This window comes from Streptomyces sp. NPDC048639 (assembly GCF_043199075.1).
Classification (GTDB): Bacteria; Actinomycetota; Actinomycetes; order Streptomycetales; family Streptomycetaceae; genus Streptomyces.
In genome coordinates this window covers 1-114,560 of the sequence record NZ_JBICVP010000008.1, presented here as the reverse complement: position 1 = coordinate 114,560, position 114,560 = coordinate 1, and the positions used below count along the sequence as shown (strand labels likewise).

General features: G+C 71.2%; 97 protein-coding genes, 2 pseudogenes and 1 riboswitch (1 of these 100 running past the window's edge). Of the genes and pseudogenes, 53 read left to right on the top strand and 46 right to left on the bottom strand.

Annotated elements, in window-relative coordinates; genetic code table 11:
* The 3 genes in view from ACGFNH_RS22400 to ACGFNH_RS22390 are tightly spaced (at most 17 nt apart) and all read right to left on the bottom strand, a layout consistent with a single transcriptional unit that may run on beyond the window.
* Positions 1-163: the beginning of a hypothetical protein gene (locus ACGFNH_RS22400; RefSeq protein WP_393656349.1), read on the bottom strand. The gene continues 593 nt to the left of window position 1, outside the view; 163 of the gene's 756 nt are visible here — the first part of the coding sequence; its start codon is at positions 161-163; the stop codon falls past the left edge of the window.
* A complete protein-coding gene (locus tag ACGFNH_RS22395; protein ID WP_360853895.1) occupies positions 160-684 on the bottom strand; it encodes a phage tail protein in 525 nt (174 codons plus the stop codon). The genes ACGFNH_RS22400 and ACGFNH_RS22395 overlap by 4 nt, the downstream gene beginning before the upstream one ends.
* 17 nt (positions 685-701) lie before the next feature.
* The gene (locus ACGFNH_RS22390; RefSeq protein ID WP_393656347.1) at positions 702-2,555 is read right to left on the bottom strand and encodes a phage tail sheath family protein; all 1,854 of its coding nucleotides are present in this window, start codon (positions 2,553-2,555) and stop codon (positions 702-704) included.
* Between the two features lie 695 nt (positions 2,556-3,250).
* Here ACGFNH_RS22390 and sucC point away from each other — a divergent pair.
* Both sucC and sucD read left to right on the top strand, forming a co-directional pair.
* Positions 3,251-4,426, top strand: a complete 1,176-nt coding sequence (sucC, locus tag ACGFNH_RS22385) for an ADP-forming succinate--CoA ligase subunit beta (RefSeq protein WP_393656345.1) — start codon at positions 3,251-3,253, stop codon at positions 4,424-4,426.
* Between the two features lie 22 nt (positions 4,427-4,448).
* Positions 4,449-5,333: a succinate--CoA ligase subunit alpha gene (gene sucD / locus ACGFNH_RS22380; RefSeq protein ID WP_393656343.1), complete on the top strand. Its 885-nt coding sequence runs from the start codon at positions 4,449-4,451 to the stop codon at positions 5,331-5,333.
* Positions 5,334-5,474: 141 nt separating this feature from the next.
* On the opposite strand, the gene ACGFNH_RS22375 is transcribed toward sucD, so the two are convergent.
* The gene (locus ACGFNH_RS22375; protein WP_393656341.1) at positions 5,475-6,170 is read right to left on the bottom strand and encodes a sigma factor-like helix-turn-helix DNA-binding protein; all 696 of its coding nucleotides are present in this window, start codon (positions 6,168-6,170) and stop codon (positions 5,475-5,477) included.
* Positions 6,171-6,246: 76 nt separating this feature from the next.
* Between ACGFNH_RS22375 and ACGFNH_RS22370 the strand changes: the two genes are divergently transcribed.
* Positions 6,247-7,770, top strand: coding sequence for a DUF6350 family protein (locus tag ACGFNH_RS22370; RefSeq protein WP_393656339.1), 1,524 nt, complete (start codon positions 6,247-6,249; stop codon positions 7,768-7,770).
* Positions 7,771-7,836: 66 nt separating this feature from the next.
* On the opposite strand, the gene ACGFNH_RS22365 is transcribed toward ACGFNH_RS22370, so the two are convergent.
* Positions 7,837-8,706: a hypothetical protein gene (locus tag ACGFNH_RS22365; RefSeq protein ID WP_393656337.1), complete on the bottom strand. Its 870-nt coding sequence runs from the start codon at positions 8,704-8,706 to the stop codon at positions 7,837-7,839.
* Positions 8,707-9,126: 420 nt separating this feature from the next.
* Between ACGFNH_RS22365 and purN the strand changes: the two genes are divergently transcribed.
* A complete protein-coding gene (gene purN / locus ACGFNH_RS22360) occupies positions 9,127-9,762 on the top strand; it encodes a phosphoribosylglycinamide formyltransferase (protein ID WP_393656335.1) in 636 nt (211 codons plus the stop codon).
* Positions 9,759-11,333 (top strand): bifunctional phosphoribosylaminoimidazolecarboxamide formyltransferase/IMP cyclohydrolase, encoded by a 1,575-nt coding sequence (gene purH / locus ACGFNH_RS22355; protein WP_393656333.1) that lies wholly within the window; start codon positions 9,759-9,761, stop codon positions 11,331-11,333. Before purN ends, purH begins: the two co-directional genes overlap by 4 nt.
* Before the next feature lie 294 nt (positions 11,334-11,627).
* Here the strand turns inward: purH and ACGFNH_RS22350 are convergent, their stop codons facing one another.
* The 4 genes from ACGFNH_RS22350 to ACGFNH_RS22335 form a co-directional block, all read right to left on the bottom strand.
* A complete protein-coding gene (locus ACGFNH_RS22350) occupies positions 11,628-13,388 on the bottom strand; it encodes a protein kinase (RefSeq protein WP_393656331.1) in 1,761 nt (586 codons plus the stop codon).
* Positions 13,385-14,125 (bottom strand): FHA domain-containing protein, encoded by a 741-nt coding sequence (locus ACGFNH_RS22345; RefSeq protein WP_393656329.1) that lies wholly within the window; start codon positions 14,123-14,125, stop codon positions 13,385-13,387. Before ACGFNH_RS22345 ends, ACGFNH_RS22350 begins: the two co-directional genes overlap by 4 nt.
* 245 nt (positions 14,126-14,370) lie before the next feature.
* The gene (locus ACGFNH_RS22340; protein ID WP_393656327.1) at positions 14,371-15,057 is read right to left on the bottom strand and encodes a hypothetical protein; all 687 of its coding nucleotides are present in this window, start codon (positions 15,055-15,057) and stop codon (positions 14,371-14,373) included.
* A 222-nt stretch (positions 15,058-15,279) separates the two neighbouring features.
* A complete protein-coding gene (locus ACGFNH_RS22335; protein ID WP_393656325.1) occupies positions 15,280-15,945 on the bottom strand; it encodes an RDD family protein in 666 nt (221 codons plus the stop codon).
* A 203-nt stretch (positions 15,946-16,148) separates the two neighbouring features.
* Here ACGFNH_RS22335 and ACGFNH_RS22330 point away from each other — a divergent pair, with 203 nt between their 5' ends.
* From ACGFNH_RS22330 to ACGFNH_RS22315, 4 genes are all read left to right on the top strand, one after another.
* On the top strand, positions 16,149-17,009 hold the full coding sequence (locus tag ACGFNH_RS22330) for a bifunctional methylenetetrahydrofolate dehydrogenase/methenyltetrahydrofolate cyclohydrolase (RefSeq protein ID WP_393656323.1): 861 nt from the start codon (positions 16,149-16,151) through the stop codon (positions 17,007-17,009).
* Positions 17,010-17,186: 177 nt separating this feature from the next.
* Complete coding sequence (locus ACGFNH_RS22325) at positions 17,187-17,864, top strand: DUF3017 domain-containing protein (RefSeq protein ID WP_393656321.1); 678 nt, start codon at positions 17,187-17,189, stop codon at positions 17,862-17,864.
* A 524-nt stretch (positions 17,865-18,388) separates the two neighbouring features.
* Positions 18,389-19,561, top strand: coding sequence for a helix-turn-helix domain-containing protein (locus ACGFNH_RS22320; protein ID WP_393656319.1), 1,173 nt, complete (start codon positions 18,389-18,391; stop codon positions 19,559-19,561).
* A gap of 384 nt (positions 19,562-19,945) precedes the next feature.
* The gene (locus ACGFNH_RS22315) at positions 19,946-20,935 is read left to right on the top strand and encodes a malate dehydrogenase (RefSeq protein ID WP_393656317.1); all 990 of its coding nucleotides are present in this window, start codon (positions 19,946-19,948) and stop codon (positions 20,933-20,935) included.
* A 135-nt stretch (positions 20,936-21,070) separates the two neighbouring features.
* Here ACGFNH_RS22315 and ACGFNH_RS22310 read toward each other — a convergent pair whose 3' ends face one another.
* From ACGFNH_RS22310 to ACGFNH_RS22300, 3 genes are all read right to left on the bottom strand, one after another.
* Positions 21,071-22,543, bottom strand: a complete 1,473-nt coding sequence (locus ACGFNH_RS22310) for a glutamate synthase subunit beta (protein ID WP_393656873.1) — start codon at positions 22,541-22,543, stop codon at positions 21,071-21,073.
* Positions 22,544-22,837: 294 nt separating this feature from the next.
* A complete protein-coding gene (locus ACGFNH_RS22305; protein WP_393656315.1) occupies positions 22,838-23,740 on the bottom strand; it encodes a hypothetical protein in 903 nt (300 codons plus the stop codon).
* Entirely contained in the window at positions 23,740-25,356 is a 1,617-nt protein-coding gene (locus ACGFNH_RS22300) for a hypothetical protein (protein ID WP_393656313.1), read from the bottom strand. The genes ACGFNH_RS22305 and ACGFNH_RS22300 overlap by 1 nt, the downstream gene beginning before the upstream one ends.
* Positions 25,357-26,350: 994 nt before the next feature.
* Between ACGFNH_RS22300 and ACGFNH_RS22295 the strand changes: the two genes are divergently transcribed.
* The 7 genes from ACGFNH_RS22295 (at position 26,351) to ACGFNH_RS22265 (ending at position 35,888) form a co-directional block, all read left to right on the top strand.
* Positions 26,351-27,853, top strand: a complete 1,503-nt coding sequence (locus ACGFNH_RS22295; protein WP_393656311.1) for an aldehyde dehydrogenase family protein — start codon at positions 26,351-26,353, stop codon at positions 27,851-27,853.
* Between the two features lie 64 nt (positions 27,854-27,917).
* Positions 27,918-29,480, top strand: a complete 1,563-nt coding sequence (locus ACGFNH_RS22290) for a GMC family oxidoreductase (RefSeq protein WP_393656309.1) — start codon at positions 27,918-27,920, stop codon at positions 29,478-29,480.
* Positions 29,477-30,685 carry a glycine betaine/L-proline ABC transporter ATP-binding protein gene (locus ACGFNH_RS22285; protein WP_393656307.1) on the top strand — a complete coding sequence of 403 codons (1,209 nt, stop codon included), beginning with the start codon at positions 29,477-29,479 and terminating at the stop codon, positions 30,683-30,685. Before ACGFNH_RS22290 ends, ACGFNH_RS22285 begins: the two co-directional genes overlap by 4 nt.
* Before the next feature lie 34 nt (positions 30,686-30,719).
* Complete coding sequence (locus ACGFNH_RS22280) at positions 30,720-32,696, top strand: ABC transporter permease (RefSeq protein ID WP_393656305.1); 1,977 nt, start codon at positions 30,720-30,722, stop codon at positions 32,694-32,696.
* Position 32,697: 1 nt separating this feature from the next.
* Positions 32,698-33,690, top strand: a complete 993-nt coding sequence (locus ACGFNH_RS22275) for an ABC transporter substrate-binding protein (protein ID WP_393656303.1) — start codon at positions 32,698-32,700, stop codon at positions 33,688-33,690.
* Positions 33,691-33,932: 242 nt separating this feature from the next.
* Positions 33,933-34,916 carry an FUSC family protein gene (locus tag ACGFNH_RS22270; RefSeq protein WP_393656301.1) on the top strand — a complete coding sequence of 328 codons (984 nt, stop codon included), beginning with the start codon at positions 33,933-33,935 and terminating at the stop codon, positions 34,914-34,916.
* Between the two features lie 528 nt (positions 34,917-35,444).
* Complete coding sequence (locus tag ACGFNH_RS22265) at positions 35,445-35,888, top strand: hypothetical protein (protein ID WP_393656299.1); 444 nt, start codon at positions 35,445-35,447, stop codon at positions 35,886-35,888.
* A 6-nt stretch (positions 35,889-35,894) separates the two neighbouring features.
* On the opposite strand, the gene ACGFNH_RS22260 is transcribed toward ACGFNH_RS22265, so the two are convergent.
* The gene (locus ACGFNH_RS22260; protein ID WP_393656297.1) at positions 35,895-36,629 is read right to left on the bottom strand and encodes an isocitrate lyase/phosphoenolpyruvate mutase family protein; all 735 of its coding nucleotides are present in this window, start codon (positions 36,627-36,629) and stop codon (positions 35,895-35,897) included.
* The gene (locus ACGFNH_RS22255; RefSeq protein WP_393656295.1) at positions 36,626-37,126 is read right to left on the bottom strand and encodes a carboxymuconolactone decarboxylase family protein; all 501 of its coding nucleotides are present in this window, start codon (positions 37,124-37,126) and stop codon (positions 36,626-36,628) included. Before ACGFNH_RS22255 ends, ACGFNH_RS22260 begins: the two co-directional genes overlap by 4 nt.
* A gap of 46 nt (positions 37,127-37,172) precedes the next feature.
* Between ACGFNH_RS22255 and ACGFNH_RS22250 the strand changes: the two are divergent.
* From ACGFNH_RS22250 to ACGFNH_RS22235, 4 genes and pseudogenes are all read left to right on the top strand, one after another.
* Positions 37,173-38,804 (top strand): annotated as a pseudogene (locus ACGFNH_RS22250) (PLP-dependent aminotransferase family protein); the annotation flags it as partial.
* Positions 38,805-39,387: 583 nt separating this feature from the next.
* Positions 39,388-39,804: a hypothetical protein gene (locus ACGFNH_RS22245; protein ID WP_393656293.1), complete on the top strand. Its 417-nt coding sequence runs from the start codon at positions 39,388-39,390 to the stop codon at positions 39,802-39,804.
* A gap of 8 nt (positions 39,805-39,812) precedes the next feature.
* Positions 39,813-41,129, top strand: coding sequence for a glutathionylspermidine synthase family protein (locus ACGFNH_RS22240; RefSeq protein ID WP_393656291.1), 1,317 nt, complete (start codon positions 39,813-39,815; stop codon positions 41,127-41,129).
* A 104-nt stretch (positions 41,130-41,233) separates the two neighbouring features.
* Entirely contained in the window at positions 41,234-42,601 is a 1,368-nt protein-coding gene (locus tag ACGFNH_RS22235) for a phytase (protein WP_393656872.1), read from the top strand.
* A 626-nt stretch (positions 42,602-43,227) separates the two neighbouring features.
* On the opposite strand, the gene rocD is transcribed toward ACGFNH_RS22235, so the two are convergent.
* Entirely contained in the window at positions 43,228-44,433 is a 1,206-nt protein-coding gene (gene rocD / locus ACGFNH_RS22230; RefSeq protein ID WP_393656289.1) for an ornithine--oxo-acid transaminase, read from the bottom strand.
* A 114-nt stretch (positions 44,434-44,547) separates the two neighbouring features.
* A riboswitch (ZMP/ZTP riboswitch) is annotated at positions 44,548-44,639 on the top strand.
* A 38-nt stretch (positions 44,640-44,677) separates the two neighbouring features.
* On the opposite strand from rocD, the gene glyA reads away from it, so the two are divergent.
* Positions 44,678-45,949, top strand: coding sequence for a serine hydroxymethyltransferase (gene glyA / locus ACGFNH_RS22225; protein WP_393656288.1), 1,272 nt, complete (start codon positions 44,678-44,680; stop codon positions 45,947-45,949).
* Positions 45,950-46,302: 353 nt separating this feature from the next.
* Here glyA and ACGFNH_RS22220 read toward each other — a convergent pair whose 3' ends face one another.
* The 3 genes and pseudogenes from ACGFNH_RS22220 to ACGFNH_RS22210 all read right to left on the bottom strand — a co-directional run.
* The gene (locus tag ACGFNH_RS22220; protein ID WP_393656286.1) at positions 46,303-46,977 is read right to left on the bottom strand and encodes a hypothetical protein; all 675 of its coding nucleotides are present in this window, start codon (positions 46,975-46,977) and stop codon (positions 46,303-46,305) included.
* A 716-nt stretch (positions 46,978-47,693) separates the two neighbouring features.
* On the bottom strand, positions 47,694-48,323 hold the full coding sequence (locus tag ACGFNH_RS22215) for a hypothetical protein (RefSeq protein ID WP_393656284.1): 630 nt from the start codon (positions 48,321-48,323) through the stop codon (positions 47,694-47,696).
* A 347-nt stretch (positions 48,324-48,670) separates the two neighbouring features.
* A pseudogene (locus ACGFNH_RS22210) lies at positions 48,671-49,330 on the bottom strand (RNA polymerase sigma factor); the annotation flags it as partial.
* On the opposite strand from ACGFNH_RS22210, the gene trpS reads away from it, so the two are divergent.
* The 3 genes from trpS to ACGFNH_RS22195 all read left to right on the top strand — a co-directional run bounded on the left by trpS (position 49,329) and on the right by ACGFNH_RS22195 (position 52,426).
* A complete protein-coding gene (gene trpS / locus ACGFNH_RS22205; protein ID WP_393656282.1) occupies positions 49,329-50,342 on the top strand; it encodes a tryptophan--tRNA ligase in 1,014 nt (337 codons plus the stop codon). The pseudogene ACGFNH_RS22210 and the gene trpS overlap by 2 nt on opposite strands.
* Positions 50,343-50,560: 218 nt before the next feature.
* Positions 50,561-51,148, top strand: coding sequence for a 2'-5' RNA ligase family protein (locus ACGFNH_RS22200; RefSeq protein WP_393656280.1), 588 nt, complete (start codon positions 50,561-50,563; stop codon positions 51,146-51,148).
* A gap of 306 nt (positions 51,149-51,454) precedes the next feature.
* Positions 51,455-52,426: a YihY/virulence factor BrkB family protein gene (locus tag ACGFNH_RS22195; RefSeq protein WP_393656278.1), complete on the top strand. Its 972-nt coding sequence runs from the start codon at positions 51,455-51,457 to the stop codon at positions 52,424-52,426.
* Here the strand turns inward: ACGFNH_RS22195 and ACGFNH_RS22190 are convergent.
* The gene (locus tag ACGFNH_RS22190; protein ID WP_393656276.1) at positions 52,329-53,621 is read right to left on the bottom strand and encodes a D-alanyl-D-alanine carboxypeptidase family protein; all 1,293 of its coding nucleotides are present in this window, start codon (positions 53,619-53,621) and stop codon (positions 52,329-52,331) included. The genes ACGFNH_RS22195 and ACGFNH_RS22190 overlap by 98 nt on opposite strands.
* Positions 53,622-53,731: 110 nt before the next feature.
* Here ACGFNH_RS22190 and ACGFNH_RS22185 point away from each other — a divergent pair, with 110 nt between their 5' ends.
* Both ACGFNH_RS22185 and ACGFNH_RS22180 read left to right on the top strand, forming a co-directional pair.
* Positions 53,732-54,055 (top strand): SCO4848 family membrane protein, encoded by a 324-nt coding sequence (locus ACGFNH_RS22185; RefSeq protein ID WP_393656274.1) that lies wholly within the window; start codon positions 53,732-53,734, stop codon positions 54,053-54,055.
* Positions 54,056-54,066: 11 nt separating this feature from the next.
* On the top strand, positions 54,067-55,608 hold the full coding sequence (locus tag ACGFNH_RS22180) for a metallophosphoesterase (protein WP_393656272.1): 1,542 nt from the start codon (positions 54,067-54,069) through the stop codon (positions 55,606-55,608).
* A gap of 219 nt (positions 55,609-55,827) precedes the next feature.
* On the opposite strand, the gene ACGFNH_RS22175 is transcribed toward ACGFNH_RS22180, so the two are convergent.
* Positions 55,828-56,370, bottom strand: a complete 543-nt coding sequence (locus ACGFNH_RS22175; protein ID WP_393656270.1) for an HD domain-containing protein — start codon at positions 56,368-56,370, stop codon at positions 55,828-55,830.
* Between the two features lie 210 nt (positions 56,371-56,580).
* Here ACGFNH_RS22175 and ACGFNH_RS22170 point away from each other — a divergent pair, with 210 nt between their 5' ends.
* Positions 56,581-57,258: an NADPH-dependent FMN reductase gene (locus ACGFNH_RS22170; RefSeq protein ID WP_393656268.1), complete on the top strand. Its 678-nt coding sequence runs from the start codon at positions 56,581-56,583 to the stop codon at positions 57,256-57,258.
* Between the two features lie 58 nt (positions 57,259-57,316).
* Here the strand turns inward: ACGFNH_RS22170 and ACGFNH_RS22165 are convergent, their stop codons facing one another.
* The 8 genes from ACGFNH_RS22165 to ACGFNH_RS22130 form a co-directional block, all read right to left on the bottom strand.
* The gene (locus ACGFNH_RS22165) at positions 57,317-59,608 is read right to left on the bottom strand and encodes a xanthine dehydrogenase family protein molybdopterin-binding subunit (RefSeq protein ID WP_393656266.1); all 2,292 of its coding nucleotides are present in this window, start codon (positions 59,606-59,608) and stop codon (positions 57,317-57,319) included.
* Positions 59,609-59,617: 9 nt separating this feature from the next.
* Complete coding sequence (locus ACGFNH_RS22160) at positions 59,618-60,616, bottom strand: FAD binding domain-containing protein (protein WP_393656264.1); 999 nt, start codon at positions 60,614-60,616, stop codon at positions 59,618-59,620.
* Positions 60,603-61,103, bottom strand: coding sequence for a (2Fe-2S)-binding protein (locus ACGFNH_RS22155; protein WP_393656262.1), 501 nt, complete (start codon positions 61,101-61,103; stop codon positions 60,603-60,605). Before ACGFNH_RS22155 ends, ACGFNH_RS22160 begins: the two co-directional genes overlap by 14 nt.
* Positions 61,104-61,253: 150 nt before the next feature.
* Positions 61,254-62,018: a succinate dehydrogenase iron-sulfur subunit gene (locus ACGFNH_RS22150; RefSeq protein WP_393656260.1), complete on the bottom strand. Its 765-nt coding sequence runs from the start codon at positions 62,016-62,018 to the stop codon at positions 61,254-61,256.
* The gene (gene sdhA, locus ACGFNH_RS22145; protein ID WP_393656258.1) at positions 62,018-63,772 is read right to left on the bottom strand and encodes a succinate dehydrogenase flavoprotein subunit; all 1,755 of its coding nucleotides are present in this window, start codon (positions 63,770-63,772) and stop codon (positions 62,018-62,020) included. Before sdhA ends, ACGFNH_RS22150 begins: the two co-directional genes overlap by 1 nt.
* A gap of 21 nt (positions 63,773-63,793) precedes the next feature.
* Positions 63,794-64,279, bottom strand: a complete 486-nt coding sequence (locus tag ACGFNH_RS22140) for a succinate dehydrogenase hydrophobic membrane anchor subunit (RefSeq protein WP_393656256.1) — start codon at positions 64,277-64,279, stop codon at positions 63,794-63,796.
* A gap of 5 nt (positions 64,280-64,284) precedes the next feature.
* On the bottom strand, positions 64,285-64,665 hold the full coding sequence (gene sdhC, locus ACGFNH_RS22135; RefSeq protein WP_393656254.1) for a succinate dehydrogenase, cytochrome b556 subunit: 381 nt from the start codon (positions 64,663-64,665) through the stop codon (positions 64,285-64,287).
* Between the two features lie 179 nt (positions 64,666-64,844).
* Positions 64,845-65,471 (bottom strand): 2-oxo-4-hydroxy-4-carboxy-5-ureidoimidazoline decarboxylase, encoded by a 627-nt coding sequence (locus ACGFNH_RS22130; protein WP_393656252.1) that lies wholly within the window; start codon positions 65,469-65,471, stop codon positions 64,845-64,847.
* 211 nt (positions 65,472-65,682) lie between these two features.
* Here ACGFNH_RS22130 and ACGFNH_RS22125 point away from each other — a divergent pair, with 211 nt between their 5' ends.
* Entirely contained in the window at positions 65,683-67,302 is a 1,620-nt protein-coding gene (locus ACGFNH_RS22125; RefSeq protein WP_393656250.1) for a glycoside hydrolase family 20 protein, read from the top strand.
* Positions 67,303-67,356: 54 nt separating this feature from the next.
* Here the strand turns inward: ACGFNH_RS22125 and ACGFNH_RS22120 are convergent, their stop codons facing one another.
* Entirely contained in the window at positions 67,357-67,941 is a 585-nt protein-coding gene (locus tag ACGFNH_RS22120; protein WP_393656248.1) for a GNAT family N-acetyltransferase, read from the bottom strand.
* A gap of 385 nt (positions 67,942-68,326) precedes the next feature.
* On the opposite strand from ACGFNH_RS22120, the gene ACGFNH_RS22115 reads away from it, so the two are divergent.
* Together ACGFNH_RS22115 and ACGFNH_RS22110 are read left to right on the top strand one after the other, a co-directional pair.
* Positions 68,327-69,181, top strand: coding sequence for an RNA polymerase sigma factor (locus tag ACGFNH_RS22115; RefSeq protein ID WP_393656870.1), 855 nt, complete (start codon positions 68,327-68,329; stop codon positions 69,179-69,181).
* The gene (locus ACGFNH_RS22110; protein WP_393656246.1) at positions 69,181-70,341 is read left to right on the top strand and encodes a hypothetical protein; all 1,161 of its coding nucleotides are present in this window, start codon (positions 69,181-69,183) and stop codon (positions 70,339-70,341) included. Before ACGFNH_RS22115 ends, ACGFNH_RS22110 begins: the two co-directional genes overlap by 1 nt.
* A gap of 421 nt (positions 70,342-70,762) precedes the next feature.
* Here ACGFNH_RS22110 and ACGFNH_RS22105 read toward each other — a convergent pair whose 3' ends face one another.
* Entirely contained in the window at positions 70,763-71,653 is an 891-nt protein-coding gene (locus ACGFNH_RS22105) for a L,D-transpeptidase family protein (protein WP_393656244.1), read from the bottom strand.
* A 177-nt stretch (positions 71,654-71,830) separates the two neighbouring features.
* On the opposite strand from ACGFNH_RS22105, the gene ACGFNH_RS22100 reads away from it, so the two are divergent.
* A complete protein-coding gene (locus ACGFNH_RS22100) occupies positions 71,831-73,411 on the top strand; it encodes a methylmalonyl-CoA mutase (RefSeq protein ID WP_393656868.1) in 1,581 nt (526 codons plus the stop codon).
* 61 nt (positions 73,412-73,472) lie between these two features.
* Positions 73,473-74,204, top strand: coding sequence for a leucine efflux protein LeuE (leuE, locus tag ACGFNH_RS22095; protein ID WP_393656242.1), 732 nt, complete (start codon positions 73,473-73,475; stop codon positions 74,202-74,204).
* An 82-nt stretch (positions 74,205-74,286) separates the two neighbouring features.
* On the opposite strand, the gene ACGFNH_RS22090 is transcribed toward leuE, so the two are convergent.
* Complete coding sequence (locus ACGFNH_RS22090) at positions 74,287-75,009, bottom strand: FadR/GntR family transcriptional regulator (protein ID WP_393656240.1); 723 nt, start codon at positions 75,007-75,009, stop codon at positions 74,287-74,289.
* A 163-nt stretch (positions 75,010-75,172) separates the two neighbouring features.
* On the opposite strand from ACGFNH_RS22090, the gene ACGFNH_RS22085 reads away from it, so the two are divergent.
* Positions 75,173-75,760 (top strand): gluconokinase, encoded by a 588-nt coding sequence (locus ACGFNH_RS22085; RefSeq protein WP_393656239.1) that lies wholly within the window; start codon positions 75,173-75,175, stop codon positions 75,758-75,760.
* Positions 75,761-75,793: 33 nt separating this feature from the next.
* Entirely contained in the window at positions 75,794-77,170 is a 1,377-nt protein-coding gene (locus tag ACGFNH_RS22080) for a gluconate:H+ symporter (RefSeq protein ID WP_393656866.1), read from the top strand.
* Positions 77,171-77,396: 226 nt separating this feature from the next.
* On the opposite strand, the gene ACGFNH_RS22075 is transcribed toward ACGFNH_RS22080, so the two are convergent.
* The 3 genes from ACGFNH_RS22075 to ACGFNH_RS22065 are packed head-to-tail and all read right to left on the bottom strand — an operon-like array spanning position 77,397 to position 81,060.
* On the bottom strand, positions 77,397-78,653 hold the full coding sequence (locus tag ACGFNH_RS22075; RefSeq protein WP_393656237.1) for an acyltransferase family protein: 1,257 nt from the start codon (positions 78,651-78,653) through the stop codon (positions 77,397-77,399).
* A complete protein-coding gene (locus ACGFNH_RS22070) occupies positions 78,650-80,083 on the bottom strand; it encodes a polysialyltransferase family glycosyltransferase (protein ID WP_393656235.1) in 1,434 nt (477 codons plus the stop codon). The genes ACGFNH_RS22075 and ACGFNH_RS22070 overlap by 4 nt, the downstream gene beginning before the upstream one ends.
* Positions 80,083-81,060 carry a glycosyltransferase family 2 protein gene (locus tag ACGFNH_RS22065; RefSeq protein ID WP_393656233.1) on the bottom strand — a complete coding sequence of 326 codons (978 nt, stop codon included), beginning with the start codon at positions 81,058-81,060 and terminating at the stop codon, positions 80,083-80,085. Before ACGFNH_RS22065 ends, ACGFNH_RS22070 begins: the two co-directional genes overlap by 1 nt.
* Positions 81,061-81,247: 187 nt before the next feature.
* Here ACGFNH_RS22065 and ACGFNH_RS22060 point away from each other — a divergent pair, with 187 nt between their 5' ends.
* The 12 genes from ACGFNH_RS22060 to ACGFNH_RS22005 all read left to right on the top strand — a co-directional run bounded on the left by ACGFNH_RS22060 (position 81,248) and on the right by ACGFNH_RS22005 (position 95,378).
* A complete protein-coding gene (locus tag ACGFNH_RS22060) occupies positions 81,248-82,576 on the top strand; it encodes a DUF6716 putative glycosyltransferase (protein WP_393656231.1) in 1,329 nt (442 codons plus the stop codon).
* 56 nt (positions 82,577-82,632) lie between these two features.
* Positions 82,633-83,832, top strand: coding sequence for a cytidylyltransferase domain-containing protein (locus ACGFNH_RS22055; protein WP_393656229.1), 1,200 nt, complete (start codon positions 82,633-82,635; stop codon positions 83,830-83,832).
* 17 nt (positions 83,833-83,849) lie between these two features.
* A complete protein-coding gene (locus ACGFNH_RS22050; RefSeq protein ID WP_393656227.1) occupies positions 83,850-84,782 on the top strand; it encodes an N-acetylneuraminate synthase family protein in 933 nt (310 codons plus the stop codon).
* A gap of 657 nt (positions 84,783-85,439) precedes the next feature.
* A complete protein-coding gene (locus tag ACGFNH_RS22045) occupies positions 85,440-86,612 on the top strand; it encodes a hypothetical protein (RefSeq protein ID WP_393656864.1) in 1,173 nt (390 codons plus the stop codon).
* A 142-nt stretch (positions 86,613-86,754) separates the two neighbouring features.
* Positions 86,755-87,981 (top strand): amidohydrolase, encoded by a 1,227-nt coding sequence (locus ACGFNH_RS22040; RefSeq protein ID WP_393656862.1) that lies wholly within the window; start codon positions 86,755-86,757, stop codon positions 87,979-87,981.
* A 153-nt stretch (positions 87,982-88,134) separates the two neighbouring features.
* Positions 88,135-89,166 (top strand): BMP family protein, encoded by a 1,032-nt coding sequence (locus ACGFNH_RS22035; RefSeq protein ID WP_393656225.1) that lies wholly within the window; start codon positions 88,135-88,137, stop codon positions 89,164-89,166.
* Between the two features lie 169 nt (positions 89,167-89,335).
* Positions 89,336-90,919 carry an ABC transporter ATP-binding protein gene (locus tag ACGFNH_RS22030; protein WP_393656860.1) on the top strand — a complete coding sequence of 528 codons (1,584 nt, stop codon included), beginning with the start codon at positions 89,336-89,338 and terminating at the stop codon, positions 90,917-90,919.
* Positions 90,916-92,025 (top strand): ABC transporter permease, encoded by a 1,110-nt coding sequence (locus tag ACGFNH_RS22025; RefSeq protein WP_393656223.1) that lies wholly within the window; start codon positions 90,916-90,918, stop codon positions 92,023-92,025. Before ACGFNH_RS22030 ends, ACGFNH_RS22025 begins: the two co-directional genes overlap by 4 nt.
* The gene (locus ACGFNH_RS22020; protein ID WP_393656221.1) at positions 92,022-93,311 is read left to right on the top strand and encodes an ABC transporter permease; all 1,290 of its coding nucleotides are present in this window, start codon (positions 92,022-92,024) and stop codon (positions 93,309-93,311) included. Before ACGFNH_RS22025 ends, ACGFNH_RS22020 begins: the two co-directional genes overlap by 4 nt.
* Positions 93,308-93,721: a cytidine deaminase gene (locus ACGFNH_RS22015; protein ID WP_393656219.1), complete on the top strand. Its 414-nt coding sequence runs from the start codon at positions 93,308-93,310 to the stop codon at positions 93,719-93,721. Before ACGFNH_RS22020 ends, ACGFNH_RS22015 begins: the two co-directional genes overlap by 4 nt.
* An 11-nt stretch (positions 93,722-93,732) precedes the next feature.
* The gene (locus ACGFNH_RS22010; RefSeq protein ID WP_393656858.1) at positions 93,733-95,010 is read left to right on the top strand and encodes a thymidine phosphorylase; all 1,278 of its coding nucleotides are present in this window, start codon (positions 93,733-93,735) and stop codon (positions 95,008-95,010) included.
* A gap of 143 nt (positions 95,011-95,153) precedes the next feature.
* Positions 95,154-95,378, top strand: coding sequence for a hypothetical protein (locus ACGFNH_RS22005; protein WP_393656217.1), 225 nt, complete (start codon positions 95,154-95,156; stop codon positions 95,376-95,378).
* Positions 95,379-95,464: 86 nt separating this feature from the next.
* Here the strand turns inward: ACGFNH_RS22005 and ACGFNH_RS22000 are convergent, their stop codons facing one another.
* Positions 95,465-96,796, bottom strand: coding sequence for an MFS transporter (locus tag ACGFNH_RS22000; protein WP_393656215.1), 1,332 nt, complete (start codon positions 96,794-96,796; stop codon positions 95,465-95,467).
* A 62-nt stretch (positions 96,797-96,858) separates the two neighbouring features.
* Between ACGFNH_RS22000 and ACGFNH_RS21995 the strand changes: the two genes are divergently transcribed.
* A complete protein-coding gene (locus ACGFNH_RS21995) occupies positions 96,859-97,860 on the top strand; it encodes a LysR family transcriptional regulator (RefSeq protein ID WP_393656213.1) in 1,002 nt (333 codons plus the stop codon).
* Positions 97,861-97,921: 61 nt separating this feature from the next.
* Here ACGFNH_RS21995 and ACGFNH_RS21990 read toward each other — a convergent pair whose 3' ends face one another.
* The gene (locus ACGFNH_RS21990) at positions 97,922-98,686 is read right to left on the bottom strand and encodes an alpha/beta hydrolase family protein (protein WP_393656211.1); all 765 of its coding nucleotides are present in this window, start codon (positions 98,684-98,686) and stop codon (positions 97,922-97,924) included.
* A gap of 110 nt (positions 98,687-98,796) precedes the next feature.
* On the opposite strand from ACGFNH_RS21990, the gene ACGFNH_RS21985 reads away from it, so the two are divergent.
* Positions 98,797-99,963 carry an adenosine deaminase gene (locus tag ACGFNH_RS21985; RefSeq protein ID WP_393656209.1) on the top strand — a complete coding sequence of 389 codons (1,167 nt, stop codon included), beginning with the start codon at positions 98,797-98,799 and terminating at the stop codon, positions 99,961-99,963.
* A 194-nt stretch (positions 99,964-100,157) separates the two neighbouring features.
* A complete protein-coding gene (locus ACGFNH_RS21980) occupies positions 100,158-100,550 on the top strand; it encodes an ATP-binding protein (RefSeq protein ID WP_393656207.1) in 393 nt (130 codons plus the stop codon).
* Between the two features lie 195 nt (positions 100,551-100,745).
* On the opposite strand, the gene ACGFNH_RS21975 is transcribed toward ACGFNH_RS21980, so the two are convergent.
* The 5 genes from ACGFNH_RS21975 to afsQ1 form a co-directional block, all read right to left on the bottom strand.
* The gene (locus tag ACGFNH_RS21975; RefSeq protein ID WP_393656205.1) at positions 100,746-100,946 is read right to left on the bottom strand and encodes a PspC domain-containing protein; all 201 of its coding nucleotides are present in this window, start codon (positions 100,944-100,946) and stop codon (positions 100,746-100,748) included.
* A 74-nt stretch (positions 100,947-101,020) separates the two neighbouring features.
* Positions 101,021-101,578, bottom strand: coding sequence for a VanZ family protein (locus ACGFNH_RS21970; protein ID WP_393656203.1), 558 nt, complete (start codon positions 101,576-101,578; stop codon positions 101,021-101,023).
* Between the two features lie 40 nt (positions 101,579-101,618).
* Positions 101,619-102,224, bottom strand: a complete 606-nt coding sequence (locus ACGFNH_RS21965) for a hypothetical protein (RefSeq protein ID WP_393656201.1) — start codon at positions 102,222-102,224, stop codon at positions 101,619-101,621.
* Entirely contained in the window at positions 102,221-103,780 is a 1,560-nt protein-coding gene (locus tag ACGFNH_RS21960; protein ID WP_393656199.1) for an ATP-binding protein, read from the bottom strand. The genes ACGFNH_RS21965 and ACGFNH_RS21960 overlap by 4 nt, the downstream gene beginning before the upstream one ends.
* Before the next feature lie 46 nt (positions 103,781-103,826).
* Positions 103,827-104,504: a two-component system response regulator AfsQ1 gene (gene afsQ1 / locus ACGFNH_RS21955; RefSeq protein ID WP_393656197.1), complete on the bottom strand. Its 678-nt coding sequence runs from the start codon at positions 104,502-104,504 to the stop codon at positions 103,827-103,829.
* A gap of 238 nt (positions 104,505-104,742) precedes the next feature.
* Between afsQ1 and ACGFNH_RS21950 the strand changes: the two genes are divergently transcribed.
* Positions 104,743-105,555 carry a SigE family RNA polymerase sigma factor gene (locus ACGFNH_RS21950; RefSeq protein ID WP_393656195.1) on the top strand — a complete coding sequence of 271 codons (813 nt, stop codon included), beginning with the start codon at positions 104,743-104,745 and terminating at the stop codon, positions 105,553-105,555.
* A gap of 357 nt (positions 105,556-105,912) precedes the next feature.
* Here the strand turns inward: ACGFNH_RS21950 and ACGFNH_RS21945 are convergent, their stop codons facing one another.
* Positions 105,913-106,563 (bottom strand): uridine kinase, encoded by a 651-nt coding sequence (locus ACGFNH_RS21945; protein WP_393656193.1) that lies wholly within the window; start codon positions 106,561-106,563, stop codon positions 105,913-105,915.
* Between the two features lie 129 nt (positions 106,564-106,692).
* On the opposite strand from ACGFNH_RS21945, the gene ACGFNH_RS21940 reads away from it, so the two are divergent.
* The gene (locus ACGFNH_RS21940; protein ID WP_393656191.1) at positions 106,693-107,172 is read left to right on the top strand and encodes a hypothetical protein; all 480 of its coding nucleotides are present in this window, start codon (positions 106,693-106,695) and stop codon (positions 107,170-107,172) included.
* 111 nt (positions 107,173-107,283) lie between these two features.
* Here the strand turns inward: ACGFNH_RS21940 and ACGFNH_RS21935 are convergent, their stop codons facing one another.
* From ACGFNH_RS21935 to ACGFNH_RS21920, 4 genes are all read right to left on the bottom strand, one after another.
* Entirely contained in the window at positions 107,284-108,144 is an 861-nt protein-coding gene (locus tag ACGFNH_RS21935; RefSeq protein WP_393656189.1) for an aldehyde dehydrogenase family protein, read from the bottom strand.
* Positions 108,137-109,573, bottom strand: coding sequence for an aldehyde dehydrogenase family protein (locus ACGFNH_RS21930; protein ID WP_393656187.1), 1,437 nt, complete (start codon positions 109,571-109,573; stop codon positions 108,137-108,139). The genes ACGFNH_RS21935 and ACGFNH_RS21930 overlap by 8 nt, the downstream gene beginning before the upstream one ends.
* 6 nt (positions 109,574-109,579) lie before the next feature.
* The gene (deoC, locus tag ACGFNH_RS21925) at positions 109,580-110,575 is read right to left on the bottom strand and encodes a deoxyribose-phosphate aldolase (RefSeq protein WP_393656856.1); all 996 of its coding nucleotides are present in this window, start codon (positions 110,573-110,575) and stop codon (positions 109,580-109,582) included.
* A gap of 768 nt (positions 110,576-111,343) precedes the next feature.
* The gene (locus ACGFNH_RS21920) at positions 111,344-112,318 is read right to left on the bottom strand and encodes a hypothetical protein (protein WP_393656185.1); all 975 of its coding nucleotides are present in this window, start codon (positions 112,316-112,318) and stop codon (positions 111,344-111,346) included.
* Between the two features lie 261 nt (positions 112,319-112,579).
* On the opposite strand from ACGFNH_RS21920, the gene ACGFNH_RS21915 reads away from it, so the two are divergent.
* Both ACGFNH_RS21915 and ACGFNH_RS21910 read left to right on the top strand, forming a co-directional pair.
* Positions 112,580-112,720 carry a hypothetical protein gene (locus ACGFNH_RS21915; protein WP_393656183.1) on the top strand — a complete coding sequence of 47 codons (141 nt, stop codon included), beginning with the start codon at positions 112,580-112,582 and terminating at the stop codon, positions 112,718-112,720.
* Positions 112,717-113,916, top strand: a complete 1,200-nt coding sequence (locus tag ACGFNH_RS21910; protein ID WP_393656181.1) for a pyridoxal phosphate-dependent aminotransferase — start codon at positions 112,717-112,719, stop codon at positions 113,914-113,916. The genes ACGFNH_RS21915 and ACGFNH_RS21910 overlap by 4 nt, the downstream gene beginning before the upstream one ends.
* Positions 113,917-114,560 lie beyond the last annotated feature (644 nt).

The window sequence follows — 114,560 nt, the reverse complement described above, 5'->3', positions numbered from 1 at the left end:
CCGCCTCCCGCGCGCCCACCGGCATCGACAGCAGGGCGTCGCCGCTGCTGTCGGGACGGGCCGCCCGGTGCAGGAGCAGAGCGCGCTCGCTGCCGTGCCGGGCGGTCTGCCCGGCTTCCCAGGCGGCCAGCAGGCCGGCGGGCCCCACGGGATCGGCGTTCACGCCGGGTGGGTGAAGGAGGGCTCGGTCGGCTCCGGCACCTCGTAGTCGCGCTCCCAGCCCTCGCACTCCAGCTTCAGGCTCTGGATGGCGACGGCGTTGGCGTTGGCGTCCATCTCGCCCAGCACCTGGTACTCGCTCGGCCAGGTGCGGTACAGCTTGTGCGAAACGGCCACCTGTCCGGCCTCGTTGAGGACCTGTATCACGATGTCCTTGCGGAAGTCGGCGAGCGAGACCTCGGAGCCGAGCCCGGCCCCGACCTGCCAGACCTTGTTGGCCCAGCGGTCGAACTCGGGGTCGTGGGTGACGCCGCGTTCGAGCGTGATGCCCTCGAACTCCGAACGGCCCGGCGACTTGCGGGGCGAGCTGGGGTCCCCTCCGTGCCGGTGCTTGACCACCTCGGTGGTGCGCTTCAGCGGGCTGATCTTGCTGATGCCCGCGACCGTACGGCCGTCCCAGAGGACCAGGAACTTGAAGTTCTTGTACGGGTCGAAGCGATGGGCGTTGATCTGAAACTCAGCCATCGGTTTCCTTCGGGCTCCTAGATCTCGAACTGTCCGGCCATCTGCTGGATCTTGACGATCACGAACTCCGCGGGCCTGACCGGCGCGATGCCGACCAGCACGTTGACGATGCCGCGCTCGATGTCCTCCTCGGTCGTCGTGTCCTTGTCGCACTTGACGAAGTACGCCTCGCGGGGCGTGCCGCCCTTGAAGGCGCCCTGGCGGAAGAGCGTGTGCAGATAGGCGGAGGCGTTGAGCCGGATCTGCTGCCAGAGCTGCTCGTTGTTCGGCTCGAACACCACCCACTGCAGGCCGCGGTGGAGGCTCTCCTCCACATGCAGGGCGAGCCGCCGCACCGGTACGTACTTCCACTCGCTGTCCAGCGCGTCCGAACCCTGCAAGGTTCGGGCGCCCCAGACGACCGGGCCGACGACGGGGAAGGTGCGCAGGACGTTCACGCCCAGCGGGTTCAGCAGGCCGTTCTCGCGGTCGGTGAGCGGCACCGTCAGCGACCGCACCCCGGCGAGCCTCGCCTCGGTCCCCGCCGGTGCCTTCCACACGCCGCGCTCGGCGTCCGTGCGGGCGATGACGCCGGCGATGGCACCGGACGGCGGGAAGGAGCGCAGCCTGCCGGTGAGCGGGTCGGTGAGCCGGATGTGAGGGAAGAAGAGCGCGGCGTGGTTGCCGCGCACCGGCTCGAAGGCGGAGAGCCCGGCCCGTGCGGTGTCGACGCTGACCCAGCTCGTGGGCGAGTCGACGAGCAGGAAGATCCGGCGCTCCTGGCAGAGCCGCTGGGCCGCCGAGATCACGGTGATCATGTCCTCGGTGGACTCGTACGCGGCGAGTTCCGGCAGTGCGAGCAGATTGACGTCGTCGACGCCGCGCAGCGCCTGGATGCCGGTCTTGCCGCCCTCACTGCCGATGAGGTCGCGCGGTCCCGGCGGGTCGCCGTCCTCCCCGCCGCAGAGCGGGAAGACGGGCGGATTGACGGACGCCTCCAGGCCGAGGTCGTTGGCGCACTGGCCGACGAACCTGACCACGTCCTCCGGGTCGGTGGACCCCGCGACGACCTGGATGCGGCGACCGAAGGCGGTCACCTCGGCGCCCGCGAAGGCGCGTTTGCCCGGGGCGTCGGGGAGCGCGCGCAGCTTGCGCTCCAGCAGCAGGGCGAGTTCGGTGACGCCGGCCGGGGGCTCGCCGTCCTGGTCGGGATCGAAGAGCGTGAAGTCGCGCTCCACATCGCCGATCTTGACCGTGAGGTCCACGGCCAGGTCGGGCAGTTCGGCCCCGAACGGCTTGGAGACCGTGCCCGAGGGGTCCGGCCTGCCGTCGTCGTCGCCTGCGACGTCGGCCCGGATCAGCGAGGAGCCGGCGTTGACCACCGTCAACACGAAGCGGCCGTGGCCCTGGCGCATGGACAAGCCCGTGAAGGTCTCCCGGGCACCGCCCTTGGCGTCGAAGACGTGGAGGTTGAAGGTCTCGCCGGGTTCCGGGGTGTCGTAGTCGACGGCCACGCGCAGGCCGTTGCCCCAGACTCCGGGTTCCTTGGCGTGCACGGTGAGTGCCGGGCACTCGCTGCGGCCTTCGGTGGAGTCGAGGGTGACGCAGGCTTCCTTGCCGGATCCTGCGGCGGCCACGCGCACGACGACGGCGACCGTGCCGCCGTTGCCGAAGAACTGATGGACGGCGTGGCCGACCGCGCTCTGCGAGCTCAAGCCCCCGAAGCGGCGCTCGAAGTCGGCGAAGCTGGTGACCCGTACGGGGTGGTTCAGCGGTCCGCGGCGGGTGTGCCCCACGAAGGCGGTGACGGACGTGGTGACCGCTGCGATCGTGCGGACGCTACTGGGAAGTTCCTCGATGTATACGCCGGGATAGCCCGTTTGCACCGGCATTCCCCTCCAATCCCTTAGCGCATCCAGAGATGATGGAGAGGATGTGAAGGAATTGCGTGCGCGTAGCGCGCAGTGCACACTCCTCCAGCAATTCCCCCGTCACACACCCCCGTGCGATGTCGGTATCGCAGAGGCCCAACTCATAAGGGAGTGGCCCCTGTTGTCATGCGTGCCTATTGGAGTCTCGACTGCCCTCAGGTACTGGTCAAGGCGGGTTTCCGGTCAACAAGCCGATCTTTCGTTTGGGTTCGGGGGAGGGGTGATTTGGTTTCGGAAACGCGCTTTGCGCTGGCGAAATATGGCAATTGGATTGAGGCCGGTCCACCCGACGGATGAGTTTGAACGATGCAAACAAGTCGAATGAGTGAGTGCCCCGGCGCGCCGGTTTGCCGCCCATCCGCGTCCTGAAGGAGAGGAATGGCCGATTGACTGCGCTTCGCGTGGATGGGCGCCGGGATGAGACACTCCGTCTCGTCATGTGACCACCATCACCGCTCATATGTGACCTGTGATTTAGGGACCCGAGCGCGACGGGGATAACCTGCGAGACGGACATGCCGCGTACCCGGCCAACGTGTGTGCGCCTCCGTTGTGATCGCGTCGTCACGCTGCCGTTAGCGGCACGCCCACGCATACAACGAACCGCATCGCCACGACAGCGGTGATCAAGACGCAGACGCAAGGGACGGACGCGCGTGGACCTGTTCGAGTACCAGGCGAGGGACCTCTTCGCCAAGCACGGTGTACCGGTGCTGGCCGGTGAAGTCATCGACACGCCTGAGGCGGCGCGCGAGGTGACCGAGCGTCTCGGCGGCCGGTCGGTCGTCAAGGCCCAGGTCAAGGTCGGCGGCCGCGGCAAGGCGGGCGGCGTCAAGCTGGCCGCCGACCCGCAGGACGCGGTCGAGAAGGCCGGCCAGATCCTCGGCATGGACATCAAGGGCCACACGGTCCACAAGGTCATGCTGGCGGAGACCGCGCCGGAGATCGCCGAGGAGTACTACGTCTCATACCTCCTCGACCGCACCAACCGCACCTTCCTGGCCATGGCCTCCGTCGAGGGCGGCATGGACATCGAGGAGGTCGCGGCCACCAAGCCCGAGGCCCTGGCCAAGATCCCGGTCGACGTCAACGAGGGCGTGACCGCCGAGAAGGCCGCGGAGATCGTCGCCGCCGGCAAGTTCCCGGCCGCCGTCGCCGACCAGGTCGCCGACGTCCTGCAGACCCTGTGGAAGACCTTCGTCGCCGAGGACGCGCTCCTCGTCGAGGTCAACCCGCTGGCCAAGGTCGCCGACGGCCGCATCATCGCCCTCGACGGCAAGGTGTCGCTGGACGCCAACGCCGAGTTCCGCCAGCCGGGACACGAGGCGCTGGAGGACAAGGACTCGGCCAACCCGCTCGAGGCGGCGGCCAAGGCCAAGGGCCTCAACTACGTCAAGCTCGACGGCCAGGTCGGCATCATCGGCAACGGCGCGGGTCTGGTCATGTCGACCCTCGACGTCGTCGCGTACGCCGGTGAGGCACACGGCAACGTCAAGCCCGCCAACTTCCTCGACATCGGCGGCGGCGCCTCCGCCGAGGTGATGGCGAACGGCCTCGAGATCATCCTCGGCGACCCGGACGTCAAGTCCGTCTTCGTCAACGTCTTCGGCGGCATCACCGCCTGCGACGCCGTCGCCAACGGCATCGTCCAGGCCCTGGAGCTTCTCAAGTCCAAGGGCGAGGACGTCAGCAAGCCGCTGGTCGTGCGCCTCGACGGCAACAACGCGGAGGTCGGCCGCAAGATCCTGACCGACGCCAACCACCCGCTCGTACAGCAGGTGGACACCATGGACGGAGCGGCCGAGCGCGCCGCCGAGCTGGCTGCGAAGTAAGAGGGACGAGGACACCCACACCATGGCTATCTTCCTCACCAAGGAATCCAAGGTCATCGTCCAGGGCATGACCGGCTCCGAGGGTCAGAAGCACACCCGCCGGATGCTCGCCTCTGGCACCAACATCGTCGGCGGTGTGAACCCGCGCAAGGCCGGCACCGCGGTCGACTTCGACGGCACCGAGATCCCGGTCTTCGGCACCGTGGCCGAGGCCATCGAGAAGACCGGCGCCGACGTCACGGTCATCTTCGTCCCGGAGAAGTTCACCAAGGACGCGGTCATCGAGGCGATCGACGCCGAGATCCCGCTCGCCGTCGTGATCACCGAGGGCATCGCCGTCCACGACACCGCCGCCTTCTGGTCGCACGCCCAGACGAAGGGCAACAAGACCCGGGTCATCGGCCCGAACTGCCCCGGTCTCATCACCCCGGGCGCGTCCAACGCGGGCATCATCCCGGCCGACATCACCAAGCCCGGCCGCATCGGTCTCGTGTCGAAGTCCGGCACGCTGACCTACCAGATGATGTACGAGCTGCGGGACATCGGCTTCTCCACCTGCGTCGGCATCGGTGGTGACCCGATCATCGGCACCACCCACATCGACGCCCTGGCCGCCTTCGAGGCCGACCCCGAGACCGACCTGATCGTGATGATCGGCGAGATCGGCGGCGACGCCGAGGAGCGGGCCGCGGACTTCATCAAGGCCAATGTCACCAAGCCGGTCGTCGGCTACGTGGCGGGCTTCACCGCGCCCGAGGGCAAGACCATGGGCCACGCCGGCGCCATCGTCTCCGGCTCCTCCGGCACCGCCCAGGCCAAGCAGGAGGCCTTGGAGGCCGCGGGCGTCAAGGTCGGCAAGACGCCGTCCGAGACCGCCCGTCTGGCGCGCGCCGCCCTCGGCGGCTGAGCCTGGCGGCTCTCCACCGCACGCTGGAAGGGCTGGGGCCCGTACCGCGAGGTACGGGCCCCAGCCCTTTTCCGTGCCGTCGCGACGTGGCCGTGCCGACCGTCCTGCCGTGGCCGCGGCGCCGGTCCGCGCCCCCCGGAGTCACCAGAGGGTGTCGAGCACCGCGGCCACCAGCACCGCCGCGGCGAAGAACCCCACCAGCCCGTACACGGTCCGCGTCCACACCTGCGCGCGCCGCTCGCCCGCGGCCCGTACCGACTCGGCCGGCCGGGTCCTTACGTGCTGGGCGGCGGCCGTCTCGCTCAGCATCCGGCGCAGTGCGGCGGCCCGCCGGACCGGACTGGCCTCCCGCAGTTCGGGCAGCGACTCGGCCATGGCGGCCCGCGCATGCATCAGCCGGTTCGTGGTGGCGGCCGTGCTCGCCTCCGTCTCCGCCGCGGTCTCGGGCAGACCGAGACCCACACCGTCGTGCAGCAGCAGCGCGCGCCGGTAGGAGGGCGGAAGGCCGATCAGTGCGGTGATCAGCGCCCGATCGGGGCCCAGCCGCCCCGAGGGACCGCGGTTGGCGCGGTGCAGCCGGCGCCAGGGCGAGAGCGCGTACTCGTACGCCGCGGCCCGCACCCAGCCGGCCGGATCGCTGTCCACTGCCACCTCGGGCCAGCGGTGCCACGCCTGGTAGAAGGCGTGGTAAACCGCCTGCCGGGCAAGGTGCTTGCTGCCGGTGAGCAGATAGGCCTGCCGTACGAGGCCGGCGGCGTGGGCGGTGTAGAGCGCGTCGAACGCAAGCGGTGCGCCCGCGGCCGCCCCTGCCCTACCGGGCTGTGCGTAACGGTGCATAGCCACATATTGAGCGACACGACGGCCGAAGACCTGCTGCGCTCACGAATGGTGTGTTGTTGGCAGCATGTCCGCCGTGACCCCTTCGAACGATCGGACCCCGCCGTCGTCCCCGTCGCCGCCGGCGCGCGGCCGCCTCGTCGCGGGAGGGGTGGTCGCGGCAGCCCTGGGGCTCGGCGCGGTGACCGTCGCCGTCCTCCTGCTGTGGATCACCTCGCCGTACCCCGAGAGCGGGCCGAGCGCGGCGCTGCACGTCGCGGCGGCTCTATGGCTGCTGGCGCACGGCGCCGAACTCGTCCGCGCGGACACGGTCTCCGGTGCCGCCGCGCCCGTCGGCATCACCCCGCTGCTGCTCAGCGCCCTGCCCCTCTGGCTGCTCTACCGCGCCTCCCGTCATGCGATCGAGGCCCACGAGGAGGAGCTGGCCGACGCCGGACACGAGCCCGGCGGACCCCTGCCCGCCGGTCCCACGATCGGGTGGTTGAGCGCGGGCTATCTCCTCGTCGGCGTGACCGCCGTGATCTACGCGTCCGGCGGTCCCCTGCACGCCGACGCGCTCAGCGCCCTGCTGCACCTGCCGGTCGTCACCTTCGCCGCCGTCGCGTACGGCTACTGGACGGCGAGCGGCCGGCCGCGCGACCCGCTGCCCGGGCAGGCACGGCAGATTCTGGAACGGATCCCGCCCGGCGTACGGGCCGTGTGCACGCGCCGCAGGCTCGTCACGGCAGGGCGCGCGGGAGCCGCCGGTACGGCCGTTCTGCTGGGCGGCGGTGCCCTGCTCGTCGCCCTGTCCCTCACCTGGCACGGCTCCGCGGCGCAGCAGTCCTTCCACCACCTCACCATGCCCTGGACCGGCCGCCTCGCGGTGCTTCTGCTGGCCCTCGTGCTGGTGCCGAACGCGGTGCTGTGGGGCGCCGCCTACGCCATCGGCTCCGGTTTCACCCTCGGCGCGGGCACCCTTGTCGGCCCGCTCGGCACCTCGGCCCACCCGGACCTGCCGCGGTTCCCACTGCTCGCGGCCGTACCGGATGCGGGTCCCGGCTCCCCACTGACCTGGCCGGTGGGGCTGCTTCCGCTGGCCGCCGGCGTGGCGGTCGGCTGGTACACCGCGCGGGCCGCGGTCCCGGGCGCGGCGATGCGCGCCGCCGCCGTGTGCACCGAACCCCCCGCCGTACGGCCGCCCTTGCGCGGGCGATGGACCGCGTGGTGGCGCCGGCTCCGCGGGGGAGAGGGCGTCGTCGCGGGCGACGGATCGGGCGGTGCCCCCGCCGGGACGGGGGCGGCGCGAGGGGCGGTCGTCACCGGCAAGGGCGTGCGCGGCCGGCGGGACACGGCGCTCACTGCGGTGCTGGGGAGTGTCGCCTGCGCTGTGACGATGGCCGTGCTCACCGGGGTGACGGAGGGTGCGCTCGGCACGGGCGCGCTGGAGGACTTCGGACCGAGCTGGTGGTTCACCGGGGCCGTGGCGCTGGGCTGGACGGTGCCGGTGGCGGCGCCGACGGCCCTGGTGCTGCGCTGGTGGCGGCGGCGCCTGCCCCGCCCGGCGCCGGCGGAGACGCGGCCGGTGGCCGCGGCGACCCCGATGTCCCCGGTGTCCTGACGACCAACCCCGCCTGCCCTGGACGGCAGGGAGCCGGGGATGCGGTGGCGCCGGCTCGGGAGCCGGTCAGTCCTGGGCGTTCAGCAGCGGGCGCAGTTGCTCGGGGAGGAGGTCCTCGCAGGACTGGCGTGAGGAGGTCGTCAACGCGTCGTCCACGCACGCGTAGTAGTCCTGGTACACGAGCTGGAAGGTGAATGTCGCCGCCACGATCGCCAGCGCGATCCCGCCCGTGACCAGTCCGCTGATCGCGGCCGTCGTCTGTGGCCGGGAACTCTGCGGCGAGCCGCCGGCCGCGGTCGGGCGGCCCGCCTCCGGCGAGGCGGCCTGCGCGGTGCCCGTGCCGATGTCGCTCGCGGTCGCGCCCGTGCTCCTGCCCTCGCCCTCGCGGGTACGGCCCGCACGGCCGCGCAGGGAGCTGATGCCCCAGTACAGCGCGAGCGCACCCAGCAGCAGGGCGATCTCCGGCAGGCTGAACAGGGCGAAGAAGAAACCCCACATACCCGCGAGCAGGGCGAAGCGGGCGCGGCGCTGCAGCGGATCCGTCGGGTCCCAGCGCAGTCCGGTGGGTCCGCCGGGTCCGCCCTGGCCGCCGCCAGGGCGGCGGTCGCCGGGGCCGCCGCCGAAGCTGCCGCCCTGGCGGCCGGGCTGCCGGCTGCTCCATTGGCTGCCCCACTGGGGCTGTCGCCGGCCGTCGTCGCCGTTCTTGTCATCGTCGTTGTCCGAGCCGTCCGATCCATCGGAAGAGCCCGAACTGCCCGAACCATCCGTACCGTCCGAGCCGTCGCGCTGCCCGCGCGGGCGCCACGGCTGCTCGGGCCGGTTCTCGGGCGGCGCCGCGAAGGGGTTGTCCTCGTCCTCGGGCGGCGGGGTGGCGGACGGCGACTTCCGCTCGCGCCGGAGCACCGCCGCACCGGCGGCATCCGCGGGGGTGTGCACCGGGAACGCTGTTGTTCCCGCCGTCGTGAGGGGAGCACCGGACAGAGGAACGCGCAGCGCCAGGGTCGCCCCCGGGAGCGCGGCGGGGCCGAAGTCCCCCCGTCGCACAGCGGAGGACGGGGCCGTGGGCGTGAGGAAAGCCGCGCGGCGGCGTCGTTCCGGCATGTGGAGTGTGTCTTCCCCTTGTGTCGTCATCCCGCCCATTCCGTACCCGGCGGGACGGTTCGTGCTCCAGACGCTACCTCCCCCCGGTGGCCCCGTCCCGCGGGGGCCGCTCGGTGTGCCGGTATCGTTGCTGGCGGTCTGCGGCTTCGTAGGGTCTTCCGGTTGCGGGGGTCGCCCTCACTTGTACGACCCTACGACGACGTCCTTCGACCCGGACCACAGGTCCCGTCAGCGCCCGTGAGAAAGAGCCCCGCTGTGTCCTCGCCCCGCCAGCCGTCCGCCCCGGCCCGCCTCGTCGTCCTCGTCTCCGGATCCGGGACGAACCTCCAGGCCCTCCTCGATGCCATCGCCGCCGACCCGGACGGCTACGGCGCGGCGGTGGTGGCGGTCGGCGCCGACCGCGCGGGGATCACCGGCCTGGAGAGGGCCGAGCGCGCCGGGATCCCCACGTTCGTGTGCCGGGTGGGGGACCACACCACGCGCGAGGAGTGGGACCGGGCCCTGGCCGGGGCCACGGCCGCGTACGAGCCGGACCTCGTCGTCTCGGCCGGCTTCATGAAGATCGTGGGCAAGGAGTTCCTCGCCCGGTTCGGTGGCCGGTTCGTCAATACGCACCCCGCCCTGCTGCCCAGCTTCCCCGGCGCCCACGGCGTGCGCGACGCCCTCGCGTACGGCGTGAAGGTGACCGGGTGCACCGTCCACTTCGTCGACGACGGCGTCGACACCGGCCCGATCATCGCCCAGGGCGTGATCGAGGTTCGGGACGAGGACGACGAAGACGCTCTGCACGAGCGCATCAAGGAAACCGAGCGAGAGCTGCTCGTCGATGTCGTGGGGCGCCTGGCCCGTAACGGCTACCGCATTGAGGGACGAAAGGTAATGATCCCGTGACCGCCACCGCCGAAGCTACGAAGCGCCCGATCCGCCGCGCACTGGTCAGCGTCTACGACAAGACGGGACTCGAGGAGCTGGCCCGCGGGCTCCACGAGGCGGGGGTCGAGCTGGTCTCGACGGGCTCGACCGCCGCGAAGATCGCCGCTGCCGGGATCCCGGTCACCAAGGTCGAGGAGCTCACCGGCTTCCCGGAGTGCCTGGACGGCCGGGTGAAGACCCTGCACCCGCGCGTACACGCCGGGATCCTCGCCGACCTGCGCCTGGACTCCCACCGTGCGCAGCTCAACGACCTGGACATCACCCCGTTCGAGCTCGTCGTGGTGAATCTCTACCCCTTCCGGGAGACCGTCGCCTCGGGCGCCTCGCCGGACGAGTGCGTCGAGCAGATCGACATCGGCGGCCCGTCGATGGTCCGCGCCGCCGCGAAGAACCACCCGTCGGTGGCCGTCGTCACCAGCCCGGCGCGGTACGGCGATGTGCTGAACGCCGTACGCGAGGGCGGCTTCGACATGACGACGCGCAAGCGGCTGGCCGCCGAGGCGTTCCAGCACACCGCGGCCTACGACGTGGCGGTCGCCTCCTGGTTCACCAACTCCTACGCCGCGGAGCCGGAGTCGAGCGGTCTGCCCGAGTTCCTGGCCGGTGCCTGGGAGCGCAAGAGCGTGCTGCGCTACGGCGAGAACCCGCACCAGGGCGCCGCGCTCTACTCGGACGGCAGCCCCGGCGGGCTCGCAGACGCCGAGCAACTGCACGGCAAGGAGATGTCCTTCAACAACTACATCGACACCGAGGCCGCCCGCCGCGCCGCCTTCGACCACGACCGGCCGTGCGTCGCGATCATCAAGCACGCCAACCCGTGCGGCATCGCCGTCGCCGACGATGTCGCCGAGGCGCACCGCAACGCCCACGCCTGCGACCCGCTCTCCGCGTTCGGCGGTGTCATCGCCGTCAACCGTCCCGTGACGGTCGCGATGGCCGAGCAGGTCGCCGAGATCTTCACCGAGGTCATCGCCGCCCCCGGTTACGAGGACGGTGCCGTGGAGGTGCTGGCCCGCAAGAAGAACATCCGGGTGCTGCGCGTGGAGGGCGCACCGCTGCAGTCCGGCGACCTGAAGCCGATCTCCGGCGGTGTCCTGCTGCAGCACACCGACACCTTCCAGGCCGAGGGCGACGATCCCGCCGACTGGACGCTCGCCAGTGGCCACCCGCTGGACGAGGAGGGCCTGCGTGAGCTGGCGTTCGCCTGGCGCGCCTGCCGGGCCGTGAAGTCCAACGCGATCCTGCTCGCGAAGGGCGGCGCGACCGTGGGCGTGGGCATGGGCCAGGTCAACCGGGTGGACTCCGCCCGGCTCGCGGTCCAGCGCGCGGGCGAGGAGCGGACAGCCGGTTCGTACGCGGCGTCCGACGCGTTCTTCCCGTTCCCCGACGGGCTCGAAGTGCTGCTGGAGGCGGGCGTCAAGGCCGTGGTCCAGCCCGGGGGTTCGGTGCGCGACGAGCAGGTGATCGAGGCGGCCAAGCGCGCCGGAGCGACGATGTACTTCACCGGGACGCGCCACTTCTTCCACTGACGGCGACAGCTCCGGCCGCGACAGCTCCGGCCGCGACAGCTTCGGCCGCGACAGCTTCGGCCGCGACAACTTCGGCCGCGACAGCTCCGGCGGCGCCGGTCCGGGACCTATGGGGTCCAGGCCGGCGCCGTCCGCGTATGCGGTGTTCCCCCGGCCGCGGCCCGCGATGACCGGTGCGTCCCGGGACTCCGGCCCCCGCGCTGCATGGCGCGTGGGCCGGAGTCTCCCCCCGTTTCCGGTACCGGGCAGCCAACCGCACCCCGGTGGCGCGGCGGAACCTCGGACATCCGAGGGTCACGGCGCGGGCGTTCGGGGTGTGTACTGCTCGAGGTGGCGCTCGACGGTCGCGGCGTAGTCGCGGTACGCGGCGGGCACCCCGCCGGCCTCGTTCACCTTGCGGAACGAGGTGCGGTACGCGGCCGCGACCAGCACCTCGCGGTTGCCCTTCAGATCCGCGTCCAGCCGGGGCGCGATGACGCAGAGGTAGCGGCCCACGGCCGGGATCGAGACCTCGGGCGGGAAGGGCGGCTCCGGGTCGCCGGTGTCAGGCACCTGCGAGGGCGGGAGGTAGAACTTGAGCACCCGGGGCGTCCAGCGGGCGATGCCGTACTCGTCCTTCGCCGGATCGGAGAGATCCGGGTCGAAGTCGCTCTCGGCCTTCAGCAGGGCGGCGATGAGCGGCGGGGTCACCTCTGCCTGGGTGCACGCGTGAGCCGCCTCGACGATGAGCTTGCGGTACGCGGTCGGCACGCCCGCATCCGTGCGGAGCGCCTCCCTGCCGTACGTGGCGGCGGTGGCCTTCTCGCTCGCGCCGTCCCCGTCGGAGCTGTCACCGCCGCCCAGCACGCCCAGGCCGTAGCCCAGCCCGACGACCGCCGCCGTCACCGCCGCCGTGACGGCGAGCGCCAGGCCCCGTGGGCGGCGCCCTGTGCCCGGTCGCGATGTACGGACCAGCCGGTGCGGCAGCCGGGGCGAACGGCCCGTCCCGGACAGCCTCTCGATGCGCCGCAGCAGCTCCGGGGAGGTGTGCGCGGCGCGCTCCTGATGCGTACGGGCCAGGCAGTCGCCGATGATCTCCCGCCAGCCGTCCGGCAGTTCGGGGGAGAGGCGCAGGTCCTCGGCGCCGCGGGCGTAGCGGACGGTCGCGTCCCGGCGGGCGGCCACGGTGGCGCCGGGCATCGGGAGCGTCCCGGCCAGCACCAGATGGGCCACGACTCCGAAGGCCCAGACGTCGGCGGTGGTACGGATCTGCTGGCCGCGTTCGCCGATGTCGGACCACAGCAGTTCGGGCGGGGTGTAGTCGGGTGTGGAGAAGGCGGGGGCGTAGGCGTGGGTGCCCTCGAGTTCGGCCGCGAGGTTGAAGTCGCCCAGCCGTACGGACCGTTCAGCGGATCCCTTGCCGCGGGGGCCGCCGCCTTCGGCACGAGGCGAACCGGCCCGAGGCGAACCGGCCCGATGCGAATCGCCGGTCCGGCGCGAACCGCCTGTCCCACGCGAACCGCCTGTCCGACGCGAACCGTCCGCGCGCCCCGGCATCAGCAGCACATTGCCCGGCTTGAGGTCGCCGTGCACCCAGCCCGCGCCGTGCAGTTGGGCCAGCCCCTCGCAGATCTGGGCGAGCAGTGCGGGCCCGTCCGGCAGCCGGCCGTCGCCCGCCGCCGCGAGGAGGGCGTCCAGGGAGCACTCGGCGCGTTCGAGCACGAGCACGGTCGCGCCGTCGAGGCCGGGGTTTCCGGGATCGTCCACGGTCAGTGCCTCGTACATGCGGATCAGGCGCGGGCGGCGCAGCCTGCGGTGCAACTCCAGCTCGCGGTGGGCAAGATCCTCCAGGTGACGGAGCTGGCGGGGTGTGCGGGTGCCGGTGGGCAGGAACTTGAGCGCCGCGGACCCGGGCAGGTCGGGCGGGGCATCCGGGCCCGGAGTTCCGCGCCGCCGCGCGGCATAGACGCTGCCGAAGGCGCCGGAGGCCAGCGGTTCGCGTACCTCCCAGCAGCCGACCCGGTAGCCCTTGGGCACCTGGACGGCGAACGGCGTGCCACCGCCGCTGCCGCTCACCGCACCGGCCCCTCGATCACGTCGAGCTCGCCCTCCCGTACGAGGTCGAAGCGGAGCGCCAGGGAGACCAGCGACTCCTTCTTGCCGTTCAACCGGGGCCCGGGGAGGGCGGATTCGGCGGGGGGCTTGAGGCGCAGCTTGACGGCCAGATAGTCGATGTTCCACTGCACGGTGGTGCGGTTCACCGCGGGCCAGGCCGGCTTCAGCCGCTCCACGACCTGTTCGGTGGTGGGCAGCGGGGCGTGCGGCTCGCCGCGCAGCCTCGGCTCGCAGAGCGCGGCCAGGACGAGGAAGTAGCGCTTGGAGCGGTCCAACGGGAAGGGCAGAGCGGTGGGTTCGCCGCCGCTGCTGCCGCTCCTCTCGAGGTAGTCGTGGCGCGGCGCCCAGACGTCGAAGCCCACCAGGTCGCTTCCGGCCGGGAGGACGACGCGGGAGAACTCGAAGGGGACCGGGGCCTCGACCCGGCCCGGCCCGACCTTGATGTGCTCGCCGGCGCCCTCGGGGTTCTCCACCACGTACGTCTGACGGCCGCTGAGGTTGGTCAGCGTCCAGAACGTGGCGGTGGCGGTGATCTCCCCGGCGGAGCGGGACACCCCGGCATGCTGCATGGTCAGAAACGGCGTGCCGTCGGCCCGTTCCTCACCGCAGCGCCCGAAGCGCAGGGTCTCGCCCGGCTTCAGCCGGATCTGGGAGTCGGGGCCGCGGGAACCGTCGGGCACCACGATGACGCTGAACACGTACGTTCCCCCTGGTCGAGGATCGGCAGCGGTCAGCAGGCTACTGAGCGTCCGATCGCAGCCGCAACGCGGCGCGAGGGGCGCACCCATGGTCTTTTGGTGCGCCCCTCGCGGATGCCCGAAGGCCGGTGGCCGGGTGCGGGACGGTGCGGAGTCGTGGGACCAACTCCGTTGACCGTACGGGGTGTTGCGGTCGTACCGACCTGCCGGGCCGGCCCGTCCCGGCAGGTGCCGGGACGGCGCGTTCAGTACTGCGGACGGTTGAACCACTCGCCCGCCTGGCGAAGGCAGCAGAAGACGAGCGTCACGATCGCGGTGGCGGCCCACAGCAGGGCGAGCACCGGATTGCCGCCGTTGGCCACGGCGGAGAGGAACGCCAGTACGGAGATCAGGGAGTTGACCGACGCCGCGATGATGGCGGTGATCCGGGTGCCGCCGCGCCCCTTGCCGAACATCGACGCGGGCGTGAGGTGCAGAGCCGCCAGGCCGCCGAAGACGAGGAAGAGGATGATCGCCGCCCCGGCCGCCACCCTGCCGAAGTCGGAGACGGGCAGGTCGTCGCCCATGTTCCCGGCGGAGATGCCGAAGATGAGGACGATCACCGCCGTGAACGCCCACAGCGCGCCGGCGATGAACAGCAGCACGCGCGCGGCGACGACCTGGCCGGGCATGGAGCCCGGAACGCCCGGAACTCCGCCCGGGTACGCGGCATACGGCGCGCCCTGGTGGCCCTGCGGGTACGCGTAGCCGGGCGGCGACGGCTGCTGCTGCTGCGGGTAGCCGTACGGCTGTCCCTGGGGCTGGCCGCCGTAGGGCTGACCCTGGGGTTGACCGCCGTAGGGCTGACCTTGGGGTTGGCCCTGGGGCTGGCCGCCGTACGGCTGCCCCTGCGGCTGTCCGCCGTAGGGGTTGTTGGGGTCGGGATAACTCACGGTTCCTCCGAGCGGATGTGCGGGGACGGCGCGGTCGACACACGGAGGCCGGACGGAACAGCGGCCCGTCCCCCCGTACAGCCGCGGTACCTTGCCCGGTCAATCGTCGTCCGGAGCATCGGGGTTGTCCACCCGGTCCCCGGGGGGCCGGTGCACCGATCACCGGTTCACCGGCCCCGCGTGACGGGGCCCGGTCACCGAGGCCCGGTCACCGAAGTCCGGTCAGTGCGTCTGGACGGCTACCGACTTCACGATCTTGTCCGCGAAGGTCTGCTTCTTCTCGTCCCACAGCGGCCACAGGAAGCCGATGTAGCAGGACATCCCGTCCAGGGTGTGGCACAGGCGGCGGACGAAGGCCATGCCGAAGCCGAGGGGCTGCCCGTCGGCCTCCCGCAGCACGCTGATCTTCAGGGCCTTCTTGCCCGGCGTCTGGCCGGTCTTGCCCTCCCTGTAGACCAGCCACAGGCCCGCGACGGTGCTGAGCAGCGCCCCGATGAGGATCAGCACGATCGCGCCGCCGGACCCCTCGGCCGTGGACTGGGCGGCCGCGTCGACGCACGCCTGGTCGCCCGGGGCACAGTCCGAGGCGGAGCTCACGGCGTCGCCGATGATCTGCGCATACCCGGCAATGATGAGGACCATCGGGACGAGACCGGCGATGAGGAAGTCCACGAGGGAGGCCCCGACCCGCGCGCCCCAGGAGGCGAAGGGCGGCATGCCCCCGGGCACGCCCGGCTGGAGGTGGCCGTAGGCATCGCCGCCGGGGTAGCCGGGGTATCCCTGCTGCTGCGGGAAACCGGGCTGCTGCTGCGGGTAGCCGTAGGGCTGGCCCTGCGGGGGCTGCTGCGGCTGGCCGTACGGGTTGCCAGGACCGGGCGGGTAACTCATGTGCTCCTCCGAGCGATCAACGGTCGATGCGCACCGGAAGGAGACCCATATGCTGCGGCGCCCCCCGATTGCGACAGCTTTATTCGGCCATGCTCATGACCTGTACGGCCGCTGTCGAGTCCGGTAGGCCGGTTTGTCCTGGCATGAGGTGGTCGGTGAGACCGGATTGGTACCCGGCGCACGTCATCCGGGAGGATGGAGGCATGACCGCCAACATTCTCGACGGCAAGGCCACCGCCGCCGCGATCAAGTCGGAACTCGCCGCCCGCGTGGAGGCGCTCGCGTCCCGCGGGGTCACACCTGGCCTCGGGACCCTGCTGGTCGGCGACGATCCGGGCAGCAAGTGGTACGTGGCGGGCAAGCACCGCGACTGCGCGCAGGTGGGCATCGCCTCCATCCAGCGCGAGCTGCCCGCGACCGCCGGCCAGGACGAGATCGAGGCGGTCGTACGGGAGCTCAACGAGGACCCGGCGTGCACGGGTTACATCGTCCAACTCCCGCTCCCCAAGGGGATCGACGCCAACCGCGTGCTGGAGCTCATCGACCCGGCCAAGGACGCCGACGGCCTGCACCCGATGAACCTCGGCCGGCTGGTCCTGAACGAGCCCGGGCCGCTGCCGTGCACCCCGAACGGCATCGTCCAGCTCCTGCGCCGCCACCAGGTGGAGATCAACGGCGCCCATGTCGTGGTCATCGGCCGGGGCATCACCGTCGGCCGCTCGATCGGGCTGCTGCTGACCCGTAAGTCGGAGAACGCGACCGTGACGCTGTGCCACACCGGCACCCGCGACCTGTCCGCACAGCTCCGGCAGGCGGACATCGTCGTCGCCGCCGCGGGCTCGCCGCACATCGTGAAGCCGGAGGACGTCCGGCCGGGCGCGGCCGTGCTGGACGTGGGCGTGAGCCGGGACGAGAACGGCAAGATCGTCGGCGATGTGCACCCGGGCGTGGCGGAGGTCGCGGCCTGGGTCGCGCCGAACCCCGGCGGTGTCGGGCCGATGACCCGGGCGCTGCTGCTCCAGAACGTCGTCGAGGCGGCGGAGCACCAGGCCTCGCCGGCGTAGTCCCGCTGCGGTGCACTCCCGCCGCGGGAGGGCCGCGCCCCTGCCGTACATCGCACCGTACGGGGACAGGGCTCGGCCGTGTGACGCACATTTCGGACGTCGAGGGGCCCGCTCCCCGGCCGTACGGCGCTACCTTCGGAACCATGCCCTCACCGGAAGGGAAGGGGTCGACCACCCATGGCTGCTGATGCGCGAGCGAACGGCGCACCCGGAGCACCGCACCTCGGGGGAGGTGCGGCCGCATCCCGCCGCCCCTTCGCGGCGGGTGACGGAACGGGCGCATCGGACGCGTCCGGTGCTTCGAGCGCCCCGGAATCCTCTGCTTCGAGCGCCCCGGAGTCCTCCGGGGCTTCAGATGCAGGCGGGGCCGACGGTGCTGCCGGGTCTTCCGCGCCGGCGCCGGACGGCGCAGGCCGCCTCGCGGAGCGCGACGGCCGCTCCGGCGGCGAGGAGGAGACGCCCCGGCCCGCCGGGAGCCGGAGGTTCCCGCGGATCACACGGGACACCGCGCGGCCCGAGGGCGGGGGACGCGCCGCATCGGGCGACGCGCCCGCTCCCGCGCGTCAGTGGCCGCTGCTGGCCGTGCTCGGCGGGACCGCCACCGGGCTGCTGGTCGTCGCCGCCGACGCCGTGCGTATCGGCACGCTCATCATCGGTCTGGCGCTGATCGCGGGTGCGGTGCTGCGCCGCGTCCTGCCGTCGGTCGGCATGCTGGCGGTGCGGTCGCGGTTCACGGACATGGTCACGTACGGCGCGCTCGGAGTCGTGATCGTGCTGCTGGCGATGATGATCCAACCCGATCCCTGGCTGGAGATGCCCTGGCTTCAGGATCTGATCCGCGCAGTGGTGCGCTGACGCCTGCGACGACGGACGATCGAGGGCGACGAGCGGCAAGCGGCAAGCGGCAAGCGACGAGCGGCAACCGACGGCCGAAGGATCGAAGGCGACGAGGCGGACCGAGCGTCCGGACGCGACGTCGAGCCGACGGAACTCCGAAGGCAACGGCGCCCGCCCTCTCCCCCGGGTGAGGACGGGCGCCGTTGCGTGGGGAAGGGGAGCGTCGCTGCCGCGCCCCCGTGGCGCGTCCCTTCCGCACACGAGGATCTTGTGCGCACGGGTGGGGCTCAAGGCTCACGGGCCCGCTGTGGCGCGGAAGTGACCGTTCTGCCATGGAGCTGCGACTCTGCAACAACCGTCACCGGAATGTGGCGGGTGTCCCGTTCCCGTGCCGGGTCCCGTCCATGACGAGGGTGTTCCGGCCCACATCGCGACCATGGGCGTCGAACTGACATCCTGTGCTTGGGCATCCGGACCGGGGTGCCGTGGGGCCCAGGGCGCCAGGACCGGAGAACGATTCGGGGGGAACAGGGGGAGGCCACATGCCTCGTTGGAGGGCGCTGCCCGAGGAACTCGACCCGCAGGTACGGGAGTTCACCAGTCAGCTCCGCAGGCTCGTCGACCGCAGCGGTCTGTCCGTCTCGGCGGTCGCCGACCGTACCGGCTACAGCAGAACCTCGTGGGAGCGCTACCTCAACGGCAGGCTTCTGCCGCCGCAGGGTGCGGTCGTCGCGCTCGCGGACGTGACCGGCACGCACAGCGGCCATCTCACCACGATGTGGGAGCTGGCGGAGCGGGCGTGGAGCCGGTCCGAGATGCGGCACGACGTGACGATGGAGGCGATCCGCGTCTCCCAGGCCCGGGCCGCGCTGGGGGAGTTCGGAGCGCAGCCGCCGAAGGCCGCCAAGGGCAGGAAGGCGCGCAAGGCGCAGACCCCGGAGGTGGGTGCACCCGCCCAGGCCGCAGCCCCGGCCGCCCAGTCCCCCGCGGTGGACCCCGTGGCGCAGTCGCAGGGCGCCGATCGCCCGGGGCCCGCCCTGCCCGCGAACGCCGCGGGCGTGGACGGCCGGAGGGGGCACGGCGGCGGTGGCGGACGGGGCACGCGGAGGCAGGGCGCGCGCCGCGTACCGATGTTCCTGGCCGGGATCGCCGGTGCGCTGGCCGTGGTCGCCGCCGGTGTGCTGCTGCTCGGCCTCAACAAGGACGACGGCACGGAGGCCGCCGAGCCCCCGCCCTCACCGACCGTGTCGAAGACGCCGGAGCTCCCTGCCGGGGTGAAGTGCACCGGCAAGCAGTGCGAAGGTGCCGACCCGGAAGCCATGGGCTGCGGCGGTGAGTACGCCGAGACCGTAGCCGACGCGACGGTCGGCACCGCGGTCGTCGAGGTGCGCTACAGCAAGGTGTGCGCCGCTGCTTGGTCCCGGATCACCAAGGCGGCACCGGGCGACGAGGTCACCGTCACGGCCGCGGGCAGGACCGAGAAGCGTACGGCGGACGCCGACCTGGACGCGTACACCGCGATGGTCGTGGCGAAGTCCCCGAAGGCCGCGAAGGCTTGTGCCGAGACGCAGACGGGCCTCAGCGGTTGCACGGACTCCGACGGAGCGGGGACGGGCACCGGTACCGGTACGGGCGCGGGCACCGCGACGGATCAGCCGGGGGCCGGGACCGGAACCGGGACGGGGACCGACGCCGGTACGGCCACCGGCAACTGAGCACCGGGGCGCCGGTCCCGCCCCTGTGCGCTCCGCCCGTCCCGTACGTCACCCGCGTCCGCGTCACGACGACGATGACGGTATCGGCGGGTCGCGGGCTGCCGTCCATCGCCGCATCCCGAGTCCCCCGTGTCCGGATGCGGCCGGAAACCAACCCACAAAGCGGCCGAAAATCTTATGCATGGCCCTCTGGTTGGGGGGCAGACGGAACAACACCCCCCCACGGGTGCCGTGCACCCCCCCGGCGGCCGCTCGCTCCCCCCTCATCCCCGCGAGCGGCCGCCCAGCACGGGGCGATAGCCTGACGGCCGGAAGTCTCTCGATACCAAGAGATCCCATACGGCCAGGGATACCCACCGCCAGGCAAGCAAGCAGGAGATCGCCATGACCCGCACTCCCGTCAATGTCACCGTCACCGGCGCGGCCGGCCAGATCGGCTACGCGCTGCTCTTCCGCATCGCCTCCGGTCAGCTCCTCGGCGCGGACGTGCCGGTCAAGCTGCGGCTCCTCGAAATTCCGCAGGCCGTCAAGGCCGCCGAGGGCACCGCGATGGAGCTCGACGACTGCGCCTTCCCGCTGCTCCAGGGCATCGACATCTCCGATGACCCGAACGTGGCCTTCGACGGAGCCAACATCGCTCTGCTCGTCGGCGCCCGCCCGCGCACGAAGGGCATGGAGCGCGGCGACCTGCTCGAGGCCAACGGCGGCATCTTCAAGCCGCAGGGCAAGGCCATCAACGACCACGCCGCGGACGACGTCAAGATCCTCGTCGTCGGCAACCCGGCGAACACCAACGCGCTCATCGCCCAGTCCGCCGCCCCGGACGTACCGGCCGGGCGGTTCACCGCGATGACCCGCCTCGACCACAACCGCGCGCTGTCCCAGCTGTCGAAGAAGACGGGCGCCCCGGTCTCCGAGATCCGCCGCCTCACCATCTGGGGCAACCACTCGGCCACCCAGTACCCGGACATCTTCCACGCCGAGGTCGCGGGCAAGAACGCCGCCGAGGTCGTGGGCGACGAGAAGTGGCTCGCCGACACCTTCATCCCGACCGTCGCCAAGCGCGGCGCCGCGATCATCGAGGCCCGTGGCGCCTCCTCGGCCGCCTCCGCCGCCAACGCCGCGATCGACCACATCCACACCTGGGTCAACGGCACGGCCGACGGCGACTGGACCTCCATGGGCATTCCGTCCGACGGCTCGTACGGCGTTCCGGAGGGCCTGATCTCCTCCTTCCCGGTCACCACCAAGGGCGGCTCGTACGAGATCGTCCAGGGCCTGGAGATCAACGACTTCTCCCGCACCCGGATCGACGCCTCCGTCGCGGAGCTGGCGGAGGAGCGCGACGCGGTCCGCGGTCTCGGCCTCCTCTGAGACCGGCCGCCGCACCCCGCCCGCGGCACCCGCTCGAAGAGCACCGAGGACGCCCCCGGCAGCACGCTGCCAGGGGCGTCCCGCCGTATCCGGGCCCGGCGTACGGCGGGAAGGGCGTCCACGGGTGCGAGCCGGTCAGACCCTGAGCGGCCGGTCCGTGGTCCCGATCGGCGACGGCAGGACCGTGCCGCCCGTCAGGTAGCGGTCCACGGCGGCGGCCACCGCACGCCCCTCGGCGATCGCCCAGACCACCAGCGACTGACCGCGTCCCGCGTCCCCGGCGGCGAAGACGCCGTCCGCGTCCGTGGCGAAGTGCCGGTCGCGGGCGAGGTTCCCGCGGACGTCGAGGCCGAGGGAGAGCTGGTCCACCGGACCGCTGTCCCGTTCGGGGCCGGAGAAGCCGAGCGCGAGCAGCACGAGCTGCGCCGGGAGCACCACCTCGGTGCCCGGTACGGGATGCCGGTGCACCGGCTCGACCCCCGAGAGGTGCAACGCCCGTACGCCGCCGTGCTCGTCGCCGTCGAAGCGCAGCGTGGCCGAGGAGAAGACCCGCGGGTCGTGGCCCGACTCCGCTCTGGCCTCCTCGTGGGCGTGCGAGAGCCGGTAGACCTTCGGGTAGGTGGGCCAGGGCTCGTCCTCGCGCCGGCCCGCGCCCGGCTCCGGGTTGATGTCGAGCTGGGTCACGGAGGCGGCACGCTGCCGGATCGCGGTGCCCAGGCAGTCCGAGCCGGTGTCCCCGCCGCCGATGATCACGACGTCCTTGCCCTCGGCGGTGACGGGCGGCGCCTCGTAGTCGCCCTCCTGCACCCGGTTGGCGAACGTCAGATAGTCCATCGCCTGGAGGATGCCGCGCAACTGGCGGCCCGGAACAGGCAGCTCCCGCCACGCCGTGGCGCCGACGGCGAGGATCATCGCGTCGTAGCGCGCCCGCAGCTCGGCGGCGTCGATGTCGTGGCCCACGGCCACGCCGGGGCGGAACTTGGTCCCCTCGGCCTCCATCTGCTCGATGCGCCGGTCGATGTGGCGCTTCTCCATCTTGAATTCCGGGATGCCGTAGCGGAGCAGTCCGCCGATACGGTCATGCCGTTCGTAGACGGCGACGGTGTGCCCGGCGCGGGTGAGCTGCTGCGCCGCCGCGAGCCCGGCGGGGCCGGACCCTATGACCGCCACGGTCTTGCCGCTGAGCCGCTCCGGCGGCTGCGGGGGCGCGTAGCCGAGTGCCCACGCCTGGTCGGCGATCGTGGACTCGATGTCCTTGATCGTCACCGGGTCGGAGTTGATCGCCAGCACGCAGGCGTCCTCGCACGGCGCGGGGCACAGCCGCCCCGTGAATTCCGGAAAGTTGTTGGTCGCGTGCAGGCGGTCGGCGGCGGCGCGCCAGTCCTCCAGCGAGGCGTACTCGTTCCACTCCGGGATGAGATTGCCCAGGGGGCAGCCGCTGTGGCAGAACGGAACGCCGCAGTCCATGCACCGGCTCGCTTGCTTCGTGACGAGCGGAAGCAGCTCCTGGCCCGCGTAGACCTCATGCCAGTCGGCCACGCGCTCCTCGGCGGGCCGGCGCGGCCTGGCGGCGCGTGAGGTTTTGAGGAAGCCCTTGGGGTCGACCATGTGCTGCTCCGTCGCTTGCAGCATCGGACCACGGCGTTCCGCCCACTCTACGCCCGCTTTGCCCTGCTTTCACTAGCTCTGGGGTGGATATCCGAGGAAGTGATCATTGAGGCCAGATCGGGGCGCCGGTGGAGGGTCTTGGCAAAGAAGCGGAGAGCGATCATGTCCCATCTCCGGGCTTGCTCAAGTGTTCATCACGCTTTCGATCAGCTTGCGCCCGGCCTGTCCGCTCCAAGTAGGTGAACGTGCTGATCGCGCTGGGAGCGCCTCCGGCGGCCGCCTGCGCGAGGACGGTCACCACGGCACGGAAAGGGGAAGGCGATGCCACCACCATGCCCCGGGCGGCAGGTCGAATGCTGACATGCCGACGGCTTTTGCGAGGATGTGTTTCGTATCCTCTGCCGAAGAATTCAGGAACTGTCCATCGACTTCTTCGAGTGCGTCGGTCAGCAGGGTCGCGGAGGGGGTGATCAGTCGGTCCTCAATATCCGATAGTCGATCTCGAGCTTCGATGGCGTCCCGGTACATTTCCACGGGGTAGCGTCCCGCCGGCGGCCAATCCGCAACCATGCGGCGGACCATCCTTTCCCACTCTCCCAGGTATGCGCGGGCATCATCGTGAAGAGAGCCCGGTTCATCGACCGGGCAGGTCGAAAACAGCTCGGGCCGGGCGGCCGCAAGGTTGTCGAGTGAACGAGTGAAAGCCGCTGTCGTCGGCGTGGGTACGGGATGTTCTCGAATGATCTCGGGAAGCACGATCACGCGGCCCTGAGGGAGCTCGGGTACGGCGGTTTCCACGGCGTCAATGGTGTGAGCGGGGTTGTCGTCGTCGGACGCCAGCAAGCGAGCGCGTGTCACCACATTACTGGGGGAGGCGAGCCAGTACGCGCTGGGGATTCCCTCTTCGGCCGGATAGAGAACCACAGAACGCGCCGTCCGGGCGAACGTCCTCGCCAATTCTGCCTCGGACGGCCGCACTGCCACCGAATCTTGTACGTAGATGTCCAGGCTCAGTGAAACGTCGCCGCTGGCGTGAGCGTAATCGCAGAGCACCTTGGCGTCCCAGTTGCGGTTGTCCTGCTCCAAAAAGGCATCGGCGACGTCGACCTCATGCGAGGGTACGCAGAGGCACTCGCCAAGCGCGCGAGCAATCGACGACGGTTCCATTCGATTCGCGACAAAAAAGTTGTACTGCATCAATACTTCCCGTTGTAGATGTCTATCGCCTTCTGGACGGCTGCCGGTTGGTTGACAAATCTGGGATTCCTCGTCAATTGCGGAGCTTTGTCGATGTCTCCCCCGGCTCTGGCTATTTGTTGGAGCGCGGCGTATTCATGCCGATCCAACTTGGCGATTCCGGGACCGGAGTCAGGGTAGGTCCTGCCGCTCGGTTCGACGCCGTAGGTTCTGCCGTTCACCTCATAGCGATTTCCGTCAGCGGTGAGTGTTCCGTGGCCGTCCGCGATGGCCGCGATGTCCCTGTCGATATCACGCATCGAAGTCCCGCGGAGAATCACGCTGTTCTCCTCCTTGACCTCTCCCTTGGCCGACCCCTGGATCGTGTGCCGGGAGTGCGGGGGCATCAAGGTCTTGCCCGCTGCCGGCCCGGGGATGTCGTCTCGGGCGGGCCACTCTCTCTTACCCGGGTCGGGAGCGCTGCTTGAGCCTCCAGGAGGGCGGGGACCGCTTGGCGGCTTCCCGGAGTCCCTCCCCGCACCGCTGGAGGACGGGACGCTCGAGCTCGGGCCTCCGCTCCCGTTGGGGCCGCTTGAGGTCTTGCTGTCGTTCTTGCCGAGGCTCTTGAAACTCTCGGCGACCTTGTCGTCGTTGTCGCGGTGGTTCTTGGCCATCTGCTTGAGGCCGCGGCGCATGTTGTCGTCGAGGTGTTTGGCGGAGGTCTTGGCGGCGTTCTCGACGCCGTCGATGACCTTGTCGAGCATGGCGTTGGCGGCGTCGGCGATGGGGTCCTTGCCGCGGGTGCGGCCGTGGTGGCTCTTGGCTCGGGAAATCTTGCCCCCGGCCTTGTCCCTGAAGCCGCCGCCGACACTGTTGAGCTTCATGTCGAGTTCGTCGTACTCCTTCGGGTCGAACCTGAACCCGCCCGCAGTACCGCCGACCCCGCCTCCGCCATTTCCGCCGCCGCCCGTGGCGCTGAGGAGTTGCATTCCGGCGGCTTCGTTGAGCCCGTCCTTGCCGGCTTTGGCGGTTCGGCCCAGGTCGACGCCGTCCCGGGCGCCCATGGCGTTGGAGCCGAGCTGAACCACCAGGTCACCGGCCATCGAGCCGAGAGCCTCGTATACCGGGCCCATCGCCATGTCGATGACCTGGGAGGCGACTTGCTGGCAGACCTCCTGGAAGATCCGCTTGACGATCTGCCGAGTCGCCTGGGTCGCGGCGAGTCCGCCCAAGGTCGACAAGCCCAGGGTGAAAGGGGCCGAGGCGGCGGCTGCGGCGATCTCGACGGCGAGGATGCCCAGTTGGACCAGAGCGGCGATCTTTGCGCCCTCGATGAGAATGGCAACGCCGTCGAGTGCCTGGGCGGTGAGCCGACCCGCCTCGGCGAGGTTGGTCAGGTGGGTGTCCTTGACCTTGGACCAGTGCATGTTCAGGGCCTCGGTGGCCGCGCCCCCGCCGCCCGCGGACACCAAGCGCTGTACAGCGCGGTGGGCTTCCGCAGCGCCGTCATCGATGTCGCTGGAGAACTCCCCCATGGCCGCAGCCATTTCGCGGTAGTCGTCCTCGTCCACGTTCGGCCAGGAGACGCCGATGAGGTCGAGCAGCTCATCGGCCCATCCGGGCAGGACAACACCCATGAATCCAGCCCCCCGTCCACTCTGCGCCGAAAGCCAACTCCATAGAGGCGACAGGTGAGTTGAAGGCGGAGGTTCCCAAGGTCGGGCAGATGTGAGGCAGGGCACACGTGGGGGAGCCGTGGCGGAACAGGCCTCGGGCGCGACGGTGAGCATGGGGCATCCGAAGGTCTTCGGGGACTGTGCACGGACCGACGCCCGGTAGGCGGTGTCTCACGGCCCGGTGAGCAGTCGTCGCCCCAGCCCGTCGGGCGATCCGCTGCTGATCCCGATCCTGCCGGCAGGGGCGCGACGGGGTGCCCACCGCGCTGTCGTCCTCGTCGGGCGCTGAACTCGTCGATGAGCGCCCTCATGACCTCGAAGGCGGGTTTGGGAACGCAGTCGTCGGTGGTGATCCCGAATCGGTGGAGCTGTCCTGGCTTCGAGCTGTCGGCATCGGGGAGCGCGAAGTGGGTGTATCCGCTCAGCCCGAGCCGTCTCGACTGATCGGCGATGACGCGGATCGCGGTCTCGGCCACCTCGGCCTGGCGGTGCGGAGGCCGGTCCGGCCCCCGTGGGTCAGCCGTGCTCGGTGATTTGCAGGGCAGATGCCGCAGGCCGGCGGGTGTCGGCCCCGCATCGCGGTGATGGCTCAGCAACCCCTCGACATCACGGCGATGGCTCAGCAACCCCTCGACGGCGTGGGCCGGTCCCGCGCCGGACCGGCGCCCAACTCCCGTGGCCCGTCTCGTACATCGCGGACACGCCGCCCGCCGGGGAGGCGGGTGCGGCGCTCGATCGAGCCGGGGGTCCGCTCAGCCGTTTCCTCCGGGGTTCAGCGTCCCCTGTCCGGAATCTGCGATTCGGGGTGGAATCCCTTCCGTGCAGCGTGAAATGGGTCACTGAGCGTGAAAACTTGCGCATGCCTTTGCCGCTACGGGGGAGGGGTCCTGGTTGCTGGTTCGACCGGCGGTCTACCAGCGATGAACATGACATGCAGGGGAAGGCAGAAACAAAAGTGTCGGCTACCGAGAGTATCCATATCGACGGCGTGTGGCGTACGGCCGCATCCGGCGCCACCCGCGAGGTCCTCGACCCCGCCGACGCCGAACCTCTGGCCCTCGTCGCCGAGGGTGGCCGTGAGGACACCGACGCCGCCGTCGCCGCGGCACGCCGGGCCTTCGACTCCGGCCCCTGGCCGCACACGCCCGTCGCCGACCGCGCCGCACTGCTGCGCCGCGTCGCCGAGCTGCTGCAGCGGGACCGCGAGGAGATCGCGCTCATCGAGAGCCGCGACACCGGCAAGACCCTGGAGGAGGGCCGGGTCGACGTCGACGACGTCACCAACGCCTTCCGGTACTTCGCCGACCTCGTCATGAACGAGAGCGGCGGCCGTGTGGTGGACGCCGGCAGCGACGAGGTCCACAGCGTCGTCGTCCACGAGCCCGTCGGCGTCTGCGCGATGATCACGCCCTGGAACTATCCGCTGCTCCAGGCGAGCTGGAAGGTCGCCCCCGCCCTGGGCGCGGGCAACACCTTCGTCATCAAGCCCAGCGAGGTCACCCCGCTCTCCACCGTCCACCTGGTGAAGCTGCTCGCCGAGGCCGGCCTCCCGGCCGGTGCGGCGAACATCGTCACCGGCGGCGGCGACCCCGTCGGCGCCCGGCTCTCCGAGCACCCGGACGTGGACCTGGTCTCCTTCACCGGTGGGCTCGCCAGCGGCACCAAGGTCATGCAGGCCGCCGCGCCGACCGTGAAGAAGGTCGCCCTGGAGCTGGGCGGCAAGAACCCCAACGTCGTCTTCGCTGATGCCTGTGCCACCGAGGAGGGCTTCGACACAGCCGTCGACCAAGCCCTGAACGCCGCCTTCATCCACAGCGGCCAGGTCTGCTCGGCCGGTGCCCGGCTCATCATCGAGGAGTCCGTGCGCGACCGCTTCGTCGCCGAACTGGCGCGCCGGGCCGAGAAGATCAAGCTGGGCCGCGGCACCGAGGACGGTGTCGAGTGCGGCCCGCTGGTCTCCGCCCAGCAGCTGGAGAAGGTCGAGGCGTACGTCGAGTCGGCCCGTGAGGAGGGTGCCGTCGTGCGCTGCGGCGGCAGCCGCCCCGAGCCCTCCGGCGTACGGCCGGCGACCGGCTACTTCTACCCGCCCACCATCCTCGACTACTGCCACGGCGAGATGCGCGTGGTGCGCGAGGAGACCTTCGGGCCGATCCTCACCGTGGAGACCTTCCACACCGAGGACGACGCGGTCGCCCTGGCCAACGACACCGAGTACGGGCTCGCGGGCGCCGTGTGGACCTCCGACGCGGGCCGGGCCCGGCGCATGGCCCGGCGGATGCGCCACGGCACGGTGTGGATCAACGACTACCACCCGTACCTCCCGCAGGCCGAGTGGGGCGGGTTCGGCAAGTCCGGCATCGGACGGGAGCTGGGCCCCACCGGTCTCGACGAGTACCGCGAGGCCAAGCACATCTACCAGAACCTCGCCCCGCGGCCCGTCCGCTGGTTCGCGGGCTGACGCCCGAACCGGCCCTCGCGGAATCACGTACACGCACGCACCTTGCAAGGAGCAGTCCCCAACCATGCCCTCCTCCCTTGAGACCGAGGCGGCCGACTACGTCGTGGTCGGCGGCGGCACCGCAGGCTCGGTGATCGCCTCCCGCCTCACCGAGGACCCCGATGTCACGGTCACGGTCATCGAAGGCGGCCCGACCGACATCGACCGGCCCGACGTGCTCACCCTCCGCCGCTGGCTCGGCCTGCTCGGCGGAGATCTGGACTACGACTACCCGACGGTGCCCCAGCCGCGCGGGAACTCCCACATCCGGCACAGCCGGGCCCGTGTGCTGGGGGGCTGCTCCTCGCACAACACCCTGATCAGTTTCAAGCCCCTGCCGTCCGACTGGGACGAGTGGGCGGGAGCCGGCGCCGAGGGCTGGGACGCGGCGTCCATGGATCCGTACTTCGACCGGCTGCGCAACAACATCGTGGCCGTCGACGAGCAGGACCGGAACGCCATCGCCCGGGACTTCGTCGACGCGGCGCAGGCCGCGCTCGGCGTACCGCGCGTCGAGGGCTTCAACAAGAAGCCGTTCCACGAGGGCGTCGGCTTCTTCGACCTGGCCTACCACCCGGAGAACAACAAGCGGTCCTCGGCCTCGGTCGCCTACCTCCACCCGCACATCGAGGCCGGCGACCGTCCGAACCTCCGCATCCTGCTGGAGACCTGGGCGTACAAGCTGGAGCTGGACGGCACGCGCGCCACCGGCGTGCACATCCGGACCGAGGACGGCGAGGAGCGCCTCGTACGGGCCCGCCGCGAAGTGATCGTCTGCGCGGGCGCGGTGGACACCCCGCGGCTGCTGATGCACTCGGGCATCGGGCCGAAGAGGGATCTGGAGGCGCTCGGCATCGCCGCCGTGCACGACCTTCCGGGCATCGGCGAGAACCTGCTCGACCACCCCGAGTCGGTCATCGTGTGGGAGACGAACGGGCCCATCCCGGAGAACTCCGCGATGGATTCGGACGCCGGGCTCTTCGTCCGGCGGGACCCGGAGTCGGGCGGCCCGGACCTGATGTTCCACTTCTACCAGATCCCGTTCACCGACAACCCCGAGCGCCTGGGCTACGAGAAGCCCGAGCACGGGGTGTCGATGACGCCGAACATCCCCAAGCCGCGCAGCCGCGGCCGCCTGTACCTCACCAGCGCCGATCCGGCCGTCAAACCCGCCCTCGACTTCCGCTACTTCACGGACGAGGACGACTACGACGGCAACACCCTCGTCGACGGCATCAAGCTCGCACGGGAGATCGCGCGGACCGAACCGCTGGCCGGCTGGCTGAAGCGCGAGGTCTGCCCCGGCCCCGAGGTGACCTCCGACGAGGAGATCAGCGCGTACGCACGCCATGTCGCGCACACCGTCTACCATCCGGCGGGCACCTGCCGCATCGGTGCGGCAGACGACGAACTCGCAGTCGTGGACCCCGAGTTGAGGATCCGCGGGCTGGAGGGCATCCGGATCGCAGACGCGTCCGTGTTCCCCACCATCCCCGCCGTGAACCCCATGATCGGCGTCCTGATGGTGGGGGAGAAGTGCGCTGAATTGCTCGCATCAGGCCCGAAAGATGAAGGTGATGTCCGATGACGGATACCGGTAGTACCGACACCGGCGCGAAGGGCGGGGCACGCCCGCGCGAGGCGGCGGCGGAGAAGACGGCGCTGGGGCAGGCTCCCGTCTTTTCCGTACGCAACCTGTGGAAGGTCTTCGGACCCAAGGCCGACCGGATACCCGGCGGCCCGCACGCCTCCCTGCCGGCCGATGAACTGCGCCGCCGCACCGGCTGCACCGCGGCCGTACGCGATGTCTCCTTCGACGTCCGCAAGGGCGAGGTCTTCGTGGTCATGGGCCTGTCCGGCTCCGGCAAGTCCACGCTGGTGCGCTGTCTGACCCGGCTCATCGAGCCGACAAGCGGCAGCGTGTCCATCGACGGCGAGGACGTGCTCGGCATGGACCGCGGCCGGCTGCGCGAGCTGCGCCGCCACCGCGCCTCCATGGTCTTCCAGCACTTCGGCCTGCTGCCGCACCGCTCCGTCCTCGACAACGTCGCGTACGGCCTGGAGATCCAGGGCATGGGCAAGGCCGAACGCCGCGCCCGCGCCGCCGAGATGGTCGCCAAGGTCGGCCTGGAGGGTCTGGAGTCCCGCCGCCCCGGCCAGCTCTCCGGTGGCCAGCAGCAGCGCGTGGGCCTCGCCCGGGCGCTGGCGGTCGACCCCGAAGTACTGCTCTTCGACGAGCCGTTCAGCGCACTCGACCCGCTCATCCGCCGCGACATGCAGCAGGAGGTCATCCGGCTGCACCGCGAGGAGGGCCGGACGATGATCTTCATCACCCACGACCTCAGCGAGGCCCTGCGCCTCGGTGACCGCATCGCGCTGATGCGCGACGGGCAGATCGTGCAGCTCGGCACGCCCGAGGAGATCGTCGGTTCCCCGGCCGACGACTACGTGCGCGACTTCGTCCAGGACGTCGCCCGCGAGCAGGTCATCACCGTCCGCTCCGCCATGCGCCCCGCCGACATCGGCGAGTCCGAGACCGGCCCGGCCATCGCGCCGAGCGCCACCGTCTCCGAGGCCATCGAGGCGGTCGCCCGCTCCGGCGACCCGGCCGCCCGCGTCATGTCCGACGGCAAGCTGCTCGGCGTCGTCGACCACGAGTGCCTGCTCGGCGTCGTGGCCGGCACCGAGGGCCCCGACGGTCCGCGGGACCCGGGCCCCGACGCGCCGCAGGACGCGAACCCCGACGCGCCGCAGGACGCGAAGGCCGCGGAGGGCGAGGGGGTCGCGGCATGACGCGTCCGAACCACGCCGGTGTCAGGGGGCGCGGATGAGTGCCGTCACCTCCGTCGGCAGCCCCGCTGCCGCCCGTACGTTCTCGCTGCGCTCGCTGGCCCGCCACCGCTCGCTCGGCAAGCTGCTGCTGCTCGCCGTGGCCGCGGCGGTGCTGGTCCCATTCGCCAACGCCCAGTGGTCCAGCGGGACATGGCCCGGCGCGCTGACCGTCGATGTGTCCGAGCCCCTGGGCACGGCCAGCGACTGGATCATCGACAACCGCGACACCCACCCCCTGTTCCTGTACTTCTTCGGGCACATCAGCAACGCCGTCGTGGTGTCCGTGCGCGCTGTCTACCTCGTGCTGCTCGCGCTCGGCTGGGCCGGTGTCACGGCCGTCGCGGGCCTGATCGCCTGGCGCGTGGCCGGACTGCGGCTCGCGCTGAGTTCCGCCGCCTCCATGGCGCTGTGCGGGGTGCTCGGCATGTGGGTGCCCACGATGCAGACCCTCGCCCTCATGGTGGTGGCGGTCCTCGCCTCCGTCGCCCTGGGCGGACTGCTCGGCCTGGCCGCCGGGTTGTCGGACCGTACGTACCGCGCGCTGCGGCCCGTGCTCGACACGATGCAGGTGCTGCCCGCCTTCGCGTACCTGCTGCCCGTCGTGCTCGTCTTCGGCATCGGGGTGCCCGCCGCCGTCCTGGCGACCGTCGTCTACGCGGCGCCGCCCATGACCCGGCTCACCGCGCTGGGGCTGCGCCACGCCGACGGCGGTGTCATGGAGGCCGTCGCCTCGCTCGGCGCGACCGGCAGGCAGCGGCTGCTGACGGCCCGGCTGCCGCTGGCCCGCAAGGAGCTGCTGCTCGGCGTCAACCAGACGATCATGATGGCGCTGTCCATGGCCGTCATCGCGTCGATGATCGGCGCGGGCGGTCTCGGTGACCGCGTCTACCAGGCGCTGTCCTCGGTGGACGTCGGCGCGGCGCTCACCGCCGGCATCCCGATCGTGCTGCTCGCCGTCGTACTGGACCGGGTGACCGCCGCCGCGGGCGAGAAGCTCGGCGCCGAACCGACCGGGCCCGAGGCCCTGCGCGGGTGGCGCGGCTGGGGCCTGGCCGCCGTGGCCGCGGCGGCCGTGGCGCTGGCCGGACGGTTCACGGGCTCCCTGACCTGGCCGGAGAGCTGGACGTACGCCATCGCCGAGCCGGTCAACACCGCCAAGGACTGGATGGTCGACCACCTCTACACGGGCGTGCCCGTCGTGGGCGGAACCGCCGACTGGGCCGCCCACTTCACCCGCTGGGTCCTCGACCCGGTGCGCAGCGGGCTGCTCGGCCTGCCCTGGTGGGGCGTGCTGCTCATCGTCGCCGCGCTCGCCTGGGTCATCGGTACGTGGCAGACCGCGCTCACCGCGGTCCTGTCGATGGCCGCGATCGGCGTCCTCGGCGTGTGGAAGCCGTCGATGGACACGCTCTCGCAGGTCCTCGCGGCCGTCGCCGTGACGCTGGTGCTCGGCTTCCTCATCGGTATCGCGGCGGCGCGCAGCGCGCGGGTGGAACGCATGCTGCGCCCGGTGCTGGACGTCTTCCAGACGATGCCGCAGTTCGTCTATCTCATCCCGGTGGTCGCGCTGTTCGCGGTCGGCCGCGCGCCCGCCGTGGCCGCGGCAGTCGTCTACGCGCTGCCCGCCGTCGTACGCATCACCACCCAGGGCCTGAAGCAGGTCGACCCGGCGGCGCTGGAGTCCGCGCGCTCGATGGGCGCCACGACCGTGCAGCAACTGCGCCGGGTCCAGCTTCCGCTGGCCCGCCCGGCGCTGCTGCTCGCCGTCAACCAGGGCGTCGTCCTGGTCCTCGCCGTCGTCATCATCGGCGGCCTGGTCGGCGGTGGCGCGCTCGGCTACGACGTCGTGGCCGGCCTGGCCCGCGGCGAGCTGGCGACCGGCCTGGTCGCGGGTGCGGCGATCGTCTGCCTGGGGCTGGTGCTCGACCGGGTCACACAGCCCACGGCCCGCCGCGAGCGGAAGGAGAGCTGACATGGTGCGCATACGGATCACACGCGCACGGGGGCGGGTTGCCGCCGCCCTCCTCTCGGCCGCGGCGCTGCTCACCGCGACCGGCTGCGGCGCTGCCGACATGACCAAGCAGACCTCGCCGTTCGCGGGCGCGCAGGGCGCCAAGACCGTCAACCTCTCGGTGCAGTCCTGGGTCGGAGCGCAGGCCAACGTCGCCGTCGCGCAGTACCTGCTCGAGCACGAACTGGACTACCGCGTCGACACCGTGCAGGTCGACGAGATCCCCGCCTGGGACGCGCTCAGCCAGGGCCGCGTCGACGCGATCATGGAGGACTGGGGCCACCCGGAGCAGGAGCAGCGGTACATCGAGGACAAGAAGACGATCGCCCGCGGCGGCGACCTCGGCGTCACCGGCCACATCGGCTGGTACGTGCCGAAGTACTTCGCGGACCAGCACCCCGATGTGACGAACTGGAAGAACCTCAACAAGTACGCGGACCAGCTGCGCACCGCCGAGAGCGGCGGCAAGGGCCAGCTCCTGGACGGCTCGCCCTCGTACATCACCAACGACAAGGCGCTGGTGAAGAACCTGAACCTGGACTACCAGGTCGTGTTCTCCGGTTCGGAGGCGGCTCAGATCACGCAGATCAAGCAGTTCGCCAAGCAGAAGAAGCCGTTCCTCACCTACTGGTACGAGCCGCAGTGGCTGTTCAACCAGGTGCCGATGGTCGAGGTGAAGCTGCCGAAGTACACGGACGCGTGCGCGGAGAAGGGGACCGAGGACCCCGAGTCCATCGACTGCGCGTATCCGACGACTCCGCTGCAGAAGTTCCTCAACGCGGACTTCGCGAAGAAGGGCGGCAAGGCCGCCTCGTTCCTCAAGAAGTTCCAGTGGACCAAGGAGCACCAGAACGAGGTCTCCGAGATGATCGCCGCGGACAAGCTGTCGCCGCAGGACGCTGCGGAGCGGTGGGTCAAGGAGAACCCCGACGTCTGGAAGGCGTGGATGCGCTGACGGTCCTCGTCGTCCGCGCCTGACACCGGCTTCCCGGAACGCCGCCTGCCCCGTCTCCCCCTGCCCCAAGGCAAGGGAAGGACGGGGCAGGCGCGTTCGTGCGGTGCCGGTCCGGACGCGGCGGCTAGCATGTCCGCGATGTGCGTGATGCCTGTTATGCCCGCCAGGCGTGCCCCGTTCGCGCTGTCCGGCTGATGGCTCCGGACCGCGCGGAGCGCCCGCGCGTCCCCGGCCTCCCCCGAGTGACGCTCCCGCCCGCGGGCGCACCGCTCATCGCCCTGCTGAGGGCGGCCGCGGTGGCGGCACCGATGGCCGCCGGAGCCGGGACCGGCCACCTCGGCCCGGGTCTCGCCTGCTCGTTCGGCGCCTACCTGACGCTCGCCGCTTTCTCCTCCCTGGCCTCCAGGCCACCGGTCACCGATCTGCTGGCCGGGGGAGCGCTGCTGAGCCTCGCAGGTGCGGCGGGTGCCGCGGCCGCGCACGCACCGGCAGCCGTGGTCGCGGGTGCCGCGCTCATCGCCGCGCTCCAGGGGCTGCTCGACGTCGCGGGCGGGCCGTTGCGCATGGCGGCCGCGATGTCGGCCCTGGCCTTCCTGCTGGCCGGCGTCAACCTCGCCCAGGGCGCGCCCTGGTGGGCGTACGCGGGCCAGTTCGCGGCCGGGACCCTGTGGCAGGCGCTGGTGATCGCCTCCACCGGCCGTACGGTCACGGGCCCGGGGCCGGTCACCAGCCTGCGGCGGACGCGCGAACGGCTGCGGGACGGGGCGCCGTTCGCCGCGACCCTCGCCTCCATCGGCGCCCTCGCCACCGGAACGGCCTGGCTGATCCCCCTCTCCCACGCCGTATGGCTGGCCAGTTCGGCGCTGCGGGTGGCCAAGCCCGCTCCGGAGGCGTCGCACTCGCGCGCGAAGGCGCGGGTGCTGGGGACCCTCGGGGGCGGGACCATCGCGGCCCTGCTCCTGACCCCCAGGATTCCCGCGCTGCTCCTCGCCCTCCTCGCGGCGGTCACCATCTGGGTCATGCAGTTGGTCACCGCTGCCCGGTACGGATGGTGGACCCTGTGCCTGACCATCGTGGCGCTGCTCTTCGGCATGGAACACGGGGCGGGCGACTGGGAACTGGCCGCGGAGCGCGTCGCCCTGACGCTCGGCGGTGTCGCGATCGCCCTGGCGGTACCGGCGGCCCTGTCCCGGCTGGTAGCCGCGGCCCGGGCACGGACGGGCTGAAGGCGGGCAGGGGGCTGAAGCGGTCCTGGCGGTCTGGATGCGGGCGGGGTACGGCCGTTGGCGGGGCCCGGCCGGCTCTCGGCCCGGCGCGACCGGTTCATGAAGACGGGATACCGGCGGCCTTTCTGGGCCGGCTGTACGCGGTGTCATGAGCCGGCGCCCGCGTCGGCCGAGCGGGTCCGGCCGGTTGGTCTCGTGGACGGGCGTGGGGATCGCTCGGCGGAAGCCGTGGGGAGGTCAGCGGCGAGCACGGTCCAACAGCCATCACAACACGGCGAGTTGGCCTTCGAGCGCGTTCCAGGCCGCGGTTCATGCACGGCAGACGGGGATCCTTCATCGCACTCACCGCTGCCTGCTCACTGCTGCTCACCGTGTGCGGGAGCAGCAACTCGGGCGACGCCAAGGCGGCGGAGAAGCCGACAGGCCGCGAAGCCGACACAGGCCGCGAGGCCACTCGCCCCCGGTCGTCCGAGCGCACCTCAGGAGATCAAGACCAGCGAGGTCACCATCGCACCCACGAAGGTCGTCATGGGCGAACCCGAAGATCTCAAGGAGCTCGACGAACCCGAGGAGTTCAAGAACAAGACCATCGCCTGGGTCTATGTGCGCGCCAAGAACGTGGGCGGCAAGGACGTCAAGCGCCCCACGGTCATGAGCGATGTCGGAGCCGAGAGCGACGCGGGCTCCCCGGCGCAGAGGCTGCTGCCGCTCCTCAATGAGCTCGGCGGCCAAGTGGCCTCAGTTGCCGGCCCAAGGATTGTCACGGGTCCGACGGCGCCAAGGTCCTCGAACCCGAGGACGTGTGGAAGCGCGGAGAAGGCCGCACCGTCTGCGAGCCATATCCCCTCCCCGCGGACTCCAAGGTCAGCTACGTCACCTACCGCCGGTCCGCGGTGGTTCGGGTACGTGCGCGGCTCCGGGTGCCGGTGCGCCCGCGCCGACGGCGGCACCGGCGCACCCGTACGCCCCTGACAGTTCTTAGGAGAGGGCCGCCAACTCCCCTGCCAGGCGCGAGATGTCCTCCGCGATCCGCTTCTGCAGACCGCCGCCGAAGGTGATCCGGGTCGCGCCGAGAGCGCCCAGTTCGCGCGGTGAGGGATGCCCTCCGGGCGACGCCAGGGCGTTGAGCGGCCCGCCGATGCCCGCCGCCAGCTCCGGGAGCAGACCGGACGGCGCGAGGATCGGGTACACGCAGTCCGCGCCCGCCTCCCGGTAGAGCCGCCCCCGCTCGATCGCCGCCCCGGCGTCGGGGGTGCCGCGGAGGAAGGTGTCGATCCGCGCGTTGATGACGAGCCGGTCACCCGCCGCGGCACGGACCTCGGCCAGCCGGTCGGCGTGCAGGCGCGGGTCCTTGAGCTGCTGCGTGGCCGGGTCGGAGTCCTCCAGGTTGCAGCCCGCGGCGCCTGCCTCCAGAAGCCGTTCGACGAGTTCGGCGGGCGCGAGCCCGTAGCCGTCCTCGATGTCCGCGGACACGGGGACGTCCACGGCTCGTACGATCCGCGCGATTGCCGCGAACATCGCGGCGGGCGGTGTGTGGCCGCCGTCCTCGTACCCCAGCACCGCCGCGACCCCCGCGCTCGGTGTCGCCAGGGCCGGGAAGCCCGCGTCGGCGAATGCGCGGGCGCTCACCGCGTCCCACGGGCCGGGCAGGACGAGCGGGTCGCCCGCCTCGCGGCCGTGGTGCAGAGCGCGGAACGCCGCCGCGGCGGTCATGCGAGGTCCTTCTTCAGGTCGCCGGGCTGGTAGGTGCCCGGTACCGAACGGGTCGTCACGGCGATCCGGTTCCAGGCGTTGATGGTGAGGATCAGGCCGATGAGATGGGCGAGTTCGGTCGCGTCGAAATGCTCGGCCGCGCGGGCGTAGACCTCGTCGGGGACGAACCCGTCGGTCAGCACGGTGACCGCCTCGGTGAGGGCGAGGGCCGCCCGCTCCTGCTCGGTGTAGTAACCGGGCGCCTCCTCCCAGGCGGCGAGGAGGTGGAGGCGGTCCTCGCGCTCGCCCATGGCACGGGCGTCCTTGGTGTGCATGTCGAGGCAGAAGGCGCAGTGGTTGATCTGCGACGCGCGGACCTTCACCAGCTCGGCGATCGTCGGGTCGACGCCGTTCGAGGCGGCCGCGTCGAGCCGGACCATGGCCTTGTAGACGTCGGGGGCGAGCTTCGCGAGGTTCATCCGCGGGGCGTGGGCGCGGGTGGTTTCGTTGATCGTCATGCCCTCACCTTAGGGACCTATTGACCCAGGAGTATGGTCCATTTCCATGGAGGAAACGTGGGCCAATTTCGGGAGTGACCTGCATCTGGACCTTCCGGCGGGCGGCACGACGGGCGTACGTGCGGCGCTCATCGGCGCACTGCGGGACGCGGTCCGCGGCGGGCGGCTCGCTCCCGGGACCCGCCTGCCCTCCTCGCGCTCCCTCGCCGCCGACCTGGGGCTGGCCCGCAACACGGTCGCCGACGCGTACGCGGAGCTCGTCGCCGAGGGCTGGCTCATGGCACGGCAGGGCTCCGGTACGCGAGTGGCGGAGCGGGCGACGGGGCGGACGACGGGGGCGAGGGCGGTACCGGCGCGGGCTCCCCACACCGGATCCGCGCGGCCGCGCGGACGTGCTGCGGGCCCTGGAGGAGGCGGCGGGCCGCGCTCTCCGGGCGGAGCATCGCGTTCCGCCCCGGGCGGCGACCGTGGCGGAACGCGCGCAGCGGCATCGGGCGGAAGCGGACGCGGACCGGGTCCGGGCGGAGGCGGACCGGGTCCTGGTGGGGGCGTACCGGGTCCTGGCGGAGGCGGACCGGGTCCTGGCGGGGGCGTACCGGCGCGGGACGGGGGCGCACCGGCGCGGGACGGGAGCGGGCGCGTCGGCAGGGGCGTACCGGCCCCTGGGCCCGGCCCGACCGCAGGACCGGCCCACCGTACGCACGCCGCCCACAACCTTTTCCCCGGGTCGCCCGACCCCGGCTCGTTCCCTCGCACCGCCTGGCTCGCCGCGGCGCGCCGGGCCCTACAAGCCGCACCAGGACAGGCCTTCGGATACGGCGACCCACGAGGTCGCCCCGAACTGCGCGAGGCCCTCGCCGGCTATCTCGCGCGGGCGCGCGGCGTCCTGACCGACCCCGAGCGGATCGTCGTCTGCTCCGGCTTCGTCCACGGGTTGCGGCTGCTCGCCGAGGTACTGCGGCGGTCGGGCACACGCCGTATGGCCGTCGAGGGCTACGGGCTCGACATCCATCGCCGCATCATCACCGGCGCCGGACTCCGTACGCCCCCGCTGACCGTGGACGAACGGGGCGCGCGCACGCAGGACTTGGCGGACCTGCCGGGAACGGGGGCGGTGCTGCTCACACCCGCCCACCAGTTCCCCACCGGAGTGCCCCTCCACCCCGAGCGCCGCGCCGCCGTCGTCGACTGGGCGCGCCGGACCGGCGGGCTGGTCGTCGAGGACGACTACGACGGCGAGTTCCGCTACGACCGGCAGCCGGTCGGCGCGCTCCAGGGCCTGGACCCGGAGCGCGTCGTCTACGTCGGCACCGCGAGCAAGAGCATCAGCCCCGGCCTGCGGCTGGGGTGGATGGCACTGCCGGAGCACCTCGTCGAGCCGGTGGCGGAGGCGAAGGGCGGCGTCGAGTGGCAGGCGAGCGCGATCGACCAGCTCACACTGGCGGAGTTCATCGCCTCCGGGGCGTTCGACCGGCATCTGCGGGGGATGCGGCTGCGCTACCGGCGCCGCCGCGACCAGTTGGTGTCCGTCCTCGCCGAACGGGCCCCGCACATCCGGGTCACCGGCATCGCGGCCGGCCTGCACGCCGTACTCGAACTCCCCGAGGGTACCGAGCGGTCCGTCATCGGCGGCGCCGCAGCCTGGCACGGTCTGGCCCTCGACGGGCTCGACCGCTACCGGCACGAGGACCTCGGAGCGGGTGGGGGAGGGGCGGAAGTCGGCGCGACGCGCGGTGGGCATCGGCGTCGACTCCGACCAGTACCAGCAGCCCGGTCTGGCCAAGTACAAGGACTCGATCCTGACCTCGGCAGCGGGGCGGGGGACGACGCGAACGGGCGCGGCGGGGCGGGGGACGACGCGAACGGGCGCGGCGGGGCGGGGGACGGCGCGAAGGATCATGGCGGGGCGGGGGACGGCGCGAAGGATCATGGCGGGGCGGGGGACGGCGCGAAGGATCATGGCGGGGCGGGGGACGGCGCGAACGGTCGTGGCGGGGCAGGGGCCGTCACCGATGCCCTCGTTGTCGGCTACGGCACCCCGCCGGACCACGCCTTCTCGGGAGCCCTCGACGCCTTGTGCGACGCACTGCCGTGATCCTGTGCGACGTCCGCTGCCCATGACGCCGTGCGACCTCCGCCGAGTCGGCTTCCGCGCGCCGGCCGGCCGGTGCCCGGTGCGGAGACCCGGTGTGCGGCAGTCCCTCACCGCCCCTAGGATGACCGGGCTCAACTGGACATGAAACAACGGGGGTTGAGGAAAAATGACGGACATGCGACGCAGGCTGCGCTCCGGCACGGTGATTCTCGGCGGTATGGGCGCCCTCGCGGCGGCACTGACCGCATGCGGCTCGGAGCCCGACAAGCGGTGTGTTGACCGGGACAGTTACCAGATCACCAAGGGCTACCGGGTCGTCGACTCCGACGAGTGCGAGAGCGGCGGCAGCCAGAAGAGCGGCCGGAGTGCCAAAGGCAGGAGCAAGAGCCGCAAGGTCGTGACCGGAGACGCCGACTGGTACTACGGCGGCAAGGAGAAGAAGGGCTGGGCCGAGGGCGGCTCGTTCACCGAGGATTCCAACAGCTCCGGCAGTTCGAGCGGTTCGGGCGGTGGCTCGTACGACGACTCGGACGTACACCGCGGCGGCTTCGGCAAGGGCCACGGCGGCAGCAGCGGCGGCTGATCCCCCATATGCGGCGTCACACCATCGCCCCGCGCCCCGACTGGCAGCCGATCGTCGAGGAACAGGGGCTCATCTATCCGCTCACCCGCTACCCGGACGGCTCGCTGCGCCCGTACTGGGACGAGAGCGCGTACTACGTGTTCTCCCTCCCCGAGGTCGAGGCGCTGGAGGAGGTCGTCGAGGAACTGCACGCGATGTGCCTGGCCGCGGCCGCGCACATCGTGGAGGCCGACCGCTTCGCCGACCTGGGCATCGACGACCCGCGGCTGGCCGCGCGCGTGGCCGACTCATGGCGGCGGCGGGACGAACAGCCCAGCATCTACGGCCGGTTCGATCTCCGTTACGACGGCACCGGCCCGGCGAAGATGCTCGAGTACAACGCCGACACCCCCACCTCGCTGGTGGAGGCCGCGAGCCCGCAGTGGTTCTGGATGGAGGACCGGTTCCCCGGGGCCGACCAGTGGAACTCGCTGCACGAGCGGCTCGTGGCCGCATGGAAGCGGCAGGCCGCGCTGCTCCCGCCGGGCGCCCCGGTGCACTTCGCGCACTCGGCGGGTGACGAGCTCGGCGAGGACCTGATGACCGTGGCGTATCTGCGGGAGACCGCGGAACAGGCCGGTCTGCAGACCGAGTCGATCTCCATGGAGGACATCGGCTGGGACCGGCTCTCCGGCCGCTTCGTGGATCTGCGGATGCGGTTCATCCGGAGCTGCTTCAAGCTCTACCCGTGGGAGTGGCTGGTCGCCGACGGGTTCGGCCCGGACGTCCTGGACACCCTGGACAACGGCGGCGGCACCGGCAGCACCCTGTGGATCGAGCCCGCCTGGAAGATGCTGCTCTCCAACAAGGCGCTCCTGGCGGTGCTGTGGGAGCTCTACCCCGGGCACCCGAACCTGCTGCCCGCCTATCTGGACGGGCCGCGGGAACTCGCCGGCGCGACGGGCTACGTCGCCAAGCCCCTGCTGGGCCGGGAGGGCGCGGGGATCACCCTGCACGAGCCGGGCGCCGCACCCGTCGTACGCGACGAACCCTGCTGCTACCAGGAGTTGGCGCCGCTCCCGGACCTGACTGCCGCGGGGGACGGGAGGGCTTCGGGCAGCGGCAGGGGGTCCGGCTTCACCGGAGACGGTTCGGTGGGCGCGCCGGCCGACGGTTCGGCGGGCGGGACGGGGGACGGCCCGGTGGGAGAGAGCCCTGCGGGCGGGAACCATGTGGTGCTCGGCGCCTGGGTCGTCGAGGGCGAGGCGGCGGGTCTCGGCATCCGCGAGTCGGCCGGCCCGGTCACCGACGAATACGCCCGCTTCCTCCCGCACGTCATCCTCTGAGGTGTCTCTCTTTCCCTTGTGGTCTTTGCGCGTTCACCGTCTGCTCCTACGGTTCGAGAGTTTGTCCGAACCCGAGGAGAACTGTGACGCCCACGAAGCAGAGAATCGCAACTCCCAGGAACGGCGCGGTCCTCGCCGCCCTGCTGCTGACCGCCCTGGCGGCCCCGACCGGGGCGCCGGCGGCGGCACAGGGGCCCGGAGGCGCTGACGCGGCGCCGCAACCGGCGCGGGTCACCGCGGCGGCGGAGACACCCGCGGTCCACGACGACGAGGAAGGCGGCAACGCCAACGCCGACGACCCGGCCGTCTGGGTCGACCCCCAGGACTCCGGGCGCAGCATCGTCGTCAGCACGCTCAAGGAGGCCGGACTCGACGTCTACGGCCTCGACGGCGAGCGGCTGCAGCACATCGCGGCACCGCCCGCGCCCGGCGAGGGCACCGAGCCCGGCCGGTTCAACAACGTCGACATCGTCTACGGCGTCGAACTCGCCGGCCATAAAACGGACTTGGCGCTGGTCAGCGACCGTGGCCGGGACCGCGTACGGGCCTACGCCATCGACCCCCGCGCCGTCCGCACCGGCCGGGCGCCGCTGCGCGAGGTCACCGCGGCCGATGCCGGGCCGGTGTTCTCCAAGGACGAGGGGGACGTCGACGAGCAGCGCACGGCGTACGGGCTCGCCGCCTACACCCACGACGGCGACGCCTATGCGGTCGTCTCGCGCCGCTCGGAGACCCGTCTGAAGCTGCTGAAGCTGAAGGACGCGGGCGGCGGCAAGGTCGGCTACACCACCGAGGACTCACTCGACCTGCCGGGCGCCTTCACGCTGCCCAACGGCAAGCGGTGGGAACCGTGCGCCGACCCCGGCGACCACGCCCAGGTCGAAGGCATGGCCGTCGACCTGGAGGAGCGCGTCCTCTACGCGGCCCAGGAGGACGTGGGCCTGTGGCGGATCGACCTCGACGACGAGAAGTTCGACACCCCTGAACTCTTCGACCGCGTACGGGAGTACGGGGTGCCCTGGACATACGACAGCGCGGAGGAGGAGTGCGTGATCGACACCGCCCACGACCCGGGCTACGGCGGCAAGCACCTCCGGGCCGACGCGGAGGGCGTCACCGTCTACCACGCGGGTGACGGCAAGGGGTACGTGCTCTCCTCCAGCCAGGGCGACAACACCTTCGCGGTCTACGGCCGCTCCGGCCGGAACCCCTACCTGGGTGCGTTCGAGATCGCGGGCGGCCCGGCGGCCGACGGCGTCCAGCACTCCGACGGCTCGACCGTCGTCAACGTCCCGTTGGGGCGGAGCTACCCCAAGGGGCTGCTGGTGACCCACGACGGGGAGGCCGAGCCGGCGGACGGTGACCGGGAGACCACCAACTTCAAGTTCGTGCGCTGGGACGCCGTTGCCTCGGCCTTCCCGGACGACCTGATCGTGGACACCGCGTCGTTCGACCCGCGCGACACCGACTGACCGGGCCGCTCAACGGGGGGCCCGGCGGGGGACGGAGAACTGCCCGCCGGGACCCGCTGTACTCCGCCGTCGATACCGACGGGCCTCGCCGATCCCCCGACCTCGGGGGATCGGCCGGGACAGGGGGACGGCCGGGACAAGGGGTCGGCCGGCCCGACGGGACGCGAGTGAGGGTGCCGGGGGGGAATGACCTCCCCCCCGGCATCGCTGGGGTGGCTGACCAACTCCTCCCCGGCACCGCAGCCGCCGACTGCCCGGACGCGTCGGCCGCTCAACCCCGGCCCCCCGGCCCCCCGGCCCCCCCGGCCCCCCGGTCGCCCGTGAGGGTGGAGGGACGCGGTGGCGGAGCAGTACGGTGCGAATCAACTCGCCTAATGCCGTGGCCGGTTGAGGCATGCCGCCCCTCAGCCCGAGCCCGGGCTGGTTGAGCTGCTGCCCCTCAGCCCAGGCTGGTTGAGCTTGGCCATTCCTCCGCCGTGGCCGACCGGGGCTTTGCCCTCAGCCGTGGCCGGGGCTTTTGGCCGCGGCCGTGGCCGTGGCCGGGGCTTTGCCCTCAGCCGTGGCCGTGGCCGGCCGAGGCTCGATCACAGCCGTGGCCGGTCGAGGCTCGGGCCCCTCGCTCCCGCTCAGCCCTGCAGAACAGCCCTGAGCCGGTCCAGGCCCCAGTCCAGGTCCTCCTTGCTGATGACCAGCGGCGGGGCGATCCGGATGGTGCTGCCGTGGGTGTCCTTGACCAGTACGCCCTGGTCCATCAGCTTCTCCGAGATCTGCCGCCCGGTGCCGTGGGAGGGGTCGATGTCCACACCGGCCCACAGCCCCCGGCCGCGTACCGCCTCGACCGCTCCGCCTCCGACCAGCAGGCCCAGTTCGGCATGCAGATGGTCGCCCAACTCCGTGGCCCGCTGCTGGTACTCCCCGGTGCGCAGCATGGCGATCACTTCGAGCGCGACCGCGCAGGCCAGCGGATTGCCGCCGAACGTGGAGCCGTGCTCGCCGGGGCGGAAGACGCCCAGCACCTCCTGGGAGGACACCACGGCCGAGACCGGGACGACACCGCCGCCGAGTGCCTTCCCCAGGATGTACATGTCGGGCACGACGTCCTCGTGCTCGCACGCGAAGGTCCTACCGGTACGGCCGAGGCCGGACTGGATCTCGTCCGCGATGAACAGAACGTTCCGCTCGCGGGTCAGCTCCCGCACGCCGGAGAAGTAGCCGGCGGGCGGCACCAGGACGCCGGCCTCGCCCTGGACGGGTTCGAGCAGCACGGCCACGGTGTTGTCGGTCACCGCGGCTTCCAGCGCCGTCAGATCGCCGTAGGGCACGATCTCGAACCCGGGGGTGTACGGGCCGAAGTCGGCGCGCGCCTCGGAGTCGGTCGAGAAGCTGACGATGGTGGTCGTACGCCCGTGGAAGTTGTTGCGCGCCACGACGATCTTCGCCTGGCCGTCCGGGACCCCCTTGACCTGGTAGCCCCACTTGCGCGCGGTCTTCACCGCCGTCTCGACGGCCTCCGCGCCGGTGTTCATCGGCAGCACCGTCTCCATGCCGCACAGCTCGGCGAGCTGCGTGCAGAAGTCGGCGAACCGTTCGTGGTGGAAGGCCCGCGAAGTGAGCGTCACCCGCTCGAGCTGGGCCTTTGCCGCGTCGATCAGCCGGCGGTTGCCGTGGCCGAAGTTGAGCGCGGAGTACCCGGCCAGCATGTCCAGATAGCGCCGTCCTTCGACGTCCGTCATCCAGGCGCCTTCGGCGGAGGCGACGACCACCGGCAGTGGGTGATAGTTGTGCGCGCTGTGCGCCTCTGCGGCGGCAATGCTGCGTTCCGTACTCGTCACGGCGGTGCTCCGTTCGGTGTCGTGGCGGTTCGCTGCTCATTTCTATCGTCGCTCGGGCGGATTGCGAAGAAACCTTCCAGAACTGCTCCCGTACCGCTCAGGCAATAGACTGTGCGCGCACACTGCGACTGGCGCGCGTGGAAACGACCACGAGGGAGCAGTGCGCGGACATCCCCCACGAGGTGCCGCCCGCCTGGGCACCCCGGGTTCGCGAACCGACATACGGATCGACCCGGAGGACGCCGTGACCGTGTCCCTTTCCCATCCCGCCCTCTCCGCCGCGGACCCCGAGCTGGCCGCCCTCGTCGCCGACGAGGAACAGCTCCAGGCCGACACCCTGCGGATGATCCCCAGCGAGAACTACGTCTCCCAGGCGGTGCTCGAAGCCACCGGCACCGTACTGACCAACAAGTACAGCGAGGGCTACCCCGGCCGTCGCTACTACGAGGGCCAGCAGAACATCGACCCCGTCGAGCGCCTCGCCGTCGAGCGGGCCAAGGCGGTGTTCGGCGCCGAGCACGCCAACGTCCAGCCCTACTCGGGATCGCCCGCGAACCTTGCCGTCTACCTGGCGTTCGCCGAGCCCGGTGACACCGTGATGGGCATGTCCCTCCCGATGGGCGGCCACCTCACTCATGGCTGGGGTGTCTCCGCGACGGGCACCTGGTTCCGCGGTGTGCAGTACGGGGTGCGGGCCGACACGGGGCTGACGGACTTCGACGAGGTGCGTGAACTGGCCCTCAAGGAGCGGCCGAAGATCATCTTCTGTGGCGGTACCGCCGTCCCCCGCACCATCGACTTCGCCGCCTTCGCGGAGATCGCCCGAGAGGTCGACGCGGTTCTGGTCGCCGACATCGCGCACATCGCCGGGCTGGTCGCGGGCGACGCCCACCCCTCTCCCTTCCCGCACGCCGACGTGGTCTCCACGACCACCCACAAGACGCTGCGGGGCCCACGCGGCGCCATGCTCCTCTCCCGCGAGTCGAAGGCGAAGGCGCTCGACAAGGCAGTCTTTCCGGGGCTCCAGGGCGGTCCTCACAACCACACCACCGCCGCCATCGCCGTGGCCCTCCGCGAGGCCGCACAACCCTCCTTCCGCGACTACGCGCACTCCGTGGTGGCCAACGCCAAGGCGCTCGCCGAATCCCTGCAGGAGCACGGCTTCGAACTCGTCTCGGGCGGCACGGACAACCACTTGATCCTGATGGACCTCACCCGGAACGGCGTGCCAGGGAAGATCGCCGCGAAGGCGCTCGACCGCGCCGGGATCGTCGTGAACTACAACACGGTGCCCTTCGACCCCCGCAAGCCGTTCGACCCCTCGGGCATCCGCATCGGCACCCCGTCGCTCACCTCCCGCGGACTGGGCACCGACCAGATGCCCTTGGTCGCCCAGTGGATCGACCGGGGCGTCGCCGCGGCCGGCAACGGGGACGAAGCCGCCCTTGCCAAGATCCGTGCCGAGGTCCGCGACGTGATGACGGCCCACCCGGCACCGGGCCTCCCCACGGCCTGACCGCACCTGCCCCTCGACGACAGCTCTGACCTGGTGCGGTCGCGACCTGACGGGAACCCGACCCGATGCCGACCGAGTTCTGGTGGTGGTGGCGGCCCCGTGGTCGCCGTGGCCCGATGACGGTCGCGACCGCATGCGGCCGTGACCTCCGGGCCGCCGTGAGCTGACCTCAGTCGCGGTCATGCGGTGGCGGGGGTCGGATGGTGGTCCGGTGCGACACCGGCCGCCGCGGACTCGCCACGACGGTCGCGGCAGGGCCGGGGCTTCTCTCCCGACGGGTGGGGCAGACCGGAGCCGCGTCCCGATCTCGCAGAGGCGCTGACGCGCGACCCGATGGAGGAGTGTCCGGTGCGTCAGACGTCGAGGAGCCGGTGGTGTATCCCCGGCTGGGCAAGGCTGCGGCGGATCACCCAGCGCCGTAGGAGCACGGTGCCGCCGCAGCCTATGCCTATGCCCGCCGCGAACCCGGGCACCGTCCACCACCCGTCCATACCGCCGGAACCCGGCGCGACGGCATGCATGGCTCCCCCCTCCATGGCCTCGGCCCTGCCCCAGACGGGACGTCCCTTCGCGCCCATCAGCCCGAGATCGCCGAGGAGGGCGCGCAGTTCCTGCGGCCTCTCGGCCGCGTGCCAGAAGCCCGTGTCCGTGGAACGCGGGGCCGAGCCCCTGCCGTTGGAGACCGTGCGGATCCACACAGCCCCGGACTTGTCGTCCGCGTAGATGCCGTCCGTGCGCCACACGGACACATCACGCACCACCCAGCTCACATTGATCTGTGGCCCGGAGGCACCTCCGGTCTCCTCCAGGCTCGGTGGGCGCTTCCGCTCTCCCTCGGCAGGGCCGAGAAGCCGCTTCAGCGTTCTGTACCGCTCCGTGTCCACCGGAAGTGCCGTCGCCTCGCCTGTCGCTTGTGAGGTGACCACCACGCTCGTCCGCCCGACCGCTTCCGCCGGCGCGGAGCAGATGAATAACGCGGCAAGCGCTGCCACTGCCGTGGTGCCCGCCAGCTCGACGAAACGGCGCATGATTCCCCCCACCCACGGGTGCGGCCCCTCCGCACCACGTCACATCTGGTACACCCCTCGGACCCGCCAGGTTCCCGATTCGGGAAACTCCGCCCCAACTCGCCCAGTCCGGTTCAGGATTGGTCCGACGCGGGGCCTCGAATCGTTTTCGGGCACGCTTCACCGACCCCACACCCTTCACTGCGCCAACGGCGCCGATTTCAGCACCGGACGTCCCACAGCGGCCCATTCGGCCCACGCCCGAACGGCTCCGCCCCTTCCGAGCGGAAACCTCGGCACCCAAGGAGTGCCCGCCCGGACAACCCCGGCAGACGTTCTGCGCGGCGGCTCTCGGCCCAACTGTGCTGCTGTCATTAGCCGTTGGACGCATCTCTGTTCGTCGCCGTGGCGCCGCGGCCCGCCCCGCCGCGGCCCGCCCCGCCGCGGCCCGCCCCGCCGCGGCCCGCCCCGCCGCGGCCCGCGACCACCCCGCGCGGCCACGACCTCCCCGCCGCGGCCTACGACCTCCTCACCGCCGCGGCCCGCTCAGGCGGGCCGCCGCCGGGACGGCCAGGGCGGCGCCCACGGCCCGCACAGACCGGTCGTCGTCACCATGCAGCGGTCAACTGCCGCCACTCGCACCGTCGTCGTGACCGTGACCGTGACCGTGACCGTGACCGCGCTCCGCGCCACGACCGCCACTGTTGTCAAGGACGCCGGTGCCGCAACTGCCGCCGCTACCGGTTCCGGCGCCACCGGTCCGCTCCACGACCCCGCCCAGCGTCGAAGTCGCCCACGTCTCGGGATAGGTCCGGTATCGCGGACGCGGGCTTGCCCACGAGGCCGGCGAGCACTCGCTCGACCATCGTCTCGGCGTCCACCGGCCGTATCGGGAAACTCCGGCTGAGCGCTCTCAACTCGTGCGGCAACTCGCCCGTCGACAGCTCCTGTTCGCCATGGCCACCCTCCTCCGGGACACAGTCACCCGCCCGCATGTCGTCCGTGCCCCGACCAGAGACGCCGGCCTGCACGTCGTCCTCTTCCCGGTCGCAGTTACCGGCCCGGACAGTGCCTGTGCCCCGGTCGCGTTCACCCGCCCGCATGTCGCCCGTGCCCCGACCAGAGACGCCGGCCTGCACGTCGCCCTCGTCCCGGTCGCAGTTACCGGCCCGGTCGCCCAGCTCGCAGGTATCGCCGCGGTCGCTCCGCTCGCCGCCCCCGCTCCGGTCAACTCGGCCCCCACCGCCCCCGCCGTCCCCACCGGGGTCAACTCGGCCCCCGTCACCCCCGCCCCCACCGGGGTCAACTCGGCCCCGGCCGGAGGCATTCAGGCCCTCGCCGCCACCGTCCTCGTCGTACTTCCTCACGGAGTCACCTCCCTCTCGCCCGGACCCTTGCGCTCCCGGCGCCCCTCGATCCCCGGATCGCCGCGTCCCCGGATTCCTGCTCACCCGCACCCGGCTCCCTCCGCCAAGTCCCGGCCTCCGCCAGATCTCGGGCCTTCGCCTGGCCCAGTGCCTCTCTCCGGGCCGGCGACTCGCTCAGCGCTCATTTCTCCTCTCCCGGGCGCCGTCCCGCTCCGCGGCCGGCTCCCTGTCCCAGGCCCCGTCCCTGTCCCAGGCCCCGTCCCCCTTCCGTGCCCGGCCCCCCTCCGCGGCCCCGTCCCCCTTCGCTGCCCCGCCCCTCTCCGCGGTCCTGAGCCGGCGCCGCCGCGGGCCCCGACCACGCCGTCCCTCGCCTCCAACGCCCGCTCCAGACGCCGTAGCGCACGGTTCAGCCGCGACTTCACCGTGCCCCGCGGCCAGCCGAGGGCCTGGGCCGTCTCCGCCTCGTCCAGGTCCAGCAGATACCGGTACGTCACCACCTGCCGCTGCTCGTCGCTCAGCCCGTCCAGCGCCCCCAGGAGCTGTGCACGCCGCTCGCCCGCCATCGCCGCGGCCGCGGGGTCCGCGGATTCCGGTATCGGCGGCTCGGCTTCCACCAGCACCGCCGCGCGATCCACCGCCGTACGGAGCCGGCGCGCCGATCGCACTGTGTTTCTCGTCTCATTGGCGACGATCTGCAGCAACCACGGCCGGAACGCGGCCCCGTCCCGGAAGCGCCCGAGCGACTGGTACGCCTTCAGAAAGGCCGTCTGCACCACGTCCTCGGCGTCCGAACCAGCCCCGAGCAGCACCGCGGTGCGGTGCGCGATGCGCGTGTGCGCCCGCACCAGATCCGCGTACGCCTCGCGGTCACCGGCTCGGATCCGGGCGATCACCATGGCCTCGCCGGCCGAGATGTCGATCACGCTACGGCCCCCCTCCCGCGTCCTCACACTTCTCCTACACCGGAGGCGGGGGATCGGTTCCGCACCTGAGAGAATGGGCCGCATGGCCTCTGATCGTCCCCGTGTGCTCTCCGGCATCCAGCCCACCGCAGGTTCGTTCCATCTCGGGAACTACCTGGGCGCGGTCCGGCAGTGGGTGGCGCTGCAGGAGACGCACGACGCGTTCTACGTCGTGGTGGACCTGCACGCGATCACCGTCCCCCAGGATCCGGCGGAGCTGCGCGCCAACACCCGCCTCGCCGCCGCCCAGCTCCTCGGGGCCGGTCTCGACCCCGACCGCTGCACCCTCTTCGTGCAGAGCCACGTCCCCGAGCACGCACAGCTCGGCTGGGTGATGAACTGCCTCACCGGCTTCGGCGAGGCCTCCCGCATGACGCAGTTCAAGGACAAGGCGGCGAAGCAGGGCAGCGACCGGGCCACGGTCGGGCTGTTCACGTACCCGATCCTGCAGATCGCCGACATCCTGCTCTACCGGGCCAACGCGGTCCCGGTCGGCGAGGACCAGCGCCAGCACATCGAGCTGACCCGGGACCTCGCGGAGCGCTTCAACGGGCGGTTCGGCCAGACCTTCACCATGCCCGACCCGTACATCGTCAAGGAGACCGCGAAGATCTTCGATCTTCAGGATCCGACGATCAAGATGAGCAAGTCGGCGTCCGCCCCGAAGGGCATCATCAACCTCCTCGACGAGCCGAAGCTCTCCGCCAAGAAGATCAAGAGCGCCGTCACCGACACGGGCGCCGAGATCGTCTACGACGAGGAGAACAAGCCCGGGATCAGCAATCTGCTCCGGATCTACGCCACCCTCACCGGTACGGGCATCCCCGAGCTCGAGCAGCAGTACCAGGGCAAGGGCTACGGCGCGCTCAAGACCGATCTCGCCGAGGTCTTCGTCGACTGGGTGACCCCGTTCCGGGCCCGCACCCAGGCCTACCTTGACGACCCGGAGACACTTGACTCGATCCTCGCCAAGGGCGCGGAGAAGGCGCGTGTGGTGGCTGCCGAAACCTTGGCTCAGGCTTACGACCGGGTGGGCTTCCTCCCCGCCAAACACTGAACAGCACCGATCACCACAGACCACTACCGATCACCTTCGACCATGACCGATACGGACATGGTCACCCGGCCCGTACGGTGCGTACGGGCCGGAGCCGGTAGCCCGCCCCATCACCCCGGAAGCCCCCACCTGGAGGCTCGCGGACAGGGCGGCGGACCCGGCACACTGGCACGGACGGCAGCGGCGCAAGCGACTGCACCAGCAGCAGAGGAGAGCGAATGGGGACCGTAACGCTCGGCGTTTCGATCGCGGTCCCGGAGCCCTACGGCAGCCTGCTCCAGGAGCGGCGCGCGGGCTTCGGGGATCCCGCCGCGTACGGCATCCCCACGCACGTCACGCTGCTTCCGCCCACCGAGGTCGATGTCGCCGACCTCCCCGCCTTCCGGCACCACCTGGCCCGGATCGCCGCGGACGGCCGGTGCTTCCGGATGCGGCTGCAGGGCACCGGCACCTTCAGGCCGATCTCCCCGGTCGTCTTCGTCCAGCTCGCCGAGGGCATGGGCGAGTGCGCCGAACTGCAGGAGCGGGTCCGTTCGGGACCGGTGCAGCGCGAGCTGCTCTTCCCGTACCACCCTCACGTCACGGTCGCCCACGCCATTGCCGAGGACGCGATGGACCGGGCGTACGAGGAGCTGGCCGACTACGCCGCCTCCTGGATGGTCACCGGCTTCGCCCTGTACGAGCAGGGCGGAGACGGCCACTGGCGAAAGATGCGTGAATTCCCCTTCGGCGAGAGCTTTCCGGCACCGGGAGTGCCCGCGCAGGCCTGCCCGGTGGATACTCCCGCGCACTCCCTGCGCCCCTGACGCCGACCCCTGACGCCGATCCCAGCCGCCGACTCCTGACGCCGACCCCTCCCGCCGATCCCTGATGCCGGCCCCTGACACCGACTGCTGATCCCGGCTCCTGACCTCCTGGCCCGGCTCGCCTGAGCCCGGTCGGCCCCGTACGGTAGGCGCCCGGCCCCCCAGCGTCCGCCCCGTACGCGCACATCGCACCTCGCATCCACACCCCGTACGCGCCTGCCCCCATGCCGCCCGCTGTGATCACCGGAAGGGGTGATTGCAGATCGGCATGGCACGCCCGCGCCCGGCCGGGGTAGGCGTCCCCGCATGGAGTGGCTCAGGAAGCTCCCCGTGATCGGGCCCGTCGTCGTAGGGCTGATGCGCACCCACGCCTGGCGGGCGTACGAGCGCCTCGACGCCGTGGCCTGGACGCGCCTCGCCGCGGCCATCACCTTCATCAGCTTCATCGCCCTCTTCCCGCTGATCACCGTCGGTGCCGCCGTCGGTGCCGCGCTGCTCAGCCAGAGGCAGCTCGACACGCTCAAGGACAAGCTCGCTCAGCAGGTCCCCGGGATCTCGGACCAGCTCGACCTCGACTCCCTCGTCGCCAACGCCGCGACCGTCGGACTCATCGCCGGTGTGCTGCTGCTCGTCACCGGTGTCGGCTGGGTGGGCTCGCTGCGCGAGTGCCTGCGCGCCGTGTGGCTGAAGGAGGAGGACCCGGGCAATCCCTTCCTGCTCAAGGCCAAGGACGCCGTCGTGCTGGTGGGCCTGGGCGCGGTCGGGCTCGTGGCCGCGGGCGGCTCGGTGTTCGCCTCCAGCGCCGTGGGGTGGGTCGCCGACCGGATCGGGATCGCCGAGGGCGGTGCCGGGCGGGTCCTGCTCGTCGTCGTGGGCCTCGCCATCTCCGTGATCGCCGACTTCGTGATGCTCGCCTATCTGCTGACCCGGCTCCCCCAGGTGAACCCCGGTCTCCGCGCGGTCCTGGTCGCCGGCCTCATGGGCGCGATCGGCTTCGAACTGCTGAAGGCGCTGCTGAGCGGCTATCTGCAGAGCGTGGCGACCAGGAGCATGTACGGCGCGTTCGGCGTGCCGATCGCGCTCCTGCTGTGGATCAACTTCATGGCCAAGCTGCTGTTGTACTGCGCCGCCTGGACGGCGACGCAGCACAACAGCCCGGAGACGGCCGATACGGCGGAGGTCAGCCCCGAGGACGGCGGCGGACCAGCTCCGGCAGCGGCCAGCGGCGGTGCACCAGCAGCGCAGCCCCCGCCAGAGCCACCAGAGCCGCCCCGGTGACGCCCAGCGCCATCCACATCCCGCGCGACTCCCGCCCCTGCGAGGCGGCGACCGAGGCGTTCGTACGGTGCCGAGGCGCCTCGCCCTTGGCCCCGGCGACCTGCTTGGCCGCGCCCTGCGGCGGTACCAGCTTGCCGACGGGTGCCACCTTGCCCGCCGCCTTGAAACCCCAGTCGAAGAGGCGCGCGGTCTCCTTGTAGACCTCGTTGTGCTCGCCCTCGGACGGGTTCATGACCGTCACCAGCAGGACCCGGTCACCGCGCTGGGCGACGCCGGTGAAGGTCGACCCGGCGTGCGAGGTGTAGCCGTTCTTGACGCCGGCGATCCCCTTGTAGGGCTCCAGGCCGAAGTCACCCGTCAGCAGGCGGTTCGTGTTCTGGATCCCAAAGGACTCACGCTTCTTCTTCTTGGTCTTCTTGTCCTTCTTCATCCCACCCGGGAAGTCCGCGGTGGCGGTCGAGCAGTACTCCCGGAAGTCAGGCTTCTGCAGCCCGGAACGTGCGAAGAGTGTCAGGTCGTACGCGCTGCTGACCTGGCCCTTCTCGTCGTATCCGTCCGGGGACACGACATGAGTGTCCAGGGCGTTGAGCTCCTGGGCGTGGGCCTGCATGTCCTGCACGGTCTTCTGCTTGCCGCCGTTCATCGCCGACAGCACATGGACCGCGTCGTTGCCCGAGCGAAGGAAGACACCCAGCCACAGGTCGTGGACCGAGTAGCTGTAGTTCTCCTTGACGCCGACCTGGCTGCTGCCCTCGCCCATGCCCTCCAGGTCGGAGGGAAGGACCTTGTGCTTCTGGTTCTTGGGCAGCTCGGGCAGGACCGTGTCCGCGAAGAGCATCTTCAGGGTGCTGGCGGGCGGAAGCCGCCAATGCGCGTTGTTCGCGGCGAGGATGTCGCCCGACTCGGCGTCGGCCACCACCCACGAGCGCCCGGAGAGCTTCTTCGGCAGCTTCGGAGCGCCCGGACCGAGCTGTACCTGCGTTCCCGCGCGGGAGAGGCGCTTGCCGCCGATCGACGACATCTTGGCGGGCGGCCTCGGTTGCTTCTCCTTCCCGTCCTGCGGCGCTCTGACGAGCGCGTGCGCCGGCGCGGCCGTCAGGGCCGGGAGCAGTGCCGCCGCAGCGACGGCGATCGCCAGGCGACGGCGCGCCAGGGAGGAGGGGGAGCGGCCGGAGGTGGTGAGGAATACGGGCACGCCGGTGAACGTACAGGGCGCCCCGTGGCTACGAGACACCGCGGTCCGCCTGCGGTGCACCTGGGCACCCCCGCGGCCGGTGCTCGCAACGGGCGGTGATACTGGAGCGTATGAAGCTTTCCCGCCCCGCGTCATGGTTCCTCCTCGCCTTCGGGGTGTGGAGCTGGCTCATCTGGATTACTTTCGTCAAAAACCTCTGGAACGACGCCAGTGGGCTCGCGTTCGACGATGCGGGTGAACCGACTGCGTACTTCTGGGTGCATCTTGTGCTCGCCGTGACGTCCTTTCTCCTGGGGACGGCCGTTGGGGTGATCGGGTTGCGGGGGCTTCGGGCCTTGCGTCGTGAAGGCGGTGCCGGTACGGATTCCGGAGCCGCTGCCGGCACGGATTCCGCGGGCGCGCAGACAGCGGGCCCGGCAGGGTCGGCGGGGTAGGGGAGCCGGGGATGGTGGTCGTGGTCTTCCTCCTCGTCCTGCTGGTCATCCTGGGCCTGCTGGGCGTCGTGCACTGGTACTTGTGGCGCCGGCTCGTACGGGACACGACCGCGCCGGGCGGGTGGGCGCGCCGGGCGGGCACGGTCGCTGTCGTAGTTCTTCCCCTGATCACCCTCAGTGCGCTCATCGGCGGCCGTGCCGGAGTGCCTTTCGCGCTGGAGCGGGTCCTCGCCTGGCCCGGCTATCTGTGGCTGGCGCTGGTCCTGTATCTGACGCTGGCTCTGCTCGTGGGCGAAGCCGTGCGGCCGGTGCTGAACCGTCTGCTCGCGGCCCGGGACGCCGGCACGAACGGGACCGCGTCCGCCGGGCCCGTCGCGCCCGCACAGGGCGCTGACGGTGCGTCGGCGGTGTCCCGTACGTCTGTGGCGCCGTCGCCCTCCACCACGGGCGCGCCCGCGGGAGGCGGCATTGCCGCATCGGCAACGGCCTCGGCCCCGTCCTCAACGGACGCACCCGCCGCGTCCGCGGCCCCGGCCGCACCGGACCTCACGGCGCCGCTCCCGTCCGCGGCGGCAGGTTCAGCGGCCGGTTCAGCAGCCGGCTCTGTGGCCTGCCCGGTGGTCGGTGAGGTCCGCGCCGAGACCCCTCCGGTCCAGGAGGCCGGGCTCCGGGAGAGCGAGCCCGGGGAGCGGGACGTCGCGAGCCCTGAGGAGCCGCGTGCCGTCAGCCGCCGTCTGTTCGTCGCGCGGAGCGTGGCCGCCGCCGCGACCGCAGTGGCGGCGGGGACCGTCGGCCACGGCGCGTACGACGTGCTCAACGGGCCCGCGGTCAAGCACGTGCGGGTGCCGCTCGCCAAGCTGCCCCGCAGCGCTCACGGCTTCCGCATCGCCGTCGTCAGCGACATCCACCTCGGCCCCGTCCTGGGACGTGCGCACAGCCGGCGGATCGTGGAGAGCATCAACCGCACCCAGCCCGATCTGATCGCCATCGTCGGCGACCTCGTCGACGGCAGTGTCGCCGACCTCGGTCCGGCCGCCGAGCCGCTGGCGGACCTCCGTGCGCGCCACGGCTCGTACTTCGTCACGGGCAACCACGAGTACTACTCGGGCGCCGCCGAGTGGGTCGACCACGTCCGCGAACTCGGCATCCACCCGCTGGAGAACGCGAGCAAGGAACTGCCGGGCTTCGACCTCGCCGGAGTCAACGACGTGTCCGCCGCGGACCAGGACCCCGGTCTGGGGCCGGACTTCGGGAAGGCGCTCGGCGACCGCGATCCGCGCCGCGCCTCCGTCCTCCTCGCCCACCAGCCCGTCGTCATCCATGACGCGGTGCGGCACGGCGTGGACCTCCAGCTCTCCGGCCACACCCACGGCGGCCAGCTGTGGCCGGGCAACTACGTTGCGGAGCTGGCCAATCCGACCGTGGCGGGACTGGAGCGGTACGGGGACACGCAGCTCTACGTCACGCGGGGCGCGGGCGCGTGGGGCCCGCCGGTGCGGGTGGGCGCCGAGTCCGACATCACCGTCGTCACGCTCGCCTCGAAGCAGGCCTGAGAGCCTGTTCGGTCCGGAGCCGGATACGTCCTGGACCTGACCGGCTCGGGACCTGACCGGTTCGGGACCTGACCGGTTCGGGACCTGACCGGCCCGGGTCGTGACCGGCCCGGGTCGTGACCGCTCAGAGCCTGACTGGCCCATGAGCGGGCCCGTTCATGCGCGGACTCGCTCAGGACCTGACCGGCTCAGGACCTGACCGGCTCAGGACCGACGCGGTCAGGCGTGGCGCTGCGCGGGCACCCCGTCCAGCAGCGCGGGGTTGATCCGGCGGACCACCGTCTCCAGCAGCTCCGGGTCCACGACCGGCCACAGCACCGTCCGCGCGTCCTCGTACTTCGCCGCCAGCCGGGCCCGCTGGTCCTCCGGGAGGACGGCGAGCCGGTCCGGACGGGAGTTGTGCGCGTTGTCCGCGATCTTCAGCAAGGACGCGTCCTCGTCGGCCGCGATGGTGCGGATCATGTCCCTGTACGTGATGCCGGGCTTCTTCGTCACCGCGTCGACCAGCGCCACCACCTCCGCCGGGACGCCCGCCGACAGCAGCCGGGCGAGGGTCCAGTCGGTGTCCTCGACGACGTCGTGGAGCAGCCCGGCCCGGGCCATGTGGTCCCCGGCGGGCACGAGGCCGTGGGCCACGGCGCGTACGTGCTCGATGTACGGCACCCCGATCTTGTCCGTCTGCCCGGCGTGCGCCGCGGCGGCGAGGGCGTCGGTCTCGGTGAGCGTGAGCGTCGGCGTGCGGGTCTCCTGCTCGTAGTGCATACGGCGGAGCTTAAAGCCTTACCCGCCGTATCTCTCCCTGTGTGACTTGACCTCAACCTTTCTTGAGGTTCCAGGCTGTGTGTCACGCGGCGGAACCCGGGGCCCCGACCGGCCCTTCCGTCCTGTTCCTGCCCGCGCCCGACAGCCGTACCGGGGCCCGATGCCCGCAGCACGCCGGCCCGCCCCCGACCTCCCGGAGAGAAATCCACCATGACCACCGACACCCCCAGCACCACCACCAGCACCACCACCACCGCTACGACCACCAGTACCGCTGTGCCCGTCAGCCCCCACAAGCAGCCCGAGACCCCCCTGCGTCTCGCCGTCGTCGTCGGCAGCGTCCGGGAGGGACGCTACGGCCCGACCGTGGCCGACTGGTTCGTCCGCCAGGCCGAGCCGCGCACCGATGTGCACGTCGACCTCGTCGACCTCGCCGAGACGCCCCTGGGCTCCGCCTCGCCCTCGCCTGCCCCGTCCTCACCCGAGGTCGCCGCCTCCCTCGCCGCTCTCACCCCGCGGCTGGCGGCCGCGGACGCCTTCGTCGTCGTCACCCCCGAGTACAACCACAGCTTTCCCGCGCCCCTGAAGAACGCCATCGACTGGCACGGTGCCGAGTGGCAGGCCAAGCCGGTCGGATTCGTCAGTTACGGGGGCCTCTCCGGCGGACTGCGCGCGGTCGAGCATCTGCGGCAGGTCTTCGCCGAGCTGCACGCCGTCACCGTCCGCGAGACGGTCAGCTTCCACGGCGTATGGGACCGGTTCGGGGAGGACGGGCTGCCCAAGGACGCGGAGGGTGCCAACGGCGCGGCCAAGACCATGCTCGACCAGATCGTGTGGTGGGCCGGTGCCCTGCGCGAGGCGCGCGCCGCCCACCCCTACGGGGCGTGAATCCGCCACGCCCCGAAGCGCCTGCGCTCACGCCCGGGACGCCGACGAGCCGGTGACGTCAGAGGAGTTGGTCGAGGGTGATCGGCAGGCGCCGGATCCGGTGCCCGGTCGCGTGGTGGACGGCGTTGGCGATGGCGGCCCCCACCCCCACCAGACCGATCTCACCGATTCCCTTGGTGCCGACCGGCGTCGCCGGGTCGGGTCCGCCGACGAAGAGCACGTCCATGTCGGGGACATCGGCGTTGACCGGGACCAGATAGTCCCCGAAGGTCGCGTTGGCGATGCGGCCGGTCGCCATGTCCGTGACGGTGTCCTCGAACAGCGCCTGACCGATGCCGCCGACCGTGCCCCCGATGATCTGGCTGCGGGCCGTCTTCGCGTTGAGGATGCGCCCGCCGTCGATCGCCGACACCACGCGCGCGACCCTCACCAGCCCCAGGTCCCGGTCCACATGGACCTCCACGAACTTCGCGCCGAACGCGCCCGCCGGAACCGTCGCCCGCGTCGCCTTGACCGCGAAGCTGCCCAGCCGGCCGAGCCGGGAGACCGCCAGCGACCCGACGAGCTGGCCGATGTCGGCCTTGGGGAAGGCCGAGTTGCCGTCGCTCGTCAGCTCGGGCAGGCCGTGCCGGTCGAGGATGTCCGCGTACGTCTCCCCGCGGGAGGGGTCGGAGGCCCGCAGGATCCGCCCGCCCGCCACCACGACGTCCTCCAGTCGGCAGCCGTGCAGCGGCGATTCGGTGTCCTTGCGGACCAGGTCGAGGAACGCGCTCACCAGCCGCCCGCACGCGTCGTGCACCGCCGTGCCCAGGGCCGCCGTCAGCCCCGACCCGCCGGCCTGCGGCGCCTGCGGCATGTCGCTGTCACCGAGCTGGAAGCGGACCTGATCCATCGTCAGACCGAGGAGTTCGGCCGAGAGTTGGGCCATGACCGTGTACGTGCCGGTGCCGATGTCCGTCGCGGCGCTGCGCACGTACGCCGTACCGTCCCGCGCGATCGTCGCCCGCGCCGCGCACTTGGACTGGTAGTGCGGGAAGGAGACGCCGGCCATGCCGTACCCGATGAGCAGACGGCCGTCCCGCATCGAGCCGGGCCGGGGGTCGCGCGCCCGCCAGCCGAAGCGCTCGGCGCCCGCCTGGTAGCACTCGCGCAGCGCCTTGCTCGACCAGGCGAGGCCGGTCTGCGGCTGGAAGTCGGCGTAGTTGCGCAGCCGCAGGTCCAGCGGGTCGATGTCCAGCTCGTACGCGAGCTCGTCCAGGGCGCATTCGAGGGCGAAGTTGCCCTGTGCCTCTCCGGGCGCGCGCATCGAGCCGGGGCAGGGGATGTTGAGCTTGACCTGACTGTCGTGGGTGGCGACGTTGGGGCAGGCGTACGCGGCCGAGGTGCCCATGGTGATGGGCTCCAGGTTGGAGTCCTCCATGGCCGACGTCGACACGGCCTCGTGGTCGATCGCCGTCAGCCTCCCGTTGCGCAGCGCCCCGATCTTGATGTGCTGCACGCTGGAGGGCCGGTGCCCGACACCGGTGAACATCTGCGGGCGGGTGAGCACCAGCTTCACCGGGCGCCGCACCGTACGGGAGGCCAGCGCGGCGAGGATCACATGCGGCCAGGTGCGCAGCCCGGCGCCGAACCCGCCGCCCACGTACGGCGCCAGGACCCGCACCTGGTCCTTGGAGATCTTGAACGCGGAGGCCAGGCAGTTGCGCACGTTGTACGGCCACTGGGTCGCGTCGTGCACCGTGAGCCGGTCGCCGTCCCACGCCGCGACGGTCGCGAAGGGACCCATCGGGTTGTTGGTGTTCTCCGCGGTGACGTAGGTGGCCTTGAGCCGGATCTCGGCCTGCTCCAGACCGTCCGCGACGCTGCCCCGCTTCATGTCCAGCAGATACGCGTTGTTCTTCGGCACGACCCGCGGATCCTCCGGGTCCAGCAGCGCATCGCCCGGGTCGTAGGAGAGATGCACCAGCCGGGCCGCGTCCGTGGCCTGCTCGAAGGTCTGCGCGACGACGACCGCCGCGTACTGCCCGTAGTGCAGCACCCGGTCGTCCTGCAGCGGGGGAGGGGGCTCGGGGCCCAGCATGGTGCGGCCGCCGCGGGCCAGCCGGGGCGCGTTGAGGTGGGTGATCACGGCCAGTACGCCGGGCGCCGCCTCGGCCTCGGACGCGTCGACCACGCTGATCCGCCCGGCGGCCACCGTGGTGCGGACGAGCACCGCGTGCGCCAGGTGCGGAAAGCCGATGTCGGAGGGGTACGGGGCGGCGCCGGTGACCTTCAGCGGTCCGTCCACCCGGTCCACACCCAGGCCGACTGCCACTGCCTCGTGCTTCTTGGGAGCCTCCAGGGTCGTCATGGCGCCACCTCACTCCGCTCCGGGGCCGATGCCCGCGAGGTCCTCCAGGATCCGTACGACCGTGCGTTGCGCGAGCTCCACCTTGAACGCCGTGCCGGGCACCGGCCGGGCGCCCTCGACCACCGTCCGCGCCGCGGCCCGGAAGGTCTCCGTGGTCGCCGGGGCGCCGCGCAGCACTTCCTCGGCGGCCCTGGCCCGCCACGGCACGGTGGCGACGCCGCCCAGCGCCAGTCGGGCCTCGCGGACGGTGCCGTGGTCCAGGTCGAGCGCGGCGGCCGCCGACGCGAGCGCGAACTCGTAGGACATCCGGTCGCGGACCTTCAGATAGCCCGAACGGAACGCCTTCGGGAGGAGCGGGATGTCCACGGCGGTGATCAACTCGCCCCGTTCCAGGACGTGTTCGACGTCCGGGGTGTCTCCCGGCTCGCGGTGGAACTCCGTCAGCGGCACGCTCCGCTCACCGTCGGCCCCCTGGACGCGGACGGCCGCGTCGAGGGCGACGAGCGGCACGGCCAGGTCGGAGGCGTGTACGGCGATGCAGTGCTCGCTGACGCCGAGGACGGCGTGCATACGGGCCGGCCCGGTGAGCGCCGCGCAGCCGCTGCCGGGCCGCCGCTTGTTGCAGGCGGGTTCGGCCGGGTCGCGGAAGTAGCGGCAGCGGGGCCGCTGCAGGAGGTTGCCGCCGATCGTCGCCAGATTCCGCAACTGCGCGGACGCGCCCTGCAGCAGTGCCTGCCGCACCAGCGGCAGTCGCTTGCCGACGGCCGGGAACGCGGCGAGCTCCTCCATGGTGGTCAGCGCGCCGACGTGCAGGCTGTCACCGTCGCGGGTGATCCCGCCGAGCGGGAGGCGTGTGATGTCGATGAGCCGTCCGGGCCCGAGCACCCCGTCCTTCATCAGGTCGAGCTGTGTGGTTCCGCCAGCCAGATACGCGGCCTCCGGGTCGCCGGCCACGGTCGCCACGGCCGTACCGGCGTCCGTCGGCCGTACGTACTCAAACGCGCGCATCGCTGCCACCGGCCCCGGACTCGGCCACCTCGCGGATCGCCGCGACGATGTTCGGATACGCCCCGCAGCGGCAGAGGTTGCCGCTCATGTACTCCCGGATGTCCTCGTCCGACCCCGCACGGCCTTCGCGGAGCAGACAGACCGCCGAGACGACCTGCCCCGGCGTGCAGAAGCCGCACTGGAAGGCGTCATGACGGACGAACGCCTCCTGCATCGCGCTCAGCGTGCCGTCCTCGGCCAGTCCCTCGACGGTCGTCACCTCGCGGCCCTCGCACTGGACGGCCAGCGTCAGGCAGGACACCACGCGCTTGCCGTCGAGCATCACGGTGCAGGCGCCGCACGCGCCCTGATCGCAGCCCTTCTTGGTGCCGGTCAGGCCGAGCCGGTCGCGCAGTGCGTCGACCAGCGTGACCCGGGCGTCGAGCTCCAGCCGGTGGTCGGTGCCGTTGACCCGGAGGGTGACGGCGACCTGCGGGGGAGCATTCATGGGCACCACTCTCGCCGCCCCGCCCGGCCCCCGCGACTCGGCCTACGGCATTGGGGGCGGCGGGACGGGAGGGGCTCGGCATGCGTAGGGCCCCGTTTTCCGTCCGCGGACGGAAAACGGGGCCCTACGGTGTGCGCGCGGCGGAGGCCGTCAGAAGCGGCGCGTGATGAGCGCCCGCTTCACCTCCTGGATCGCCTTGGTCACCTCGATACCGCGAGGGCAGGCGTCCGTGCAGTTGAAGGTGGTGCGGCAGCGCCAGACGCCGTCCCGGTCGTTGAGGATCTCCAGCCGCTGCTCGCCGGCCTCGTCACGCGAGTCGAAGATGAAGCGGTGGGCGTTGACGATCGCCGCCGGGCCGAAGTACTGGCCGTCGTTCCAGAACACCGGGCACGAGCTGGTGCACGCGGCGCACAGGATGCACTTGGTCGTGTCGTCGAAGCGCTCGCGGTCCTCGGCGGACTGCAGCCGCTCCCGCGTCGGCTCGTTCCCTTCGGTGACGAGGAACGGCATGACGTCGCGGTAGGCCTGGAAGAACGGCTCCATGTCCACGACCAGGTCCTTGAGGACCGTCAGACCCTTGATGGGCTCGACCGTGATGGGCTTGGCCGGGTTTATGTCCTTGATCAGCGTCTTGCACGCCAGCCGGTTGCGGCCGTTGATGCGCATCGCGTCAGAGCCGCAGATGCCGTGCGCGCAGGAGCGCCGGAAGGTCAGCGAACCGTCCAGCTCCCACTTGATCTTGTGGAGGGCGTCGAGCACGCGCTCCTTGGGGTCGATCTCGACCTGGAAGTCCTCCCAGGTCGCCTCGTCCGAGATCTCCGGGTTGAACCGGCGGATCCGGAAGGTGGCCGTGATGTACGGCGACGCCGTCGTCCCTGCCTCGGCCTTGTCCTTGTCGAGCGTCGGGGTGCTCATCAGTACTTACGCTCCATCGGCTGGTAGCGGGTCTGGACGACCGGCTTGTAGTCGAGGCGGATGGACTCCGCGCCGTCGTCGCCCACTTCGCGGTACGCCATGGTGTGGCGCATGAAGTTGACGTCGTCGCGGTTCGGATAGTCCTCGCGGTAGTGGCCGCCGCGCGACTCCTTGCGGGCGAGGGCGGACACGGCCATGACCTCGGCCAGGTCGAGCAGGTTGCCCAGCTCGATGGCCTCCAGCAGGTCGGTGTTGAACCGCTTGCCCTTGTCCTGGACGGACACGTTCTTGTACCGCTCGCGCAGTTCGGCGATCTTCTCGACGGCCGTCTTGATCGTCTGCTCGGTGCGGAACACCATCACGTTGGCGTCCATCGTCTCCTGCAGAGCCTTGCGCAGCTCGGTGACCCGCTCCGTGCCCGTGGAGTCGCGCAGCTGCTCGACCTGGTCGATGACCAGCTGCGCCGGGTTCTCGGGCAGCTCGACGAAGTCGGCCTTCGCGGCGTACGAGGCCGCGGCGACGCCGGCCCGGCGGCCGAAGACATTGATGTCCAGCAGGGAGTTGGTGCCCAGACGGTTGGCGCCGTGCACGGAGACACAGGCGACCTCGCCCGCCGCGTAGAGCCCCGGCACGACGGTCGCGTTGTCGGCCAGTACCTCACCCTCGACGTTGGTCGGGATGCCGCCCATCGCGTAGTGGGCGGTCGGCTGGATCGGGATCGGGTCCGTGTACGGCTCGATGCCGAGGTAGGTCCGCGCGAACTCGGTGATGTCCGGCAGCTTGGCGTCGAGCTGCTCCGGCGGCAGGTGGGTCAGGTCCAGGAAGACGTGGTCGCCCTCGGGACCGCAGCCGCGGCCCTCGCGGATCTCGGTGTAGATCGAGCGGGAGACGACGTCACGCGAGGCGAGGTCCTTCATGACGGGCGCGTACTTCTCCATGAAGCGCTCGCCGTCCTTGTTGCGGAGAATGCCGCCCTCGCCGCGCGCACCCTCGGTGAGGAGGATGCCCATGCGCCAGATGCCGGTCGGGTGGAACTGGAAGAACTCCATGTCCTCCAGCGGCAGTCCGCGCCGGTAGACCGCCGCCTGGCCGTCACCGGTGAGGGTGTGCGCGTTGGAGGTCACCTTGAAGAACTTGCCGCAGCCGCCCGAGGCGTAGATCACGGACTTCGCCTGGAAGATGTGGATCTCGCCGGTGGCCAGCTCGTACGCGACGACGCCGGCCGACCGCTTGACGCCGTCGACCTCGGTGATGAGCTGGTCGAGGACGTAGAACTCGTTGAAGAACTCCACGCCCTGCTTGACGCAGTTCTGGTACAGCGTCTGGAGGATCATGTGGCCGGTGCGGTCCGCGGCGTAGCAGGACCGGCGGACCGGGGCCTCACCGTGGTTGCGCGAGTGACCGCCGAAGCGGCGCTGGTCGATCGTGCCGCCCGGGGTGCGGTTGAACGGCAGGCCCATCTTCTCGAGGTCGAGGACCGCGTCGATGGCCTCCTTCGCCAGGATCTCGGCGGCGTCCTGGTCGACCAGGTAGTCGCCGCCCTTGATCGTGTCGAAGGTGTGCCACTCCCAGTTGTCCTCCTCGACGTTCGCGAGGGCCGCGGCCATGCCGCCCTGGGCGGCGCCGGTGTGGGAGCGGGTGGGGTACAGCTTCGTCAGAACGGCGGTGCGGCTGCGCTGGGTGGCCTCGATGGCCGCGCGCATGCCGGCGCCGCCCGCGCCGACGATGACGGTGTCGTACTTGTGAATCTTCATGATCGTGGGTCAGCCCCGGCTCTAGCGGATGTTCGGGTCGAAGGTGAAGATCACCAGCGTGCCCAGGAGGACGGTGAACACCGTGGCGGTGTAGAGCAGCATCTTCAGCCAGAAGCGCGTGTTGTCCCGCTCGGCGTAGTCGTTGATGACCGTCCGCAGGCCGTTCGCGCCGTGCAGCATGGCCAGCCACAGCATCATCAGATCCCAGATCTGCCAGAACGGCGAGGCCCAGCGGCCCGCGACGAACGCAAAGCTGATCTTGCTGACGCCGCCGTCCAGGACGAGCTGGATCAGCAGGTGGCCGAGCACCAGGACGACCAGCACGATGCCGGACAGCCGCATGAACAGCCAGCCGTACATCTCGAAGTTCGTCCGGGACGCCTTCGGGGTCCTGGCGGTGCGGGCACGCGGCGCTTCGATGAGCGGGGCCGGGTTGTCCGGGCCGTACGCGGCGCTGGAGCCGGTCAGTTCGACGGACTCCGTCGAGGGGGTTTCAGTGGATGCCATGTCTCTCAGCTCCCGAACAACTCGCGCGCGGCGTGGCTGAGGATGGGGTAGACCGCCCCGGCCATCAGCACGATCCAGATGCCCATGACGGTCCACAGCATCTGCTTCTGGTAGCGCGCGCCCTTGGACCAGAAGTCCACGGCGACGACGCGCAGACCGTTCAGCGCGTGGAAGAGGATCGCGGCCACCAGGCCGTATTCCATCAGCGCGACGAGCGGCGTCTTGTACAGAGCGATGGTGTCGTCGTACGCCTCGGGAGAGACGCGGACAAGAGCGGTGTCGAGGACATGAACGAACAGGAAGAAGAAGATGAGGACACCGGTGACTCGGTGAGCCACCCACGACCACATGCCTTCCCGGCCGCGGTACAGCGTTCCAGCCGGCACGGAAAAACCCTCCGGAAGCGGGGATTGGGTGGGGCTGGCCGTCAGTTTCTACCGGTGGGGTACTGCACTGTCGGTCGGGCCCGGCCGGGTACCTTCCTCCGGCCCTGGCCATCGTAGCGACGCGTTGTCGGCTCCCTGCCCCGGGGGCCCGCAGGTGTGATCAAACAGGCACGTACGGCCTACCAGGCGGGTGGAAAGCCCCTGTTTCCGGTTGTTTCCGGGCTTCGGGCGACAAGACGGGCGAGCCTGCCGCGTGCGATACGCCGCAGCTCGTCGGCCGTCACCGCGCGCTCCTCGTCGATCTCGTGGGCGAGCCGGGTGCGGATCGCGGCGAGCACATGGTCGAGCAACTCGTCCTCGCGCAGCGCGTCCAGGCACACCACGAAGACGTGCCCAAATCGCTTCTCGTATGCCTGCTGGGCCGCGCGCAGTGCCGTGAGTGCGGCGGAGGGTGCGCGGGCGGGGAGGGCGTGGGAAACCGATTCTCCGGCGAGGGCCTCGGTCAGATCGGCGGGCGCCAGGTCGTAACTCGCCTCGTCGGCGGCGGCGAGGAGTGTCTCGGCGTCGGGGTAGGGGCGGTGGTTGACCAGGCGGTGCGCCCACCTCCGGCTGCCGCAGCAGGCGAGCAGTGCCGTTTCGGCGGCGTCCGGGATGGCGGTGTTGAAACGCTCGAGACGGGAAAGCGGTGCGGTGACGGCGGGGCCGCTGCCGCGACTCTGTGCCGGCACGGGGCGCCTGGCTCGCCGGGCCGCCGCCGTGGCGGGCTCCTGGCGTGCTGGGCCTGCGGGGAAGTCGCTGGTCAGCATGGGCTCCTCTGGGATTCCCTGCGCGCGGACCAATTCTGGGATGCGGGTGGGACTGGGGGTACGACTGAGTCGTAACCGTATCGGGGGATGTCGGGCACGGTCCGATGGATGAACCCGTTTTCACCCGGACGAGGACTAATGCGCGCGCGTGATGGACGAAATGTTGAGCGAGAACCCGTACCTTCGTCCTTAAATAGGAGGTTTTGGGCGGATGATGTATCAAGCGAGGACGGGGGGCCGGACGGCACGACTGGCCACATGGGTCGCGGTGGTGGTCGCCACCGCCGTACTCGGTGGCTGCTCCGGCGGCGACGGAGGTGAACGTCCGAGCGACGACGACCGGTCACCGAGCAGCGCCCCGGCGAGCAAGAAGCCCCAAGGCGCCCCGTCCTCGGCGCCCCGGACCATCCCCTCCGTCCGTCACTTCGACCCGGGCACCGGCCCCGGCTGGAAGCCCGCGGAGAAGACCCGCGTCGTCGCCGACCCGAAGGGACCGCTCGCCGACGAGGCCCGCATGCTCGCCGGCGAACTCAAGGCCGAGTACGCCGAGCCGCCCGCCCGTGCGGGCGACGTCGAACTGGCCGTACGGACCGGGCAACGCGGAGGCGCGGAGGGCTACCGGCTCAGCACCGGGAACAACCGGGTCACCATCACCGGCAGCGCCGACGCGGGGGTGTTCTACGGCACCCGCACACTCCTGCAGTCGCTCCGCTCCGGCGGCGCGGTCCCCGAGGGCGTCATCGACGACAGCCCCGACCGCCCGCAGCGCGGCTTCCAGCTCGACATCGCCCGCAAGCACTACACGCCCGACTGGATCGAGGCCCGGCTGCGTCAGATGGCCGACCTCAAGCTCAACCAGCTCGGGCTGCACTTCTCCGACGACCAGGGTTTCCGGATCGAGAGCACCTCGCACCCCGAGGTCGTCTCCAAGCAGCACATCACCAAGGCCGAGCTGCGCCGGATCCTCGACCTGGCGAAGCGGCTGCACATCACCGTCATCCCCGAGATCGACTCCCCGGGCCATCTGGGCGCGGTCATCGCCGCGCACCCCTCGCTCCAGCTCAAGAGCGCGTCCGGGAGCCCCGCGCAGGGTGCGGTGGACATCACGAACCCGCAGGCGGCCCGGATCGTCGACGACCTGCTCCGGGAGTACGCGGACGTCTTCCCCGGCCGGTACATGCACATCGGCGCCGACGAGTACCTGGCCCTCATGGCTTCGGACCCGGAGGCGACCTATCCCCAGCTCGCCGCCGCGGCACATGCCAAGTACGGGTCCAAGGCGCGCGTCCAGGACCTGGCGACCGCCTGGCTCAACGACCGGGCCGCGTTCGTCCGCGGTCAGGGCAAGCGGCCCAAGGCGTGGAACGACGGGTTCTTCACCGGCGGGGTCGTCCACCCCGACAAGGGGATCGAGGTCGAGTACTGGACCGGCAAGGAGGGGGGCGAGCGGCAGCCGTCGGAGTACCTCGCCGAGGGGCGCACGGTCGTGAACCTCAACGACGAGTACCTCTACTACGTGCTCGGTGAACCGAACCAGTTCACGTACCCGACCGGCGAGCGGATCTACAAGGAGTGGACCCCGGCCGTGCTGCGCGGTACGCGCGCGCTGTCCTCGTCCTCCACCGCGCCCGGGAAGGTGCCGGGCGGCCGCTTCGCCGTCTGGTCCGACATCGCGGACGCCCAGACCCAGGACCAGGTCGCCAAGGGCATCCGGCTGCCGCTGGCGGCGACGGCGCAGAAGCTGTGGGATCCGGAGCGCCCGCCGCTGAGCTGGCCGGCCTTTGTCGGTCTCGCGAACAAGCTGGGGCCGGAGGCCGGGTTCACGCCCTGATGGGCGCGAGGGCGAGGCCGGTTCGTGCCGTTCGAGGTGGTTCGCGGTGGTGCGTCATGCCGGAGGGTCGGGGCTCGTGCCTCGGCCCTCGCGCCATGCCTCGCGCAGCAACGCGTACTCCACATCCCCGTGTTCCGCGCCCTCGACGGACTCCGGCCAGTCCTCGTGGACCGTCCGTACGTACCGCAGGCCCGCCTTCTCCAGGACGCGGCGGGAGGCGAGATTGACGGTCATCGTCGTCGCGTACACGCGTCGCACCCCGAGTCCGGTGAAGCCCGTGCGGATCAGCGCGCGCGAGCCCTCGGTGGCGTAGCCCCGGCCCCAGGCGGCGGTGCGCAGCCGGTAGCCGAGTTCGGCCTCGCCGGGATCGCCGCCCTCCTCCGGGCGGAACTCGAACCAGCCCGCGAAGTCGCCGGAGGATTTCTCCACGGCGATCCAGTGGCCGAAACCGGGGAACTGCTCGGCCCGGTGGATCAACGACGGCAGGATCTCGCCAATGATCCGCGCACGCGAAGGCGGCCTGCCGTCGTCGAGGAAGCGCATGACGCCCGGGTCGTCGTCGAGTGTGACGAGAAGCTCCCCGTCGGCCGCGGTGAGGGGGCGCAGCCGGAGGCGTTCGGTCTCGAGGGGGCTCTGCACCGCGCCACCGTATGCGGCTCCGCGGCTGGTCGCGACGGGTTTGCCGAGGAGCGCGGGAGAGGTGAACGGGGCGGATTCTCCGGGGTGTTCACACGAGACGGCCGGGGTCGCCACCCCCCACAGGAGAGACCCCGGCCGTCGTCGGTGAGGGCCCGGAAGGAGGCCCGTACTCTCCTCTGCGTACGAGGCTCGGTTTCTGTCACACCGGCGAAGACGTGGACGCGCACGGGCATGAGGCCCTAGCGTGCTGGGTCGCGCCGGGCGGCGCTGATGCCGGTCCATGGTTTACTTCAGTCGTCAACTTCTGGTTGCCCATGCGACGCGGATGACCGGCATCGTGATCGGCGCCCGCGATCATGCAGGGCGAGTGAAGCAGGATGAGGGCGTGCTGGGGGACGACGCGGAGCTGACTGCCGCGGTTCACGCGGCACAGGACGGGAACGAGACCGCGTTCCGGACTGTGTACAGAGCGGTGCACCCGCGGCTCCTCGGCTATGTGCGGACGCTGGTCAGCGAACCGGACGCGGAGGACGTCGCGTCCGAGGCGTGGCTGCAGATAGCCCGGGACCTGGAGCGGTTCAGCGGTGACGCGGACCGGTTCCGCGGCTGGGCTGCGCGCATAGCCCGCAACCGTGCGCTGGATCACATTCGTATGCGCGGCCGTCGGCCGTCGATCGGCGGCGACGAGACCGAACTCGCCGACAAAGCGGCCGATGCGGACACCGCGCGCGAGGCGATGGAGTCGATCGGCACCGGCCGTACGCTCCGCCTCATATCCAAGTTGCCCCAGGACCAGGCCGAAGCCGTGGTGCTACGGGTCGTGGTGGGGCTGGACGCGAAGAGCGCCGCGGACGTGCTCGGCAAGCGGCCGGGGGCTGTCCGCACGGCCGCGCACCGTGGACTGCGGCGGCTCGCGGAGCTGATCGGGGTCGATGAGCACAAGGAGGGCGACCAACTCCCGGAATCGGCAGGGGACTCCACTTTCCGTTCCGCTTATGTTCCCGGTCCTGCCGCCTCAGCCACTGGCGTCGTGCTCCCCCCAGCTCCGGGCTGTCCTTCTGATTCAGCTTCCGGTCCGGCTGCGGATTCCGTTTCGGACCCGTCCTGCGATCCCTCCGCGGACCCCTCCGGGGGTACGGGCGGACTCGACGGAGTGCCGCCCCAGCGGGAGCGGCAGCAGGGGCAGGTCACATCCGCCGGTGTGACGGATTCCGGTGCGCGAACGCAGAAGGACATGTGATGGCCGACGACCGGTACAAGTGGCTGGACAAGGACGCTGCGGAGCGGTTGCTCCGTGGTGAGCCGGCCGATGCCGCCGTCGGATCGCATGACGCCTTCGCCCGGGCGCAGGCGGAACGCCTCGCCGAGGCGCTGGCCGACGTACTCGTCGAGGCGAACCGTTTGGGCACTGCCGGCGGGACGCACCGGTCGGCCGCCGAGATGCCCGGCGAGGCCGCGGCGACGGCCGCCTTCCGCAAGGCTGTCGAAGCGCGGACCGGTGCGGTGCGTTCCGGATCTACGCGCGAGGAAGGCGCCGGCCTCAGGACCGTGACGCGCTCCCGCAGGGGAGCCCACGCCGCCGACTCCACCCAGATCATCCGCCTCGCGAGACCTCAGTGGCCCGCCCGTATGGGCCGGTCGCTGCGGGCGGGCGTGGCCGTGGCCATGGCGGGGTGTGTGCTCGGAGGCGTCGCTGTCGCGGCGGGGGCGGGCGCACTGCCCACACCGTTCGGCGGAGGAGACAGCGAACCGCTCCCCGCGCAGAGCGTGTCCGCCGGAGCGACCGGCGAAGCCCTCTCGACCCCGCCCGGTGAGACCGATTCCACCCTGACGCCCTCCGATCGCCCGTCGGGCACCGGCCCGTCCGGTGACGACAGGGACCCCGGTGACAGCCAGGGCAGCGGACGGCCCGAGGACAGCCGGCCCAGCACCCCCGGGAAGGGCGACGGTGGATCGCAGGACGACACCTGGCCGCTGCCCGACGGCAAGGGTGATCTCGAGGGCAACAAGCTGAAGATCGCCATGCTGCTGTGCCGCAAGCACGCGGAGGGCAGCCTCGACGACCGCACCGAGCGCCGCCTGGAGCAGGCCGCGGGCGGCCGCAAGAACCTGGACCGCACCTGCGAGCGCCTGCTGAGCGGTGACTACCGCGGCGACTCCGGCAACGGGGACGGCGACAACGACGGCAAGGGTCACGACGGCGCCCACGACAAGGGCGACGACGGCAAAGACCACGGCGACGGCGGCGGAGACCTCGGCCTGCCCGGGACCGGCGACAAGGAGCAGTCGGGCCTTTCTCCCGCGCCCCAGCAGTCCTCCGGCGAGGGTGTCGTCACCGCGTCCGCCGATCTGCGGGTCGGTGCGCTTCGCCTGGCCACGGGCGTGTACGTCAGTCTGTGAGCCGGTTCCCGCGCGGGCTCATACGCCCGTGCACCCGCCTGTGATGTGTCAGCGTGGGCGCCCAGCCCCGTACGCGATGCGGTGAGAATCCGTGTGCGCCGGCCTGCCATCCGCGCCCGGAAGCCCTTCAGGGGAGCCGACGTCCACTGCACAGTCCACTCTTCAACCAAGGGTGTGACACTTTTCAGCCGCCCGGCGCAGTAGCTAGTGAGCCGACTGGTCATCGGCGGTGTGTGAGCCGGGGTTCCCCCCGTACCTACGGCTCCACGCATATGGCGCGGGCGGGGCACGTTCCCCCGGCCCTGCCCGCGCCCTTTCTCTTCCCTCCGCCTTCCCGCTCTCGCGCCGCGCCGTCCGGGCAGCCGGATCCATGCCGCGGGAGCCGCCTCCCCCGCGCCTCCCCCGCGCAACTCCCTCTCCGCTAGCGGTAGATGACGACCCTGTCGCCCGTACGGGTCCGGTCGAAGAGCGCCGCGATCTTGGCTTTGTCCCGTACGTTGACACAGCCGTGCGAGGCGCCGCTGTAGCCGCGGGCCGCGAAGTCGGCGGAGTAGTGCACCGCCTGGCCGCCGCTGAAGAAGAGCGCGTACGGCATCGGAGTCCTGTAGATCGTCGAGACGTGGTCGCGGCTCTTGAAGGAGACCGTGAACGCGCCCTCGCGGGTGGGTGTGTACTGCGAGCCGAACCGTACGTCCATCGCCGAGACGACCTTGCCGTCGACCATCCACGCCAGGGTGCTGCTGCTCTTGCTGATGCACAGCACGCGCCCGGTCAGGCACCGCGGGTCGGGCCGGCCCAGCGGCTTGCTCGTCGGCGGGAACAGCGCGGTGCGGGACGGCTGGGCGGTCGCGGATCGCAGCGCGGCCCACGTCGCCGTGTCGACCGTGCCCGTACGGGCGAGGCCGCGCCGTGCCTGGAAGGACGTCACGGAGGCGGTCGTGACGGAGCCGTAGAACCCTGTCGGATTGCGGCCGAAGATCTCCAGCTCGCGCAGCCGGGCCTGCAACTCCCTGACCTGACCGCTCCGGGCGCCGGAGGCCATCAGCAGCGGGCGGGCGGGTGCCCCGGGCGCGGCCGGCTTCGCGGCCGGCTTCGCGGGACGCGCCGGGCGTGCGGACGTCGCGGGGCGTGCCGGTTGCGCGGGTAAGGCCGTCCTGGCGGGCTTGGAGTCGGCGTGGCCGGTGCCCGGCGCGGTGCGCCCGGGGGCGCTGCCCTGCGGGGGCTCGTACCGGCAGCCGGAGGACAGACCCGCGGCCAGCGCGGCGACGGCCGAGACCGCGACGGCCCTGCGTATGACCGCTCCCCTGCGCATGATCCGCCCCCTCCTGCCCCGTTTTCCGGATCTTTCCCCATTCATCTGTTCCCTGGGCTGCTTGTGGATGAACCACGGGTACATGCTGAGAGGGGCGGCCGCGACGCGGGGATGTTGCGGGAGGGCAGGAGCGCACGGAGACCGCGGGGGCCGATGAAGAGCACGGAGGCACAGCAGATGGCGCGTGATTCGCAGTCCGGATTCCCCGTCGAGCCCGTGTACGGCCCGGATGCCCCGCCCGGCCGGGACACCGCCGAGCAGCTGGGGGAGCCCGGCGCATACCCGTTCACTCGCGGCGTGTACCCGACGATGTACACCACCCGCCCGTGGACCATGCGCCAGTACGCCGGCTTCGGTACGGCCGCCGAGTCCAACGCCCGCTACCGTGATCTGATCGCCCACGGCACCACCGGCCTGTCCGTCGCCTTCGACCTCCCCACCCAGATGGGCCACGACTCGGACGCGCCCCTCGCGCACGGCGAGGTCGGGAAGGTCGGTGTCGCCATCGACTCGATCGACGACATGCGGGCGCTGTTCGACGGGATTCCGCTCGGCGAGGTCTCGACCTCGATGACGATCAACGCGCCCGCGGCGGTGCTGCTGCTCCTGTACCAGCTCGTGGCGGAGGAACAGGGCGTTCCGGCCGTGCAGCTCACCGGCACCCTCCAGAACGATGTGCTCAAGGAGTACATCGCCCGCGGCACATACATCTTCCCGCCCGAGCCCTCACTGCGGCTGACGGCGGACATCTTCCGCTACTGCAGGGCCGAGATCCCCAAGTGGAACACGATCTCGATCTCCGGCTACCACATGGCAGAGGCCGGGGCGACGCCCGCGCAGGAGATCGCGTTCACGCTCGCCGACGGCATCGAGTACGTCCGTACGGCGGTGGCGGCCGGGATGGACGTGGACGACTTCGCGCCCCGGCTGTCGTTCTTCTTCGTCTCGCGGACCACGTTCCTCGAGGAGGTCGCCAAGTTCCGTGCCGCCCGGAGGATCTGGGCGCGGGTGATGCGCGAGGAGTTCGGCGCGGAGAACCCCAAGTCGATGATGCTGCGCTTCCACACCCAGACGGCCGGGGTGCAGCTCACCGCACAGCAGCCGGAGGTGAACCTGGTCCGGGTCGCGGTGCAGGGCCTCGCGGCGGTTCTCGGCGGCACGCAGTCCCTGCACACCAACGCCTTCGACGAGGCCATCGCACTGCCCACCGACAAGTCGGCGCGGCTGGCGCTGCGCACGCAGCAGGTGCTGGCGTACGAGACCGATGTCACCGCCACCGTCGACCCGTTCGCGGGGTCGTACGCGGTCGAGCGGCTGACGGACGAGGTGGAGTCGGCGGCTCTGGCCCTGATGGAGCGGGTCGAGGACCTGGGCGGCGCGGTGCGAGCGATCGAACAGGGCTTCCAGAAAGGCGAGATCGAGCGCAGCGCGTACCGGATCGCTCAGGAAACGGACGCGGGCGAGCGCGTCGTGGTCGGGGTCAACCGTTTCCGCCAGGACGAGGAGGAGCCGTACGCGCCGCTGCGCGTCGACCCGGCCATCGAGAACCGGCAGGCGGAGAAACTGGCCGCGCTGCGCGCCGGACGCGACCAGAGTGTGGTGGACGCGGCACTCCGCGAACTGAAGAAGGCGGCGGAGGGCACGGACAACCTCCTGTACCCGATGAAGGACGCACTCGCCGCGCGGGCCACGCTGGGCGAGGTGTGCAACGCGCTGCGGCACGTCTGGGGCGCGTACGTCCCGACCGACGCGTTCTGACGGCTTTCTGGCATGTGGACCGCTGTGCGCGGTGTCAGTGGTGCATGCCAGACTCCCGTTCATGCTGGGCGTGACTGACCTTCCGACGTATCTGGCCGGACTCGTACTGATCATCCTGCTGCCGGGACCGAACTCGCTGTACGTGATCTCGGTCGCGGCACGACGCGGTGTGCGCACGGGCTATCGGGCCGCGTGCGGTGTGTTCTGCGGCGACGCGGTGCTGATGGTCCTCTCGGCGGCGGGCGTGGCCTCGCTGCTCCAGGCCAATGAACTGATGTACGGCGTTGTGAAGTACGCGGGCGCCGGCTATCTGACGTGGATGGCGATCGGCATGCTGCGCTCCGCGTGGGCAATGTGGCGCGAGCGTCGCCGCGAGCAGAGCGGTGGTGAGACCTTCGTCACGCCGGGGGTCGCTGCGGCCACCGCGGCGGAGGCCGGAGCCGGAGCCGCATCGCCGGCGGCCGGGGGAGAGGTCGTCGACGAGGGAGCCGAGCGCCCGTACCGCCGTGCGCTGGTGATCAGTCTGCTCAACCCGAAGGCGATCCTGTTCTTCGTCTCCTTCTTCGTGCAGTTCGTGGACCCCGGGTACTCCCACCCCGCGCTGTCGTTCCTGCTCCTGGGCACGCTGGCCACCCTGGCCAGCTTCCTCTACCTCACCGCGCTGATATTCGGCGGGAGCGCGCTGGCCGCCCAATTCCGGCGGCGCAAGCGGCTGTCGGCGGGGGCGACGTCACTGGCGGGGGCGCTGTTCCTGGGGTTCGCCGCGAAGCTGTCGCTGAGCAGCGCGGGATAGGGCGCGGCCGGTTTCCTTCCGCCGGCGTGCGGCGTGCGGCGTGCGGCGTGCGGTGTGCTGCGTCGTCCGGCGGTCGGCCCGGCTACTTCGGTGCGAGCACGTCCAGCTCGGCCATCGCGCCGACGGTGATCTCCCGGGTCAGCTCTTCCGCGCGGGCCGCGTCCCGGGCCCGTACGGCTTCCGCGACCTGCACGTGCAGGGTGACGGCCGCCGGGTCGGGGTCGGTGAACATCACACGGTGCTCGGTGCGCCCGGCCAGCACCTCCGCCACCACGTCCCCGAGCCGCGCGAACATCTCGTTGCGCGACGCCCGCAGGATCACGTGGTGGAAGGCCACATCGTGCACGAGGTACGCATCGAGCTGCTGACCGCGCGAGGTGGCGACCATGCCCAGCGCGTGCCGGGTGAGTTCGGCGCACTCCTCGGCGGTGGCCAGTTCGGCGGCCAGTCGCGCCGCCACCGGTTCGACGGCCGAGCGCAGCACGGTCAGTGAGCGGAGCTGGCGGGGCCGGTCCGCCCCGGCCAGCCGCCAGCGGATGACCTGCGGGTCGTAGACGTTCCACTGCTCGGGGGGCAGTACGGTCACGCCGACGCGGCGCCGCGACTCGACGAGGTGCATCGACTCCAGCACCCGGATCACTTCTCTGACGACCGTGCGCGAGACGTCGAAGCGCTGCTCCAGTTCATCGGTGCGCAGCACCGTGCCCGGAGGATGGTCGCCCGCGGTGATCGCGGGCCCCAGCGACGCCAGCAGCTTCGCGTGCAGTCCCCGCCCCTGGCTCCCCCTGGCCTCGCGGCTCTCCATGGTCTCCCCGTCTCTCCGGCCCCCTTGCGGGATCAGCCTACGTGTCGGGTCCTCACTCAATTAAGTATGACTATTGAGTCACGAACTCTTGAATACGTCGTATCAATGGGCTTGAGTGTGGGGCGGCGTCGAGGCCGAAGAGGACAGCGAGGTGCTGAGCGGCGTGAACAGCCCCGACATCGTGGTGGTCGTCATGGGCGTGTCCGGTACGGGCAAGTCCACGGTCGGCGCGCTGCTGGCGGAGGAATGCGGCGTCCCGTACGCCGAGGCCGACGCCTTCCACCCCCCGGCCAACATCGCCAAGATGTCCGGCGGCACCCCCCTGGACGACGCGGACCGCGAGCCCTGGCTCGACGCCATCGGCGCCTGGGCCCGCAGCCGCGCCGGACGCGGCGGAGTCGTGAGCTGCTCGGCCCTCAAGCGCAGCTACCGCGACCGGCTCCGCGCCGCCGCCCCCGGCCTGTTCTTCCTCCATCTGACCGGCGACCGCGCGCTCGTCGCGGAACGGCTCGAGCAGCGCCGGGACCACTTCATGCCCGGTGCTCTGCTCGATTCGCAGTTCGCCGCGCTGGAGGAACTCCAGCCGGACGAGTACGGGATCGCGGTGCCGGTCACCGAGGACCCGCAGTCCATCACTGCTCGGGCCGCCGCCGTACTCCGGCAGCGGCAGTCCCCGCCCCTGCCCCCGGACCGTTCCCCCACCCGTAGGTCCGATGGGCAGTCCGTCACCCCAGTCCCCAAGTCCCCTTAAGGAACCCCCGTGTCAGGTCGTCTCAGTGCCGAGATGCTGGCAGCGGACCCCGTCGAGCCGATCACCTCGGCGGGCAATGCGCAGCTCGGCATAGCCGTTCTCGCCGGTATAGCCGTCATCGTTCTGCTCATCACCCGCTGGAAGGTGCATGCCTTCCTCTCCCTCACCATCGGCTCCCTGGTGCTCGCCGCCGTAGCCGGCGCACCGCTCGACAAGGGGATCCTCAGCTTCACCAACGGCCTGGGCACCACGGTCGCGGGCGTCGGCGTCCTCATCGCACTCGGCTCGATCCTCGGCAAACTGCTCGCCGACTCGGGCGGCGCGGACGAGATCGTCGACACGATTCTCGCCAAGTCGAGCAAGCGCAGCATGCCGTGGGCGATGGCACTGATCGCGAGCATCATCGGCCTGCCCCTGTTCTTCGAGGTGGGCATCGTCCTGCTGATCCCCGTGGTCCTCCTGGTCGCCAAGCGCGGCAACTTCTCCCTGATGCGCATCGGCATCCCGGCGCTCGCGGGCCTGTCCGTGATGCACGGCCTCGTACCGCCGCACCCCGGGCCGCTCGCCGCGATCGACGCCGTCGGTGCCAACCTCGGCATCACGCTGGCGCTGGGTGTCCTCGTCGCGATCCCGACCGTGGTGATCGCGGGGCCGCTCTTCGCGCGTTACGCCGCCCGCTGGGTGGACGTCACCCCGCCCGAGGGCCTGATCCCCCAGCGCCCGTCGGAGTCGCTGGAACGCCGCCCCGGCTTCGTCGCCACCGTGGCCACGGTCCTGCTGCCGGTCGTCCTGATGCTGGCCAAGGCGCTGGTCGACATCGTCGTCGACGACCCGGAGAACCATGTGCAGCGGGTCGCGGACGTCATCGGCTCGCCGCTGATCGCGCTCCTCGCGGCCGTCATCGTCGGCATGTTCACCCTGGGCGGCGCGGCGGGATTCACCAAGGAGCGGCTGGCGACGACGACGGAGAAGTCCCTCGTCCCGATCGCCGGCATCCTCCTCATCGTCGGCGCGGGCGGCGGTTTCAAGCAGACCCTCATCGACGTCGGCGTGGGGCAGATGATCCTGGAGTTCTCCCAGGACTGGAACGTCTCGGCGCTGCTCCTCGCCTGGCTGATCGCCGTCTGCATCCGTCTGGCCACCGGCTCGGCGACGGTCGCCACGATCTCGGCCGCGGGCCTTGTCGCCCCGCTGGCCGCGGACATGAGCGCCACGCACGTCGCGCTCCTGGTCCTCGCGATCGGTGCGGGCTCGCTCTTCTTCAGCCATGTCAACGACGCCGGATTCTGGCTGGTGAAGGAGTACTTCGGGATGTCGGTCGGCCAGACCTTCAAGACGTGGTCGGTGATGGAGACCATCATCTCGGTGGTGGGGATCGTCTTCGTGCTGCTGCTGTCACTGGTGATCTAGCCGCATTGCGCTGTGAGGTCGGGGACGGCCTACGCCCGCCGCGCCTGGACGCCGTGGACCGATCCGCGCGACGCGGGTGGTCCACGGCGTCGGTGCACCGCCTCATGTTCCGCCCAGGGCCGTGCAGTAGGCGGCCACGTCGTGGTGGGCCTCGGTGGCCACAGCCACGTACCCGTCCGGACGGATCAGAGAGAGACGTTGAGGGAGAAGGAGCGCCCCGGGCCGCTTACCTCCGCTGCGTCGCCAGCGCCCGCTTGATCCGGGGCGTCAACGGCGTCTCCACGCAGCGGTACAGCAACCACGCCACCGCCAGCGTCGCCGCGATCGCGCCTGCCAGCGTCACGTACGACGGGAGGCCCAGGGTGCGGTGGAGGAGGCGGACCGCGACCCAGCCCAGGTGTTCGTGGACCAGGTAGAAGGGGTACGTCAGGGCGCCCGCGACCGTCAGCCAGCGCCAGTCGGCCCACCGGAGGTACCCCAGGGCGATCGCGCCCACCGCGACGAAGCCCAGCGTGACCACGGCCACGATCCCGTACGAGGGGCGGTACGAGAAGAACTCGGGGCTCGCCGGGTGCCACAGCCGGCTCACCGCGTAGTGCTGGCCGATCAGCCAGCTCGCGGCCACGATGCCCCAGGCCGTTGTGTCGCGGCGGTCGCGGTGGACGAGGTAGAGCCCGATGCCGCCGATGAAGAAGGGCGCGTACTCGGGCATGAGCACGATGTCGAGCAGCGGGTCGTTCGCGGCGTCCGCGATCACCGCCGCCAGGGTCCAGACCGCGCAGAACAGGACGATCCGCTGCCGGTTCGCGCCCGGCAGGACGACGAAAAGCGCGAACAGGGCGTAGAAGCGGAGTTCGGCCCAGAGGGTCCAGCAGACTCCGAGGACGCGGTCGACGCCCAGCGGTTGCTGCAGCATCGTCAGGTTCACCAGCGCGTCGCTCGGCGAGACCGCCTCGTAGGCGACCCAGGGAAGTGCGAAGACCGCCGTCACGAGGATGATCGCGGCCCAGTAGGCCGGGAAGAGGCGCGAGACGCGCGAGGCGAAGAACGAGCGGAGCGGCCGGCCCCAGCCGCTCATGCAGATGACGAAGCCGCTGATGACGAAGAAGACCTGGACGCCGAGGCAGCCGTACGCGAAGAGGTTCGAGGCCGTGGGGAACTGGACGGACGGCGACGTCCCCCAGGCCTCACCTATCTCGCCGTCGCGACCGCCGAAGTGGTAGAAGGCGACCATCAGGGCGGCGATCAGGCGCAGTCCGTCGAGGGCGCGGAGTCGGGGAGCGCGGGGCGCGCCGCGTATGCCGCGCGCCCCGGGACTCCTGCCCGCAGTGGCGGCACCTCCCTGAACGGGACTGCCTTGAAGGGGATTTCCCTGAACGGGACTTCCCTGAAAGGGACTTGCGGCCCCGGAGACCGGCGACGACGGTCCCGCGGAACCCGGCTCGGCCGCGGGGCGCGCCGTCGTCCCTGCCGTGGCGCTCATCCGAACGCCGTCCTCTTCTTCGCGATCCTGCGCTGCACGGCCCGCGCCCTGCGCGCCACCCTGCGCACCGTCGCGTTGCGCGGCAGGAAGGCGAGCTGGGACGGGATCGCGCCGGGCAGCGCCAGCGACGTCAGCCGGCGCCGCTTGAAGTACCGCCAGGTGTGCGTGTCCAGGCGTGTGGTCAGATACCGCTCGGCGTCCGGGCGCAGGTCCGGGTAGATCTGGGACTGCATCGCGTACCCCACGGCCCGCACCAGTCCGGTCAGCCGGTCCTCGACCTCCGTGGCGGTGGGCGGCGTCCAGGCCGTGACCGCCGCCGTGTCGGTCAGCTCCGGCAGCAGGGCGTCGACGATCGTGACGGGGACGCGGTTGCTGTTCTGGTAAGGGGCGAGCCGCTCCAGCAGCACGCCCGTCCCGGTCCGCGCGACCGGCAGCTCGTACAGCGCGGTCGCCGTCAGCAGCGCGGTGGAGAAGCATCCGGCGACCAGGGCCGGGCGCATCTTCTGGTAGAGGACCTCGGCGAGCAACGGCGAGTCGAGAACGGTCAGTTCGACGCCCAGCTCACCGGCCTCCTTCTCCAGCATCCGCGACCAGCGGGCCGGGGCGGTCGGGTGCGGCTTGAACACCACGCGCGTGTGGCCGAGTCCGGCGACGCCGCGAAGCATCGTCACATGCAGCCGCTCCTCCTCCTCGTCGGTGAGGATGTCGAGGGCGGAGAGGTACTGGCCCAGCAGCAGCGCGGGGGACTCGATCGCGGGGAGCGCCGCGGTGCCGGAGTCCTCGGCCAGTTCCGCGAGCACCTTGGTGAAGGCACCGGTGGGGACGATGTGCGGCTCGACGCCGAACTCCGTGAGCAGCAGCGGCCGCAGGCCCGGTACCAGGTCCAGGTGGAGCAGACGCCGGATACGGGTGCCGACCAGCGGGTCGAGCTTGTTGCGCGTCGGGCCGTAGCTCATCAGGCCGTCGGCGTAGACGTCGATGGGCGCGCCCGTGAAGAGCTGGGCCAGTGCGAGGGCCGGGTTGACCTGGATGGATTCGACGACCAGCTCGATGTCGTCCTCGCCGAGGTCCCACAGCAGCCGCAGATGGCGCTCCCACAGCGGGACGTCGTCCGCGCGCGGGGACCAGCCGCCGGGGTGGAAGGGGCTGATCGTCTCGTTCCATGACAGCACCCGGTCGAAGCGGCCGCGGAGCCGTTCGAAGCCCGGCATGGAGTCCAGGGCGGGGGTGGTCTCGGGGGTCGCCGCGTTGTTGCTGACCAGCAGGATGCGCCGGTCGGCCGGGTCGAAGAGGTCCGCGTCGAGGGCGGCGGCGAGCGTCGCGGCGCCGTAGAGGGTGGAGGCGAAGAAGATCTGCGTCGTTCTGCCGGATGTCAGCCGGCGGGGGGACGGTGTGCCGGAGGACGGCGTACGGGGGGAGGCTGCGGACATCAGGCGGCCACCTCCGCGCCCACGGGCCGGCGGCGCAGTCGCCGCAGCCGGGAGGCGCGCTCGTGGTCCATCGAGCCGAGTGCGTCCTGGAGTACGTCCTGCGGCATGCGCTTCAGCGCGGCCGCGCTCATCGACCGCAACTTACGTGCCACGGGTGCTTCGAACCTCTCGATGCTGCCGAGATGATGGGAAATGATCGCGCAATAGGTGCGCACCGCTTTCGGAAGAAGGCGATCCGCTTCCGGGTCCTGTGCGGTCTCCTGTACGACCTGATCGAAAGCCCGGATGAAATCGAGCTGCCGGACGTCCCCGATCTGGGTCAGGGACGAGGCGACCCCGCGCCGGTAATGGACGCCGAGCAGCCCCACGACCGCAAAGGACTTCGCCTCGCGGTGCAGCCGCCAGATCCACGGCCGGTCCTCCGCGGTGCGCAGCCCGTCCTTGAAGCGCAGAACTCCCTCGTCCGCCAGGCGCCGGTGGTAGATCCCCGCCCAGGCGTAGGCGTAGTCGACCGAGGTGCTGCGGTCGGCAGGCAGGATGGCGGCGCGCGGGTCCATGACGACATTGCGGCGGCCGTGCGGGACGCGGTGCACCGAGCGGGCCCGCGCGGTGCACTGCACATGGTCGGTGCGCAGGAAGTCGCACTCCAATTCCTCTATGGCGGAGAGGAGTTCCTCGTAGTAGCCGGGCCGCAGCCAGTCGTCGCCGTCGAGGAACGTCAGATACTCGCCCCGCGCGGCGTCGATGCCGGTGTTGCGCGCGGTGGCGAGCCCTCCGTTCTGCTCGTGCCGTACGACGACGGCTCCCGGAAGATCGCGCGCGGCGCGGTCCAGGATTTCCGGAGTCCCGTCGGACGAGCAGTCGTCGACGAGAATGAATTCGAAATCCTGTCTGGCGTTCGCGCGGAGACTTCTCAGGGTGTCGGGCGCGTATGTCTGCACGTTGAAGAACGGCACGATGACGGAGAGCTTAACCACTCGCGAGACGTTAGGTGCGTCCCTGGCATTCGTCTTGACCAGTGGTGAGCCTGTGGGTGAACGAAACATGGCGGAACAGTTAACCCGACGCTCCTGCGCACCGATTCGCCATTCGTCGATGTGCTGTTAACCCTTTGTTGAGCCTGAGTTGGGCCGCGAATCGGAATGGCTTCCTAGCGTCGTCGACGTGCCAGCCAGTAGCAGTCACCGTACGCGGGTAGCCGTGCTCGCCGATTCCGATACGCGATGGAAGTGGGGTGCCCTCACCGCAGATCGCCTCGTATCGGACATCGCGTTCGACGGCTTCCTCCTCCGCGGCCGCGCGACACCGACCCCCCGCCAGCTCGGCGAGGTGGGCGTGCACGCGGACTCGCTGCGCGAGGTCACCGCCGTCGAGTTCCTGCGGACCATGGGCCGCGAGGCGTACGACGTCGTGGTGCTCGCCTGCGTCGGCGGCGCCGTCCAGGCCGTGCTGCACGGGCTCGCCCGCACCTGGGAGGGCCGGACCGAGCGCCCCGTCGTCGTCACCGGCTACGTCGGCGTCGTCTACGAGAAGCTGGCCGACGGTCTTCTCCTGCGCCACGGCGCCGATCTGGTGCTCGCCAACTCCCGTCACGACGCCGAGCGTTTCCGTGCCGTTTACCGGGGCGTCGGCGCCGACGCCTCAGGCGTCGTCGAGACCGCGCTCCCCTTCCTCGGCGGCGCGCCCTACGACGAGAACGCCCGGGGGAGCCGCCCGTACACGGTCGTCTTCGCCGCCCAGCCCTCCGTGCCCGCCACCCGCGCCGACCGCATGTACCTGCTGCGCCGCGCCGCCGAGCACGCCCGCAAGCACCCCGGGCGCGCGGTGCAGATCAAGCTGCGCAGCAAGCCCGGCGAGCACACCACACACATCGAGGAACTGCCGTACCAGAAGCTGGCGGCGAGGATCCCCGGCGGCCTGCCCGCCAACTGCACGCTCGTCTACGGGCACATGGGCGAGGTGCTGGACCGGACCGACCTGCTGGTCACCATCAGTTCCACCGCGGCGCTGGAGTCCCTGCACCGCCGCATCCCCACCGCCGTCCTCACCGACCTCGGTGTGCGCGAGGGGCTCGGCAACCACCACTTCCTCGGCTCCGGCTGCCTCGCCTCCTGGGACGACCTGGACGCGGGACACCGCCCCGAGCCCGACGCGCTGTGGCTGAGCCGCCAGGGCGTCGCCGCCGACGGGCCGTACGAGAACGCGTTCACCGCCGCGCGCGAGCGCGTCGCCGCCCTGCTCTCCGCCCAGGCTCTGCCGCACCTCGAGCCGTACTACACCTCCGCCACCGCGCCCGGCTATCTGCCCGGCATCCTCGCCCGCCACCACCTCGGCCCCCAGGGCGAACCGCTGCCCGGGGCGAGCGCCGTGAGCGAGGAGACCGGCGGCGTACGGCGCATCGTGCGCAGCGCCGTACGGGATGTGGCGCGCGGTGCCTACCGGCACGGCGTCCAGCGGGTGGCCCCGGTCATCCGGCGGATGGGGGAGCTGTGACCGACCGAGTCCCGGCTGCGCGGAAGCAGCCCGCCGAATTCCCCGAAGGAGCCCTGATGCCCCCCACCGTGCTGGCCGTCATCCCCGCGAGAGGCGGGTCGAAGGGTGTGCCCGCCAAGAACCTCGCCGCTGTCGGCGGCGTGCCCATGGTGGTGCGCGCCGTACGCGAATGCCTGGCGAGCCGGGTCGTCACCGATGTCGTCGTCTCCACCGACGACCCGGGCATCGCCGCAGCCGCGCGCGGCGCCGGCGCCGATGTCGTGCAGAGGCCCGCCGCCATCGCCGGCGACACCGCGACCAGCGAGGCCGCCGTGCTGCACGCCATGGACGCGCACGAGGCGATGCACGGCCGCCGGGTGAACACCGTGCTGCTCGTCCAGTGCACCAGCCCGTTCATCGTCCGCGAGGACATCGACGGTGTCGCCGCGGCGATCGTCGAGGGCGGCGCCGACAGCGCGCTGACCGTCGCGCCCTTCCACGGCTTCGTCTGGAGGGACGGCGACGACGGCGTGGGCGAGGCCGACGCGGGCGGCGGCTACGGAATCAACCACGACAAGTCGTACCGTCCGCGCCGCCAGGACCGGCCGCAGGACCTGCTGGAGACCGGCGCCGCCTACGCCATGAACGCGGTCGGCTTCCGCGAGGCCGGGCACCGCTTCTTCGGCCGTACCGAACTCGTGCGGACCGACCCGGCGCGGGTGCTGGAGGTCGACGACCCGCACGACCTCGCGCGCGCCCGCGCCCTCGCACCCCTCCTCGACGCGCCGCGCCCCGGCGCACTCCCCACCCGCGACGACATCGATGCGGTGGTACTCGACTTCGACGGCACCCAGACCGACGACAGGGTGCTCGTCGACTCCGACGGACGGGAGATGGTCGCCGTGCACCGCGGCGACGGCCTCGGCATCGCGGCACTGCGCCGCTCCGGGCTGAACATGCTCATCCTGTCCACGGAGCAGAACCCGGTCGTCGCCGCACGGGCACGGAAGCTCAGGCTCCCCGTGCTCCACGGCATCGACCGGAAGGACCTCGCACTCAAGCAGTGGTGCGAGGAGCAGGGCATCGCCCCTGAGCGCGTGCTCTACGTCGGCAACGACGTGAACGACCTCCCGTGCTTCGGCCTCGTCGGCTGGCCGGTCGCGGTCTCCGGCGCGCACGACGTCGTGCGCGGCGCCGCACGCGCGGTCACCTCCACCCCTGGTGGCAACGGGGCGATCCGAGAGATCGCCTCATGGATTCTCGGCCCCTCCCTCTAGAGAAGGATTTGTCTTAGATGAGCACCACCCCGCGCCTTCGCACCTTCGGCGACAAGATCGCCGGACCGGGCCGTCCCGTCTACATCACCGGCGAGATCGGCATCAACCACAACGGCGAGCTCGAGAACGCCTTCAAGCTCATCGACGCGGCCGCCGACGCCGGTTGCGACGCCGTGAAGTTCCAGAAGCGCACCCCGGAGATCTGCACCCCGCGCGACCAGTGGGACATCGAGCGCGACACCCCCTGGGGCCGGATGACCTACATCGACTACCGCCACCGCGTGGAGTTCGGTGAGGACGAGTACCGGCAGATCGACGCGTACTGCAAGGAGAAGGGCATCTCCTGGTTCGCGTCCCCGTGGGACACCGAGGCCGTCGCCTTCCTCGAGAAGTTCGACGTCCCGGCCCACAAGGTCGCCTCGGCCTCGCTCACCGACGACGAGCTGCTGCGCGCCCTGCGCTCCACCGGCCGTACGGTCATCCTCTCGACCGGCATGTCCACCCCGAAGCAGATCCGTCACGCGGTCGAGGTCCTGGGCAGCGACAACATCCTGCTCTGCCACGCCACCAGCACGTACCCGGCCAAGGCCGAGGAGCTCAACCTGCGGGTGATCCACACCCTCCAGGCCGAGTTCCCGAACGTGCCGATCGGCTACTCCGGCCACGAGACCGGTCTGCAGACCACCCTCGCCGCGGTCGCCCTCGGCGCCAGCTTCGTCGAGCGCCACATCACCCTCGACCGCGCCATGTGGGGCTCGGACCAGGCCGCGTCGGTCGAGCCGCAGGGCCTGCAGCGCCTCGTCCGCGACATCCGCACGATCGAGGAGTCGCTGGGCGACGGCATCAAGAAGGTCTACGAGAGCGAGCTGGGCCCCATGAAGAAGCTCCGCCGCGTCCCGGGTGTCATCGCCGAGGCCGAGACCGAGGTCCGCGAGCCGGCGGCGGTCTGATCCGGAGCGTGGGGACCTGCACAAGGAATGTGGGCGGGGTTCGCCCCGCCTCCCCAGCCGGTCCGCCCCCGCAGGACGGGGCGGACCGGCGCGAGAAGGCGAGGTGACCGCGTGAGCGCACCTGTTGGGCCCGTCGATGCGCCGCGGCGGGCGGAACCGCACGGACCGGCGGACCGCGCGGGGTGGGTGGCCATGGGCCGGCCGGCCGCTGCGGACCGGCCGACGGAGGCGCACTCGTCCGTGCCGGAGGACCGGCCGGCGGCGCACTCGTCCGTGCCGGAGCCCGGCACGCGCCCCGGCGCACGCCTTCCCGGCCTTGCAATGGGAGGGCACGTCCCCGGCCCCGGGGACGGCGGAGCGGATCCACGGTCGCGGCGAACGGCCGCGCGCGGTCATGAGACACGGGATGTCACGGTGAGCAGCACGCCTGACGGGCCCGAGGGCCCGGCGGACGCCGCCCTGGACGGGCGTACCCCGGACACCGCTGGAGCGGATCCGTCCGGTGGAGGCGAGGGGCTCCGGGACGAGCCGGGGGACGGCGGCACGGGGACCCCCGGACCGGACGGCCCCGCCCCGGACGCCCGCGGCCCGGAAGCATCGCAAACGGCCGCCCCGGTCGCCGCAACCCCGCCACCGGCGGCGGGGCCCGCGCGCTCCGTGCCTGCCGGGGGCGTACGGGGCACCGGCGACACCCTCGCCTTCGTCGAGAGTCCCGTCCAGCTCCTCAACGTCCTGGAGTGGGCGTACGCCGACGGCCGGTGCGCCGGACGCGATCAGGGCGCGGACGCTCCGGGACGTTCCGCGGACGCCGCCCCCCGTCTGCCGGGCGCCCCTGCCCTTTCGGCGGACGACACCGCCCGCCGCGGCCCCGTCACCGTTGTCGTCCTCTCCCCGAACGACCCCATGACCCGGGGCCAGCTTCGCCGGATGGCGGAGCTGGCGCGGGACGAGGGGTTCACCGTCCGCTGGGAGGATGCCCGCGGTGGCGCCGCCGCGCCGTTCCAGACCATCGGCGCCCTGACGCCCGCGCTGCGCCGGGCCCGGCGGATTGTGATCGGCGACCCGTTCTCCCGGTACGTCCAGCTCCTGCTGACCCTGACCAGCGCGCCGGACCTGGTGGTCGTGGACGACGGGACCGCCACCATGGAGTTCGTCGCCCAGCTCGCCCGCGGCGAGCGCCTGGTGCGCTGGCACCGCACCGGCCGCGGCCGTGGAGCGCGTGAGGCCGTCTTCGCACCGGTGTCCGCCCTCGCGCGCCGCAGGCTCACGCCCCGCGAGGGCCGCAGGACCGTCGAGGTGTTCAGCTCGATGCCCGTCGAGCCGCCCGCCGGCGTCACCGTCACCGCCAACGACTTCGCCTGGACCCGGGCACGCTTCGGGCCGCCCGCGCTCACCCGCGGTTCGGACCTGGTCGGGACCTCGCTCGCCGAGACCGGCGTCGTCGACCTCGACCGCTACATCGGGGCCGTGGGTTCCCTCGCCCGTGCGCACGGCGCGACGCGCTACTTCGCGCACCGCCGTGAGAGCACCGACAAGCTCAAGCGGCTCTCCGAGGAGACGGGGCTGGAGATCGTACGGCCCGACCTGCCGCTGGAGCTGATCGCCCGGCGCGGCCCCATCGGGCGGACGATCCTGAGCTTCCCTTCGACCGTCGTGCACACCCTCCCGCTCGCCCTCGCGGGTACGGAGGTGAAGGTCGCCGTCTGTGACATCGACCCGGCCTGGCTGACCGATACCGCGTCCCCGCGGGCCCAGGGCTTCCTGTCGGGGGTCACGGGCACGGCCCGTGACGTGCACCGACTGCCGTCCGTGCCCGCGGCGGCTCCCTGAGAGCGAACCTCTCTTTCTACCCAATGGCGGGTCCGCTCATGCGGCCCGCCTCATCTTTTTCCGCCCCATCCGGCTGAACTTTTGTTGATCGCAGGACAGTTGCCCGGTCGGCAGTCGTATTCTTCAGAGGGTGAACCAACTGATGTCCCCCGAGAGCGACGCTGACCTGTCCGCGCATCCCGAGCTGCCCGGGACGGTCCCGGATGCCCTGTGCTCCGAGCTCATCGCTTTCCGTCGCGACCTGCACATGCATCCCGAGCTGGGCCATCAGGAGTTCCGTACGACCGCCGCCCTCATGGCCCGCCTGGAGCAGGCCGGCCTCGAACCGCGGGTTCTCTCCGTCGGCACCGGGCTCGTGTGCGACATCGGCACCGAGGGCTGGGACGGCGCACAGCCGATGCTGGCGATGCGGGCGGACATCGACGGTCTGCCGATTCCGGACACCAAGACCGTCTCGTACCGCTCGACGGTGCCCGACCGGGCGCACGCCTGCGGTCACGATGTGCACACCACCGCTGTCCTCGGCGCCGGCCTGGTCCTGGCCGAGCTGGCCCGGGAGGGCCGCCTGCCGAACCCGGTCCGGCTGATCTTCCAGCCGGCCGAGGAGGTGCTGCCGGGCGGTGCGCCCGACGCGATCGAGTCGGGCGTGCTGGACGGCGTGGGACGGATCCTCGCCGTCCACTGCGATCCCAAGGTGGAGGTCGGCGTGATCGGCCTGCGCACGGGCCCGATCACCTCTGCCTGCGACCGGCTCGAGGTGGCGCTGGACGGCCCCGGCGGCCACACCGCCCGCCCGCATCTGACGACCGACCTGGTCACGGCCGCTTCGAAGGTCGCCACCGACGTTCCGGCGCTGATCAACCGCCGTATCGACGCCCGCTCGGGCCTGTCCGTCACCTGGGGCCGTATCCAGGCGGGTCACGCCTGCAACGTCATTCCGCAGCACGCCGAGCTCTCCGGCACCGTCCGCTGCCTCGACCTCCCGGCCTGGCGCGCCGCCCCCGATCTGGTACACGCTGCCATTGACGAGGTCGCGACGCTCCATCGCGCCAAATCGCAGATCAACTACATTCGTGGTGTCCCGCCCGTGGTCAACGAGCCGGGCAGCACGGAACTGCTGCGCGACGCGATGGCCGTCCGGCGGGGGCCGTACGCAATCGAGGACACGGAACAGAGTCTCGGCGGCGAGGACTTCTCCTGGTATCTGGAGCATGTGCCCGGCGCGATGGCGCGGCTGGGCGTCCGGCCCGTCGGGGACACGACCCGGAGGGATCTGCATTGCGGAGATTTCGACGTGGACGAGGAAGCGATCAAGGTCGGCGTGGAGCTTTTCACGGCGGCTGCGTTGCTCGACGGACACCGTCCGTAGGCGCTTTCACCGACCGTAGGTGTCTGCGTCGACGCCGCTTCGCGTCGAATCGATAACGGCTTGGAACCGCGCCTTTATCTGACATCTACGCGCGTTACGATGCGGCGAACCAGCGCCGGTCAGTGCGCATCCAGCAAGTGAAGGGGTGCCGTCTTGCGACGGATAGCCAAGATCGCTGCCGCGAGCATCGCAACCGCGGCACTCGCATTCACCGCCGCCGGTTGCGGCGAGTCGTCCACCGAGTCCGCGGGCACGAAGGACAAGGGTGTCGGACTTGCCTTCGACGTCGGCGGCCGTGACGACCACTCGTTCAACGAGTCCGCCGCCCGCGGAATCGACAAGGCCGAGCAGGAACTCGACGTCAAGTCGAAGATGCTGACGGCCAAGAACGGTGAGACCGAGGCCGACCGCGAGCAGCGGCTGACCTCGCTGGCCGAGGCGGGCTACAACCCGGTCATCGGCGTCGGCTTCAACTACGGCAAGTCGATCACGAAGGTCGCCAAGGAGTTCCCGAAGACCACCTTCGCGGTCGTCGACTCCGTCTCGCCGGGCAAGAACGTCGACTCGATCGTCTTCTCCGAGCACGAGGGCTCGTACCTCGCCGGTGTCGCCGCCGCGCTCAAGACGAAGACGAACAAGGTCGGCTTCATCGGCGGTGTGAACAACGCGCTGATCCAGAAGTTCGAGGCGGGCTTCGTCCAGGGCGTCAAGGACACCAAGAAGGATGTCCAGGTCGTTCCGGAGTACCTGTACGCCAACAACGACAAGGGCTTCAACGACCCGGCCGCGGCCAACTCCAAGGCCAAGGGCATGCTCGACCGGAACATCGACGTGGTCTACACCGCCGCCGGCCAGTCCGGTGCGGGCTCCATCGAGGCCGTCAGCGCCAAGAAGGGCACCTGGGGCATCGGCGTCGACTCCGACCAGTACCAGCAGCCCGGTCTGGCCAAGTACAAGGACTCGATCCTGACCTCGGTCATCAAGAACGTCGACGTGGCCGTGTTCGACGTGATCAAGAGCGTCAAGGACGGCAAGCCGCTCACCGGCACCAACGCCTACCCGCTGTCCAAGGACGGCGTGAGCCTGGCGACGTCCGGCGGCTACATCGACGACATCAAGGCCGACATCGAGGCCGCGAAGAAGAAGATCGTCAGCGGCGAGGTCAAGGTCAAGGAAGCCCCCTGATCCTCGGTCTGCTCTGACCGGCATCACGGGCTCGGCAGAGGGGGGATCGCCTCTCTGCCGAGCCCGCGCCCTCGTCCCGACACTACGCGCGTAGCGTGCCGTATCCCGCGATACCGTCGCCTTTCCGCCCTCCCAAGAACACGGCTCCTTCCCTCGAGGAGAGTGCGCCATCAAAGCGTCCAGCAGCAGCACCCCGGCAGACAGCGCCCCTGCCGTAGAACTTCACGGGATCACCAAGCGGTTCCCCGGAGTTGTGGCCAACCACGACATCGACATCACCGTCAGACGCGGCACCGTGCATGCCCTCGTGGGTGAGAACGGCGCCGGCAAGTCCACCCTGATGAAGATCCTCTACGGCATGCAGAAGCCGGACGAGGGCACCATCACGGTCGACGGTGAGAAGGTCACCTTCCACAGCCCGGCCGACGCCATCGCGCGCGGTATCGGCATGGTCCACCAGCACTTCATGCTGGCCGACAACCTCACCGTGCTCGAGAACATCGTCCTCGGCGCCGAGAAGCTGCACGGCATCGCGGCCAAGGCGCGCGCCAAGGTCATGGAGATCTCCGACGCGTACGGGCTGAACGTCCGGCCCGATGTGCTCGTGGAGGACCTCGGTGTCGCCGACCGCCAGCGTGTGGAGATCCTCAAGGTCCTCTATCGCGGCGCGCGCACGCTCATCCTCGACGAGCCCACCGCCGTGCTGGTCCCGCAGGAGGTCGACGCGCTCTTCGACAACCTGCGGGAGCTGAAGGAAGAGGGCCTCACGGTCATCTTCATCTCCCACAAGCTGGGCGAAGTGCTGTCCGTCGCCGACGACATCACCGTCATCCGGCGCGGTACGACGGTGGCCTCCGTGCACCCCTCCGACGTGACGCCCAAGCAGCTCGCCGAACTGATGGTCGGCACCGAACTGCCGTCGCCGGAGACCCGGGAGTCCACGGTCACCGACATCGCGATGCTCAAGGTCTCCGACCTGCACATGTCGGCCACCGACGCCGACGGAGCCGTACGCGCCGTTCTCTCCGGCATCACCCTCACCATCCACAAGGGCGAGGTGCTGGGCATCGCCGGTGTCGAGGGCAACGGGCAGGCCGAGCTGGTCGAGGCGGTCATGGGCATCCGCACCCCCGACGGCGGCGCCATCACGCTCGACGGGGACGACATCTCGCACGCGCCCACGCGCAAGCGCCGCGAGGACGGCATCGGGTTCATCCCCGAGGACCGGCACCGCCACGGGCTGCTGCTGGAGGCCCCGCTGTGGGAGAACCGCATCCTCGGCCATGTCAGCGAACGCCCCAACAGCAAGGGCGTGTTGCTCGACCTCAAGGGCGCCCGCGGCGACACCAAGCGCATCGTGAAGGAGTACGACGTCAGGACCCCCGGCATCGAGGTCACCGCGGCCTCCCTGTCCGGCGGGAACCAGCAGAAGCTGATCGTCGGCCGCGAGATGAGCCACGAGCCGAAGCTGCTGATCGCCGCGCACCCGACGCGCGGTGTGGACGTGGGCGCGCAGGCGCAGATCTGGGACCAGATCCGCGAGGCGCGCCGTGAAGGTCTGGCGGTGCTGCTGATCTCCGCCGACCTCGATGAGCTCATCGGGCTCTCCGACAGCCTGCGGGTCATGTACCGCGGCCGCCTCGTCGCGGACGCGGATCCCGCCACCATCACCCCGGAGGAGTTGGGTTCGGCCATGACCGGCGCCGCCCGCGGCCACCTCGAGCACCACGAGGACGAGGGAGGCGAGAAGTGAAGCCGAAGTTCGACAAGGACCGGCTGATCCTCGGGCTCGCCGCGCCCGTTCTCGCCATCGTCGCCGCTCTCGTCATCACCTCGCTGATCCTCGTCGCGGACGGCGACGACCCGATCCACGCCTTCCAGGTGATGGTCGACTACGGCTCGAAGAGCGACAGCCAGGTCTGGATCATCAACAAGGCGATCCCGTACTACCTGTCCGCGCTCGCCGTCGCCATCGGCTTCCGGATGAACCTGTTCAACATCGGTGTCGACGGCCAGTACCGCATCGCGGCGTTCTTCGCCGCGGTCGTCGGCGGCGCGCTGACCCTGCCGGGCTTCCTCCAGATCCCGCTGATCATCATCGTCGCGATGCTGGTCGGCGCGCTCTGGTCCGGTATCGCGGGCCTGCTGAAGACCACCCGCGGGGTCAGCGAGGTCATCAGCACCATCATGCTGAACTCGATCGCCGCCTCGATCATCGGCTACTTCCTGGCCGCCTCCCGGCTCGGCGAGCGCGAGGGCAACCTGATCCACACGCCCAGCATCCCCGCGTCCAGCCACTTCTTCACCATCCCGACCACGCCGGACCCCATCGACGGATTCATCGTCGTCGCGGTGCTCGTGGGCTTCCTCTACTGGTTCGGGCTCAGCCGCACCCGCTTCGGCTTCGACCTCCGTGCCGTCGGCCAGTCCGAGTCGGCCGCCGAGGCGAGCGGTGTCAGCGTCAAGCGCATGGTCGTCACCAGCATGGTGCTCTCCGGTGCCGTCGCCGGCCTCGTCGGGATGCCGACCCTGCTCGGCGTCTCGTACAACTACGGCACGGACTTCCCCGTCGGTATCGGCTTCACGGGCATCGCCATCGCGCTGCTCGGCCGCAACCACCCGGCCGGTATGGCGCTCGGCGCGCTGCTCTGGGGCTTCCTGGAGCGCACCGGCAGCCAGCTCGAATTCGAGGGCTACGCCCAGGAGATCGTCGGTGTGATCCAGGGTGTGATCGTGCTCTGCGTGGTCATCGCCTACGAAGTGGTGCGCCGCTACGGGCTCAAGAGCCAGCAGCGCAAGGTCGGCGCGCAGCTCGCCGCCCAGGCCCGTAAGAACGACAACGCGGAGGTGTCCGCATGAGCGCGACCACGGCAAAGGCGCCTTCGCGCGAGCCGGGCGGCAAGAAGCGGGGCGGAGGCAGGAAGCTCAGCTACCCCGTGGTCCTGCTGATCCTCGCGGGCGTCCTCCTCGCGCTCTCCGCGCTGCGCGCTCTCACCGGCGCCAACGACCTGACCTCCAGCGGCCAGTACAACGGCGCGCTCGCGGCGGCCGTGCCGATCGGCCTGGCCGGTCTGGGCGGTCTGTGGTCGGAGCGGGCGGGCGTCATCAACATCGGCCTCGAGGGCATGATGATCCTCGGCACCTTCGGCGCGGGCTGGGCCGGCTGGCAGTACGGGCCCTGGTGGGCGGTCGTCGCGGGCATCGTGGGCGGTCTGCTCGGCGGACTGATCCACGCGGTCGCGACCGTCACCTTCGGCGTCGACCACATCATCTCCGGTGTTGCCGTCAACATCCTGGCGCTGGGCTTCGCCCAGTACCTGGCGAAGCTGCTGTTCGGCGCGGAGGGCAGCGCGGCCGCGCAGGCGGGCGGCAACGACAAGCAGTCCCCGCCGATGGACTCCCTGGGCACCTTCAACATCCCCGGACTGTCGGGGTGGTTGGGCTCGATCGAGAACCACGACTGGTTCTTCGTCTCCGACACCGCGGGCATCCTCCGCGGTCTGGTGACGGATGTGTCCTGGCTGACGCTGCTCGCCGTGGGCCTGTTCTTCGGGACCTTCTACATCCTGTGGCGCTCCGCCTTCGGCCTGCGGCTGCGGTCCTGCGGCGAGAGCCCGGTCGCCGCGGAGTCCCTCGGCGTCAACGTCTACCGGTACAAGTACGCGGCCGTGCTCGTCTCCGGCGGTCTCGCCGGGCTCGGCGGTGCGTTCCTCGCGATCGTCTCCTCGCACTTCTACCAGGACGGCCAGACCGGCGGTCGCGGCTACATCGGTCTCGCCACGATGATCTTCGGCAACTGGCGGCCGGGCGGAGTCGCCATGGGCGCCGGCCTGTTCGGCTTCACCGACAGCCTCCAGCTCCGCGGCGGCGGCGAGACCGTGCACGGCCTGCTGCTCCTGCTGGCCGCGCTGCTGGTCGTCCTCACGGTGTGGGGTGTGCGCTCCGGCCGCCTGAAGCAGGCGCTGACCGCGGGTGGCATCGCGGTGGGGCTGACGGCCTGGTACTTCTTCACCGACACGGTGCCGACCGAGGTCGTCGACGCGACCCCGTACGTCGCCACCCTGCTCGTCCTGTCCCTGGCCGCGCAACGCCTGCGCGTGCCGAAAGCCATCGGCAAGCCGTATCGGAAGGGTCAGGGCAAGTGAATCAGTCCTCCTACGACTGGGAAGCCCTGCGGACGCGGGCCCGGGATCTCATGTCCCGGGCCTACGCCCCGTACTCCGGCTTCACCGTGGGCGCCGCGGCGTACGTCGACGACGGCCGCATCGTCGGCGGCTGCAATGTGGAGAACGCCTCCTACGGGGTGGCGCTGTGCGCCGAGTGCGGCCTGATCTCCGAACTGGTCGCCACCGGTGGCGGCCGGCTCACCGCCTTCTCCTGTGTCGACCCCGACGGCGACCTGCTGATGCCGTGCGGCCGCTGCCGCCAGCTCCTGTGGGAGCACGGCGGACCGCAGCTCCTCATCGACTCCGACTCCGGGCCGCGTCCGCTGAGCGAGCTGCTGCCCTACGCGTTCGGCGCGGCCGACCTCAAACGCCAACGAAAGAACAGCTGATGGAACCCCTGATGGACGTCATCTCGGTGATCCGCACCAAGCGCGACCGGGGCCGTCTGACCGACGCCCAGATCGACTGGGTCATCGACGCGTACACGCGTGGCGAGGTCGCCGACGAGCAGATGTCCGCACTCGCCATGGCGATCCTGCTCAACGGCATGGACCGGGCCGAGATCGCCCGCTGGACCGCCGCGATGATCGCCAGCGGCGAGCGCATGGACTTCTCGTCCCTTCCGCGCCCGACCGCCGACAAGCACTCCACGGGTGGCGTCGGCGACAAGATCACCCTGCCGCTCGCCCCGCTGGTCGCCGCCTGCGGAGCGGCCGTTCCGCAGCTCTCGGGCCGCGGCCTCGGCCACACCGGAGGCACGCTCGACAAGCTGGAGTCCATCCCCGGCTGGCGGGCGCTGCTCTCGAACGAGCAGATGCTCGACGTCCTCGGCTCCACCGGCGCCGTCATCTGCGCGGCGGGCGACGGACTCGCGCCCGCGGACAAGAAGCTCTACGCGCTGCGCGACGTCACCGGCACGGTCGAGGCGATCCCGCTCATCGCCTCCTCGATCATGTCCAAGAAGATCGCAGAGGGTACGGGCTCGCTCGTGCTGGACGTGAAGGTCGGCTCCGGCGCCTTCATGAAGACCGTCGACGACGCCCGCGAACTGGCCTCCACGATGGTCGGCCTCGGCACGGACCACGGCGTGAAGACCGTCGCCCTGCTCACCGATATGTCCACGCCGCTCGGCCTCACCGCGGGCAACGCCCTCGAGGTCCGCGAATCCGTGGAGGTCCTGGCGGGCGGCGGCCCGGTGGACGTCGTCGAGCTCACCCTGGCGCTCGCCCGCGAGATGCTCGACGCCGCGGGCCTGCCCGACGCGGACCCGGCGAAGGCCCTGGCGGACGGCTCGGCGATGGATGTCTGGCGCCGCATGATCGCGGCCCAGGGCGGCGACCCGGACGCAACCCTGCCGGTCGCCCGCGAGCAGCACGTGGTCACCGCGTCCGAGTCCGGCCGCCTGGCCGCCCTCGACGCGTACGCGGTGGGCCTGGCGGCCTGGCGCCTCGGCGCGGGCCGTGCCCGCAAGGAGGACCCGGTGCAGGCGGGCGCGGGTGTGGAGATCCACGCCAAGCCGGGCGACAGGGTGACGGCGGGCCGGCCGCTGCTGACCCTCCACACCGACACCCCGGAGAAGTTCGCCTACGCCCTGGAGGCCCTGGACGGCGGCGTCCTGGTGGCCCCGGCGGACTCGGCGTTCGAGCCCACCCCGGTGGTGCTGGACCGCATCGCCTGACCTGCGGATTCCCCGTAGGGATGAACGGGACCGGTGGACCCCCACCGGTCCCGTTCGGCGTGCTGGGGTTGGTGTCACGAGTAAGGCGACCGCCATGAGTGCACTCCCCGTCGATCCCGCACCGGGCTCGCACTGGGATGAGCTTGTCCGTTTCTGCGGAGGAGTCGGACTGGCCCGAGGGCAGCAAGGTGGAGATCATTGAATCTGCTCATCGACCGCTTCGCCCCGCCGGGGCCGACGTCACGTTGTACGGGGAGCCGAGCGGCGAGACCTCCCGTGAGTTGCGCAAGGTGAAATTCGGAGAGGACATCCGTATCCCTGCACCGTTCGACGTCACGATCGACACCAGCGTTTTCCCTATCGGCTGACTCGGTCGCGCGATCCGCATCGGCAAAGGGGCCAACCGCCGAATTCGGCGGCCGGCCCTTCGCGTGTTCGCTGTGAGGCCCGCGGACTACGACCGCGCCGGTGCCGGGCTCGCGCAGCCGCTCGACGGGTGGGCGGCGCGGGCGCGGCGGTCGGCCAGCGCCTTGCGCGTCGCGTAGATCGTGATGCCCGCCGCCGTGAGGACGGCCACGATGCCGAGAAGGACCGTGCCCTCCCAGCCCGCCGTGCGGAAGGCGAGAGCGCCGAGCGCACCGCCCGCGCTGCTGCCCAGGTAGTACGCCGACTGGTAGAGCGCCGACGCCTGCGCCCGCCCCGTCTTCGCCGTCCGGCTGACGGACGAGGACGCCACCGCGTGGCCCGCGAAGAAGCCCGCCGTGATGAGGATCAGTCCGGCGAGGACCGCGCCCAGCGTGCTGGAGAGGCTCAGCAGCAGACCCGCTGCCGTGGTGCTCACCGCCGCGTACAGGGCGCCGCGGCGGCCCAGACGGGCCACGAGACGCCCGGCCGCGGCCGACGAGGCCGTGCCGACCAGGTAGATGAGGAAGATCGAACCGACCACGCCCTGGGGGAGGTTGAACGGTTCTCCCACCAGCCGGTAGCCGATCACGGTGTAGACCGCGCCGAAGACGGTCATGAACAGCGCGCCGATCGCGTACAGCCGGCACAGCAGCGGGTCGGCGAGGTGGCCGCGGACCGTACGGGCCAGTGCCCGCGGGCTGACCGTGGACGGTGTGAAGTGCCGCGCCTTCGGCAGCAGCAGCCGGAAGGCCACCGTGCAGATCACCGCCAGCAGAGCGACCGCGCCGAGTGCCGCCCGCCAGTCCCAGGCCTGCGCGACCCAGCCGGTGACGATCCGGCCGGACATGCCTCCGATGCTGTTGCCCGCGACGAACAGTCCGATCGCGCCGACGAGCGCCTTCGCGCGCACCTCCTCCGCGATGTACGCCATCGCGGACGCGGGGATCCCGGCGAGCGCGACGCCCTGGACGGTGCGCAGGGCGATCAGCGTGCCGAGGTCCGGTGCGAGGGGCAGGATCAGCGAGACGAGTGCGGCCACGGTGAGGGAGGCCGTCATCATCGCCTGCCGCCCCACCCGCTCGGACAGTGCGCTGAGCGGCAGTACGGCCAGCGCCAGGCCGGCCGTGGGGGCGGAGACGGTCCAGCTCGCCGCGTCCGGCGTCACGCCGAACCCGGCGGAGATGGCGGGCAGCAGAGCCTGGGTGGAGTAGAGGAGCGCGAAGGTGGCGACTCCCGCCGCGAACAGGGCGGCGTTCATCCGGCGGTAGCCGGGGCCGCCGGGGCGCAGCTTGGTGGCCTCGGAGCTCGGTGCTTCGTGAGGGGACAGGGCTGGGGCGGCGCCCACGCTGGTGGTGGACGCCCTGGTATCTGCAGGAGGCATGTATTCAACGTAGAGACCCCCGCCTCATGCGTCCAATGCATGAAGTCGTCATAATCGTTCCCATGGTGCATGACCGCAGCTCACGACCGCGTCTGTCACGGGACGGCAACGAAGAAGACATCCAGGCAACAGGTGAGGCCGGGACGGCCGAACTCGATCCCGACTCGTGGTCCGCGCTGCTCGCGCCCCGCCTCGCACAGTTCGCGGGCGTCGCGCGGTACGAGCATGTGACGCGCGCCGCACAGCGCATGGCGGTGCCCCAGTCGACGCTCAGCCGTGCCATGGTCCGGCTCGAACAGGACCTGGGCGTCTCCCTGTTCGCCCGGCACGGCCGCACGCTCTCGCTCACACCCGCGGGCCGCACGTTCCTCGGCTCGGTCGAACGCGCACTGGCCGAGGTGGAGCGCGCCGCCGAATCCGTACGGGAGGACGCGGACCCGGCCGCCGGCAGGATCGCCTTCGGCTTCCTGCACACCCTCGGCTTCGAGACCGTGCCCGGCCTGCTGCGCACCTTCCGTGCCGAGCACCCGCGCGTCCGCTTCCAACTCGTCCAGAACTACGGGGAAGCCATGCTCGCCCGTATGCGCGCGGGCGGCCTCGACCTGTGCCTCACCTCACCGGTTCCGGACGCTCCCGACCTGGTGGCCCGGCGCCTGGACGAGCAGAAGCTGCGCCTGGTCGTACCGGACGACCACCGCCTCGCCTCGCGCCGCCGTGTGCGGCTGGCGGAGGCGGCGGACGAGGCGTTCGTCACGCTCGAACCGGGCTACGGTCTGCGGCGGATCACCGACGACCTGTGCGCGGAGGCCGGGTTCACACCGCGGATCGCCTTCGACGGCGAGGAGGCGGAGACACTGCGCGGCCTGGTGGCGGCCGGACTCGGGGTGGCGCTTCTGCCGCCACCGGCCGTCCCGCGCCCGGGAGTCACGGAGCTGACGGTCACCGCGCCCCGCGCCGTACGGGAGATCGGCGTCGCCTGGCTCGCGGGGCGCCCGGACACACCGCCGGTGGCGGCCTTCAAGCGCTTCCTGCTCTCGCGGCGCGGCCAACTGATCCCGCGCTGAACCGGATCGGGCGCCCAACGGGCCCTCAGCCCGGGTGGCAAGCCCCGGCGCGCACCGGCCCTCAGTACCGCAGCGAGGACCCGAAGCCCGCCGCCAGCGGCATCCGCAGCCCCAATGGCGGGGGAGCGGCGAGGGCGTCGGCGACCGGGCGGCTGAAGGCGCGGGCGAAGAGGGCGCCGAGCACGAAGTCCGCGGCGAGGGAGTGGACTTCGGTGCGGTGCTGGCTCAACCCGTGGCCGTCCGTGTGGACTTCGAAGCGGCAGACATCGCGGTTGACCTTCTTCGCTCGCTCCGCGTACCGGTACGACAGCTCCGGATCGGTCCGCTCGTCGTTCGTGCCGTGGACGAGCAGGACGCGGCGCCCGAGGAGCTGTTTCACCGGATCGGGCTTCTCGGCGGAACCCTGCCGAGGAAGCCAAGGGGCCAGTGCCAGTACGGAGTTGACGGCCGGATGGTCGGCTGCGCGCAGTGCGGCGCGCGCGCCCATGTGCGTACCGGCCAGGCAGACCGGGACGTCGCCGTAGAGCCGTACGGCCTCGTCCGCCGCCCAGCGGGCGTCCTCGACCGGGTGGGAGGCCGTGCCGTTCCAGCCGCGGTAGCGGTAGCGCACGACGTGGGTCACCAGTCCGTGGTCGCGGCCCTCCCGGGAGAGCCGCCGTGCCAGGGGTCGCGCGGCCGCCGCGGTGACCGGTGACGGTCTCCGCGTGCTCTCCGGTTCGCCTCCGGGCAGCAGGAGCAGCACTCCGTGCACCGTGTCGCCCGGACTCGTCGCCCCCACCGCCCGCCCCAGCCGGGCGTCACGCACCGGCACCGTTTGCTGAGCCATGTCACAGAAGATGTCAGTCCCAGGCCCGGGCGAAACCCCGCGCGCGGTCAAGGTTGGGTATTCATCCCTGCGCTCTACGCGCGTAGGCGACAAAGCGATAGAGTGCGGAAATGACGAGCGAGACCACCACCACACCGACACCGGACCAGATCCGCCGGGCCCCCAAGGTGCTGCTGCACGACCATCTCGACGGCGGTCTGCGCCCCGGCACCATCGTCGAGCTGGCCCGTGGGACGGGATACGACGGACTGCCGGAGACCGAGCCCGACAAGCTCGGCGTCTGGTTCAGGGAATCCGCCGACTCCGGCTCCCTGGAGCGCTATCTCGAGACCTTCCGGCACACCTGCGCGGTCATGCAGACCCGCGACGCCCTGATCAGGGTCGCCGCCGAGTGCGCGGAGGACCTGGCCGCCGACGGCGTCGTCTACGCCGAGATCCGTTACGCGCCCGAGCAGCACCTGGAGGGCGGGCTGACCCTCGAAGAGGTCGTCGAGGCCGTCAACGAGGGCTTCCGTGAGGGCGAGCGCCGGGCCAGGGAGAACGGCCACCGCATCCGGGTCGGCGCCCTGCTCACCGCGATGCGGCACGCGGCCCGTGCCCTGGAGATCGCCGAACTCGCCAACCGCTACCGCGATCTCGGCGTCGTCGGCTTCGACATCGCCGGCGCCGAGGCGGGCTTCCCGCCCACCCGCCACCTCGACGCGTTCGAGTATCTGAAGCGGGAGAACAACCACTTCACCATTCACGCGGGCGAGGCGTTCGGCCTGCCGTCCATCTGGCAGGCGCTGCAGTGGTGCGGGGCGGACCGGCTGGGCCACGGCGTGCGGATCATCGACGACATCGAGGTCGCCGAGGACGGGACGGTCACGCTCGGCCGGCTCGCCTCGTATGTGCGCGACAAGCGCATCCCGCTGGAGCTCTGTCCGACGTCCAACCTCCAGACGGGCGCGGCCTCCTCGTACGCCGAGCACCCCATCGGGCTGCTCCGCCGTCTCCACTTCCGGGCCACGGTCAACACCGACAACCGGCTGATGAGCGGCACGAGCATGAGCATCGAGTACGAGCACCTGGTGAAGACCTTCCGGTACACGCTCGACGACATGCAGTGGTTCACCGTCAATGCGATGAAATCAGCTTTCATTCCTTTCGACGAACGTCTCGCCATGATCAATGACGTGATCAAGCCGGGATACGCCGAGTTGAAGGCGGAGTGGTTGTTCCGGCAGTCCCCTGTCGGACGTGCTGTGACCAGCGATTCCGGTTCAGCGGAGGGCTGATCGGCGCCTCGGGGAGGAAATCCGGGAAGCGGCCGGGGTGTTCGTCACCCGGCCGTTTCCGCTGTTTGCGGCCGAACCGTTCTGTGACTACGTTTCGAAGTCCTGCGGTCACGGCCCGTGCATTGCCGTTTCTCCGGCATGCCCGTGATCCGGTGATCGCAACAGCAACTTCCCCATCACGAGGACGTAATTCGATGAAGCAGGGAACCGCCAAGACCCTCGGTGTCGCCGTGCTCGGCGCCGCTTTCGCCGCTGCCGCCGCCGGCTCGGCCTCCGCCGCCACCCCGGCAGGCGACGCGCTGAAGAGCCTGCCGCTGGGAGAGGTCACCAAGACCCTGCCCGCCGGTGCCCCCAAGACTCTGCCCGCAGGTACCCCCAAGTCCCTCGGGGCCGGGCAGGACATCCTCGGCCGCGCCACCTCGGCGCTGCCCGTCGCCAAGGGCCTGGCCGGAACCCCCGCCGCCCCTGTCGTCGGCGACAAGGCCGCCAAGACCGCCAAGGACACCAAGGTCGGCCTGCTCGGCGGTCTGCCGCTCGGTGCGACCCCGCTGGGAGGCCTCGGCAACGGCCAGCTCGGCGTCGGCTGACGCTCCCCGCACTCCGCGTGGACGCGGCCGCGCCCTCACCCGTATCAGTTCCGGGTGAGGGCGCGGCCGTCTGTCATGCGTCGGTGCGGGCCGGGTAGTTGGAGCGACGCAGGTCCTCGCGCCGCACCGGGTGCCGTCACACGGCGTGCCGTCCCGCCGTACCGCGTGCCGCACCCGGACCGTGCGCCGAGAGGCTCACCAGGCCGTACGGGTCTTGTCCTCGGAGGGCAGCAGCGCCCAGAGCAACACGTAGAGCAGGATCTGCGGCCCCGGCAGCAGGCACGAGAGAAGGAAGATCACGCGGACCGTGGACGCGGACGTGTTGTAGCGCCTGGCCAGCGCCGCACACACTCCGCCGATCATCCGTCCGTTACTGGGGCGAACCAGGGCGGCCATGAGGGCTCCTTCGCGAATCGTCGTATCGAGGTAACACCTCAACGGTAGGTTCGCGAAGCGGACAAAGCTTCGGTCTATGGGGCGATCCCGACCCTGTGGATCGTCGGGGTCGGCCCCTGAGCCCCCTCGTCCCGGGGGAGGGGAGCCGCCCTACGGGTGCGGGGCCCCCGGCGAATGAGCACAAGTCCCCGCAGCGGCGGTACGAACAGCAGGTACGCGGCCGCCACCCCCGCCGTGTTCAGCAGCAGCACATCCACATCGAGCGTGCGCCCGGGCACATCGGTCTGCAGCAGCTCTATGGCCAGCGACACCATGAATCCGGTGAACACCGTGTGCGTCGGCGAACCCAGTCCGCGCAGCGCCAGCCGTCCCGTCGCCATCGGCAGCAGCACCCCGAGCGGGGCGAGCAGCAGGAGCGCGGGGCCGAGCGCCGTCGCGGTCTCCCAGGGGCCCTGCGCGATCACCGCGCGTATCGTCGCCAGCGGCCGCAGATTCGCCGCCGGAACCCACGGAACGCTGCGCGGGCGGAGGGTCAGCCAGCCGACGACCGTGAGATGTGCGAGGAGGAGAAGCAGCCCCGCCGCGCGGAAGCGGAAGGTGAGGCGGCGGTCGCCGGAGTCAAGACTGTGCACGTCTCTCAGGACGCGTGGTGGAGGCGACCCGGTTCCGTGGTCACTCCACCGGAGTGCCCGTGGTCTGCGCCACGTCCGGACGGGTCCGCAGGCTCTCGGTGCACGGGTAGCGCTTCGGCTCGTCGTCCGAAGGACCGCCGAGGACCACTGAACCTCGCTCCACGGCGACGGGCGTCTCCGCGTAGGTGCAGACGATCTGTGCGAGTGCGTACGACGGGAGTTCGTCGGGGAGCCGGCTCAGCCGCACGGTCCCTTCGGGGTCGCCCTCGTGCGCGCCGGAGACGGTCAGGTCGTCGCCCACCTCGGTGGCGAACCCGGCCTCGTGCTCGGCCGCGGTCGGCTGGTCCTGCAACTCCTCCAGCAGTGCGCGGGCGAGAGCGGGCCGGTCCGTGGAGAACCGGTCCCCGGGCATCCGCACCGTACGGTCGACGGGCAGGAGCTGGGTGCTGCACACGAGGTAGACATGGACGGGTACCGAGCCGGCGAAGTCCGCCCCCGGTCCCTCGCCGGACACCTGGCAGGACGCGCGCGACGGCGCCGCGCCCGCGTCCACGGGCACGGACGTGCCGCGGATGCCGCAGCCCGTGGCGCCCAGCATCCCGAGCGTGAGTGCCGCGGCAGCGGCCGGGCGCAGCCATCGCCTCATGGTCCGCCTTCCTCGTCGTCCTCGCCGCGGTCGTTCTCCGACTCGGGCGCGAGCCGCGAGGCATCCATCGGCAGGCGCAGCGTGAACACCGCCCCGCCTTCGGGGGAGTTGGACGCGGTGATCTCGCCGCCGTGGATGTGCGCGTTCTCCAGCGCGATGGACAGGCCGAGGCCGCTGCCCTCGGACCGCGGCCGCGACGCGCTCGCCTTGTAGAAGCGGTCGAAGACATGCGGCAGGACGTCCTGGGGGATGCCGGGCCCGTGGTCCCTCACCTCGATGACCAGTTCGGCCGCGTCGGTGTCCTCGGCGACCGTACGGACCGAGACACGCACGGGTGAGCCCCCGTGCTTCAGCGCGTTCCCGATGAGGTTGGCCAGGATGACGTCGAGGCGGCGCGGGTCGAGCCGGGACACGATGCCGCGTTTGGCGTCCAGTTCGACGGCGTCCAGCCAGGCCCGCGCGTCGATGCAGGCCGTCACCTGGTCCGCGACGTCCACGTCGTCCAGCACCAGGCGCGCGGTGCCCGCGTCGAACCGGGTGACCTCCATGAGGTTCTCCACCAGGTTGTTGAGGCGACGGGTCTCGGTCACCACCAGGCGTACGGCCGGTTCGATCATCGGGTCGAGGTTGTCGGCCTCCTCCTCGAGTACCTCGGTCACCGCCGTGATGGCCGTCAGCGGCGTCCGCAGCTCGTGCGACATGTCGGCGACGAAGCGGCGGCTGGATGCCTCGCGGGCGCTCAGCTCGTCGACGCGGTGCTCCAGGGACTCGGCCGTCCTGTTGAACGTCCGGGAGAGATCGGCCAGTTCGTCGGTCCCCGACACCCGCAGCCGGGTGTCGAGCTTGCCCTCCCCGAGGCGCTTGGCCGCCTCTCCGAGGCGCTGCACCGGCCGCAGCACCGTCGAGGCGGCGGCCTGGGCGAGCAGTGCCGAGCCGATCAGCGCGAGCCCGGTGGCGATCCCCAGCGACCAGGCCAGCGAGTTGAGGTCGTCGCGCTCGGAGGCCAGCGACTTGAGCATGTAGCCGGTCGGCCCGTCGCCCATCACCTTCGCGCCGCCGACCAGGTACGGGTCGCCGCCCAGGGTGATCCGCTGCCAGTACAGGTGGTACGGCACTCCGTCGCCCTCGTCCGGCGGCCGCTGCTTGTTCACCGCCTTGCGCAGCGCGGAGGGGACGACGTTGAACGTGAACACCTCGGAGTCGGAGGGCGCCGCGCAGTCGCTGTCGTCCTTCTGCTTGTCGATGAGGACGACCTCGTAGTGCTGGGTGGTGCTCCCCATCCGGTTCGCGGCGTGCTGGAGCTGGTCGCACGGCGGGCGCAGGGGCAGCGAACCGGCGTTGTCCTCCAGCGACTTGCGGAAGTCGTTGAGGGCCGCGTTCTGCGTCCGGGTCAGCACGGCGTCCTTGTTCAGCCAGTACGCGATCCCGGACGCGGAGACCGCGGCGGTCAGCGCGACCAGGGCGAAGACGACCACCAGCCGCAGGCGCAGGCTGGTCAGGCGCAGCACGCTGGCCGCCCAGACCCGTACCCGGCCGGGTGGCGACGCATCCTTCACGGAGCCGTCCCCTCCAGGGCGGTGCGGGGGCGGCGGGCCCGGGCGGTCACTGGGGCGTGTCCAGCCGGTAGCCCACGCCGCGCACCGTACGGATCAGGGTCGGCGACGACGGGACGTCCTCGACCTTGGCCCGCAGCCGCTGCACACAGGCGTCCACGAGCCGGGAGTCGCCGAGGTAGTCGTGCTCCCACACCAGCCGGAGCAGCTGCTGGCGGGAGAGCGCCTGCCCGGGCCGGCGGCTCAGTTCCAGGAGCAGGCGCAGCTCGGTCGGCGTGAGCTGCAGGTCCTCGCCGTTCTTGGTGACGGTCATCGCCGAGCGGTCGATGGTCAGATTGCCGAACGACGCCGCGTCGTTGGATTCGCGCTCGCCGCGGCGCAGGACCGCGCGGATCCGTGCGTCCAGCACCCGGGGCTGGATCGGTTTCAGTACGTAGTCGTCCGCGCCCGACTCCAGCCCCACCACGACGTCGATGTCGTCGCTGCGCGCGGTCAGGAGAATGATCGGGAGCTGGTCGGTGCGCCGGATCCGGCGGCACACCTCGAAGCCGTCGATACCCGGCAGCATCACGTCCAGCACGATCAGGTCGGGCCGCTGCTCGCGCAGCAGCTTCAGGCCGTCCTCGCCCGAGGCCGCGGCCACCACGCGGTGGCCCTGGCGGCTCAGGGAGAGTTCAAGGGCCGTGCGAATGGCGTCGTCGTCCTCGATCAGCAACAGGAAAGGCACGGTGGTCATTCTGGCCCAAGGAGTGCCAGGAGTTCGACCGAAGGTCCCCCTCCGTCGCTCCGCACCCCTCGTACCGGCTCTTTCGGCGGGGTCTTTCTCGCACCCGTCACCCCTGTAACACGGCTGTGACAGTCGGCGGACAACGCGATGAAACTGGCCCGGCAGTCTTTTGGGCACCGGGAGGGCGACCTGCCGGAACCGGAAACCAACAGCAGACTCCACCGACGGGGGGCGCGAGATGAACACACTGCACGCCGGCACCACCAGCGCAGTTGTCACGCGCCTCCACGACGGTGCCAGGAGCTCTGCTCACCCCCGGACCGAGTCCGGGGCGGAGAAGTCCGGTGCCGTGAGCGGGCGGGGGTGCGCTCGCGGCACCGGGCGTCAGAGGCCGCCGTACTCCATCGGTCACCGCTGGGGACACTCGCAGGCCATCGACGCCACCACGCTCCGTGACGGGGGGGTCCGTGACGGGGGGATCGACGGGGGAGAGTCGGACAGGGAGGAGTCGGCGCGACGGGAGAGCCTGTCGGAGGCGGAGTTCACCGCCTACGTGCGGGAGCGCCGCGCCTCCCTGTACGCGACGGCGTACCACCTGACCGGCGACCGCTACGAGGCCGAGGACCTGCTGCAGAACGCGCTCTTCTCGACCTACCGGGCATGGGACCGGATCAGCGACAAGGCCGCGGTCGGTGGTTACCTGCGCCGCACCATGACGAACCTCCACATCAGCGCCTGGCGCCGGCGGAAGCTCAACGAGTACCCGACCGAGGAACTGCCGGAGACGGCCGGCGACCAGGACGCGATGCGCGGCACCGAACTGCGCGCCGTGCTCTGGCAGGCGCTGGCCCGGCTGCCCGAACTGCAGCGCACGATGCTCGTCCTGCGCTACTACGAGGGCCGTACGGACCCGGAGATCGCAGACATTCTGGACATCAGCGTGGGCACGGTGAAGAGCAGCATCTGGCGCTCGCTCCGCCGCCTGCGCGAGGACGAGGCGCTCAGCTTCGGCCGGAGTGAGCAGGAATCCTTCGGCGAGCTGGTGGCCTGAAGACCCGGGGAGGGGAGCCGGGGGGGAACACGGGGGAACACGGGGGACGGGGGCCCGCCAGAGGTCGGGGGACCGGCGGGGAGAGGGAAGCGGGACCGAGTGGCCGGGGGGTCCACTCGGTCCCGCACTCATGGGTGAAGCCGTGCGGCACTCATGGGTGAAGCCGTGGGGCGTGCGCGCCGGCACGTGCGTGGAGCCGCACAGCATGTGCCTGAAGTCGCGCGGCCGCGTTCGCCGAGCTGCGCGGCCGCTGTGCGGCGTTGTGCGGTCGTGCTGCGCGGTGGTGGTGGTGCCGTGCGGTCGTGCTGCGCGGTCGTGTTGCCCCGGGGAGCCGCACGGCGCCTCACCGCCCCTCCCTCAGCGCATGGTTGCGGAGCGCGTGCCCTCCATCGCGGCGAAGGCACGTCCGGCCGCCGCGGCACCGAGCCGCTCCAGCGCCTCCTTCTTGCCGCACGGGTGGGCCCCCAGTGCCGCATGCCGCGCAACGATGGCCGGTTCCTCGCGCATCAGCCGCCATCCCCGCCGGATCAGCACCGGAACCGGCTTGCGCGCCTCCCGCAGATCGCGCAGCAGCCGGCGCCTGAAGGTGGTCGAGGGGCGCCCGCGCAGGCACAGTGCGTCCGCCAGCAGCCCGAGTTCACGACACCGGACCACCACATCGGCGGCGAAGATGCCCTCCGCGACGAACAGCGGCGCTCCGTCGATCCGCAGGACCGTCGCTCCGCTGCGCGAGCTGGTGGAGATGTCGTACAGCGGGACGCTCGTACGGCCCGTACGGCACAGCTCCTCGATCGCCGCGACCGCGGCGTCCGCGTCCCAGGACGCCGGTGCGTCCCAGTCCGTGCCCGAACCATCGGGGAGGAGGGGGAGCGTCGGGTCCCCGGCCTCCTTGTAGAAGTCGTCGAGGTTGAGCACCGGCAGTCCGGACCCGATGGCCAGGGACGACTTGCCGGAACCCGAAGGGCCCGTGAGCAGCACGACGCGCGCGGAGCGATGGTGGGAGGTCACGGGACCCCATTCTCGCGCATACGTGCGCCGTTGCGACCCGCTGGGGCACGACATTCGCGCACCCGGCCCCCGTTCAACTACGGTGTGTTGTCGCTCGATCACGCAACGAAAGAAAGTGGCAGGTGGCCCATGGCCTCTCACGCACGCTCCAAGTCCCCTGTGGCAGCCCGGGTCCAGGGAGTCCCGGGCGCACTGCTGCGCGCCGGCCTCGTCGTGGCCGCCGCCGGTGCGGCACTCGCGGCGGGTGGTTCGGCCGGCGCATGCCCGCTGCACGACGGGCACGGGCAGTGCGGGAAGGGCGGCCAGGCGAGCCCGGCCGCGACCGAGGGCGGCGTCGCCAACTCCCTTGCCGACCCGGGCACCTCGCTGCGCGAGGGCACGAAGCACGGGGTCGCCGGTGTCGCCGGGCCGCTGAAGAGCATGCAGCTCAACCCGCTCGCCAAGACGGGCGTGGACCCGCTCGACAACGGAGTCGGCACCCAGGTCGCCGACTTCAAGTCGGTCGGCACCCAGTCCGTGACGGACAACGTCACCCGAGGCCAGTCCCTGGACGACCTGCCGCTGCTCGGTCCGGCCGCGCAGCAGCTGCCCGGCGGCTGGGCGCAGTAGGCACCCGCAGGACCGCAGCCCGTACCCCCTCTCCGTACGCGAGCGAGCCCCGTCGCCCTTCGAGGGCGGCGGGGCTCGCTGCTGCGCCTGCGGCAGGTGCCGTGGCTCGGGTCAGACGCCGATGGGGTGCCAGACCGTCTTGGTCTCCAGGAACGCCAGCATGCGGTCGGTGCCGGGGTCCGCCGTCCAGTTCGTACGGGACGGACGCAGCACCCGCTTCAAGTTGTCCGCCGCCGCCGTCTCCAGCTCCTTCGCCTGCTCGGCGTCCGCGCCCACGAGATCGATCGCGTTGACGTCCTGGTGCGAGGCGAGCGGCCGGGCGATCTCCGCGGTGCGGCCCGACAGCAGATTGACGACGCCGCCGGGCAGATCCGAGGTCGCCAGCACCTCGGCCAAGGACAGGGCGGGCAGCGGCGACTTCTCCGACGCCACCACGACGACCGTGTTGCCGGTGACGATCGCCGGGGCGATCACCGACACCAGGCCGAGGAAGGACGACTCCTGCGGGGCCAGCACGGCCACGACACCGGTCGGCTCCGGGGTGGAGAGGTTGAAGTACGGTCCCGCGACCGGATTGGCCGAGCCGGCGACCTGGGCCACCTTGTCCGACCAGCCCGCGTACCAGACCCAGCGATCGATCGCCGCGTCCACCTGGGCCGTCGCCTTCGCCTTGCTCAGGCCCTCGGCATCCGCGACCTCCGCGATGAACTGGTCCCGGCGGCCCTCCAGCATCTCGGCGGTGCGGTAGAGGATCTGGCCGCGGTTGTACGCGGTGGCGCCCGACCAGCCGCCGAACGCCTTGCGGGCCGCGACGACCGCGTCCCGCGCGTCCTTGCGCGAGGCGAGCGGGGCGTTCGCCAGCCAGTTGCCTTCTGTGTCGGCCACCTCGTACACCCGCCCGCTCTCGGACCGGGGGAACTTGCCCCCGACGAACAGCTTGTAGGTCTTGAAGACGCTGAGACGCTCAGACATTCAGGTATGCCTCCAGACCGTGGCGGCCGCCCTCGCGGCCGTAGCCCGACTCCTTGTAGCCGCCGAAGGGGGAGGCGGGGTCGAACTTGTTGAACGTGTTGGCCCAGACGACGCCGGCCCGGAGCTGGTCCGCCATCCACAGGATGCGCGAGCCCTTCTCGGTCCAGATGCCCGCCGACAGGCCGTACGGCGTGTTGTTGGCCTTCTCCACGGCCTCGGCCGGGGTGCGGAAGGTCAGCACCGACAGCACCGGGCCGAAGATCTCCTCGCGGGCGATGCGGTGCGCCTGGGTGACGCCGGTGAACAGGGTCGGCGCGAACCAGTAGCCGGAGCTGGGAAGTTCGCAGGCCGGGGCCCAGCGCTCGGCGCCCTCCGCCTCACCCGCCTCGGCGAGCGTACGGATCCGGGCGAGCTGCTCGGCGGAGTTGATCGCGCCGATGTCGGTGTTCTTGTCCAGCGGGTCGCCCACGCGGAGCGTCTGCATCCGGCGCTTGAGCGCGTCCAGCAGCTCCTCGGCGATCGACTCCTGGACCAGCAGACGGGAACCGGCGCAGCAGACATGGCCCTGGTTGAAGAAGATGCCGCCGACGATGCCCTCGACGGCCTGGTCGATGGCGGCGTCGTCGAAGACGATGTTCGCGGCCTTGCCGCCCAGTTCGAGGGTGACCTTCTTGTCGGTGCCGGCGACCGTACGGGCGATGGCCTTGCCGACGTCGGTGGAGCCGGTGAAGGCGACCTTGTCGATGCCGGGGTGGCCCACCAGTTCGGCGCCGGTGGACCCGTCACCGGTGATGATGTTGACGACACCCTTGGGCAGCCCGGCCTGGCGGCAGATGTCCGCGAAGAACAGCGCGGACAGCGGGGTGGTCTCCGCCGGCTTGAGGACGACCGTGTTGCCCGCGGCGAGCGCCGGGGCGATCTTCCACGCCAGCATCAGCAGAGGGAAGTTCCACGGGATGATCTGGCCGGCGACGCCCAGCGGCTTGGGGTCGGGGCCGTACCCCGCGTGAGCCAGCTTGTCGGCCCAGCCCGCGTAGTAGAAGAAGTGCGCGGCGACCAGCGGGAGGTCGGCGTCACGGGACTCGCGGATCGGCTTGCCGTTGTCCAGCGACTCCAGGACGGCGAGCTCGCGCGAGCGCTCCTGGACGATGCGGGCGATGCGGAACAGGTACTTGGCGCGCTCGCTGCCGGGAAGCGCCGACCAGGCGGTGAACGCCTTGCGGGCGGCCTTGACCGCCGTGTCGACGTCCTCGGCGTCGGCCTGGGCGACCTCGGAGAGGACCTCCTCGGAGGAGGGCGAGACGGTCTTGAAGACCTTGCCGTCCGCCGCCTCGCGGAACTCGCCGTCGATGAACAGCCCGTAGGACGGGGCGATGTCGACGACTGCGCGGGACTCGGGCGCCGGTGCGTATGCGAATGCTGGGCTCATGTCGGATCAGTCCACCGTCACGTAGTCGGGACCGGAGTAACGCCCGGTGCTCAGCTTCTGGCGCTGCATCAGCAGGTCGTTGAGGAGGCTGGACGCGCCGAAGCGGAACCAGTCCGCCGTCAGCCAGTCGTCGCCGAGCGTCTCGTTGACCATCACCAGGTACTTGATCGCGTCCTTGGAGGTCCTGATGCCGCCCGCCGGCTTCACCCCGACCTGCACCCCGACGGCGTTCCGGAAGTCGCGGACCGCCTCCAGCATGAGGAGGGTGACGGGCGGGGTGGCGTTGACGGCGACCTTGCCGGTGGAGGTCTTGATGAAGTCGGCACCGGCGAGCATGGCGAGCCAGGAGGCGCGGCGGACGTTGTCGTACGTCTGGAGCTCGCCGGTCTCGAAGATCACCTTGAGATGGGCGGCGCCGCCCCCGTCGCGCCGGCAGGCGTCCTTGACCTGCCTGATCTCCTCGAAGACATCGAGGTAGCGGCCGGAGAGGAAAGCGCCGCGGTCGATCACCATGTCGATCTCGTCGGCGCCGGCGGCGACGGCGTCACGGGTGTCGGCGAGCTTGACGGGCAGGGCGGCACGGCCGGAGGGGAAGGCGGTCGCGACCGAGGCGACATGGACACCGGAACCGGCGAGGGCTGCCTTGGCGGTGGCCACCATGTCGGGGTAGACGCAGATCGCGGCGACCTTGGGGACGGTGCGGTCCGTGGGATCGGGGTTGATGCCCTTGGCGCAGAGCGCCCGGACCTTGCCCGGGGTGTCCGCGCCTTCGAGCGTCGTCAGGTCGATCATCGAGATCGCCAGGTCGATGGCGTACGCCTTCGCCGTGGTCTTGATCGAGCGGGTGCCGAGAGTCGCGGCGCGGGCCTGCAGACCGACCGCGTCGACACCCGGCAGGCCGTGCAGGAAGCGGCGCAAGGCGGCCTCGGAGGCGGTCACGTCCGCCATGGAGGCCAGCCGTTCGGGGGCTTCCGTGCCGTATGCGGGAACAGTGGTGGGCATGGTCACCAGGTGAGCATATCTACGCGCGTAGCAACTTGTCACTACCGGGTCGCCTTCCGGCGAGGGCGGGCGGGGCTCCGACGGGGCGCGTGGTGCGGGGTTTGTGGCGGGGTGCCGGAGCGGGGCTCCGGCGGGGCATGCGGGGGTGCGGTGTGCGGTGTGTGCGGGTCGCGATGAGGCCTCGGGCGCCTGGCTCGGTCGCCGGGATGCCCGGGCGTGCAGTGGTCCGGCCCGAGGGGTGTCCGCCGGGACAGGGCACGGCGGGACCGGCGGGAGCCGGGGGCCGTGAGGCGTCCCGGGCGTCAGGCGGCGGGCGGGGCTCCGGCGGGGCGCGCGGTGCGGGGCTGCGGCGGGGCGCGCGGTGCGGGGCTGCGGCAGGGCATGCGTGCGGGGCGTACGGGCGGTGGGGGCGGGTCGTGCGCCTGGCTCGGGCGCCGGGCCGGAGCGCCTGGCCCGGGCGCCTGGCCCGGGCGCGGGGATGGCGGGCGCCGGGATGCCCGGGCGTGCATCGGTTCCGCCCGAGGGGCGCCTGCCGGGACAGGGCTTGATGGGACCAGCGGGAGCAGGGGCCGGTGGTGGCCTCGGTTCGTCGAGGGGTCGTGTTCGGTCCGTCGAGGGTCTTGCGCCGGTCCGTCGAGGGGGCGTGTTCGGTCTGTCGAGGGTCTTGCGCGGGTCCGTCGAGGGGGCGTGTCCGGTCCGTCGAGGATCGTGCGCGGTTCGCGTCCCACCGGCGCATGACGCGTAAGTCCGGCAGGGGGTGTACCCCGGCTACCTCTTCGTGGAGTCCTCCAGGAGCCCGGACACCGCCGCCAGATAACCGAGTTGGGCCCGGCTGCGGCTGCCGAGGCGGGTGGAGATCTGCGAGATGTACTCCTGGCAGCGGCGGACGCTGATGCCCAACTGCTGGGCCGTCACCGCGTCCGTGTCGCCCGCGACGACATGGCGCAGGATCGCCAGGCCCAGGTCGTTGGAGATCTGCGACGTCCGGCGGTCACGGGTGGGCGGCGTGAAGGGCGTCGCCCGCAGCCACGCACGGGCGAAGAGGTCCGCGAGGAACGCCACGACGGCGGGGGAGCGGATCTCCACCGCCGTGCTCCGATCCGTACGTCCCAATGGCCCCGGGATGAAGGCGAGTCGACGGTCGAAGACGATGAGCCGGTCGAAGCTCTCGTCCAGGGTGCGGACCTCCGCGCCCTGGCCCTGGACCGTGCGTACGAACTCCTGGGTCGCCGGGCTCGCGCGGGCGGAGTGCTGGTAGATCGTGTGCATCCGGACTCCGCGGGCCAGCATGGACGAGGTCGCGGGCAGCGACTCCGCCAGTACCTCCTGGGGCCGCCCGCCGCCGGGCTGGCAGGTGAGCACTTCCGCGGTGCAGTCCTGGGCGGCGGCGCGGATCGACTCGTTGATGTTCGCCAGGCCGGTGTGCTCCACGAGCGCGCCGCGGCTCGCGGCGAACTGCTCGCGGTACGCCGCCTCTGCCGGGGCAAGTGCCGTACGGATCCGGCAGATGCGCTCGATCGCCTCCTGTGCGTCCCTCATCAGGTCCGCCACCAGCGTGCTCTGCGCCGCTGCCGGGTTGACCGGCTCGTACCGGCCGCCGGGTGTGTGCGGGGCGGTCAGCAGGCCGAGGCGCACGAGCCGTTCGAGGGTGGCGCCCTCGGCCTGCCCGGGGCACGTGCCGCCCAGATCGAGGGCCGTGCGGTAGACGTGGAGGTCCTCGTCCAGCAGCGTGTAGTCCGGCATCGCGGATCCGGGAGGCTCACCGGCCCCGAGTTCCCCCGCGCCGGGTCCCTCCGCACCGGGTCCCTCCGGACCGGACTCCGGTGCACCGTCCCCCGGTTCGTGTTTCTGCACGGACAATTCACGACCCCCTCGCAGCCTTGAGGCTAGCCATCAGGAACAGAAAGCATCAAGTGGGAAATCCGTCCACTTCGTGGACTTCTCCGGCTCACATTCCGGACTCCCTTCTCCTTCACCCCTGTTGTCGACCGCAAGGAGCTTTGTATGCCCCGCAGGCTGTTCCGATTCGCGATCGCCGGTGCCCTGGCCTTGGCCGCCGTGACGGCCCTGACCGGAGCGGCCGGCGGCGGGCCCGGGGACATCGGATGGATCGTCGTCGGCCCGGGCCTCACGGGCCAGGTGTGAGCCTGTCGGACGCGGCCGGCCGGATCTTCGGATTCCGGCCCGCACGCGCCGATCCCCCAAAGGCCCCCGCCCGTCCGCGCGGTGACGACCCCGACCTGATCGACTTCGCTTCGGGGGAGCTGGACTTCGAGCCCCCGGCCTCCATGCGCCGCGCTCTCGCCGCCGCGCTGGAGGGACCGACCCACCGCTGCACCAGTGCCGCCGGGCTGCACGAGCTGCGCGTCGCCCTCTCCGACCGGGTCACCCGTACCCGCCGCATCGTGTGCGCGCCGTCGCAGGTGCTGGTGACCGCAGGCGCCCGCCACGGACTGCACCTGGCGTGTCTCGCGTTGCTCAACCAGGGCGACGACGTGCTCGTACCGCAGCCCGCGTGGGGCACGTTCATGGCCCAGATCCGGCTGGTCGGCGCCAACCCGGTGGGGCTGGACACCCGTGGCACCGGTTTCGTCCCCACCGTCGAGGGACTTGAGGCACTGCGCACGCCACGGACGCGCATGATCGTCCTCAACACCCCCAACAACCCCACCGGAGTGGTGTATCCGCCCGGACGGCTGGCCGAGATCACCGAGTGGGCCGTACGCAACGACCTGTGGGTCCTGTACGACGAGTGCTACGCGGACCTCTTGCTGCCCGGCGCCGTGCACTCCCACCCCGTACAGCTCGTCGCCGGTGCCCGCGACCACGTCGTCACCTTCGGCTCGTTCTCGCAGTCGTTCGCGGTGCCCGGCTGGCGCGCCGGCTACGCGTACGGGCCGGAACGGATCATCGCCGCCCTCGCAGACCTGCAGCACCACACGACCTCGAGCGCCGCCAGCGCGGTCCAGTACGGGGTGCTGCCGGCCGCCCGCGGTGAGGAGGACGTGTTCCTCTCGGAGATCCGCGCCGTACTGCGCCACCGGCACGGCCTGGTCCGCAGCTTCCTCGGCGAACTCCCGCACATCGGTGCCACAGAGCCCCAGGGCGCGCACTACTTCTTCCTCGACGCCACATCCCTCCTGGGCCGCACCCTGTACGGCACGCGGCTGGACACGGCCGACGACCTGGCCGCGGCCCTGATCGACCACGCGCAGATCGCCCTCGCGCCCGGCACGGAATTCGGCGCGGACGGCTATCTGCGGCTGTCGTACGGGATCCCGGAGGACCGCATCGCGGAGGGATTGGGGCGGCTGGGAGAGGTACTGGGGGAAGTGGAGTGACGGGGTGGGTCCCCAACCGTCAGGCGGCGACGCCGACTTGCCGGGCCTCTTCCCTGATGCCCTCGCTCGCCTGTCGTCGGCGCGTGCGGACGAGCGCGTCGGCATGATGCGGCGCCGCATCCGACCGCATCTTGACAACGTCACGCGCGTGCGCTAAACGCACGCGCGGACGTGAGGTCACATGAGGTGGCGCGCCAGAATGCCCCTGCCTGACCGGACCCCGGAAGCACAAGAGTTGGGGCCCCACGGCTCGACATCAAGGCCCCTATGCGCCGCGGCAGGGCCGGTGAGGCGGTGATGTACCCGCATGCGCGGCCGGTCTCCGGTCGCACGTCGACTGTCGGTCTCGTCTCGCGCCTGCGGCGCAAGGATGGAGCATCGGGGCGGCGGGGGCACGGCTGAGGTCTGCGTCCGTGGCTGGGGCCTGGGGCCTGGGCTGAGGCTGGGGCTGGTGCTGGGGCTGGTGACGCTGCGGGTTCCCGCATGCGCCGCCGGACTTCCGTCGCACGTCGACTGTCGGTCTCGTCTCGCGCCTGCGGCGCAAAGATGGAGCAACGGGGCGGGGGGTCCGGCTGAGGTCCGCGTCCGCGGCAGGGCCGGTGACACTGCGGGTTCCGGCAGGCGCTCGGGGGTCCTGCGCTTTT

Coding starts and splice junctions, on each gene's coding strand:
- ACGFNH_RS22265 (WP_393656299.1), top strand. CDS start 35,445: ATGGGCGAACCCGAAGATCTCAAGGAGCTCGACGAACCCGAGGAGTTC.
- ACGFNH_RS21915 (WP_393656183.1), top strand. CDS start 112,580: ATGCCCCGCAGGCTGTTCCGATTCGCGATCGCCGGTGCCCTGGCCTTG.
- ACGFNH_RS22020 (WP_393656221.1), top strand. CDS start 92,022: ATGAGCGCGACCACGGCAAAGGCGCCTTCGCGCGAGCCGGGCGGCAAG.
- ACGFNH_RS22300 (WP_393656313.1), bottom strand. CDS start 25,356: ATGGGTGTTGTCCTGCCCGGATGGGCCGATGAGCTGCTCGACCTCATC.
- ACGFNH_RS22310 (WP_393656873.1), bottom strand. CDS start 22,543: ATGGTCGACCCCAAGGGCTTCCTCAAAACCTCACGCGCCGCCAGGCCG.
- ACGFNH_RS22150 (WP_393656260.1), bottom strand. CDS start 62,018: ATGAGCACCCCGACGCTCGACAAGGACAAGGCCGAGGCAGGGACGACG.
- ACGFNH_RS22390 (WP_393656347.1), bottom strand. CDS start 2,555: ATGCCGGTGCAAACGGGCTATCCCGGCGTATACATCGAGGAACTTCCC.
- ACGFNH_RS22155 (WP_393656262.1), bottom strand. CDS start 61,103: ATGAATGCTCCCCCGCAGGTCGCCGTCACCCTCCGGGTCAACGGCACC.
- ACGFNH_RS21930 (WP_393656187.1), bottom strand. CDS start 109,573: ATGAGCCCAGCATTCGCATACGCACCGGCGCCCGAGTCCCGCGCAGTC.
- ACGFNH_RS22090 (WP_393656240.1), bottom strand. CDS start 75,009: ATGGAGAGCCGCGAGGCCAGGGGGAGCCAGGGGCGGGGACTGCACGCG.
- ACGFNH_RS22195 (WP_393656278.1), top strand. CDS start 51,455: ATGGAGTGGCTCAGGAAGCTCCCCGTGATCGGGCCCGTCGTCGTAGGG.
- ACGFNH_RS22240 (WP_393656291.1), top strand. CDS start 39,813: ATGCGGCGTCACACCATCGCCCCGCGCCCCGACTGGCAGCCGATCGTC.
- ACGFNH_RS22275 (WP_393656303.1), top strand. CDS start 32,698: ATGGTGCGCATACGGATCACACGCGCACGGGGGCGGGTTGCCGCCGCC.
- ACGFNH_RS22180 (WP_393656272.1), top strand. CDS start 54,067: ATGGTGGTCGTGGTCTTCCTCCTCGTCCTGCTGGTCATCCTGGGCCTG.
- ACGFNH_RS22200 (WP_393656280.1), top strand. CDS start 50,561: ATGGGGACCGTAACGCTCGGCGTTTCGATCGCGGTCCCGGAGCCCTAC.
- ACGFNH_RS22160 (WP_393656264.1), bottom strand. CDS start 60,616: ATGCGCGCGTTTGAGTACGTACGGCCGACGGACGCCGGTACGGCCGTG.
- ACGFNH_RS22255 (WP_393656295.1), bottom strand. CDS start 37,126: ATGACGATCAACGAAACCACCCGCGCCCACGCCCCGCGGATGAACCTC.
- ACGFNH_RS22260 (WP_393656297.1), bottom strand. CDS start 36,629: ATGACCGCCGCGGCGGCGTTCCGCGCTCTGCACCACGGCCGCGAGGCG.
- ACGFNH_RS22050 (WP_393656227.1), top strand. CDS start 83,850: ATGAGCACCACCCCGCGCCTTCGCACCTTCGGCGACAAGATCGCCGGA.
- sucD (WP_393656343.1), top strand. CDS start 4,449: ATGGCTATCTTCCTCACCAAGGAATCCAAGGTCATCGTCCAGGGCATG.
- ACGFNH_RS22000 (WP_393656215.1), bottom strand. CDS start 96,796: ATGCCTCCTGCAGATACCAGGGCGTCCACCACCAGCGTGGGCGCCGCC.
- ACGFNH_RS21950 (WP_393656195.1), top strand. CDS start 104,743: ATGAACACACTGCACGCCGGCACCACCAGCGCAGTTGTCACGCGCCTC.
- ACGFNH_RS21975 (WP_393656205.1), bottom strand. CDS start 100,946: ATGGCCGCCCTGGTTCGCCCCAGTAACGGACGGATGATCGGCGGAGTG.
- ACGFNH_RS21985 (WP_393656209.1), top strand. CDS start 98,797: ATGACGAGCGAGACCACCACCACACCGACACCGGACCAGATCCGCCGG.
- ACGFNH_RS22130 (WP_393656252.1), bottom strand. CDS start 65,471: ATGCTGACCAGCGACTTCCCCGCAGGCCCAGCACGCCAGGAGCCCGCC.
- ACGFNH_RS22100 (WP_393656868.1), top strand. CDS start 71,831: ATGGCGCGTGATTCGCAGTCCGGATTCCCCGTCGAGCCCGTGTACGGC.
- ACGFNH_RS22335 (WP_393656325.1), bottom strand. CDS start 15,945: ATGAGTTACCCGCCCGGTCCTGGCAACCCGTACGGCCAGCCGCAGCAG.
- ACGFNH_RS22280 (WP_393656305.1), top strand. CDS start 30,720: ATGAGTGCCGTCACCTCCGTCGGCAGCCCCGCTGCCGCCCGTACGTTC.
- deoC (WP_393656856.1), bottom strand. CDS start 110,575: ATGCCCACCACTGTTCCCGCATACGGCACGGAAGCCCCCGAACGGCTG.
- sdhA (WP_393656258.1), bottom strand. CDS start 63,772: ATGAAGATTCACAAGTACGACACCGTCATCGTCGGCGCGGGCGGCGCC.
- ACGFNH_RS22330 (WP_393656323.1), top strand. CDS start 16,149: ATGACCGCCAACATTCTCGACGGCAAGGCCACCGCCGCCGCGATCAAG.
- ACGFNH_RS22375 (WP_393656341.1), bottom strand. CDS start 6,170: ATGCACCGTTACGCACAGCCCGGTAGGGCAGGGGCGGCCGCGGGCGCA.
- ACGFNH_RS21935 (WP_393656189.1), bottom strand. CDS start 108,144: ATGTCTGAGCGTCTCAGCGTCTTCAAGACCTACAAGCTGTTCGTCGGG.
- ACGFNH_RS22070 (WP_393656235.1), bottom strand. CDS start 80,083: ATGTCCGCAGCCTCCCCCCGTACGCCGTCCTCCGGCACACCGTCCCCC.
- ACGFNH_RS22105 (WP_393656244.1), bottom strand. CDS start 71,653: ATGCGCAGGGGAGCGGTCATACGCAGGGCCGTCGCGGTCTCGGCCGTC.
- ACGFNH_RS22110 (WP_393656246.1), top strand. CDS start 69,181: ATGGCCGACGACCGGTACAAGTGGCTGGACAAGGACGCTGCGGAGCGG.
- ACGFNH_RS22395 (WP_360853895.1), bottom strand. CDS start 684: ATGGCTGAGTTTCAGATCAACGCCCATCGCTTCGACCCGTACAAGAAC.
- ACGFNH_RS22325 (WP_393656321.1), top strand. CDS start 17,187: ATGGCTGCTGATGCGCGAGCGAACGGCGCACCCGGAGCACCGCACCTC.
- ACGFNH_RS21965 (WP_393656201.1), bottom strand. CDS start 102,224: ATGAGGCGATGGCTGCGCCCGGCCGCTGCCGCGGCACTCACGCTCGGG.
- ACGFNH_RS22320 (WP_393656319.1), top strand. CDS start 18,389: ATGCCTCGTTGGAGGGCGCTGCCCGAGGAACTCGACCCGCAGGTACGG.
- ACGFNH_RS22140 (WP_393656256.1), bottom strand. CDS start 64,279: ATGGCATCCACTGAAACCCCCTCGACGGAGTCCGTCGAACTGACCGGC.
- ACGFNH_RS21920 (WP_393656185.1), bottom strand. CDS start 112,318: ATGCCGGACTACACGCTGCTGGACGAGGACCTCCACGTCTACCGCACG.
- ACGFNH_RS22170 (WP_393656268.1), top strand. CDS start 56,581: ATGACCACCGACACCCCCAGCACCACCACCAGCACCACCACCACCGCT.
- ACGFNH_RS22175 (WP_393656270.1), bottom strand. CDS start 56,370: ATGCACTACGAGCAGGAGACCCGCACGCCGACGCTCACGCTCACCGAG.
- ACGFNH_RS22315 (WP_393656317.1), top strand. CDS start 19,946: ATGACCCGCACTCCCGTCAATGTCACCGTCACCGGCGCGGCCGGCCAG.
- ACGFNH_RS21940 (WP_393656191.1), top strand. CDS start 106,693: ATGGCCTCTCACGCACGCTCCAAGTCCCCTGTGGCAGCCCGGGTCCAG.
- ACGFNH_RS22185 (WP_393656274.1), top strand. CDS start 53,732: ATGAAGCTTTCCCGCCCCGCGTCATGGTTCCTCCTCGCCTTCGGGGTG.
- ACGFNH_RS22075 (WP_393656237.1), bottom strand. CDS start 78,653: ATGAGCGCCACGGCAGGGACGACGGCGCGCCCCGCGGCCGAGCCGGGT.
- ACGFNH_RS21990 (WP_393656211.1), bottom strand. CDS start 98,686: ATGGCTCAGCAAACGGTGCCGGTGCGTGACGCCCGGCTGGGGCGGGCG.
- ACGFNH_RS21995 (WP_393656213.1), top strand. CDS start 96,859: ATGGTGCATGACCGCAGCTCACGACCGCGTCTGTCACGGGACGGCAAC.
- leuE (WP_393656242.1), top strand. CDS start 73,473: ATGCTGGGCGTGACTGACCTTCCGACGTATCTGGCCGGACTCGTACTG.
- trpS (WP_393656282.1), top strand. CDS start 49,329: ATGGCCTCTGATCGTCCCCGTGTGCTCTCCGGCATCCAGCCCACCGCA.
- ACGFNH_RS22080 (WP_393656866.1), top strand. CDS start 75,794: ATGCTGGCAGCGGACCCCGTCGAGCCGATCACCTCGGCGGGCAATGCG.
- ACGFNH_RS22305 (WP_393656315.1), bottom strand. CDS start 23,740: ATGCAGTACAACTTTTTTGTCGCGAATCGAATGGAACCGTCGTCGATT.
- ACGFNH_RS22125 (WP_393656250.1), top strand. CDS start 65,683: ATGATGTATCAAGCGAGGACGGGGGGCCGGACGGCACGACTGGCCACA.
- ACGFNH_RS22245 (WP_393656293.1), top strand. CDS start 39,388: ATGACGGACATGCGACGCAGGCTGCGCTCCGGCACGGTGATTCTCGGC.
- ACGFNH_RS22040 (WP_393656862.1), top strand. CDS start 86,755: ATGTCCCCCGAGAGCGACGCTGACCTGTCCGCGCATCCCGAGCTGCCC.
- ACGFNH_RS22165 (WP_393656266.1), bottom strand. CDS start 59,608: ATGACGACCCTGGAGGCTCCCAAGAAGCACGAGGCAGTGGCAGTCGGC.
- ACGFNH_RS22290 (WP_393656309.1), top strand. CDS start 27,918: ATGCCCTCCTCCCTTGAGACCGAGGCGGCCGACTACGTCGTGGTCGGC.
- ACGFNH_RS21980 (WP_393656207.1), top strand. CDS start 100,158: ATGAAGCAGGGAACCGCCAAGACCCTCGGTGTCGCCGTGCTCGGCGCC.
- ACGFNH_RS22285 (WP_393656307.1), top strand. CDS start 29,477: ATGACGGATACCGGTAGTACCGACACCGGCGCGAAGGGCGGGGCACGC.
- ACGFNH_RS22055 (WP_393656229.1), top strand. CDS start 82,633: ATGCCCCCCACCGTGCTGGCCGTCATCCCCGCGAGAGGCGGGTCGAAG.
- ACGFNH_RS22220 (WP_393656286.1), bottom strand. CDS start 46,977: ATGCGCCGTTTCGTCGAGCTGGCGGGCACCACGGCAGTGGCAGCGCTT.
- ACGFNH_RS22010 (WP_393656858.1), top strand. CDS start 93,733: ATGGACGTCATCTCGGTGATCCGCACCAAGCGCGACCGGGGCCGTCTG.